Source organism: Enterobacter cloacae complex sp. ECC445 (assembly GCF_021892025.1).
GTDB classification, from domain to species: domain Bacteria; phylum Pseudomonadota; class Gammaproteobacteria; order Enterobacterales; family Enterobacteriaceae; genus Enterobacter; species Enterobacter chengduensis.
On the sequence record NZ_JAKLRZ010000021.1, the window covers coordinates 57,269 to 156,154 of the forward strand.

Genomic DNA, 98,886 nt, shown 5'->3' on the forward strand with positions numbered 1-98,886 from the left:
AAAATTCCTGGCTAAAATTCAGCATTCACCGTTAAAAATAATCACTTTCACGCGCAGTGAGGAAAGGAGTGTTCATGAAACAAACCGTTTATACCGCCAGTCCTGAAAGTCAGCAGATCCACGTCTGGCGTTTGAATGCAGAAGGTTCGCTCACGCTGGTTCAGGTTGTTGATGTTCCGGGGCAGGTACAGCCAATGGTCGTCAGCCCGGATAAACGTTTTCTCTATGTTGGCGTACGCCCTGAGTTCCGGGTGCTGGCCTACCGCATTTCGCCTGACGACGGCGCGCTGACCTACACTGCCGAAGCGCCGCTGCCGGGCAGCCCAACCCACATTTCTACCGATCGTAAAGGGCGCTTTATCTTTAGCGGCTCTTACAATGCGGGCTGCGTCAGCGTGACCCGTCTTGACGACGGCATTCCGCTAGAAACCGTCGACGTGGTGGAAGGGCTGGAAGGCTGCCACTCGGCTAACGTCTCTCCGGACAACCGCACGCTGTGGGTGCCCGCGCTGAAGCAGGATCGCATCTGTCTGTTCACCCTGAGCGACGATGGTCACCTGGTGGCGCAGACGCCTGCTGAAGTCACGACGGTAGAGGGCGCGGGTCCGCGCCATATGGTGTTCCATCCGAACCAGCAGTACGCCTACGTGGTTAACGAACTGAACAGCTCTGTGGACGTCTGGGAGCTGAAAGATCCTAACGGCCAGATTGAGTGCGTGCAGACGCTGGACATGATGCCGTCTGACTTCTCCGACACCCGCTGGGCGGCAGATATCCACATCACGCCTGACGGACGTCATCTGTACGCCTGCGACCGTACCTCCAGCCTGATTACCGTGTTCAGCGTGTCTGAAGACGGCAGCGTGCTGGCGATTGAAGGCTTCCAGCCAACGGAAACCCAGCCGCGCGGCTTTAACATCGATCGCAGCGGAAAATACCTGATTGCGGCGGGGCAGAAATCCCACCACATCGCGCTGTATGAAATTAAAGGCGAGCAGGGTCTGCTGGAAGAGAAAGGCCGCTACGCCGTAGGCCAGGGGCCAATGTGGGTCGTGGTTAACGCTCACTAAGCGGCTTAAAATAAAAAACCTCGCGAATGCGAGGTTTTTTTATGCCCGGTGGTAGCCGGGTGAGCACATCAAAACGTAACCAACATGTTCATCATAATGTCGATTCAAAGCGAAGTAAATTCATCGTCAATGAAGGGCAAAGAACGTGGAATGATCAGAAATTTCTATTTTTATAATAATCAGTCCCTTACATACGTATTCTTTATAGAATCCCAAACTGATTTTAACTGTTTTTATATACAGTAGTGATTTGATATCATTCTGTCCGTTGGCTTGATGTGCTGCAGTTCCGCAATTCAGGATCCGTATTCAGTCCTGGCTGTCGGGTGGTGCCGACGGTGCCTAAACTGCGGAGCACATCAAAACATAACCAACACACCTCTGGTGACAGGCAGCGGAAAGGTAAACCAGGGGAGAAGTGCTCTATACCAAAGGAGTGGCGTATGAGCGGTGTGGAATGGGCAATTCTGTTCCTGCAACTCATGGTTGCGATTATGCAACTATTGGATGCGTATCTTAAGTTTGGTGCCTGACGCATTCAGTCGCAGTAAAAAGGGGGATTAATTTCCCCCTTTTACTTTCATCTTATTACTGCTTCGGCTCAGCAACCACTTTGCTACCCAGACCGCGGTTGTTGTACTCCCACATGCGGTTGAAGTTCGCGTCGTTCAGGTTGCGCTGCACGTTTCCTTTATCATCCACCGCACCGGTATTGCCAGAGAACGGACGTTTGGAGACTGCGGCATCCGCCCACGGTTTCGCCATGTTAAAGCCTTCGTTAATCACGCTGTCGCGGATCACGACCTGGCCGTTGGTCGCAGCGTCCACGTCCAGGGAGCGTCCCAGCTGCGCCACGCCGTCACCGGCAGCGTTGAAGCGGCTGTTCACGGCCAGGAAGCCGTAGAAGAGGTTCGACTGGGTTGCCGGGGCAAACACGTAACCTTCCTGCTGAGTACGTGAGTTGACCACGCGGAAATCGGTATTATCAAATACCACCGCGCCGCGGCCGGACACCAGATCCACGTCACCTTCAACGTAGCTGTTGGTCACCAGGGTACGGGTCAGGCGGTTGTTCTGCAGGGTGTTCTGCACGCCGCTGTTGGTCACGAAGAAGGTGTTCTGACGACCCAGGATGTTAACGTTGTTAATCTGCACCTGGTCACCATCGCTACGCAGCGCAACGGCCTGGTGGTTACCGGCATCAACGCTGTCGCCCAGGGTATTCTGAATGGTCAGGTTCTGCAGCTGCAGGCCGTTATTCTGAGACCAGAATACCGCCGAGCACATCACGCCAACGGTGGCGGAACGCTTGCTCTGGCAGTTATCAAACATGTACCACGCCGGTTTGCCCGGCATGTATTTACCGGCCGGGTTAACCAGGTGACGCCAGGTGTTGCTGTCGATTTCGGAATCAATCGCCAGGCCAATTTTAACGTCGATCGCTTTTTCGCCCAGACCGTAAAGCGTGATGCTGCCCGGGGCTGCCGGAACATACACGGTGCCTTCATATTCACCCGGCAGGATCGCGATGTACTGGCGAGACGCGCTGTGTTTCGTGATGGCAGCATCGACCGCAGCCTGGATCGAGGTGTGCGTTACGCCCTGCGCGCCCGCCGGGCCAACCACGAAGTCAGGCTGTTTAGGCAGGTTGATTGAGGACGGTGTCCACGGCGCAGCGTTAGGATCCATCGCCGAGAAGTAGTGCGCGCGATTGAAGTTCTTCGCTTCATCTGCGGACAAAATCGGGCGCGAGGCGGTACCGGGCGCAACCTGCTCAGAAGGGCGCTGATCCGGCGGGGTTGAACTGCATGCGGATAAGGTCACGCCAAAGGCGAGTGCCAACGCCAGACGGGAAATCCTGGAAATGTTCAAGGTGAAGCTCCTGGGTATGCAAGTCTTTACGGGATAGACGAAATAGCCTGCTTTTTTATACTAAGTTGAGCGAAACGGGAAGATAAAAAGGGTAAAAGTTGCATTTTTCGCCCCGGCGCGGCAGGTAAACGATCACAAATAAATAACAATTTCCGCAAAGTCGGTTGACAGCAGACAGCAGATGAAAATAAATGTCTATACAACCCATGACAAGTGGAATGCCCATGCAGCAGATTCATCCCGACGATGTAATATGGCAAAATGCGCGACTGGCTACGATGGCGCCCGACGTCTCCGCACCCTATGGACTGAAAGAGCAACATGCCCTGGTCGTGCGCGGCCACACCCTTCTGGCCGTGATCCCTGAATCTGACATTCCTGCCGGACACCCTCGCTGTATCGATCTCCAGGGGCGTCTGGTCACGCCTGGCCTGATTGACTGCCATACCCACCTGGTGTTTGGCGGCGACCGCGCGGCGGAGTGGGAGCAGCGTCTGAACGGCGTCTCTTATCAAGCCATCAGCGCGCAGGGCGGCGGGATTAACGCTACCGTGACGGCAACGCGCAGCAGTTCGCCGGAAACCCTGCTTACGCTGGCGCAGCAGCGTCTTCAGCGTTTGATGAATGAGGGCGTCACCACGGTTGAAATTAAATCCGGATACGGCCTCAACGCCGAGGCCGAAGAGAAAATGCTCCAGGTCGCGCGCCAGCTGAGCCTTAATAATCCGATCGATATCAGCCCAACGCTGCTGGCGGCCCATGCGGTTCCGCCGGAATACCGACAGGATCCGGATGCCTACCTCACGCTGGTCTGCGAGCAGATATTGCCCGCGCTGTGGCAAAAAGAGTTATACGAATCAGTAGATGTGTTCTGCGAAAACGTCGGCTTTACGCCGTCGCAAACCGAGCGCCTCTTTCAGGCGGCAACCGCGCTCGGTATCCCGGTGAAAGGGCACGTCGAGCAGCTGTCGAATCAGGGCGGCGCGGCGCTGGTCAGCCGGTATAGAGGACTCTCCGCCGACCATATCGAATATCTTGACGACGCGGGCGTTCAGGCGATGGCGCAAAGCGGTACGGTGGCGGTACTGCTTCCCGGCGCGTTCTATTTCCTGCAGGAGCGCCAGCGTCCGCCGGTGGAACGGCTCAGAAAACAGGAGGTCCCGATGGCCGTCGCCACCGACTACAACCCCGGCACCAGCCCGTTTGCGAGCCTGCACCTGGCGATGAATATGGCCTGCGTCCAGTTTGGCCTGACGCCGGAAGAGGCCTGGGCTGGCGTGACGCGACACGCGGCGCAGGCGCTGGGGCGTGGCGCAACCCACGGACAGCTGCGGGCCGGATTTGTCGCTGATTTTATCGTCTGGGATGCTCACCATCCGGTAGAGATGGTCTACGAGCCGGGACGCAATCCGCTGTATCAACGTATTTTCCGTGGGGAGGCAGTATGAGGTTATGGCGGCCGGTAGCCGAAACGGTCTGGCAGGGGCGCGACGACAGCGCCGAGGCCAGCAACGCAACGCGCATTTTCCAGACGATAAGGCAGCAGGGGCAGTTCACGCCGCTATCATCCGGCATCGCGCTGATGGGCTTTGAATGTGATGCAGGCGTTAAGCGCAATCAGGGCAGGCCCGGCGCCGCGCAGGCCCCTGATATCCTGCGCAAAGCGCTGGCGAATATGGCCAGCCATCAGGGTCACGAACGGCTGGCGGATATGGGGTCGGTGTACGTTGAAGGCGACGAGCTTGAGGCGGCACAGCAGGCGTTAAGCGATGCGGTGACGTTATGCCAGCAGTCCGGAATGCGCACGCTGGTCTTTGGCGGCGGGCACGAGACCGCCTGGGCGCACGGGCGGGGCATTCTGGACGCCTTCCCGCACGAGCGGGTGGCCATTATCAACCTTGATGCGCATCTCGATCTGCGCAAGGCCGAGCGGGCCACGTCCGGCACGCCGTTTCGCCAGCTGGCGCACTACTGCGATGAGCGCGGGCGGGCATTTCACTACGCCTGCTTTGGCGTTAGCCGGGCGGCGAACACGCAGGCGCTTTGGGATGAGGCAGAACGCCTGAACGTCACGCTGGTGGAGGATTTGCATTTCAGTCGCGATGCGCAGCCTGCGCTGGAAAAGGTGCTGGCGCAGGCCGACCGCGTCTACCTGACAATCGATCTGGACGTTCTGCCCGCCAGCGAAATGCCTGCCGTTTCCGCACCGGCGGCGTTAGGCATACCGGCACGGGATCTCCTCCCCCTGATTGAACAAATCTGCCGAAGCGGTAAGCTACAGGCCGCCGATCTGGTAGAGTTTAACCCGCAGTACGACCGCGACGGACAAGGCGCTAAGCTCGCCGCCCGTCTGGCCTGGCAAATTGCTCACTGGTGGGCATAACACGATTTAAGGAGTCACCATGTTTGCACGCTCACCTCTGCCGCCGTCGAGCCCTCCCGCGCCTTTCTACGAAAAGGTGAAGCAGGCGATCAGCGAAAAAATCGCCACCGGCGTCTGGCGGCCGCACGACCGCATTCCGTCGGAGGCCGAGCTGGTGGCGCAGTTTGGCTTCAGCCGGATGACCATCAACCGGGCGCTGCGCGAGCTGACCGACGAAGGGCTGCTGGTGCGCCTGCAGGGGGTGGGGACGTTCGTGGCGGAGCCGAAAGGGCAGTCGGCGCTGTTTGAAATCCGCAGTATTGCCGATGAGATACACTCGCGAAATCATCAGCACCGCTGCGAGGTGCTGGTGCTTGAAGAGACTCAGGCCAGCGCCGAGCAGGCCGCAGAGCTGAATGTTAAAGAAGGCAGCCGCATCTTCCACTCGGTGATGGTGCACTTTGAGAACGACATTCCGGTACAGATTGAAGATCGCTGCGTCAATGCAGAACGGATCCCGGACTATCTCAGCCAGGATTACACCCAGACCACGCCGCATGCCTATCTCTCGCTCGTCGCACCGCTGACGGAAGGGGAGCACATCGTGGAGGCCGTGCGCGCCACGCCGCAGGAGTGCGAAAGGTTGCGCATTAAGGAGCACGATCCGTGCCTGCTGATCCGCCGTCGTACCTGGTCCTCGTCGCACATTGTGTCCCATGCCCGGCTGCTTTTCCCGGGGAATCGCTACCGGCTGCAGGGCCACTTCATGTCATAAGTTTTATAAGCGTGATCGCTAACGCAATATAACAAAATTGTATCTTTTTTGTTAAATCCGACCTTGTGTGTGCTTGTCTATACAAGTATATCTAAATGCATCACTGTCCCGTATGAGGAGCACACAATGTCGTCAGGTAAATACCGCCAGCAGGACGTCCGCGCCGCGCGCGGCACCACGCTTACCGCCAAAAGCTGGCTCACCGAAGCCCCGCTGCGCATGTTGATGAACAACCTCGATCCTGAGGTGGCGGAAAACCCCCACGAGCTGGTGGTCTACGGCGGCATCGGCCGCGCCGCGCGCAACTGGGAATGCTATGACGCAATTGTAAAATCCCTGACCGAACTCGAACACGACGAAACCCTGCTGGTGCAGTCCGGCAAGCCGGTTGGCGTGTTCAAAACGCACAAAAACGCGCCGCGCGTACTGATCGCCAACTCTAACCTCGTGCCGCACTGGGCCACGTGGGAACACTTCAACGAACTGGACGCGAAAGGGCTGGCAATGTATGGCCAGATGACCGCCGGGAGCTGGATCTACATCGGCAGCCAGGGGATTGTGCAGGGCACCTACGAGACCTTCGTGGAGGCCGGTCGCCAGCACTACAGCGGCTCGCTCAAAGGCCGCTGGGTATTGACCGCCGGTCTCGGCGGCATGGGCGGCGCGCAGCCGCTGGCCGCCACGCTCGCCGGTGCCTGCTCGCTGAACATTGAATGCCAGCAGAGCCGCATTGATTTCCGCCTGCGTACCCGCTACGTCGATGAGCAGGCTGATAGCCTCGACGATGCGCTGGCGCGCATCAAAAAATACACCTCGGAAGGCAAAGCCGTGTCGATCGCCCTGTGCGGCAACGCGGCGGATATTCTGCCTGAACTTGTCGCCCGCGGCGTGCGTCCGGACCTGGTCACCGACCAGACCAGCGCCCATGACCCGCTGCACGGCTATCTGCCAAAAGGCTGGACGTGGGACGCCTACCAGCAGAAAGCGGAAACCGATCCGGAAGGTACGGTGCTCGCCGCGAAACGTTCGATGGCTGAACACGTCTCCGCCATGCTGGCCTTTAGCCAGATGGGCATTCCGACCTTCGATTATGGGAACAACATCCGCCAGATGGCGAAAGAGATGGGCGTGAATAACGCCTTTGACTTCCCGGGCTTCGTGCCTGCCTACATTCGCCCGCTGTTCTGCCGGGGCATTGGGCCGTTCCGCTGGGTTGCCCTGTCCGGCGATCCGGAAGATATCTACAAAACCGACGCTAAAGTAAAGGAGATCGTCGCCGATGACGAACATCTCCACCGCTGGCTGGACATGGCCCGCGAGCGCATTAACTTCCAGGGGCTGCCGGCGCGTATCTGCTGGGTAGGCCTGGAGTGGCGGCAAAAGCTGGGGCTGGCCTTCAATGAAATGGTGCGCAGCGGCGAAGTCTCCGCGCCAATCGTCATTGGCCGCGACCACCTGGACTCCGGCTCCGTTGCCAGCCCGAACCGTGAAACCGAAGCCATGCGCGACGGCTCGGATGCGGTCTCCGACTGGCCATTGCTGAACGCCCTGCTGAATACCGCCAGCGGTGCGACCTGGGTGTCGCTGCACCACGGCGGCGGCGTGGGGATGGGCTTCTCCCAGCATTCCGGGATGGTCATCGTCTGTGACGGAACGGATGAAGCCGCCGCGCGTATCGCTCGCGTGCTGCACAACGACCCGGCCACCGGCGTGATGCGTCACGCGGACGCGGGCTACGAGATTGCCATTGACTGTGCCAAAGAGCAGGGGCTTAACCTGCCGATGATCCCTGCCACACAAGGAAAGCATGAATGAACGCGTTAACACTCACTCCCGGCTCGCTGACGCTGAAACAGCTGCGTAGCGTCTGGCGTCAGCCGGTCACCCTTTCGCTGGATGAAAGCGCCCACGCCGCCATTAACGACAGCGTCGCCTGCGTTGAAGCCATCGTGGCCGAAGGGCGTACCGCCTACGGGATTAACACCGGCTTTGGCCTGCTGGCGCAGACCCGCATCGCCACGCACGATCTGGAAAACCTGCAGCGTTCGCTGGTGCTGTCGCACGCGGCGGGCGTCGGCCAGCCGCTGGACGACGAGATTGTCCGTCTGATGATGGTGCTCAAAATCAACAGCCTGGCGCGCGGTTTTTCCGGCATTCGCCTGAACGTGATCCAGGCGCTGATGGCGCTGGTCAATGCGGAGGTCTATCCGTGGATCCCGGCGAAGGGTTCCGTCGGCGCTTCCGGCGATCTCGCGCCGCTGGCGCACATGTCGCTGCTGCTTCTGGGTGAAGGCAAAGCGCGCTGGCGGGGCGAATGGCTTCCTGCGAAAGAGGCGCTGAATAAGGCGGGCCTGAACCCGATCACGCTGGCGGCGAAAGAGGGGCTGGCGCTGCTGAACGGCACCCAGGCGTCGACCGCCTTCGCGCTGCGCGGCCTGTTTGAGGCGGAAGATCTGTTTGCCTCGGCGGTGGTGTGCGGTGCGCTGACTACCGAAGCGGTGCTGGGCTCGCGTCGTCCGTTCGATGCCCGCATCCACGAGGTGCGCGGCCAGCGCGGGCAGATTGATGCCGCCGCGATGTACCGTCACGTGCTTACCGATACGAGTGAAATCGCGGATTCGCACCACAACTGCGAGAAGGTGCAGGATCCGTATTCCCTGCGCTGCCAGCCGCAGGTGATGGGCGCGTGCCTGACGCAGCTGCGCCAGGCGGCTGAGGTGCTGCTGGTGGAGGCCAACGCGGTGTCCGATAACCCGCTGGTCTTCGCCGAGGAAAACGAGGTGGTCTCCGGGGGCAACTTCCACGCCGAACCGGTGGCGATGGCGGCGGATAATATCGCCCTGGCGATTGCCGAAGTCGGCGCGTTGTCCGAGCGCCGCATCGCGCTGATGATGGATAAACACATGTCGCAGCTGCCACCGTTCCTGGTGCGCAACGGCGGGGTCAACTCGGGCTTTATGATTGCGCAGGTGACGGCCGCAGCGCTGGCAAGCGAGAACAAGGCGCTGTCGCATCCGCACAGCGTGGACAGCCTGCCAACCTCGGCGAATCAGGAAGATCACGTTTCGATGGCACCGGCTGCCGGGCGCCGCCTGTGGGAGATGGCGTCAAACACCCGCGGCGTGCTGGCGGTAGAGTGGCTGGCGGCGAGTCAGGGCATCGATCTGCGTGAAGGGCTAAAATCCAGCCCGCTGCTGGAACAGGCGCGTCAGGTGCTCCGTGAGCACGTATCGCATTACGATGATGACCGCTTCTTTGCGCCGGACATTGATAAGGCGATGCAGCTTCTGGAAGAAGGGCGGCTGGTAGGGTTGTTACCTTCGGTGCTGTGATTTTTGCCCTCACCCTAACCCTCTCCCACAGGGAGAGGGAATTGTCAGGTTTTCTCCCTCTCCCTTTGGGAGAGGGCATCAGCCCGCACGATTACGAATACATCGCCGTAATCGACGCGCTACCCAGCGTATGGAAATGCACGTTAAACCCGACCATCGCGCCGCTTGCGCCTTCATCGACCTCAATCTGCTCCACGTCCAGCGCGTGCACCGTGAAGATATAGCGGTGGGTTTCCCCTTTTGGCGGCGCCGCGCCGCCGTAGCCCGCTTTACCAAAGTCAGTGCGCGTCTGAATAGCGCCTTCAGGAAGGGCAACCAGACCTGAACCGGAACCCTGCGGCAGCACGCGCGTGTCGGCGGGCAGGTTCGCCACGATCCAGTGCCACCAGCCGGAGCCGGTTGGCGCATCCGGGTCGTAGCAGGTCACGACAAAGCTTTTGGTGCCTGCCGGAACCTCGTCCCACGCCAGGTGTGGAGAGATATTGTCTCCCTGATACCCCATGCCGTTGAATACGTGGCGTTCCGGCAGCTTTTCACCGTCGCGCAGATCTTTACTGATGATTTTCATACGGTTTACCCTCGTTGATCGCTCGTTCAGCAAGTGTAATGCATCGGGTTAAATCACGAAATGCGCGGGAATGTTAACGGCTGTTACAACCGCGTCGGTTAATTTACGCAGCTGCTCCGGCGCAATGCTGTAAGGGGGCATCAGGTAGATAAGCTTGCCGAAAGGCCGCACCCAGACGCCGTGGTCCACGAAGAAGCGCTGCAGCGCCGCCATGTTTACCGGATGGGTGGTTTCAATCACCCCGATGGCCCCCAGCACGCGCACGTCCGCCACAAAATGGGTGCCCGAGGCGGCGCTCAGCTCGTCTTTCAGCTGCGCCTCAATCGCCGCCACCTGCGTCTGCCACTCGCCGCTTTCCAGAATGGCAAGGCTTTCGCTGGCGACGGCGCAGGCGAGAGGATTACCCATAAACGTCGGGCCGTGCATAAAGCAGCCCGCCTCGCCGTCGCTGATGGTGTCGGCAACGTGGCGGGTGGTGAGGGTGGCCGAGAGCGTCATGGTGCCGCCGGTCAGCGCTTTGCCCAGACACAGAATATCCGGCGCAATGCCCGCATGTTCGCAGGCAAACAGCTTCCCGGTGCGGCCAAATCCGGTGGCGATCTCGTCGGCAATCAGCAGAATGCCCTCGCGGTAGCACATCTTGCGGATGCGCCGCAGCCATTCCGGGTGGTACATCCGCATGCCGCCCGCGCCCTGCACGATCGGTTCAAGAATGACGGCAGCAATCTCGTGACGATGCGCCGCCATCAGCCGCGCGAAGCCTACCATGTCCATCTCGTTCCACTCGCCGTCGAAGCGGCTCAGCGGGGCCGGAGCAAACAGGTTTTCCGGCAGGTAGCCCTTCCACAGGCTGTGCATGGAGTTGTCCGGATCGCACACCGACATCGCCCCGAAGGTATCCCCGTGATAGCCGTTGCGGAAGGTGAGGAACCGCTGGCGCGCTTCGCCCTTCGCATGCCAGTACTGCAGCGCCATCTTCATCGCCACTTCCACCGCCACGGAGCCGGAGTCGGCCAGGAATACGCACTCCAGCGAGTCAGGCGTCATTGCCACCAGACGGCGGCATAGATCCACCGCGGGCTGATGGGTGATCCCGCCAAACATCACGTGCGACATCTGGTCAATCTGGGCCTTCATCACCGCGTTCAGGCGCGGGTGGTTGTACCCGTGAATGGCCGCCCACCAGGAGGACATCCCGTCAACCAGCCGCTCGCCGCTGGCGAGGTGCAGCTCGCAGCCGTGGGCGGAGGCCACCGGGTAGACGGGAAGAGGGCGGGTCGTGGAGGTGTAAGGGTGCCAGATATGCTGCTTGTCGAAGGCGAGATCGTCCTGGGTCATAATCGACTTGTAAACCATTTTGAAAAGTTTTAGGTTTACGAGTATAAACCGAACCGAAAATTAACAAAACCCTTTGGAGAAGCCCGATGGCTCACCACGCACGCTGGACGATGTCGCAAGTTACTGAATTATTCAACAAACCTTTCCTTGAGCTGATGTTCGAAGCCCAACAGGTGCATCGTCAGCACTTCGATCCCCGCCATGTTCAGGTCAGCACGCTGCTGTCAATCAAGACCGGCGCCTGCCCGGAAGACTGCAAATACTGCCCGCAGAGCGCGCGCTACAAAACCGGTCTCGAATCCGAGCGCCTGATGGAAGTCGAGCAGGTGCTCGACTCCGCGCGCAAGGCGAAAAACGCGGGCTCAACCCGCTTCTGCATGGGCGCGGCGTGGAAGAACCCGCACGATCGCGACATGCCGTATCTGGAGCAGATGGTCAAGGGCGTCAAGGAGATGGGCCTCGAAGCCTGTATGACGCTCGGCACGCTGAACGACGAGCAGGCGCAGCGCCTCTCCGCGGCGGGTCTGGACTACTACAACCACAACCTCGACACCTCGCCGGAGTTTTACGGCAACATCATCACCACGCGTACCTACCAGGAGCGTCTGGACACGCTGGATAAAGTGCGTGACGCGGGGATCAAGGTCTGCTCCGGCGGCATCGTGGGCTTAGGCGAAACGGTGAAAGACCGCGCGGGTCTGCTGCTGCAGCTGGCGAACCTGCCGACCCCGCCGGAAAGCGTGCCGATCAACATGCTGGTGAAGGTCAAAGGCACGCCGCTGGCGGATAACGACGACGTGGATGCGTTTGATTTTATCCGCACCATCGCGGTGGCGCGCATCATGATGCCGACCTCTTTCGTGCGCCTCTCTGCCGGTCGTGAGCAGATGAACGAGCAAACCCAGGCGATGTGCTTTATGGCCGGGGCCAACTCGATCTTCTACGGCTGCAAGCTGCTGACCACGCCGAACCCGGAAGAGGACAAAGACGTGCAGCTGTTCCGCAAGCTGGGGCTGAACCCGCATCAGACCGAGGTGCTGACGGGCGATAACGAGCAACAGCAGCAGCTGGAGCAGCAGATTTTTAACGCCGACACCGACCAGTTCTACAACGCGGCAGCCGTATGACCTGGCAGGCACGAATTAATACCGCGCTGGATGGACGCAGGGCGGCAGAGGCGTTTCGCGTCCGCAGGGTGGTGGAAAACGGCGCGGGCCGTTTTCTTACCCGCGAGGGGCGGCAGTTTTGCAATTTTTCCAGCAACGATTACCTCGGGCTGAGCCAGCATCCGGCCATCGTCCGCGCCTGGCAGCAGGGCGCGGAGCGGTTTGGCGTGGGCAGCGGCGGCTCGGGACACGTCAGCGGCTACACCACGGCGCATCAGGCGCTGGAAGAGGCGCTTGCCGACTGGCTCGGCTACCCGCGCGCGCTGCTCTTTATCTCCGGCTTTGCCGCCAACCAGGCGGTCATCACGGCCCTGATGGGGAAGGACGATCGCATTGTCGCCGACAGACTCAGCCACGCTTCGCTGCTGGAGGCGGCAAATTTGAGCCCCGCCCAGCTGCGCCGCTTTGCCCATAACGATGCGGGACAGCTGGCTGCGCTGCTGGATAAACCCTGCGACGGCCAACAGCTGGCGGTCACGGAAGGGGTGTTCAGCATGGACGGCGACAGCGCGCCGCTTGCCGCGCTGCACGAGGCCGCTAAGCGGCAAAACGCCTGGCTGCTGGTGGACGATGCCCACGGCATTGGCGTCATGGGCGACGAAGGCCGCGGCAGCGCGCATCAGCAAAACGTCAAGCCGGAGCTGCTGATCGTCACCTTCGGCAAGGGCTTTGGCGCCAGCGGCGCCGCCGTGCTGTGCAGCGAGTCCGTCGCCGACTACCTCCTGCAGTTTGCCCGACACCTGATCTACAGCACCAGCATGCCCCCGGCGCAGGCGGTGGCGCTCTCTGCGTCCCTGGCGGTGATCCGCAGCGCGGAAGGGGATGAACGTCGCCAGCGTCTGGCTGAGCATATCGCCCGCTTCCGCAAGGGATTAGCGGAATTACCCTTCCGCAGCCCCGATTCCCAAAGCGCCATCCAGCCGGTGATTGTCGGCGAAAACGGCCGCGCGCTGGCCCTGGCACAGGCGCTGCGCCAGCGCGGCATGTGGGTGACCGCCATCCGCCCGCCCACCGTCCCACCGGGCACGGCGCGGCTGCGCTTAACCCTGACGGCGGCGCATGAAGCGCGCGATATCCAGACTCTGTTGGAGGCGCTCCATGATGCCGGTGAATAAGCAGGCCGTCGCGGCGGCCTTTGGTCGGGCCGCCCGGAGCTATTCGCAGCACGACGACCTGCAGCGCCAGAGCGCGGAGGGGCTTCTGGCCGCGCTTGGCGAGAACCGCTTTGCGCAGGTGCTCGACGCCGGCTGTGGTCCAGGCAGCAATAGCCGCTACTGGCGCGGGACGGGAAGCCGGGTGACGGCTATCGATCTCTCGGACCGGATGCTTGACGTGGCGCGTCAGGGGCAGGCAGCAGATCGCTATTTGCAGGCCGATATCGAGGCGATCCCGCTGGGGGATGCGCAGTTCGATCTGGTCTGGAGTCATCTGGCGGTGCAGTGGTGCAGCAGCCTGCCGCAGGCCTTACGCGAGCTGTATCGCGTGGCGCGGCCGGGCGGGAAGGTGGCCTTTACCACCCTGCTGGAAAGTTCGCTGCCGGAGCTGAATCAGGCGTGGAAAGCGGTGGACGAACAGCCGCACGCTAACCGCTTTTTATCGCACGAGCAGGTGACGCAGGCGCTGGCAGGCTGGCGCTACCGCAGCACGGTGCAGACCATCACCCTCAATTTTGGCGATGCGCTTAGCGCCATGCGCTCGTTGAAGGGCATCGGCGCCACGCACCTGCACGCCGGGCGGGAGAAAAAGCCGCTGACCCGGGGACAGCTACAGCGGCTGGAGCTGGCCTGGCCGCAGCAGCGGGGGCATTTCCCGCTCTCTTATCAACTTTTTCATGGGATTATCGAACGTGACTGAACGTTATTTTGTCACCGGCACGGATACGGAAGTGGGCAAAACGGTTGCCAGCTCGGCGCTGCTGCAGGCGGCGCGACGGCTCGGGAAAAATACCGCCGGATACAAGCCTGTCGCTTCCGGCAGCGAGATGACGGCGGAGGGGCTACGCAATACCGACGCCCTGGCGCTCCAGCGCAACAGTACCCTTGAGCTTGCCTACTCCGCGGTGAACCCGTACACCTTTGCCGAGCCGACCTCGCCGCACATTATCAGCGCCGACGAAGAACGTCCGATTGATTTCGCCGTGCTGTCTGCCGGATTACGAACGCTGGAAAGCCGGGCCGACTGGGTGCTGGTGGAGGGGGCAGGCGGCTGGTTTACGCCCCTTTCGGACACGCAGACGTTTGCTGACTGGGTGCAGGCCGAGCGGCTTCCGGTCATTCTGGTGGTCGGCGTTAAGTTGGGCTGTATTAACCACGCCATGCTGACCGCGCAGGCCGTACGGCAGGCCGGGCTGCGTCTGGCGGGCTGGATAGCCAACGACGTGGTTGCGCCGGGTAAACGACACCAGGAATATCTGGCGACGCTCGGGCGCGTCCTGCCCGCACCGTGCCTCGGGGAGATCCCCTGGCTGGCTGACGGCGTGGAAAAGGCCGACACCGGGCGTTATCTCGATCTCAGCGCCTTGCTTCCCGCGACATCCAGTGAGCGATAAGCTCGTCATCCAGCTCGTTAACGTGGCCCTGCGCCACGTTACGCCCGCGATAGAGCAGGCAGAAACGGTCCGCCACCCGGCGGATAAACGACAGCTGCTGCTCCGCTAACAGCACCGTCATACCCAACTCCCGGTTTAAGCGCACCAGCAGCTGCCCCAGCTTCTGGGCGAAGCTGTATCCTGCGCCGTGCAGGGGCTCATCGAGGATCAGCAGGTGCGGACGGTTGACCAGCGCATTGGCCAGCGCCAGCTGATACTGGTCGTCCGGAGAGAGCGCGTTAGCGCGGGTCTGTCGCAGCGCGTAGAGCGTCGGAAACAGGTCGTAAACGTCACTTTTCGCTTCCGGGTTGGGTTTCCCCATCGCCCGCATGGCGATATGCAGATTCTCCTCAATCGTCAGCTGGGAGAAGATCCGCCTGTCCTGCGGGACATAGCCTATCCCCGGCCCTGAACGCGGTTCTGGCGGCAGGTTGAGCAAATCGCGCGGCGGGGCCCCCGCCTCGTGCCAGATGATGCTGCCGCTTTCGACGGGCACTCTCCCGGCGATGCAGTTCATGAGGGTGGTTTTCCCCATCCCCGGCAGGCCAACGACGCCCGTACACATCCCTTGCGGAAAGTCCACATTCACGTTCCATAGCGTATGTTGGCTTCCGTAAAACTGATTCACAGCACGCAGACTCAACATCTTTCTCTCCTTAAAAATGTGTGTAGGTGAGGCTCGGGTTTGAGTCTGCAAAACCCCTGCCAGAAACCGAAATGTGCTTAAAAAAACGGCTTTTTTAGGAATAGGTCACCGGAGAAGGGCTTAAAAAAGCCGGGAGTGCACATTGACGGTGCTGGCGATGTCGGGTTGTGGTGCAGCGGCAGAATTGATGGAAATGTGAGCAAGATCGCATCGGTTGGTTATGAATGAGGCAACTGTTAATCAGCAAAAAAGAGCTATAAAAATTTTTTCCTGCCGTCTCGTGGGAAAACCCGGGAATTTGCCGAGCGCCACTCCGCACGGGCTGGAAGCAGTTATCCACTATTCCTGTGGATAACCATGTGCATTAGAGTTAGAAAACACGCGATAAGCGAGAGAAGACGCGGCTTTCAACCAAATTGACGCGAAACGCGGCTTTTGAAAATATCGTTTAATATTTAATTACTTAGATAAAAGCAATTCCCGTCATGAAAGCGTCACCCGTTGCCACAAAACTATCATTACCTGGCTTGACAAATGTTAAAAAAGAAAAAGTTCTGGGGATAACCTGACCTGACTGGTGTTTTATGTTGTCACAGTCCAAATTTTGGCCGCTATCGCGCTAATCATTCAGGCGCTACGCTAAATATCCTGACATGCTACTGGTTTTTCATCCAGTGTTTTTTACTGGCATTCCTGGCAACAACGAGTAAAATTACTCACCTGCCGCTTATAACGTCATCAGGTTGTCGCCCATGAGTAAACCGTTCAAGTTGAATTCTGCTTTCCGTCCTTCTGGCGATCAGCCTGAGGCGATCCGTCGTCTCGAAGAGGGGCTGGAAGACGGGCTGGCGCACCAGACGCTGCTGGGGGTAACCGGCTCGGGTAAAACGTTCACCATCGCCAACGTAATTGCGGATCTCCAGCGCCCAACGATGGTGCTGGCGCCGAATAAAACCCTGGCCGCGCAGCTCTACGGTGAGATGAAAGAGTTCTTCCCGGAAAACGCCGTGGAGTACTTCGTCTCTTACTACGATTACTACCAGCCTGAAGCGTACGTACCGAGCTCTGACACCTTTATCGAGAAAGATGCCTCGGTGAACGAACACATCGAGCAGATGCGACTGTCGGCCACCAAGGCGCTTCTGGAGCGTCGTGATGTGGTTGTGGTCGCGTCGGTTTCGGCGATCTACGGTCTGGGCGATCCGGATCTCTATCTCAAGATGATGCTGCACCTGACGCAGGGGATGATCATCGACCAGCGTGCGATTTTGCGTCGACTGGCCGAGCTGCAGTACACCCGTAACGATCAGGCCTTCCAGCGCGGCACCTTCCGCGTGCGCGGTGAGGTGATCGACATCTTCCCGGCGGAATCGGACGATATGGCGCTGCGCGTCGAGCTGTTTGACGAAGAGGTCGAGCGCCTGTCGCTCTTCGACCCGCTAACCGGACACGTTGAGTCGGTGATCCAGCGCTTCACCATCTACCCGAAAACGCACTACGTGACGCCGCGCGAGCGTATCGTGCAGGCAATGGAAGAGATCAAAGTGGAGCTGGCCGAGCGCCGTAAGGTGCTGCTGGCGAACAATAAGCTGCTGGAAGAGCAGCGCCTCAGCCAGCGCACGCAGTTCGACCTTGAGATGATGAACGAGCTGGGCTACTGCTCCGGCATCGAAAACTACTCGCGCTTCCTCTCCGGGCGCGGGCCGGGCGAGCCGCCGCCGACGCTGTTTGATTACCTTCCGGCAGACGGTTTGCTGGTGATCGACGAATCCCACGTCACGATCCCGCAGATCGGCGGGATGTACCGCGGCGACCGGGCGCGTAAAGAGACGCTGGTGGAGTACGGATTCCGCCTGCCGTCAGCGCTGGATAACCGTCCGATGAAGTTTGAAGAGTTTGAGGCGTTAGCGCCGCAAACCATCTACGTCTCGGCCACCCCGGGCAACTACGAGCTGGAGAAATCGGGCGATGAGGTGGTTGACCAGGTGGTGCGTCCGACCGGGCTGCTGGACCCGATTATCGAGGTGCGTCCGGTCGCCACGCAGGTGGACGATCTGCTCTCTGAGATCCGCGCCCGTTCCGCCATCAACGAGCGCGTGCTGGTGACCACGCTCACTAAGCGTATGGCGGAAGACCTGACCGAATATCTCGAAGAGCACGGCGAGAAGGTGCGTTATCTGCACTCCGATATCGATACCGTGGAGCGCATGGAGATTATCCGCGACCTGCGTCTGGGCGAGTTTGACGTGCTGGTGGGGATCAACCTGCTGCGAGAAGGCCTGGATATGCCGGAAGTCTCGCTGGTGGCGATTCTGGATGCGGATAAAGAGGGCTTCCTGCGTTCTGAACGCTCCCTTATCCAGACCATTGGCCGCGCGGCGCGTAACGTCAACGGCAAAGCGATTCTGTACGGCGACAAAATCACCCCGTCGATGGCGAAAGCGATCGGCGAAACGGAGCGCCGCCGCGAGAAACAGCAGCGCTACAACGAAGAGCACGGCATTACCCCGCAGGGGCTGAACAAGAAGGTGGTGGATATTCTGGCGCTCGGTCAGAACATTGCCAAAACCAAAACGAAAGGCCGCGGCAAGGCGCGTTCAGTGGTGGAAGAAGATACCGTCGTACTGACGCCGAAGGCGCTGCAGCAGAAAATTCACGAGCTGGAAGGGCAGATGATGCAGCACGCGCAGAACCTGGAGTTCGAAGAGGCGGCGCAGATCCGCGACCAGCTTCATCAGCTGCGGGATTTGTTTATTGCGGCATCGTAGCTTCTTGCCCGGTGGCGCTGCGCTTACCGGGCTTACGGGCTGGGTGTTTTCCCTCTCCCTGTGGGGTGAGAAATCCCCAGTAATTTTATACCTGAAGCGATGCATGTGATTTCAGGAAAATGAATGGCTTACAGCGATGCCCTGGTCCGGCTGTAAATCGCTGAGGCGTTTCCTGTAGGCCGGGGCGAGGCGCATGGATGCGCCGAGAGGGCGGGCTTTACAGGGACGTTACCTCCGCCCGTCCCCGACAAGCCGGAAGGAATGAGCTGAGGGCACCGCGAAGCGGCGATTTACCGCCGTGAGCCCGGGTCGCCAGGGTGGTGGCGATTGAGCCACCCTGGCACGTTCACCGGTCATGTCCTTACAGAGTAGCAAGGAACATAAAGTGAACGGAATGACCACTTCAGCCGTATGTTCACCCTCACCCCAGCCCTCTCCCTCAAGGGAGAGGGGGTTGTCCGTGCAGGTATTATTTTGTGGGGATTCCTAGCCCAGCGCCTGAATCGCTTTCTCCAGCGCCTCGCGCAGCAGGTGACGGTCGTGGCGATACTTAATGTCTGAGGCCTCCAGCGGCTCCTGCACCACCAGACGATCGCCAATCCCTGACACATCTACTTTCGGGCCCACGACTACACCGTCAATGATTTTCTTGCCGACGTACTGCTCCATCAGACTCAGTTTGTCTGCCAGCGACAGGCTCGCCGCCGCCGGGCTCAGCTCACGGCCTAAATTGCCGATATAAACCATCGGGGCAGGGGTGCGGCGCAGCGCCTGCGCCAGCTCTTTCACCAGCAGAATGGGCATCAGGCTGGTATAGAAACTGCCCGGACCGATCAGGATAAGATCCGCTTCCCCAATGGCCTCCACCGCTTCCCGCGTGGCGGGCACGGCCGGATAGGTCATGAGCTCCGTTGGCGGCACGAGGAGCTGGTCAATATTCACTTCGCCGTACACTTCATGCCCTTCAGCGTCGATTGCCATCAGGTCAACCGGTTGTTCAGACATGGGGATCAGGAATGCGTCCACTTTGAGCAAATTACGGATAAGGTTGATCGCTTCCAGGGGCCTTACGCTCAGGTGATCCAGCGCCTTTAACATGAGATTTCCAAGGTTATGCCCGGAAAGTTCGCCATTACCGCCAAAACGGTACTCAAACATCGCCGATGCGACGCTTGGTTCGGTAATTAACTGGTTAAGACAGTTGCGCATATCTCCCCACGCAATACCGCCTTCGGCACGACGAATGCGCCCGGTTGAGCCGCCGTTATCGGTGGTGGTCACTATCCCCGTCAGCCTTGAGCCGAGTGAAGACAACGAGGACATCACCCGGCCTAAGCCGTGCCCTCCGCCAAGAGCGACCACTCGGTCAAGATCCGCAAAAGTGCGATTGCGCATACGTATTCCTTATCACGTTCGATCGCGTAACAGTAACCTAACTACCCCTAAAAGACGATGCCTCACCCGATGCAAAATGACGTATATCAATGTGAAAATACGATTTTTAGGTATTCTGTAGCGAAAATGCAGGATTGAATCGCTATATAGATGATTATATAGCGCAAAGTGATAATGGCGCAGTCAGAATTTCCGCGCTACTATCGCTCTAACCACGTTTTCAACATTGAAAACATACACTCTAGCCCTTGTGCCTGTGTCGAAAGATATGGCGCTCTGGCCGTGGCAAATGTGCCACCAGGGTACAGAAAGAAATGACTGTGCCTCCCGTATCTGGAAAGGTGTACATGGCTTCACAACTTACTGATGCTTTCGCGCGTAAGTTTTATTACTTGCGTCTGTCGATTACCGATGTGTGCAACTTCCGTTGCACCTACTGCCTGCCCGACGGCTACAAGCCGGGCAGCGTCACCAATAACGGCTTTCTCTCCGTCGATGAAGTGCGCCGCGTTACGCGCGCCTTCTCTGAGCTCGGCACCGAAAAAGTGCGTCTGACCGGCGGTGAACCCTCTCTGCGCCGCGATTTCCCCGACATCATTGCCGCCGTGCGTGAAAACGAGCGTATCCGCCAGATTGCCGTCACTACCAACGGTTACCGCATGGCGCGTGACGTGGCGAACTGGCGCGATGCGGGGCTGACGGCGATTAACGTCAGCGTTGATAGCCTCGACGCCCGTCAGTTCCACGCCATTACCGGCCAGGATAAATTTCAGCAGGTCATGGACGGCATCGACGCCGCGTTCACGGCGGGCTTCGAAAAAGTCAAAGTCAACACGGTGCTGATGCGTGATGTGAACCATCATCAGCTCGATACATTCCTGGCGTGGATCAAATCCCGTCCCATTCAGCTGCGCTTTATCGAGCTGATGGAAACCGGCGAGGGCAGCGAACTCTTCCGTCGGCATCACATCTCCGGCATGGTGCTGCGCGACGCGCTGCTCAGGCGCGGCTGGATCCACCAGATCCGCCAGCGCAGCGACGGCCCGGCACAGGTCTTCTGCCATCCTGATTACGAAGGCGAGATCGGGCTTATCATGCCCTATGAGAAAGACTTCTGCGCCAGCTGCAACCGCCTGCGCGTCTCCTCCGTGGGTAAACTCCACCTTTGCCTGTTCGGCGACGGCGGCGTAGACCTTCGCGATCTGCTTGAAAACGATGCGCAGCAGGCCGCGCTTGAAGCACGCATTTCTGAAGCGCTGACGCACAAAAAACAGACCCACTTCCTGCATCAGGGCAATACCGGCATTACTCAGAACCTGTCCTACATCGGCGGGTAATCAGTCTTAAGAAGGAATCAGAAGATGAGTCAGGTCAGCGCAGAATTTATCCCGACACGCATTGCTATCCTTACCGTTTCCGACCGCCGTGGCGAAGAGGATGATACGTCCGGCCACTGGCTGCGCGAGGCGGCCCATGACGCGGGGCATCACATCGTCGATAAAGCCATCGTAAAGGAGAACCGCTACGCCATTCGCGCGCAGGTCTCTCAGTGGATCGCCAGCGATGACGTGCAGGTGGTATTGATCACCGGCGGCACCGGTTTTACCGCAGGCGATCAGGCGCCTGAAGCGCTGATCCCGCTGTTTGACCGCGAGGTGGAAGGCTTCGGCGAAGTGTTCCGCATGCTCTCCTTTGAGGAGATCGGCACCTCCACGCTGCAGTCGCGCGCCGTTGCCGGCGTGGCTAACAAAACCCTGATTTTCGCCATGCCGGGCTCGACAAAAGCCTGCCGCACCGCGTGGGAAAACATCATCGCCCCGCAGCTCGATGCCCGTACCCGTCCGTGTAATTTTCATCCTCATTTAAAGAAATAAGCTATGTCACAACTGACCCACATTAACGCCGCTGGCGAAGCGCATATGGTGGACGTCTCTGCCAAAGCCGAGACGGTGCGCGAGGCGCGCGCGGAAGCGTTCGTTACCATGCTGCCGGAAACGCTGGCGATGATTATCGACGGCAGTCACCACAAGGGCGACGTCTTTGCCACCGCGCGCATCGCGGGCATTCAGGCCGCCAAGCGCACCTGGGATCTCATCCCGCTGTGCCATCCGCTGATGCTGAGCAAGGTGGAAGTAAACCTGCAGGCGCAGCCGGAGCACAACCGCGTGCGGATTGAGTCACTCTGCCGCTTAACCGGCAAAACCGGCGTTGAGATGGAGGCGCTGACGGCGGCCTCCGTTGCCGCGCTGACCATCTACGACATGTGCAAAGCGGTACAGAAAGATATGGTGATTGGCCCGGTGCGCCTGCTGGCAAAAAGCGGCGGCAAATCCGGTGATTTTAAGGTGGACAGCCATGATTAAGGTGCTCTTTTTTGCCCAGGTGCGCGAGCTGGTGAATACCGACAGCCTGACGCTGGAGGGCTCTTTTGAAAACGTTGCCGCCCTGCGCGCGCATCTGGCGGCGCAAAGCGACCGCTGGGCGCTGGCGCTGGACGAAGGCAAGCTGCTGGCCGCCGTTAACCAGACGCTGGTGGAATTCAGCCATCCGCTGGCCGCAGGGGATGAAGTGGCCTTCTTCCCGCCGGTCACGGGGGGCTGAGATGGCTGAAACCCGAATTCTGGTGAGTCCCGCGCGTTTTAACGTGGGGACAGAATACAGCTGGCTGGCGGAACGCGATGAAGACGGCGCGGTCGTTACCTTCACCGGCAAGGTGCGCAACCACAACCTCGGCGACAGCGTGAAGGCGCTGACGCTGGAGCATTATCCGGGAATGACCGAGAAATCGCTGGCGGAGATTGTGGAGGAAGCGCGAGGCCGCTGGCCGCTCGGGCGCGTTACGGTGATCCACCGCATCGGCGAAATGTGGCCAGGCGAAGAGATTGTCTTTGTCGGCGTGACCAGCGCGCACCGCGGCAGCGCGTTCGCGGCGGGGGAGTTCATTATGGATTACCTCAAAACCAAAGCCCCGTTCTGGAAGCGCGAAGCGACGCCGGAAGGCGATCGCTGGGTCGAATCCCGCGACAGCGATAAACAAGCCGCCAGCCGTTGGTAGTCGGTTGACGTGGATGTGTTAATCTTAAGGTGTGTGTCTACTTAATCTTAATCAGGAGTGAATCATGGACCGATTTCCGCGTTCCGATTCAATAGTACAGCAGACCCGTAGCGGCCTGCAGACGTATATGGCTCAGGTGTACGGCTGGATGACGGTCGGCCTGCTGCTTACCGCGTTTATCGCGTGGTATGCGGCGAACACGCCTGAACTGATGATGTTTATCTTCTCCAGCAAAATCACCTTCTTTGGGCTGATTATCGCCCAGTTGGGGCTGGTGTTCGTGCTCTCCGGTCTGGTGCATAAGCTCAGCGCGGGGATGGCGACCACGCTGTTTATGCTCTATTCGGCGCTAACGGGGCTGACGCTTTCCAGTATTTTTATCGTCTACACCTACTCCTCCATCGCCAGCACGTTTGTGGTGACCGGCGGAATGTTTGGCGCGATGAGCCTCTACGGCTACACCACCAAACGTGACCTGAGCGGCTTTGGCAGCATGCTGTTTATGGGGCTGATTGGGATTGTGCTGGCGTCGCTGGTGAACCTGTGGCTGAAGAGCGACGCGCTGATGTGGGCCATTACCTACATCGGGGTGGTGGTCTTCGTTGGGCTGACGGCGTATGACACGCAGAAGCTGAAAAACATCGGCGAGCAAATTGACGTGCGCGACAGTTCAAACCTGCGCAAATACTCGATTCTGGGCGCGCTGACGCTCTACCTGGACTTCATCAACCTGTTCCTGATGCTGCTGCGGATTTTCGGCAACCGTCGTTAAGGTTGTATTCCCCTCACCCTAACCCTCTCCCCATAGGGGAGAGGGGACTGCTCGGTGCAGTCTTTGCTCCCTCGCTCCTTAGGGGAGAGGGCTGGAGTGAGGGGGCTTTCATTTCGCTAACGCCTTCTCGTTCTTCGCTCTCAGCTTTTTCGCCCGACTCTCCAGCACCAGATAACAGACCGTTGCCAGCGCCAGCGGCAGGAAGTAATAGAGCATGCGGTAGGCGAGCAGGGCGGCGATAATCGTTCCCTGAGAAACATGCTCCCCGGCCAGCAGGGCAATAAATACCGCCTCCAGCACGCCGATCCCCGCAGGAATATGCACAATGACGCCCGCAATACTGCTCACCAGCAGCACGCCCAGCACGAAGAAGTAATTCACGTCCTCGCCAATCAGCAGCCAGATGATGGCCCCCATCGCCATCCAGTTAGCGCTGGATACCGCCATCTGCAGCATCGCGAACTTCCACGACGGCAGCACCAGCTTTTGCCCTTTGATGGTCATATGACGGCGCTTAGCGAAGGCGCAGGCCCACAGATACGCGGCGATGATCAGCAGCAGCACGATGCCCAGAATGCGCAGCGTGGCCTCATCGATGTACCAGTGCGCGGGCAGTTGGACTACGCCGATGGTGAAAATCACTCCGCCGAGCAGAATATAGCCCAGCCAGTTAGTGGTGATGCTCAGGGAAAAAATGCGTGTTATGGTCCCGCCCGGCAGCCCGAGACGCGAGTAGAGGCGATAGCGCATGCCAATCCCCCCGACCCAGGTACTCAGCGTCAGGTTGAAGGCGTAGCAAATAAACGACACCAGCATCACCTGGCGTTTAGCCAGCTTGTGGCCGCAGTATGCCCGGCCAAGCAGGTCGTAGCAGCCGTACATCAGATAACTCACGATAACCAGCCCTGCCGCGCCCAGCAGCACCATCCGGTTGTAGTTGCGGATGACCTTCCACACCTCTTCCCAGTCAACTTTTTGGGCGTAAACCACCAGCAGAACGGCGACCGCAATAAAGAACACCCAGGTAAGAACTTTTTTCGCAAGCCGCCAGCGCGGATGTGATTTCGACATCAGGGTTTGCCTCCGTCTTCCGCCTCAACGCGGTCCTGGGTTTCCATTTCGGGCTGTACCGGCGGGTCGACCTGCGCCAGCTTCGGCGTATGCGCCGGCAGCCAGCCGACCATCGCCGGGAAATGGCGCAGGAAGTGGAACACCACTACGCTGATGCCCAGGTTCCACCAGGTGCGTTTCGGCACCATAGACTCATCCACGCGCACGCAGTCGTTAACGATCAGCGCCTGCAGGTTGTCCCGCAGGGTCTGGTTAAACTGGCGATCGTGAATGATCAGGTTGGCTTCAAGATTGAGCGACAGGCTCAGCGGATCCAGGTTGCTGGATCCGACGGTGGCCCAGTGATCGTCCATCAGCGCCACTTTGCCGTGCAGCGGTCGGCGGCGATATTCGTAGATCTGAACGCCGCCTTTGACCAGGTAGTTATACAGCAGCCTCGCGCCGACTTTGACGATCGGCATATCCGGCTCGCCCTGCACAATCAGCTTCACCCGTACCCCGCGCCGGGCCGCGCTGCGCATGGCGTGCAGCAGGCGATAGCCCGGGAAAAAGTAGGCGTTAGCAATGATCACTTCGCGCTTCGCGTTGGCGAGCATCTTCAGGTAATGGCGTTCAATATCGTCCCGGTGCTCGCCGTTGTCGCGCCAGACGAAAAGGGCCTGCGCTTCGCCGGGCTTGCGGTTCTCCTCCGGGCGATGGCGGCGTTTCCACCAGCGGCGAACGGCCTCTTTTCCCGGCAGGTTCTCCAGTTCGAATAATACGATGTCCTGCACTACCGGGCCCTCAATGCGAATGGCGTAATCCTGCTTCGCTTCCGGGCCGTAGTCGGACATGTGCTCGGCGGAGTAGTTAATGCCGCCGACAAACGCCACCGTCTCATCCACCACCACAATTTTGCGGTGCATCCGGCGGAAAAGGTTGGTCCGCATGCCGAACAGGCGCGGACCGGGATCGTAGTAGCGGAACACCACGCCCGCAGCGGTCAGTTCATTGACGAAACCGTCGCTGAGGTCCGGCGAGCCGTAGCCATCCAGCAGCACTTCAATTTTGATGCCGCGTCGGGCGGCGCGCAGCAGCACGACGTGCAGCTGTTTGCCGACGTTATCTTCGAACCAGATAAAGGTTTCGAGGATCACTCTCTGCTTAGCGTTATCAATCGCCTTAAAGACGGCCGGGTAATACTCGTCGCCGTTGACCAGCAGCGAGATCCGGTTGCCTTCCTGCCAGGAACATTTCATAGGTGGATCTCCGCGCTGAGCGGGGCATGGTCGGAAAGATGTCGCCAGTTGAGGAGCGCCAGGGCGGTCGGGCTGCTGGCGTGGGCATTTTTCACGTAGATACGGTCAAGCCGGAGCAGCGGGAAACGGACCGGAAAGGTGCGCGCAGGCCTGCCGTTGGCGCGAGTAAAAATCTCCTCCAGCCCGGCCTGCACCTTCAGCGGATGGTTTGCCCGCTGCCGCCAGTCGTTGAAATCGCCCGCTACCACTACCGGTTCACCTTCGGGAAGCGCGTTGGCCCAGTCGGCCAGCATATTCAGCTGCGCCTGACGATGGGCCTCGCGCAGGCCAAGGTGAACACAGCCGACATGGATGGGCTGCTCAAGGTCGGGCGGGGTAATGCGGCAGTAAAGCAGGCCGCGCTTTTCGCTTTCTCCGACGGAAACGTCGCGGTTTTCATAATATTCAATAGGGTAGCGGGACAGCACCGCGTTGCCGTGGTGGCCTTCCGGATAGACCGCGTTGCGGCCGTAGGCGTAATCGCTCCACATGGTGTCGGCCAGAAATTCATAGTGCGGCGTGTCGGGCCAGTTCTCAAAGTGGAGCGGATGGACTTCGTGTGCGCCCATCACCTCCTGCAGGCAGACAATATCGGCGCTGACGGTGCGTACCGCGTCGCGCAGCTCCGGTAAAATGAAGCGGCGGTTAAATGCCGTGAAGCCTTTATGAATGTTTATCGTCAGCACCTTAAGCGAGAAATGCTGCATTTTTTGAGTCATAAGCCCCTTCCTGAGTGACTATCCCAATGAAAATAAAGTGTAGTCGGCGTCACAAAAAGATGCGGCGTTACGGAATTTTCCGTAAAGTGCGGTAGTCTGATTAAGCAGAGAAAAATCCTTCAGGAGAGAAGCCATGAAGTGGCAACAACGTGTTCGTGTCGCAACGGGGTTAAGTTGCTGGCAGATAATGTTGCATTTACTGGTCGTGGCCGTGCTGGTGATGGGCTGGATGAGCGGCACGCTGGTGCGTGTTGGCCTGGGGCTATGCGTCCTTTATGGCGTCACCGTGCTGTCGATGCTGTTCTTACAGCGCCACCATGAAGCGCGCTGGCGCGAGGTGGGTGACGTGCTCGAAGAGCTCACCACCACCTGGTATTTTGGTGCGGCGATGATCGTGCTGTGGCTGCTGTCACGCGTGCTGCAAAACAACCTGCTGCTGGCCCTGGCGGGTCTGGCTATCCTCGCAGGGCCTGCGGTCGTCTCGTTGCTGACCAAAGAGAAAAAGCTACGCGATGTTGCGTCTAAACATCGCGTACGCCACTGAGCCCGTCGTGGCCGCGATGACCAGTAGCGGCCACAAACTTCCCCAGACAATATCCAGACTCGCATCCTTCAGATAGATCTGCTTGGTGATGTCCGTAAAGTGGCGAATCGGGTTTATCCACGTCAGATCCTGGAGCCACACCGGCATGTTCTCGACGGGGGAAACGTACCCGGAGAGCAAAATCGCGGGCATCATAAAGACGAATACCCCGATAAACGCCTGCTGCTGCGTTGAGCAGAGCGCCGAAATTAACAGCCCAAACCCCACCAGCGACAGCCCGTAAATCACCATCGTGAAGTAAAACAGCGCCAGCGATCCGGCAAACGGGATCTGGTAGGCCCAAATTCCCACCCCCAGCACGATGGTGGCCTGGAAGGTCGCAACGATCAGCGCCGGCACCGCTTTGCCGACGAAAATTTGCCAGGTGGCGAGCGGGGAGACCAGCAGCTGATCCAGCGTGCCCTGTTCGCGCTCGCGGGCGACGGAGAGGGAGGTGACGATCATCACCCCGATGGTGGTGATCATGGCGATCAGCGACGGCACCACGAACCACTTGTAGTCCAGATTCGGGTTGTACCAGTTGCGCACCACCAGCTCGCTGTTGTTGGGCTTCGATTTACCGTCCATCAGCTCCTGCTGGTAATCCTTCACCACCTGCTGCAGATAGTTGGCCGCGATCTGGGCGCTGTTGGAGTTGCGCCCGTCGAGGATCAGCTGCATCGGCGCGGTCTGGAAGGTGTCCAGATTGCGGGAAAAATCCGCCGGGAAGCGCACCAGCAGCAGGGCTTTTTGCGTATCGATGGTCGGCTGGATTTCCTGCGGGCTTTTCAGCAGCAGGATGTGGGTAAAGGCTTTTGCCCGGGCAAAACGCTGCGTCAGCTCGACGGAATGCCTGCCGTTGTCCTCGTTGTAAATGGCAATGGTGGCGTTGGTCACCTCAAGCGTCGCGGCAAACGGGAACAGCAGTACCTGGATCAGCACCGGCAATACCAGAATGGCGCGGGTTTGCGGCTCGCGCAGCAGGGATTGCAGCTCTTTGCGTATTAACGTCCATAAACGGTAAAACATGCGCGCTCCTTAATCTAACCGCCGTTTGGTTTTCATCCACGTCAACCCGATAAACATCGCCGCTGACGCCATTAAAAACAGCGTGTTGATAATCAGCACCACCGGAATATTCCCCGCCAGGAACAGGCTTTGCAGCGTGCTCACGAAGTAGCGCGCCGGAATGATATAGGTCACGGCGCGGATGACGGCAGGCATACTGTCTATCTGGAAGATAAAGCCGGACAGCATGATCGACGGTAAAAAGGCGGCGTTGAGCGCGACCTGGGCGGCGTTAAACTGGTTGCGGGTGATGGTGGAGATGAGCAGCCCCATCCCCAGCGTGCTGAGTAAAAACAGGCTGGTAATAAAGAACAGCACCACCAGCGAGCCGCGGTACGGCACGCCGAGGATAAAGACGGCGACCAGCATGCAGAGCAGCATCGCCAGCATGCCGAGGAAGTAGTAGGGTATCAGCTTGCACAGCAGCAGCTCGACCCGCGTCACTTCGGTCGAAAGCAGCGCCTCCATGGTGCCGCGCTCCCACTCGCGGGCGATCACCAGCGAGGTCAGGATCGCGCCAATGACCGTCATGATAATCGTCACCGCGCCCGGAATAATAAAGTGCTGGCTGATGGCGGCGGGGTTAAACCAGTAGCGCGTCTGCACGTCAATCAGCGGCTTAAATTCTTCCCCCCGATCTTCCGCGCGCTGCATCTGCCAGAGCTGCCAGATCCCCTCCGCGTAGCCCTGCACGAAGTTCGCGGTGTTCGGCTCGCTGCCGTCGGTGATCACCTGGATCGGCGCATCGGTGTTCGCCCGCGCCATGTTGGCGGCAAAATCCACCGGAATAACGATCAGGCCGCGAATTTTCCCGGCCTGCATCTTCTGGATCAGTTCCTGGCGGCTGTCGCTGATGGTGGCATCAATGTAGGGCGAGCCGGTCATGGCGTGGGTGAAGCTCAGCGCCTCTTCGCTCTGCTGCTCCAGCAAAATCCCGACCCGCAGCCTGCTGGAGTCCAGGTTAATGCCGTAGCCGAAGATAAACAGCAGCAGCAGGGGGATCACCACCGCAATCAGCCAGCTGCTGGGGTCACGCACGATCTGCCGCGTCTCTTTAATGCATAGCGCCCGCACCCGGCGCCAGGAAATGGCGTTACTGCGCATGGGTATTCTCCTTATCCCAGTCGTGGATGAGGGTGATAAACGCCTGCTCCATGGTCGGGTCCGGGACCTCATCGTCGGCGGCCTGGTTTTTCAGGTCGTCCGGCGTGCCGTGGGCAATCAGCTTGCCGCGATAGACCAGCCCGATGCGGTCGCAGTACTCCGCCTCGTCCATGAAGTGGGTGGTCACCATCACGGTCACCCCTTTTTCCACCATGCTGTTGATGTGCAGCCAGAACTCGCGGCGGGTGAGGGGATCAACGCCGGAGGTCGGCTCATCGAGAAACAGAATATCCGGCTCGTGCATCAGCGAGCAGGCCAGCGCGAGGCGCTGCTTAAAGCCGAGGGGCAGTTCGTCGGTGGCGTGGGAGGCAATGTTGGTTAACCCAAAGGCGTCGCTCATGCGGCGGATTTTCTCGCTCTGGGCGCGCCCGCGCAGGCCGTATACCCCGGAGAAAAAGCGCAGATTCTGCTCGACGGTCAGGTTGCCATACAGCGAGAATTTCTGCGCCATATAGCCCAGATGCTGGCGCGCCTTGCCGGAGCTGATCTTGAGATCCATATCCAGCACCAGCGCCTTGCCGGACGTCGGCACCAGCAGGCCGCACATCATCTTAAAGGTGGTCGATTTCCCCGCGCCGTTCGGCCCGAGCAGGCCAAAAATCTCGCCGCGTTTTACCGCGAAGTTGACGTTATCGGTGGCGGCGAAATCGCCGAACTTTTTGGTGAGGGATTTCGCTTCAATCACCGTTTCCCCCGGCGTGCCCTCCACCGTGTGCAGAATGGCGCCGAGAGGAGACTCCGACGTGCCCGCGCCGCCCAGCAGGTCGATAAAGGCGTCCTCAAAGCGCGGCGTTGTCTCTTCCACTTCGATCTCAGGCATGCCGGGCGCGCGGCGAATATCGTCGACGGTGGCCTCTTTTTTGAGGATCGCCCGCACCGAGCGGCCCTGAATCATCCCGTCGCTGACCTGCGGCAGCCTGAGCACCCGCTGCAGCAGCCTGCGGTTGGACTCCTGCGGGCTGTGCAGCAGGAAGCTGCGCCCGGCCATGCTCTGGGTCAGCGTCGTCGGCTCGCCCTGATAAAGCAGTTCGCCCTCGTTCATCAGCAGCACGTCCCGGCACTGTTCGGCTTCGTCGAGGTAGGAGGTGCTCCAGAGGATCAGCATCCCGTCGCCCGCCAGCTCGTGCACCATCTGCCACAGCTCGCGGCGGGAAATCGGGTCCACGCCGACGCCGGGCTCGTCCAGCAGCAGCACCTTCGGCTCGCCCACCAGCGTGCAGGCCAGCCCCAGCTTCTGCTTCATCCCGCCGGAAAGCTTGCCCGCCAGCCGGTCGGTGAACGGGCCGAGGGAGGTAAACTCCAGCAGCCGGGCGAAGGTGTTTTGTCGCGTTTCGCCGGTGACGCTGCGCAGGTCGGCGTACAGGTTCAGGTTTTCCATCACCGTCAGGTCTTCATACAGGCCAAACTTCTGCGGCATGTACCCGAGCATGGCGTGGAGCGCGCCGTCATCTTTGATCGGGTCAAGGCCCAGCACGCTGGCCGAGCCTTCATCCGGCTTCAGCAGACCGGCCAGCATTCGCATCAGCGTGGTTTTGCCCGCCCCGTCCGGGCCGACCAGCCCGGTGACATAGCCTTTCTGGATGGTGCAGTTCAGCGGCGCGACCGCCGGTTTGTCCATCCCCTTAAAGCGTTTAACCAGATTGCTGAGCTGAATAACCGCGTCATTCATGTCGTTCCCCGTTGTTCACTTTTACGGTGACGGGCATGCCCTGACGCAGGGCGTCGTCCGCATCGGTGACGATGATGCGCAGGCGATACACGAGGTCGGTACGCAGGTCCGGCGTTTCAACGGTTTTCGGCGTGAATTCGGCGGTAGGGGAGACGAAGCCCACCTTGCCGTGATACGGCTTGTCCGGGCGACCGTCGGTATAGAGCAGCAGCTCGCGGCCCGGCTGCATCTGGCCGAGATTCGGCTCGTCAATGTAGGCGCGCACCCAGACCGGGCGGGTCAGGGAGAGCGTTAAGACGGTGCTGCCCGCGCTGAGCATGGTGCCCGGCTCCACGGCGCGGGTCATCAGCGTGCCGTCAGACGGCGCGATTAAGGTGGTGTCGTGCAGATCCAGCTCCGCCTGAGCCAGCTGCGCCTGAGCCTGTTCAAGGCTGGCTTTGGTCTGGGCAATGTCCTGCGGGCGGTTACCGGTGTGGTACTGGCTTAATTTGTCCTGCGCGGACTTCAGCGTCGCCTGCGCCTGGTCGCGGGACGAGCGCGCATTCTCCAGATCGTTAGCGGAGATGGTGCGGCTTTTCCACAGCCCCTGCTGGCGCGCGTAGAAGTTCTGCGCGTAGTCGTAGGCCGCCTGCGCCTGCTTAACGGCCGCCGCGGCCTGGGCGATCTCTTCGTCGCGATAGCCGGCCAGCATCAGATCGTACTGCGCCTGGGCGACGGAGACGCCCGCTTTGGCCTGCATGAGGGCGTTCTCGTAGGGCGCTTTATCGAGCACGCCCAGCGTCTGCCCGGTTTTAATGGCATCGCCTTCGTCAACGCTCAGCGAGGCGAGACGTCCGCCGACGCGGAAGCTCATGTTCACCGTGCGAATATCCACGTTACCGTACAGCGTCAGGCCTTTATCCTGATGGCTCTGATACCACAGCCATCCACCGACGCCCGCGGCAAGCAAAACAACAACCACCAGAATGATGGCGACAGGTTTTTTCATGACTTCAGGCTCCTTTGCGTTAAGCCTTGCAGGATCAGATCGAGATGACAGGCGATGACCTGGCCAATCTGCGCGGCTTTATCCTCATCAAATTGTGTCCAGCCGGTGCGTAACAGGATGGTTTCCCGGCCCAGACGGAAGGCAAGGATCTCACCCAGCAGGGCGTGGGTATGCAAAATGGTCTCGGTATCGTTGGCATTGCGCCCGGTATAGGCGGCGATCAGCCGGGTCAGGTGGGTATGCATCGGGGCAATCACCCGATCGTGTACCCGCTGATAGGCGGCAGTGGGGGAGAGCTGCTCCCGGGAGATAAACTTGCTCAGGTTGAGCGTATCGTCGTGCGTCAGCAGGCGAATCATATTGTGGCAGGCAGTGAGAATAAGCTTGCGAACGGCGGCGCGATCGGGCGACGGCTCGCCGAGCAGCGCGGTGGCTTCCTCAACGTGCGGCTGAAACTGCGTACCGATAAAATCGGCGATCCAGTCGGCGCAGGCGAGATATAAATCCTCTTTTGAGCCAAAATAGTAGGTAATCGCCGCAATGTTCTGCCCGGCCAGCGCGGCAATATCGCGCGTGGTCGCATGCAGCCCGTACTCGCCGAACTGCGCCAGCGCGGCGGCGATAAGCTGATTTTTGGCCTGTTCACCTTTGCTTGTTGTGGGTGTCGTATTCATAGCAGCAGTAAAAATTAATCAATCGATTGATTAAGATTATGCCTGATTCACGCTAACGTCGAGGAAACGCTGAGGGATATTTTATGCGCCACGTCACAAAAGCTGCTACACTCCGCCCCTTCGCGACATTGTGGTTTTTGTCCTCCCCTATTCGTTATATCTCCCTGAAAACTACACCTGTGATGGTCGGGGCGGTTCGGAGTTTTTATGTCTTTTGATTCCCTTGGCCTGAACCCGGAAATTCTGCGCGCGATCGCAGAGCAGGGCTACGTTGAGCCAACCCCAATCCAGCAGCAGGCTATTCCTGCCGTTCTTCAGGGCCGTGACCTGATGGCCAGCGCCCAGACCGGCACCGGTAAAACCGCGGGCTTTACGCTGCCGCTGTTAGAGCTGCTGGTAAAAAACCAGCCGCACGCCAAAGGCCGTCGTCCGGTTCGTGCGCTGATCCTGACCCCAACCCGCGAGCTGGCGGCGCAGATTGGCGAGAACGTGCGTGACTACAGCCGCTATCTCAACATTCGCTCGCTGGTCGTTTTCGGCGGCGTCAGCATCAACCCGCAGATGATGAAGCTGCGCGGCGGCGTGGACGTGCTGGTGGCAACGCCGGGTCGTCTGCTGGATCTCGAACACCAGAACGCGGTGAAGCTCGATAGCATCGAAATTCTGGTGCTGGACGAAGCCGACCGCATGCTGGACATGGGCTTCATCCACGACATTCGTCGCGTGCTGGCTAAGCTGCCCGCGCGTCGTCAGAACCTGCTCTTCTCCGCGACCTTCTCCGACGAGATCAAGGCGCTGGCGGAAAAGCTGCTGCATAACCCGCTGGAAGTGGAAGTGGCGCGTCGCAACACCGCCTCCGAGCAGGTGACGCAGCACGTTCACTTTGTGGATAAAAAGCGCAAGCGGGAACTGCTCTCCCAGATGATCGGCCAGGGTAACTGGCAGCAGGTGCTGGTCTTCACCCGCACCAAGCACGGCGCGAATCACCTGGCGGAACAGCTGAATAAAGACGGCATCCGCAGCGCCGCCATTCACGGTAACAAGAGCCAGGGCGCGCGTACCCGTGCGCTGGCGGACTTCAAGTCTGGCGACATTCGCGTGCTGGTGGCAACCGACATCGCCGCCCGTGGTCTGGACATTGAAGAGCTGCCGCACGTGGTGAACTACGAGCTGCCAAACGTGCCGGAAGACTACGTGCACCGTATTGGCCGTACCGGCCGCGCGGCGGCAACCGGTGAGGCGCTCTCTCTGGTCTGCGTGGATGAACACAAGCTGCTGCGCGACATCGAACGCCTGCTGAAGAAAGAGATCCCGCGCATCGAAACCCCGGGCTATGAAGTGGATCCGTCCATCAAGGCGGAGCCGATTCAGAACGGTCGTCAGGGTGGCGGTCGCGGCCAGGGCGGCGGCGGTCGCGGTCAGCAGCCGCGTCGTGCCGAAGGCGGCACGCCGAAGCCAGCGGGCAAACCGCCGCGTCGTAGCAACGACGGCAAATCGTCCGGTGAAAACCCGTGGCGCAGCGGCGAAGGCAAGCCGGCAGGAGAAGGGCAGCGCCGACGCCGCCCGCGCAAGCCTGCTAACCCGCAGTAATCTGGAAGCCCGGTCGTAAAGCCGGGCTTTTCTTTTTGCGGCAGCGAACAGAAAGTGCCACAATAGTGGCTGTTTATACAGTATTTCAGGTTTTCCGATGGCTTTAACCGCTGCGCTCAAGGCGCAAATTGGCGCATGGTATAAGGCGCTACAACAGCAGATCCCCGACTTTATCCCCCGAGCGCCCCAGCGGCAGATGATTGCCGACGTGGCAAAAACGCTCGCCGGGGACGACGGGCGACATCTGGCGATTGAAGCCCCAACCGGCGTCGGGAAAACCTTGTCGTATCTTATTCCCGGCATCGCCATTGCGCGGGAAGAGGACAAAACGCTGGTGGTCAGCACCGCCAACGTGGCACTGCAGGATCAGATCTTCAGCAAAGATTTACCGCTGCTGCGCAAAATCATCCCCGATCTGCGGTTTACGGCTGCCTTCGGGCGCGGGCGCTACGTCTGTCCGCGCAACCTGGCGGCGCTTGCCAGCAGCGAGCCGAATCAGCAGGATCTGCTCGCGTTTCTGGACGACGAGCTGACGCCGAACAATAAGGCCGAGCAGGAGCAGTGTGCAAAACTCAAAGCCGAGCTTGACGGCTATAAGTGGGACGGCCTGCGGGATCACACCAGTCTGGCGATTAACGACGATCTGTGGCGCAGGCTCAGCACCGACAAAGCCAGCTGCCTGAACCGCAACTGCCACTACTACCGCGAGTGCCCGTTCTTTGTCGCCCGGCGTGAGATTCAGGAGGCGGAAGTGGTGGTCGCTAACCACGCGCTGGTGATGGCCGCGCTCGAGAGCGAAGCGGTGCTGCCGGAGCCCAAAAACCTGCTGCTGGTGCTTGATGAAGGCCACCATCTGCCGGACGTGGCGCGCGACGCGCTGGAGATGAGCGCCGAGATTACCGCGCCCTGGTTCCGCCTGCAGCTCGATCTCTTCTGCAAGCTTGTCGCCACCTGCATGGAGCAGTTTCGCCCGAAAACCACGCCGCCGCTGGCGGTGCCCGAGCGACTGAGCGACCACTGTGAAGAGGTTTACGGCCTGATCGCCTCGCTCAACAACATCCTGAATCTTTATCTTCCGGCAACCCAGGAAGCGGAACACCGCTTTGCGATGGGCGAACTGCCGGAAGAGGTGATGGAGATCTGCCAGCAGCTGGCGAAGCACCTCGAAAAGCTGCGCGGGCTGGCGGAGATGTTTTTAAACGATCTCAGCGAGAAAACCGGCTCGCATGACGTGGTGCGCCTGCACCGCATTCTGCTGCAGATGAACCGCGCGCTCGGCATGTTTGAGGCGCAGAGCAAGCTCTGGCGGCTGGCCTCGATGGCGCAGGCGTCCGGCGCGCCGGTCACCAAGTGGGCCACCCGCGAGGTGCGCGACGGACAGGTGCATCTGTTTTTCCACTGCGTGGGCATCCGCGTGGCCGATCAGCTGGAAAAGCTGATCTGGCGCAGCGTGCCGCACGTGGTGGTGACCTCCGCCACGCTGCGCTCGCTGAACAGCTTCTCCCGCTTGCAGGAGATGAGCGGGCTCAAAGAGAAGGCGGGCGACCGCTTCGTGGCGCTGGACTCGCCGTTCAACCACTGCGAGCAGGGCAAGCTGGTGATCCCGCGCATGACGTTTGAGCCGCTGATCGACAACGAAGAGCAGCACATTGCCGAGATGGCGGCCTACTTCCGCGAACAGGTCGAGAGTAAAAAGTACCCCGGCATGCTGGTGCTGTTTGCCAGCGGGCGGGCGATGCAGCGCTTCCTGGAGCACGTCACCGATCTGCGTTTACTCCTGCTGGTGCAGGGGGATCAGCCGCGCTACCGGCTGGTGGAAACCCACCGTAAGCGCATCGATAGCGGCGAGCGCAGCGTGCTGGTGGGGCTGCAGTCATTTGCGGAAGGTCTGGATTTGAAGGGCGATTACCTGACGCAGGTGCATATCCATAAGATTGCCTTCCCCCCCATCGACAGCCCGGTGGTGATCACCGAAGGGGAGTGGCTGAAAAGCCTCAACCGCTATCCGTTTGAGGTGCAGAGTTTGCCTGCGGCGTCGTTTAACCTGATTCAGCAGGTGGGGCGTTTGATTCGAAGCCACGGCTGCTGGGGAGAGGTGGTGATTTACGACAAACGCCTGCTGACCAAAAATTACGGCCAGCGGCTCCTGAACGCGCTGCCGGTCTTCCCGATTGAACAGCCGGAGGTGCCGGAGGTAAAAAAACGCCCGGCAAAACTGGCCGCCGGGCGTCGAAAAAGCATCCGTGCTAAGGGGCGCGGTCCTACTGGTAAGTGAAGGTCACCTGAACGACGCTGCTGAAGGTGCCCGCGGTCACCGGCATAGAGGTGGCGTAATAGCGGGCGGCCAGCGGGAAGGTGGCCGAATGGTTGGTTTGGTCGATCACCGCGTTAAAGCTCGCCTGCGGCGCGATGAGGATATGGTCCTGACTGTCCGCCAGCTCCAGCGCCAGACCCTTCGCGCTGCCCGTGCTGGCAAACTTGGTCGGGTGCGCGCCGTCCGGCTGGCCGTAAAAGAAGGCGGTTGCCAGGGCGAGGGAGCGTGGACAGTGCGTCACGTTCAGGCTGAAGGTTTTCCAGGCGCCGGTATCCCCCACGTCGCGAAAATCGCTTGAGGCCGCCTGGCCCAAATCAACGGTTAAATTCTTGCTGGCGCTGTCCACGACGCAGGTATTGGCGAAAATGTTACCCGTCATTTGCAGCTGAATATCGTCAGCCTGGGCCTGAGTCATCAGGATGGCGGCCAGCGCGGCCAGCATCAGGATACGTTTTTTCATCATCATCACTTATAGGCCAGCGTAATGGTGGCGACGGCGTTTGCCGGGCCAGGAGTGACTTCATCAGCCACCTGCAGGTAGTTCAGCTTCACCGGGATATCCAGCGTCTGGTTGGCGTAGGCCATGCTTTCGGTTGGGGTGTAGGTATCGAACGTGGCCAGCTCGTTGTCGATCACCATGCGAACGCCGACCCCCGTTGCCACGCCGTCCTCCGGCGTGAGCTTAATCACCCCTTCGTAGCCGGGCACGTAGCCGTTACTGCTGGTCACCTTAAACTCAGGCTGAACGTTGGCGTTACAGTTCACCGTGATGTTGAATTTCTTATCGGGCATTGAAAGCGTACCGACCGCGATGAAATCACTCACCGGAAAATCGCCTATGTTGACGGTCAGGGTTCTTGGCAGCACGGAGCAGGTGACGTTTTCGAGGTTTACGTTGCCCGAATAAGAAATGGTATTGGGGTCGCTAATCCCTTCATGTTGATAAACGCCGACACCAAATTTTGACGCAGCCTGGGAAAGCGAGCCTGATTTAACCGTATCACTGGTTTTCACCAGCTCAAGAGTGGCGTCAAAACTAAACGACTCAGCGACATCATCGGAGACATATCCCAGCGGTGTGGCGGTTGAGTTACAGTAAACCCCTCCTGCGCCGGTAATTCGCTGACCTTTATCATTCATCAATGCAACACCGACGCCTTCAATGCCCGATTCATAAACCCCTGAAAGACCGGGTATTTCGGTACCTGAACCGTAATAACATGCAACGATAGGCAAGCCGTAGTCAGCAGGGTTATAACAATTACCCGAAATGTGAACGGTCTGCTCGGTGCCGGGAATGGTGGCCCCAACAGGCAACGTGCTGGAGACAGAGATGGATGACACGTTAATCATTTTTGGCAAATCGGGCGAAGTACACGTTGCCTTCGCATGCGGCATAAACAGCGATGCGGTCGCCAGGACGAGTAGGAAAAAGCATTGTTTTACAAGCTGCATATAAGCACCTGCCGGGTTGATTACTGACACTGCGCGGCAGCGTGAGTAATGTCTGTGTTGTCTTTTTCATCCGTGAGCGCGTATTCCGCAACGCAGCGGTCGCTGGCGTCCTGTCCCCATGAGACAGAGAGCTTGCCGCGATCGGGCATTCCGGAAAGATAGGTTTGGCCGTCGTTGCCGACGATATATTCACTGTCCTTATCCTCGGTGATGACCGTTGCGCCAAAGGGCAGCGGCTTACCGTTGTGCGTCAGGGTCATCAGCACGCGACGCCCCACGCGGGTATTGAAGCTTGCCCGCACCACCGCGCCGCGGGTTGGCGTGACGATCTGCGAGGCGTGCGTCACGTCAGCCTCGGCAGGCAGCGTTTCGGTATCCAGCGAAATCGTGTTGTGGCGATAGGCGGTGACGAACGGCACCACGGTGTAGCCACGGAAGTCGGTTTCTACCCCTGTCTGGTTGGCGATGTGCGTGCCGTGGGTGCCGGGCGCTTTCACCAGCGCGATGGTCTCACCCAGCGGCTGGCTCAGCGTGAGGCCGTTAGCGTGGGCGATCATGCCCCCCTGCAGGCCGACGTTGGTGGTCCGCTGGTATTTATCCTGGCTGAAGCCGCCACTCACCTCGCCGTAGGTGGCTTTGTAATCCGCGTTCAGACTGGTAGAGGTACCGTTCTCCGATGAGTCATAGCCTTCCTGCACGTTCCAGTTAAGGTTGTTCTCCGCCAGCGCCGTCCCGTTCAGGCCCAGCGTGTGGGTCGCGCCGTCTTTACTGTCATTCATGTTGTAGGTGGCCCAGGTATTGCTCATCCAGCGATCCAGCGGAACCGAGACGCTCAGCGCGAACTGGTTATCGTTGCTGACCGATTCGCCTTCGTCATCGCTGCTGTTGGTGTTTTTGTTCAGGCTATAGCTCATGCTGTAGGTGATCCCTTTCCAGCTGTTGTTATAGCTAACGCTCATCGAGGTCATGTCCTGGCCCTGGTTCCAGTAGGTCTCTTTGACCAGGCTCAGCGTAAACGAACCCCAGCCGTCGCCGAGCGTCTGATCCACGGTGGCCTCGGTGCGCGCCCGGCGCTGCTGCGGTGCCGACCAGTCATCGGCGCGGGTGTAGGATTCCATGGTGTCTTCAAGGGTATAAAACCCTTTACTGTTGTAGCGATAGCCCGCCAGGGAGAAGTTCGTGCCCGTTCCGGCAAAGTCTTTGCTGTAGCGCAAACGCCAGGACTGCCCCTTGCTGGCCTGCTGTTTTTTGAGCAACGCTTTGGCGCGCGTTACGTCGATGGAGAACGCGCCCAGATCGCCAAAGTTTTTACCGGTGCCCAGCGCCTGCGACTGATAGTGGCTGCTCTGCTGCACGCCACCGTAGGCGGTGAAGCCGTACGGCAGGCCATAAATAGCGCTCCCCTGGGCGAAGGGGGTCTGCTCCACGTCTTTGTCGTAGGAGCGGTAGCGCCCGGCAGTGACGCTGTACTTCAGGTGCTTTTCGCGCTGCAGTACCGGAACGGAGGCGTAGGGCACCACAAAGTGGCGTTCGCTGCCGTCCGTCTCTTTCACGGTGACCTGGAGATCGCCGCTGCTGCCGGTGGGGTACAAATCGTTGATTTCAAACGCACCCGGCGCAACGGTATTTTGATAAATGACGTAGCCATTCTGACGCACCACCACCAGCGCGTTGCTGTGGGCAGTACCGCGGATGATTGGGGCGTAGCCTTTTTCGCTGTCGGGCAGCATATCGCTGTCGGAATTGAGCTGCGCGCCGGTGTACGGGACGCTGTCAAACACGTCTGCCGGAGAGCTGCTTTGGCCCACGGTCAGATCGCTTTTTAACGCCACGATGTCGCGCTGGGCGTACGTATAGACGGAGTTAAAGGACTGCTCTTCGTCATGACCGCTGGTGCTGCGGTTCCAGGTCGAGTAGTTGCGCAGGCGCCACGCGCCGATGTTCAGGCCCGGGCGCAGGTTGACGTACTGGCTGCTGTTGTCCTGCATGCCCTGCTGACGCGCATGGCTCTGGCTGGCGCTGGCGCTGTAGTTCAGGATGCCGGCGGTGATCCCCTCGTCGAATTCCGTTGGGTCAATATAGCCACGGGGGACCTGGCCGAGGGCGGACTGCGGAATGCTCAGCAAAAGCTGCTGGTTGCTGACGCGAAACGTCGCCGACGCCGCCGGTATGGCCTGCAAATCCGCGCATTTGCCCTTCGCGGCAAGCTGAGGGTAGTCGTCGGTTTTAATGCCCAGGCTTTTTAAATCGGCCAGGGTGAAGCAGGGCTGCAGGGAATTATCCCCGTTAGCCCGCTTTTGCAATGTAAAGGTCACGTCGCGGGTATCGATTTTATTATTATTGATAAAGATCGTGACCTGATATTTACCCGGCGCCTGTCCCGGGCCTTTTTCATAAATAGAGAGATCGGTTTTTCCCTGCTGCGGATTATCGACATCCAACAGCGCCGGATTAAAATAGTCATCCGCCCGCGTTTGCTGCGAAAAACCCACGGCCGCTAACCCGCATAATAGGGTCAGCAGCGTAAGCATCCGATAAACGGAAGGCAATTGCCTTCTTGGGGTTGAAGAATACGTAATCATAAGATCCGCTGTTGGATAATGTATTAACGCAGGGAAGCAGAGAGCGTTTTGCTGATGCTGCCGAAGTCAGTAATAATTGACCACGACACGGTTGAGCCGCCGGTATTGGCAGGCAGCGCAATATGGGTTTCGGTTTTAGGCATGGCCCAGGTGGCTTTATCGATCTTATGCCCGTTAAGGGTGACCGTCTGGAAGTTCATATAAAACGGCGTGGGGTTGTTAACCACCAGGTCATTGCCTTCCCGATGCCACTCAAGCTTATCCGCCACGTCTTCGGGTCTACCCTTGATCGAGGCCGGACGGTACATCAGCTTAATGCGTGTGTTAATGGCGATTTGCAGGGTATTCTCACCCGCGACCGGTTTTGAAGACGGGATGGCCTTAATATTGAGCCAGAACAGCGACTCGCGATCTTCAGGCATATTTCCGCCGGTACGTACGACGCGCAGAACGTTTTCCTGCTTCGCGTCAAGACGAAACAGCGGTGGCGTAATCAGAAACGGTGCTTTAGCCAGGTTTTTACCGCCAGAATCCGCCCAGGATTGCACCAGATAATCCGTTGCATCTGGGTTTGAAATACCGATAGAGGATTCCTTTTTGCCTCCCTGGTAGATCAGCCGCGTGCCGTTAATAATCACGCCCGCGTGTGCCGTTGCAGCTACCAGTAACAGTGTGCTGAGTAAATAACCGTGACGCATAGTTTTTCTCAAATAAGGCAGGACTATTTCTTTTTTGCAAAATGAAATAGTCCCGGGTGAACAATATCAGTTATAAATAACCGTGAATGTTGAAACAGAGTTTGCCGGGCCAGCCGTGACGGCAGATCCGGTCTGAATATAACGCGCTGCGAACTGCAGATCGTTTACTGCCGTACCGGACGCCAGGGGATACTCTTTTGACGGGGTATATAAACTCACGGGCTGTTCAGAAGAATCGATCAGCTGAATAGCCACGCCGGTTGCGGCATCGGCGTCCGGCGTTAACGCCAGGGTGCTGTTGTTATTGGCATCCGGGGTGCCGCCAAAGTTAATCGCTGCCGTTGTAACGGTCTCCGGGCAGTTTTTTAACTCAATATCAAACTTCGTGGCGGTGCTGGTGGAGCCGGCACCGGTAAAGACCGTCTTCGAGACTTTACCTAACGTCACGTTCAACGGGTTACTTAAACCATTTACAACCTGACAGGCGGAATCAATGATTTCGCCCGTAAAGTTGATCTGTCCTTCACCGTCTGTGGCTGCAAACGCGGATGCCGAGCAGCCAACCACCGACGCGATAAAAAGACCTAACGCAATCTTGTTCATAATAGTTCCTGGTGTGTGGGTAAAAACGTGCCTAAGGTTTTTTGCCCGTTGTCCTCAATAATTTCCGCTCGTTATTTAATCAAAGAATGGATGGATAAGAATCTTCTATAGGCATCACAAATAATTGAATCAGTGCTTGCAAAATTTTTTTATTCGGAAAAACAGGCGGCTCTGGCGGTGGGGATAAAAAGCTATCGGGCAGGTCTTCATCGGGGATATAGTGTTAACAAGATGACGTTTTCAGGAGAGATACCGTGGATTATCGTAAAATTATCAAAGAGGTAGGGCGTGGAAAAAACCATGCCCGCGACCTGGATCATGAGACGGCGCGTGCGCTCTACACCCGCATGCTCAACGGTGAGGTTCCCGATCTCGAACTCGGCGGCATACTTATCGCCCTGCGCATTAAGGGAGAAGGCGAAGCGGAGATGCGCGGCTTTTACGAGGCGATGCAGGCGCAAACGCTGCGCCTGACGCCGCCGGTCGCTAAGCCGATGCCGATCGTCATTCCCAGCTATAACGGCGCGCGCAAGCAGGCCAACCTGACGCCGCTGCTGGCTATTCTGTTACACAAGCTGGGTTTCCCGGTGGTGGTGCACGGAGTCAGCGAAGATCCGACCCGCGTGCTGACGGAAACGATTCTTGAACTGCTGGGGATCGAACCGACGCTCCACGCCGGGCAGGCTCAGGCGAAGCTCGACAGCCATCAGCCGGTCTATATTCCCGTGAAGGCGCTCTGCCCGCCGCTGGAAAAGCAGCTTGCTCTGCGCTGGCGAATGGGCGTGCGCAACAGCGCGCACACGCTGGCGAAGCTGGCTACGCCGTTTGCCGAAAACGCCGCGCTGCGCCTGTCCAGCGTTTCGCATCCGGAATACGTGGGGCGTGTGGGGAAATTCTTTGAAGAGATTGGCGGCAACGCGCTGCTGATGCACGGCACGGAAGGGGAGGTCTACGCCAATCCGCAGCGCTGCCCGCAAATAATGCTGATCGACGCGGCGGGCACGCGTACCGCGCTTGAACGAGGGGAAGAGAACAGCGGCGTTATTCTGCCGGAGGCGAAAGATCCCTACACCACCGCGAAGTGGATTGAACAGTGCCTTGCCGGAAACGTGCCGGTGCCGCTGGCCATCAAGCTGCAGATGGCCTGCTGCCTGCTGGCGACCGGGGAAGTAGACACGGTTGAGGCTGGCATGGAACGGGTTGAGGCGGCATTTTAGGCAAAAAAAAAAGCCCGTCCAGTGGCGGACGGGCAAGCAAGGGTAACAAACAACAGGGTCAATGAGGGTTGGAGCAGCTCACCAGAGGGTTTGGCGAGGGTATAGCATTCGTTCAGGCGATTATTTGTAGATAACCGCGGTACCGCTCAGCTTGTTGTTGGTGTTAGCGGAGGTGATGGTGTATCCGCTTGCACCGGCAGCCGCCGCTTTCTCAGCCAGTTTGGCTTCCAGACCGTCCAGCGTGGTTGCGCCTTCTGCACTCACCACACCGATTTTATTCATGCCCTGCGCCTGGGTAGATGAAACAGGCTCTACAGCGAATGCGCCAAAAGACAGAGCGGACAGGGCAACAGCAGCAACAGCAGCAACAGCATATTTGATGGTTTTCATAATTAATCTCTCGCAGGTTATTCTGTTAAGGGGACGATGTTCCGTCGATGTGATAAGTATCACGTTTTTTTTGGAGAGATAAAATCGAAGAGAATTGACGTGGTCAATCAAAAAAATTGAATGACAAATAACTTATTGATTATTAATAAATTCAAATTACGGCTTTACACTTCTTGTTGATGCGCTTTACAGAAGAAAGATGAATGGCACATTTTGCTACGCGGTTCGCTAAAAAGCGTGAGCGTAAAGGTAAGCATTCAGGCGGTTAACTTAGGTAAAGGAAAGTCAGCGTAACTGGCTGTCTTTCGATCCTCTACGATTATATCCTGAATGTGAGGCACTTTTCGAATCTTTATCCTGCTGACAGGCTATGCATAACCTTACGCCGGGGATGGCTTTTTGCCGCGCCTCCGGAATCGGCTCACCACACTCTTCGCATTCCGTTAAACTTTCGCCGCGCGGAATTTCGCCGCGAGCGCGCGCAACCGCATCTTCAATCGTACTGTTGATCTGTTCGTTAACCGCGTCGTCATTTGCCCAGCCGGAAGCCATCGCGTCCTCCTGATATCGGTTTAGGCCATAGCGTTAATATGGGTTTAAAAAATGCACAATCAAGGTGAAAGGGGAGACAAACTGCATCTGGCAGGCAGATGCAGTAGGGTGAAAGGAAACAGGTTATTTATAGATAGTCGCTGTGCCGTACATATGGTTATCTCCACCTGCGGAGTTCACCACGAAGCCTTTAGCACCTTCCTGACGGGCTTTTTCGGCCAGCTTATCCTGGAGATCGTCAAGGTTGCTTGCGCGGCTTACCGAAACGGTGCCCGCCGGGCGCAGCTGGCTGGTATCCGTGCTTTGAGTCAAGGACTGAACGGCCATCGCGGAGAAAGAGGCGCTCGCCAGGGCACCGGCGAGAAGAGCAAGGGTCAGATACTTTTTCATAATCACATCCTCATGAGGAAACAACGGGTGATTCCCTTTAAGTTTAGAAGCCTGACGAATGTGACTTAGCGCAAATATTTGATGATGATCTGCTTATTTTTTGAACGATACAAATTGACAATTCGCTGACGGATCATAGACATAAAGGTAGTTGATTTATGGTGAATTTTTGAGCGACGCAGAGAAAGATTTACCGTGGGTCCAGCAAAGGGTATCTTACGCCGCTGTTTAAAGGAGAATGCCATGACTGCCCAAAAGCCGGGATTGCACCCGCGAAATCGCCACCGCAGCCGCTACGACATGAATGCGTTATGCCAGAGCTGCCCGCCGCTGCAGGAGTACATTGTTGAGACCCCGGCGGGTGAACCCTCGGTCAACTTTGCTGACCCGCAGGCGGTTAAAATGCTGAATAAAGCCCTGCTGGCACATTTTTACGGTGTGGCGCAGTGGGATATTCCGGAAGGCTTTCTTTGTCCACCCGTGCCGGGCCGCGCTGACTACGTTCATCACCTTGCCGACCTTCTTGCCGAAGGGAATGAGGGCGTCGTTCCGCAGCAGGCCACCATTCTGGATATTGGCACCGGGGCGAACCTGATCTACCCGCTCATCGGCGCGCATGAGTATCAGTGGCGCTTTACCGGAAGCGAAATCGTTGACGAGGCCTTTGCCAGCGCGCAGGGGATTATCAGCGCGAACCCGGGACTCAGCCGCGCCATTCGCCTGCGTCGTCAGAAGGACGCGGAGTCGATCTTCAACGGCATTATTCACAAAAACGAAAGCTATGACGCCACAATGTGCAACCCGCCGTTCCACGATTCGGCGGCAGCGGCCCGCGCGGGCAGCGAGCGCAAGCGCCGTAACCTGGGTCAGGCTGAAGACGCTGCCCTGAACTTCGGCGGCCAGCAGCAGGAGCTCTGGTGTGACGGGGGCGAAGTGGCGTTTATCCTGCGCATGATTGCGGAAAGCAAACAGTTTGGCCGTCAGGTGAAGTGGTTCACCACGCTGGTTTCCCGCGGGGATAACCTGCCGCCGCTCTACCGTGCGCTCACCGAAGCGGGTGCCGTTAAGGTGGTGAAAAAGGAGATGGCGCAGGGGCAGAAGCAGAGCCGCTTTATCGCCTGGACGTTTATGGACAATAACAAACGTCGCAAATAGCACTCCGCCGTAGGCCGGGAAAGGCGAAGCCGCCACCCGGCAACCAGGCTACAGCGTCGGCTCCTGCGGCGGCAGCGGCGAAGCGGGCGGCTGCAACACCTGATACGTCTGTACCGGCATCCGCACGTTCGCCAGGTCAAAGTGTTTTTTCACCATGCTGTCGAGCGCAAAGCGCACCGTCCACTGCTTCAGCGGCTGGGTGGTGAACGACACGCGCAGGGTAAACGCCGTGTTCGTCAGCCCAACGATGCCGGCGAAAGACGGCTCGCCAATCACCAGCCCGCGAATATCCTCCATCTGCATCAGCTCTTCTACCGCATCGCGCAGCGCCTCCTTCGCTTTATCGGCATCCTCATGACGATCCACATCGTAGTTCGCCACCACGGAACCGATGCCGCGGACAAAGTTGGCGAAGGTGGTGATCGAAGACCAGGGAATGATGTGGTACGCCCCGGTGTCCTGGCGCACGCCCACCGAACGAATCGACATCCGCTCAACGGTGCCGGTTAACGGCCCGATAGTCACCAGATCGCCCGTGTTCATCCCGTTCTCAAACTGGATAAAGATGCCGGTAATAATATCCTTCACCAGCGTTTGCGACCCGAAGGAGATCGCCAGCCCCAGGGCACCGGCCCCCGCCAGCAGCGGGGCGATATTCACGCCGATTTCTGAGAGCACAATCATGATGGTGATGGTGCTGATAATCACCGCCAGCGCGTTGCGGAACAGGGTTAACAGCGTTCTTGCCCGCGCGCTGGGCAGAGGCCTGCCGTGAATATCCGACACCAGACGGTTCTCAATCAAGCTCGCCAGCAGCGTCCAGCCGACGGCAGAGAAGAACAGGATCAGGGCGATACGAATTAAAATATCGACGGTCTTTTCGCCCGCGCCGTTGTGCAGCCAGTTCCAGAAATCAAACAGGCTCCACGCATTCAGGAGCAGCATAATCGCCACGCAGACGGTGAGAATGCGCGCCACCTTGAGCGACACCGACATCCAGCCGTTAACCCGCTTTTGCAGCTCCGGGTAATTCCGCTGTACCTGCGGCGACAGGGTGATGGTTTTCGAGATCCAGCGCGACAGCAGGCCGGACACAAACGCCGCGATGCCGATAATCGCCAGGCTTTTGAACGTCGCCCCCATCATAAATTTCAGGCTATTTCCCGGGTCGAACAGCGAGAAGAAGCACAGCACGATGAAGTAAGCGCTTGCCAGCCAGTGCCACACCAGGGCGAAGGCGCGAATAAACAGGCTGAAGAACGACAGGGAGCGATCGGCCAGATGCAGCAGGCTCTCCGTGATGGTCTTTTTATTGTGAAAGATAAGGTACAGCGACCAGACGGTGATGCAGAGCATGATAATGACGTTTGCCAGCGCGCCAAACTGGACGTTCACCTGGTTGGAAATGATCGGCACCGCAACCAGCAGGCCGTAGCCAATCAGCCCGCTGAGCACGCTCAGGCGCAGCGCCCAGTACTTCGCGGTTTCATCCCGGATGGAGAAAGGACGCAGCGCCGGGACGTGCGGACAAAATAGCAGCCGCAGCAGCGCCTTGAAGAACTCAATCAAGGCAAAGGCATTCAGGAAAAGCGACTGCTGAAAGGCGATGGTTTTGTTGCCCGCGTTCAGCCTGTCGGCCAGCAGCTGGCCTAAGAACAGCGTCAGCGCCAGCAGCAGTAAATCGATGATAAACGCTGAGGCTATCATTAACGGCAGGTGCAGCCAGCTGCTCTTCTGCTGATTCTTTCTGCGTCCCCATTGCCCCATTTTGCAGTACAGCGGCCACGCGCACAGGCGCACCAGCCAGTAAAACAGGAATACTGCACCGGCTAGCATCAGGAACTGCGTGGCGGCGGCGGTGAACGTTTGTGGGTTGAACGGCTTATGCGGGGAGCCAATCAGGTTGCGGTAGAGCTGAGCAAAGCGCGAGGAGAGCGCTTCCCCATAGTGGCGACTCACGTCGGTGACGTTTTCCAGCACCGTTTTTTGTTCTTCCACCTGCGGCGGGGTGAGAGTGGGCACTGACTCCTGCGGCGGCGTGGCGGCCACTTTCCGCAGCTGGCCAATCAGCTCCTGCCGGGAGGTGTCGTTCTCAAGAACGTCGGCGAGGGCGCTGTAGGCGGCTTTCTTCTGCTCAACGTCCGGTTCCGGTGGTGGCGTACTTTGCTGGCTGGCGGTTGTTCCGGTGGTCACGCCGGGGATCGCTACGGCGAACGATGGCGCACTAAACAGGCTAATCAACAGCAACAGGATCCACGGCACGGCGTCCTCCGGTGAAAATGTCGAACAAAATGATAAGTATAGAGGTCGGGGCGAGGTGGGGGATTTTTGGGAACAATCTGGCGTAAAAAAGCCGGGCATGCCCGGCTTACGCGTGAAGTATCGATCAGGAGACGTGCTGCAGGAACTCCTGCAAACGCTGGCTCGGCGGGTTGGCAATCAGCTCCTGCGGGTTACCGTCTTCCGCGATGCGGCCTTTATCAATAAAGATCAGGCGGGAGGCCACTTTTTCGGCAAAGCCGATTTCGTGCGTCACGATAACCATCGTCATCCCTTCTTCCGCCAGATCCTGCATGACCTTCAGCACCTCGTGGCGCAGCTCCGGGTCGAGTGCGGACGTTGGCTCATCAAACAGCATCATTTTCGGCTTAACCGCCAGGGCGCGGGCAATCGCCACGCGCTGCTGTTGGCCGCCGGACAGCTCGGAAGGGTAGTGGTGCGCGCGTTCAGCCAGGCCGACTTTCGCCAGCAGATCTTTGGCCAGCGCTTCCGCTGCCGCTTTGCTGGCACCGCGCACGCGCAGCGGGCCAAACATCACGTTTTCCAGCGCCGTGAGGTGCGGGAAGAGGTAGAACTGCTGGAACACCATGCCCGCTTCCTGGCGAATCAGGCGGTCGTCCACTTTCGGGTCGTTCACCTTCAGGCCGTCGACGATCAGGTCGCCGCTGGTGATCTCTTCCAGCTTGTTGATGCAGCGCAGCAGGGTGGATTTACCGGAGCCGGATGGCCCGATGATGACCACCACTTCACCCTGCTGGATGTTCAGATCGATATTGTGCAGCACCTGGGTTGGGCCAAAGTGCTTGGAAACGTTTTTAAATTCAATCACAGGATTTTCATCCTTCTTTCAAGACGACGCAGAACGAAGCTCAGAACCAGAGTAATGATCAGGTAGACAACGGCCACCGCACTCCAGATTTCCAGCGCGCGGAAGTTGCCGGCAATGATCTCCTGCCCCTGACGGGTCAGCTCGGCCACGCCGATAACAATGAACAGCGACGTATCTTTAATGCTGATGATCCACTGGTTGCCGAGCGGCGGCAGCATGCGACGCAGCGCCAGCGGCAGAATAACGTGGCGGATGGTTTCGCGACGTGAAAGGCCCAGCGCCAGACCCGCTTCACTGAAACCTTTATGAATCGACAGCACCGCACCGCGGGTGATTTCCGCAATGTAGGCGCCCGAGTTGATCATAATGGTCACGACGGCGGCGCTGAACGGGTCAATGCGCAGATCGGTGAACGCCATAGGCAGGGCGAAATAGATGAACATGACCTGCACGACGATGGGGGTGCCGCGGATCACTTCGATGAAAACCAGTGCGATGTGGTTTGCGATCCAGCCGCCGTAGGTGCGGGCGAAACCGGCGACAAGACCGATAATCAACCCGCCAACCAGACCCAGGACCGAAATCCACAGGGTCATTTTAGCGCCTTCAAGCAAGAGTGGAATGGCAGGCCAGATGGCGCTCCAGTCAAACTGCATGATGTATTCCTGTATACCGTGGTGAAAAACGAAAAACGTAGGCCCGGTAAGCGGTCGCGCCACCGGGCGTTACAAACCTGAATTCAGGTGAAATTATTTAGGCTCGGTACCGAACCATTTTTTGTAGATTTCGTTGTAGGTGCCGTTCTCTTTCAGCGTTTTCAGCGCGCCGTTTACTTTCGTGCGCAGGTCGTCGCTGCCTTTCGGGAACGCGATGCCGTACTGCTGGGCTTCCAGAGACTCGCCAACCGCTTTGAACTTGCCGTTGCCAGCGGTTTTGATGAAGTACAGGATGTTAGGCGTGTCGTGCAGAACCGCGTCGGCACGGTTGGTACCCAGTTCCATATACGCGTTGTCGATATTCGGGAACTGACGCAGGTCTTTGGTTTTGATATTGGCTTTCGCGTAATCAACAGAACCGGTGCCGCTCTTCACTGCCACCACTTTGCCGTCGAGATCTTTCACGCTTTTTACGTCGTTATTATCGGCTTTGACCATCACCAGCAGGCCGCTTTTGTAGTAACCGTCGGAGAAGTCGATCGCTTTTTTACGCTCGTCGGTAATGGTGATGCCCGCCAGCGCCACATCAACGTTCTTGGTTTGCAGCGCCGGGATGATGCCGCTGAAGTCCATTGGCTTCAGGGTGTAATCCAGCTTGAGCTCTTTTGCGACTGCGGCCCACAGATCCACATCAAAACCAACGTATTTATCACCCTGTTTGAATTCAAACGGAACGAACGCCGTGTCGGTCGCAACAACCAGTTTGTCGGCAGCCTGAGAGGACACTGCAAAAGCCAGGGTAAGTGCAGCCAGTGAAACTTTTAATACAGACTTCATAGCATTTCCTTTTATATCCACGGGGCGATCCCCTGCGAGAACAGGTGGCACAATGAAAAAATCGTGCCAACTTTACAAGCTGTTGTTTTGCAAAGGGGATGATGTCACGCATTGCACAATAAACGGGGCAATGGGGTTTTATTGCACCAAAGTGGAGCACTGTTTTGGTGCGCTTCGTTTGGCTCAACTGACGGGGAGATATTTAGCGTAAATTCTGACGAAAAAACAATCTTCCATTAACGGTTGTGTGAGGTGATTATTACAATTTCTTCACTTTTGCACGGTCTCAGGCAAAAAGTGTGCACCATAGATGTGCAAAACCCTCACCGGAGGGCGAGGGTCTGATAGAAAATTCGTATGGATTACTCGATGTTAGATTCGATAAACCACAGGAACTGATCCAGGTCGCGGGACGCGGCGGTGAAAATATCGGCTGTATCTTCGTCTTTCGCTTCGCCAATCGCTTTGCGCACATCGTTTGCCACAATCGCGTAGCGGTCCGCCAGCTCTTTCAGGTGGTCCTGAACGGTATGGATATCAAGCGGGTAACTCTTCAGTGGCGTTTTGCTGTTAATCACCTGCGTGGTCCCCAGCGCCACGCCGCCCAGCTGAACGGCACGTTCAGCCATCGTATCGAGGTGGGTAACCAGCGCCGTGCGGAAACCATCCAGCATTTCATGAACGGCAATAAAGTTTGCACCGCGCATATTCCAGTGGGCCTGTTTGGTGATCAGCGAAAGATCGATGAACTGGATCACCTGGCGATTCAGCAACTCAATGGTCGCTTTTTTGTCGCTATCCGATACATCGTTACGGGTATAAAGCAGATTAGACGCTTTCGTTTTCACCAGTTTAGCGGTACTCATAATCTCATATCCTCTTGATGTTTATGTCCCAGGTAATTACGGGACTAAGTATAGCACCGGATTTTTTATCTGCGGTTTGGCTGTGCCTATCGGTTTAATAGCGAGAAGGATGTTGAGAATTTAATACATTGATATTTATCGATAATTTTAAAATTGATACAGATCAATCTTAATTTCAGGCTGGGGGAAGTCAATTCAGAGGGATATTTTGAAACGGGGGAAAGTATGTAAGAAATTATAACGACCGTCTTTCTGGCCTTTATTCTGCATGGCGTGGAGGCCATGCAGAATATATGGCCTTAGCGGATATCCACCTTCTCAACTTTAGGTTCCGGGCGCATGGTGAGCGTCGAGCCCATGGATGCCGCGATAATCGAGCAGAGCGCCAGCGTCTGGGTTAATGTCAGGGTTTCGCCAAGAAATACCATCCCGGAGATGGCGGCTAGCGCAGGCTCCATGCTCATCAGGGTGCCAAAGATGCGTGTCGGCAAACGCGTAAGGGCAATCATCTCCAGAGAATAGGGGAGTGCGGTAGAGAGGATCGCGACCGCCAGTCCGATGGGCATGACGGACCATTGCCAGATAGATTCGGTCGCCTGCGCCATGCCGATGGGCACAAACACGATAGCCGCAATCAGGGAACCCAACGCCACCGTTGCCGGACCGTGCTCTTCGCCTGCACGCTGGCCCGTGAGGATATAAACGGCCCAGCAGGCGCCTGCTCCCAGCGCCAGGGCTGCACCCGTCAGATCAATCTCAGCGACGCTCTGGCCCAGGGGAAGCAGGAACCATAACCCCAGAACGGCTAACACGACCCAGATAAAATCGACCGGACGTCGGGAGGCGAAAAGCGCCACCGCCAGCGGGCCGGTGAACTCCAGCGCAACGGCAATACCCAGCGGTATCGTCTGGATGGAGAGGTAAAACAGGTAGTTCATCGCCCCCAGGGAGAGTCCATAAAACAGCAGGGGTAAACGCTGCTCCTTTTTGAAGCGCAGACGCCAGGGTTTGAAAATAATCACCAGTATTGCCGTGCCCAGCGCGATACGCAGGGCGGTCACCCCGGGCGCGCCAACCAGCGGGAAAAGCGATTTTGCAAGCGAAGCGCCGCTTTGGATGGACAACATGGCAATCAGTATGACTGCAACCGGCAACCAGACCGACGACGTGCGGGATAACCCAGGCATCCTTTCTCCTGTCAGCTTATGTCAAACGAGGTAAAGGTTGCAGTGTAAAGGAAATATGCGGTAACGGTTGAGGCGCTGTTGAAAAAAATCCGCGTGAAATCCGTAAAATGGTTAAGCGCTGGTGGATTTATCGCCTGTCAGATTAGGAATAATCTGGATGAATGTCGCTGCGCAGACGCGCACTATGCGCATTTAGTAGTGAAAATTGTATGTGATTTGAAAGAGATAGCTGATGCTGGAAACGTTCTGTTACAGGAAAAGTTTTATTAGACATCACGAATCACAAAGAGTTTCGCAAATTTTTTTGATATATTTAAAACTTACGGACTTACTTGGATCACATTTGAGGTGGTTATGAAAAAAATTGCATGTCTTTCAGCACTGGCCGCTGTACTGGCTGTTTCCGCAGGTACCGCTGTAGCGGCGACTTCTACTGTTACTGGTGGTTACGCTCAGAGCGACTATCAGGGCGTGATGAACAAAGCTAACGGCTTCAACCTGAAGTATCGCTACGAGCAGGATAACAACCCACTGGGCGTGATCGGTTCTTTCACCTACACCGAGAAAGATCGTACTGACAACGGCGCGTACAACAAAGGTCAGTACTACGGTATCACTGCTGGTCCAGCTTACCGTCTGAACGACTGGGCAAGCATCTACGGTGTTGTGGGTGTTGGCTACGGTAAATTCCAGCAGACCGAAAACCAGGGTCTGAACCGCACTGCAAGCAACAGCGACTACGGCTTCTCCTATGGCGCAGGCCTGCAGTTCAACCCAATCCAGGACGTTGCTCTGGACTTCTCCTATGAGCAGAGCCGTATCCGCAACGTTGACGTTGGCACCTGGATCGCGGGCGTAGGTTACCGCTTCTAATCACTTCGGTGATTAAATAAAAAATCCGCCCATGTGGCGGATTTTTTTTTGTTTATTCCCCTCCCGCAGTGGGGAGAGGGAGCCGACTGTGCTGGCATCGGTCCGCACGAGACGGCAATTACTTACTCTTAATATCAAAAATATCCGTACCCAGATGGTTGTAGTCAACTTTCTGTAACTTAAAGTTGGTAACGTAAACTGGGGGAGCTTTCTTGTTAGAGACAAACGGGTAAGCATTTTTTATCTGCTCGGCCGTAATCCCCGTCCACTGCGAAAAGAACTGCAGGAAATCATTTGCCGAACGACGCGCTTTAATAACGCGATGCGTTTTATCGTCACTCGACAGCACCATAAACGGCACCTGGAAATTCTGCTGGAACTTGTCATCGTGCGCCAGATACTGCACCTCTTTGCCGCGCTCCTTAAACGCCAGCCCGTGATCGGAGAAATAGACCATTGAGAAGCTGTCGCCCGTGTTGCGTAGCTGATCGTACAGCTTGCTGAGCAGGTCGTCGGTTTGCGTCATGGTGTAGAGATAACAGGACGTCTCTTTGGACTGCACGAACTCCGCGTACTTGCCGCCGGTCCGATCGCAGGCCTGCGGGTGAGACCCCATCAGGTGCAGGACGATCAGCTGAGGCTGGGTGCGCGGGGTGGCGAAGACCTGGGCCGTCATCTTCAGCAGCGCCTCATCTTTGGTGTTTTTGTCGGCTTCAAAGTCACCGTTTTTCAGGAACTGCACCTCGTCAGCCCGTTTGGCGATGCTGGCGATGGCGGTATCGTATTCACCAATTTGCCCCTGATTGGAGAACCACCAGGTCTGGTAACCGGCGCGGTTTGCCAGGGTGACAAAATTATCCTGATACTGCGGTTTACCGTCGACGACCCGGTTAAGCGTCAGGCCGAGCGATTTCTGCGTTGAGCCGCTGGCCGCGACATAATCGGTAAACAGCGTGCCTTTAACCGAACTCGCAAACGGGGTGTTATCCCAGTGCCCGCCAAACGCCCCCATGGCATCGCGACGCGCGCTTTCGCCAATCACCACCACGTAGGTGTGATATTTCGGCTTAACGGCCAGCACGTTCCAGGTGTCTTTCATATTGGAAAGCTCAGCCATGCGCGCCTGTTCGTCGAGAACCTCTTTATTATTCACCACGACGTCTTTCACGAAGCGGAATACCGGATAGCCGATGTTAATAAGCCTTAGCTTACCGTCCCAGGGAATATTCTGGATGGGGGCGACGAACGCCACGGCAACGCTGAATACCAGACAGAGTAGTTCGATCTTACCCCAGGATTTTTTCTCGCCCGGCTGGCGGCGGATGGCGATAACGCCCAACGCGAAGATAAAGAGCCCCACCACGTAGCTGTACCACGGGAAGATCGTCAGGATCTCCGTCGACTCTTCCATATTGGTCGAGTGCAGCGCCAGCAGGGTATTAAAGTTTGGCGAGCCGTAAGCCTGACCAAACGGGAAATAGAGCGCAGCAACCAGCGAACAGATCCCGATTAACGCTTTTTGCACGCGCGGCGCAGAGCGCCAAAGCACGTGCAGAATGCAGGTGAAGGCCACCGCGTAGAGCAGACTAAAGGGATAACCCAGCGCAAAGTTAATCAGTAATGACTGCAAAAAGTAAAACCCCGTCCACGGGCTTAAGGCCCGGCTGCGGGTCACAACGGTATCTATCAGGGTTACATTCATAGGTCACTATCATGGATGAAAACGCCATGTGCTCACCCTGGCGTCAAGGGTCATAACCTGCCTGACAGTGCGTGGAGAGGGAATGTGGGTCCGCTTCAGCGAGCCGCAAATTGTGCAGGGCTGCAAGAAGATAGTGCGAGCGCTAAAGAATATCAACAGTTGCTAAGCAGATGTTTTGCGAAGGGGATTGCAAATCCGTAAAAAAAATCGGGAATAGGGCGGCTGGAAGCCAGTTTACTGCGGGTTTGTGACGAAAAAATGAAGCGGCGTACCGCAACGCCGCTTAGTGGGATGGTTTGTCGTCCTGATGCGGTTTGCCGTTAAACATATCGCACAGCATGTTCAACAGCATTAAGCGCACTTTAAAGGGTGAGTGGGTAAACACGGTCATGCACCTCTTGAATTCGTTCATAAGCCCTCCTGAGTTTTGATCCCTTCGATCCGTGAAGGGTGACTGCATTACATACAGATATAGCACAGGCTATATTGTATAGCTATGGCTATTTCGTTAATTTTTTGTGCTTGCTTAGGGATGGTTTACAATGTGCGCTCTCGATACCGGGCGCTGGAAGCGTCACCCCACTGAGGAAGTACAATGAACCGTCGCGCAGGTAAGCCAACCATTAAAAAAACGACGCAGCTGGTGAATGTTGAAGAACATGTCGAAGGTTTTCGTCAGGTCCGTGAAGCGCACCGGCGTGAACTGATTGATGATTATGTTGAACTCATTTCCGATCTGATTCGTGAGGTTGGGGAAGCGCGCCAGGTCGATATGGCCGCCCGACTGGGGGTTTCGCAGCCGACTGTGGCTAAAATGTTAAAACGCCTGGCCTCCGTGGGCTTAATTGAAATGATCCCCTGGCGCGGCGTGTTTCTGACGCCGGAAGGTGAGAAACTCGCGCAGGAGAGCCGCGAGCGCCATCAGCTTGTCGAGAATTTTTTACTGGTGCTGGGCGTCAGCCCGGAGATCGCCCGCCGGGATGCGGAAGGCATGGAACACCACGTCAGCGAAGAGACGCTGGTGAAGTTTCGCGAATTTACCCTTAAATATGGTCCCTCCGCTGAATGAAAATCCCTGGACTGCAGGCCCTGGCACGCGATCGTTTCTTCCATCTCTTACTCATCATTGGCGCAGGGTTAAGCCTCTTTGTGCCGTTTGCCCCACACGCCTGGCCCGCCGCGATTGACTGGCGGACCATCATTACCCTGAGCGGCCTGATGATGCTCACCAAAGGGGTCGAGCTGAGCGGCTATTTTGACGTGCTGGGCCGTAAAATGGTGCGTCGCTTTGCCACCGAACGCAGGCTGTCCCTGTTTATGGTGTTCTCCGCCGCGCTGCTGTCGACGTTTCTAACCAACGACGTGGCGCTGTTTATCATCGTGCCCCTCACGCTTACGCTGCGTAAGCTGTGCGAAATCCCGGTCAGCCGGCTGATCATCTTTGAAGCGCTGGCCGTCAATGCCGGCTCGCTTCTGACGCCAATCGGCAATCCGCAAAATATCCTGCTCTGGGGACGGTCCGGCCTGTCGTTCGCCGCCTTCACCTGGCAGATGGCCCCGCTGGCGCTGGTGATGATGCTGTCGCTGCTGGCGGTATGCTGGTTTGCGTTTCCGGATAAAAAACTGCAGTACCACAGCGGCACGGCGGGCCCGCAGTGGCAGCCGCGCCTGGTGTGGAGCTGCCTCGGGCTATACATCGTCTTTCTGTTCGCCCTGGAGCTGAAGGTTGAGCTGGCGGGCGTTCTGCTCGTCGCCGCAGGGTTTGTCGTGCTGGCGCGCCGCGTGCTGGTCAGCGTGGACTGGACGCTGCTGCTGGTCTTTATGGCGATGTTTATTGATGTGCATCTCCTCATCCAGCTTCCGGTGCTGCAGAACGTGCTGCACGGGGTCAGCGCGCTGTCTCAGCCGGGACTGTGGCTGACGGCGATTGGCCTGTCGCAGTTTATCAGCAACGTGCCTTCCACCATTCTGCTGCTCAACTACGTGCCGCCCGATACCCTGCTGGCCTGGGCCGTGAACATCGGCGGGTTTGGGCTGCTGCCCGGCTCGCTGGCAAACCTCATCGCCCTGCGTATGGCCAGCGACCGTCGTATCTGGTGGCGCTTCCATCTCTGGTCAATTCCTATGCTGGTCTGGGCCGCGGCGATCGGTTTCGGACTATTCCTTCTCATATAGTGCGCAATTTGTCAGTTTTTCCTGGCAAACGTATAGCAACGTCCTAGCTTTAGTGAACGGCATAGTGTGATGCCGCTCACTGACAGGACCGTTGCTGAACTATGGCTGAAGATCAAAACCCGCCTGCTGACGAGCAGGACAAAAACAATAATGAGCGTAAGCGCCCGGGCAAAAAACCATTAATTATCCTCGGCATTGTCGTGGTGGTGATGGTCGTTGTGGCGCTGGTGTGGTGGCTTTTAACCCGTAACCAGGAGACGACTGACGACGCCTTTACCGACGGCGACGTGGTGACGATTGCCCCCAAAGCGGCGGGCTACGTCACCGAGCTGCGGGTGCGCGATAACCAGCGCGTGAAAAAGGGCGATTTGCTGGTGGTCATCGATCCGCGTGACACCACCGCGCAGCGCGATCAGGCCCAGGCCCAGCTTGGCCTGGCTATCGCGCAGCTGCATCAGGCCCAGGCGCAGCTGGCGCTCTCAAAGGTGCAGTATCCCGCCCAGCGTGACGAAGCCAAAGCGCAGGTGCTGAAAGCGCAGGCTGATTTGGCGAACGCGCAGGCGGAGTACCGTCGCCAGCGCGGCGTCGACCCGCGCGCGACCACCCAGCAAAGTATTGATTCCGCGAACGCCCAGCTGCGTAGCGCCCAGGCGGGCCTTGCCAGCGCGCAGGCGCAGCTGGAAGTGGCGGAGCAGGTACAGCTGCAAATCCGCCAGCAGGAAACCAACGTTGAAGCGCGGGAGCGTCAGGTTGAGCAGGCAAAGGCACAGCTGGAAACGGCTAACCTGAACCTCTCTTACACCGAAGTCCGCGCCCCGTTCGACGGGTTTGTCACCAAACGCAACGTGCAGCCCGGCACGCTGGTGCAGGCGGGCACCGCGCTATTCTCGCTGGTTTCCACGAACGTGTGGGTAGTGGCGAACTTCAAAGAGTCCCAGCTCGAGCGCATGAAGCCCGGCGACAAGGTCACGGTGTCCGTCGACGCGTGGCCTGACATGGCGCTTGAGGGCCACGTTGACAGTATCCAGCAGGGCAGCGGCTCGCGCTTCTCTGCCTTCCCGGCAGAAAATGCCACCGGTAACTTTGTCAAAATCGTGCAGCGCGTGCCGGTGAAAATCGTCATTGATAAGGGACTCGATGCCAACAAACCGCTGCCGCTGGGCCTGTCGGTGGCGCCGAAGGTGACGGTCGAATGACGGATCACAGCCACGACAGCTGGAAACCCGCCAGCAATCCGTGGGCGGTGGCGATTGTCGTCACCCTGGCGGTGTTTATGGAAATTCTGGACACCACTATCGTCAACGTGGCGCTGCCCCACGTGGCGGGCTCGCTCTCGTCCAGCTATGACGAATCTACCTGGGTGTTAACCAGCTATCTGGTGGCGAACGGCATCGTGCTGCCCATTTCGGCGTTTCTGAGCCGGGTGTTTGGCCGCAAGCAGTTCTTCCTGATCTGCATCGTGATGTTCACCGTCTGCTCGTTCCTCTGCGGCATCGCCACCGAGCTGTGGCAGATCATCCTGTTCCGCGTGATGCAGGGCTTCTTTGGCGGCGGGCTGCAGCCCACGCAGCAGTCGGTGCTGCTCGACTACTTCAAGCCGGAGGACAGGGGCAAAGCGTTCGGGCTTTCTTCCATCGCCATTATCGTTGCGCCGGTGCTTGGCCCGACGCTGGGCGGCTGGATCACCGACAACTACTCCTGGCGCTGGGTGTTCTTTATCAACATTCCGGTGGGGATTGTCACGGTGCTGGCGATCTATCAGCTGCTGGAGGATCCGCCCTGGGAGAGCAAGTCAAAAGAGAAGCTGAGCATCGACTGGACGGGGATCGGCCTGATCGCCCTGGGGCTGGGCTGCCTGCAGGTGATGCTTGACCGGGGGGAAGATGAGGACTGGTTTAACTCGAACTTTACCCGCACGTTCGCGGTATTAACGCTGATCGGCATTATCGGCGCGATTTACTGGCTGATGTATGCCAAAAAGCCGGTGGTGGACCTGCACTGCATGAAGGACCGCAACTTCGCTATCTCCAGCCTGCTGATGGCAGGAATGGCGATGATCCTGTACGGCAGCTCGGTGGTGATCCCGCAGCTGGCGCAGCAGGATCTGGGCTACACGGCGACGTGGTCAGGGCTGGTGCTGTCGCCCGGCGCGGTGCTGATCGTGCTGACCATCCCGCTGGTATTGAAGCTGATGCCGGTGGTGCAGACGCGCTGGATCATTGCCTTTGGCTTTACCTGCCTCGCGGTGTCGTTCTTCTGGTCGCGCACGCTGACGCCGGATATCGATTTCGAAACGCTGGTGCTGTTCCGCAGCGCCCAGTCGATCGGGCTGGGGTTCCTGTTTGTGCCCCTCACCACCATTGCCTTTATTTCGATCCCGAGACGGCTTAATGCCGATGCGGCGGCGCTGTTCACCATGTTCCGCAACGTCGCGGGTTCGATTGGGATTTCGCTGTCGACGGCGGCCATCACCGAACGATCTCAGGCGCACAGCGCGCATCTGGCGTACCACGCCTCGCCGTTTAACGAGCAGTTCCAGCTGGCGATACGCGAAAGCGCGCAGGCGATCCAGAACTTCACCACCCAGGTGGGTGACCCCACCGGGATCGCCACCGGACGCCTGTACCAGACCATGATCGAACAGTCCCGTTTTCTGGCCTACATCGACGTCTTCACCCTCCTGAGCGTCGTGGCCCTGTTGCTGATTCCGTTTTGTTTGTTGCTCTCGCCGGTTAAGAGCGAGGGGAGTGCAGGAGCACATTGATGATACACAGACGTTTACACCCCCTGATGATAATGCTGCTGGCGGGCTGCGCCGTTGGGCCGGACTACCAGCAGCCCGCACCACCTTCCGTCACGCACTGGAACGATAAGGGCGACAGCGCGGTGAAATCGCAAACGTCCTCCGCCGCGACCAACCCGCGCTGGTGGAAGACCTTCGGCTCGCCGCAGCTCGATAGCCTCGTTGAACGGGCTATTGCCGGAAACCTGACCCTGCAGCAGACGGTGCTGCGCATCGCCGGGGCGCGCGAGCAGATTAACCAGGCGGGCGGGGCGTTTTACCCAGCGGTAAACGGCAATCTGCAGGCGACGCGCCAGCAGCTCGGCCTGGAAGGGGAGCTAAAATCCCACGGCGTATACGATCAGGTGGATAGCATCGATCCCAACCTGAAGGGCGCGCTGGGGCCGCTGACGCAGCCGATTAACCTCTACCAGGGCAGCTTCGACGCCCAGTGGGAAATCGACCTGTGGGGCAAGGTGCGCCGTCAGGTGGAAGCCGCCGAAGCGCAGCAGAAAGCCGCTATCGAGCAGCGCAACGACGCGCTGGTGTCGCTGGAGGCGGAAGTGGCGCGCGCGTGGCTCCAGCTGCGCGGGGCGCAGAGCGTTATCGCCACGCTGAACACCCAGATTAAAAGCGCCCAGCAGACGCTGGATCTGACCGAAAGCCGCCAGCGGGGCGGGCTGTCGCCGCAGATGGACGTGGAAAACGCCCGGGCGCAGTTAGGCAACCTTGAAGCACAGCTGCCGCAGTACCAGGCGCAGGAGCGGCAGGCGATGAATGGCCTGGCGATCCTGCTCGGCAAGCCGCCGGGGGCGCTGGATGCGGAACTACAGCGCGTGCAGCCGATGCCCGCGCTGCCGGATATCGTGCAGACCGGCATTCCGTCGACGCTGGCGCGACGCCGTCCGGACGTGCGCGAAGCCGAGGCGAACCTGCATGCCGCCACGGCGCAAATCGGCGTTTCGGTGGCCGAGCTGTTCCCGAGCTTTACCCTCTCCGGGCAGTTTGGCCTGCGCAACAGCGAAACCAATTGGCTAACCGACTGGAGCAGCCACTTCTACAGCTTCGGCCCGCAGGTCTCCATCCCCATTTTCCAGGGCGGTCGGCTGGTCTCCAGCGTCAAGGTGGCGCGCGCGCAGCAGGGGGCGGCGGTGCTGGACTATCGTCAGACGGTGCTCACCGCGCTTGGCGATGTGGAAAATGCGCTGGTGAGCTATCGCACCGACCAGCAGCGTGAAGCGGGGCTGGCGAAAACCATCGACGCGCTGCAAAACGCCTTCGATCTGGCGAGCGACAGCTACCGGCAGGGGATCGCCAGCTTTATCGACGTGCTGGACGCCCAGCGTCAGCTGGCCCAGGCCCAGCAGCAGCGCGCGCAGGCGCAGGTGCAAAGCGCGCTCGATTTGGTGGCGCTCTACAAGGCGCTCGGCGGCGGCTGGGAGCCGTATCAGCAGGTGCAGTTACCGGACTACAGCGTCTTTGGCGACGCCCCGCGCGGATAACTATTCAGAGGATTGGGCAAGAAACGGACAGGAACGCCACATTCGCGATGGCCGCGGGGCGGGTATAACTATCGGGTACCCCTTAAACGACATGCGAGGATTATCTTATGCGTTATCAAAAACTGGGCAATACCGGTCTGTTCGTTTCTGAACTGTGCCTCGGCACCATGACCTTCGGCGGTGAAGGCGGCATGTGGGGCAAGATTGGCCAGCTCCAGCAGAGCGAAGCAGAACAGCTGGTGGGCCGCGCGCTGGATGCCGGGATCAACTTTATCGATACCGCGGACGTGTACTCGGAAGGGCGTTCGGAGGAGATCACCGGTCAGGCGCTGAAGAACCTGAAGATCCCCCGCGAGAACGTGGTGGTCGCCACCAAAGTGTTCGGCGAAACGGGGACGGCAGGGGTGAACTCGCGCGGCAGCTCGCGCTATCACATTATCAGCAGCGTGAAGGAGAGCCTGCGCCGCCTGCAGCTCGATCATATCGATCTCTACCAGCTGCACGGCTTCGACCCGGCCACGCCGATTGAAGAGACGCTGTACGCGCTGGATAACCTGGTGCAGCACGGTCACGTGCGCTATATCGGCGTGTCGAACTGGGCGGCGTGGCAGATTGCCAAAGCGCTGGGCATTTCCGAGCGGCTCGGGCTGGCGCGCTTCGCGTCGCTGCAGGCGTATTACACCATCGCCGGGCGCGATCTGGAACGCGAGCTGGTGCCGATGATGCAGAGCGAAGGCGTCGGGCTGATGGTCTGGAGCCCGCTGGCGGGCGGCCTGCTGAGCGGGAAATATGGCCGCGACGGCCAAAGTGAAGCCGGTGGTCGCCGTCTGGAGTTTGACTTCCCGCCGGTGAACAAAGATCGCGCCTTCGACTGCGTGGACGTGATGCGCACGATTGCCGAAAGCAAGGGCGTCTCCGTCGCGCAAATCGCGCTGGCGTGGCTGCTGCATCAAAAAGCGGTGACCAGCGTGATTGTTGGCGCGAAGCGCGTTGAGCAGCTGGATGACAATATCGCCGCAACCGGGATCCACTTAGGCGAAGACGAGCTTAAACAGTTTGATGCCGTCAGCGCGCTGCCGCGGGAATATCCGGGCTGGATGCTTGAGCGCCAGGGGGAATATCGTCGTAACCAGCTTGCACAGCAATAACCGTCCTCTCCCCGGTGGCGCTTCGCATACCGGGGCTACTTTCCGTTGTATAGCCATAATAGAGTTATGTCACTATTCAATTTTGAGCAATTAAAGTTATGTCACTATTCACATTAAGTGTATGAAATATACCAATCCATTTCCTATGAAATGCTTTTACAAATTTTTCTTAAAGGATGTTTGATGTAGACGACTTGAGATGAAGCAGTTAGTAACTTTGGTATTGCGCTTTTTACCCCTAAAATGCCTATGTGTAATGGTATAATGCAGTTAACTTAGTAAATTGATGGAAAAAGTAAGAAAATGCCAAAATGGCCTCTAAACCACTGTTTAGTTGGCCTGCATGTCTTGGTAGATAAGGTTTAATAGCTTGTAAACTGTTATGTCCTTTAACAGCTTAGAGGCTGTTAAAAAAACGTTTTCGATTTTGATTCGTCAGTACGGAAGGTTATCATGAGTACTCAATACTATTTGAAAACGTTGAATCAGTTACGCCCCGTTCTGGAAGGTTTCCGCAAATCCAAAGGACTTACTTAAAGATAGCTTTCTGAACGATTGGGTGTAACACAGCAAACTTACGCACGTTTGGAAGCAAACCCAGCAACTGCAAGTTTTAAGCGCTTGTATAAGGTGTTTAGTATGCTGGGAGTAAAGCTCGTACTTTCATCAAGGGAACCATTAGCAGATTCAAAGTCTCAGTCCATTACAAAGCAGCAGGACGCAGCGCTACCTGCTAGGCGGGAGACATGGTGACTTTATAAACGACACTGATAATTCAACCGTACATTAAGCATTTGAGTATACCCAGAAAATCCTACCATTTTTAACCCAGAAATGGGATTTACAACCGTCTTTTAACCCTACCGAGGGGGGTAATGATAGTAACCGGTTGAATCGCAACGGATAATCTAGAGACTTCTGAGCCGTTGATAATATAGGTTTTCATATTCAACCGATGGTATGTGCTCGCTTGAACCATGCCGACGCTTACTGTTATAAAACATTTCGATGTAATCAAAAATATCGCTTCTGGCTTCGTCTCTCGTTCCGTAGATCCTTTTCTTAATCTGTTCGCGTTTCAGTAGCTGGAAAAAGCTTTTCGCAACCGCGTTGTCATGGCAGTTACCGCGACGACTCATGCTGCCTTCCAGACAGTGTGATTTCAGGAACGTCTGCCACTCATAGCTCGTGTACTGACTGTCCTGATCCGAATGAACCAGTACATGCTTCTGAAGATTACGCCTCCACCCCGCCATAAGTAATGCGTTCAGGACAATCTCTTTTGTCATGCGGGGTTGCATTGACTAGCCGATAACTTTTCGGGAGAACAGGTCAACCACTACGGCCAGATACAGCCAGCCTTCGTGGGTTCGGATGTAGGTTATGTCCGTCACCCAACGCTCATCCGGTGAGTCCGGATTGAACTTCCGCTGGAGCCTGTTGGGTGTCAAGATGCTGGCTTCTCCTTTACGTGCCCGTGGGCTGCTGTACCCAACCTGAGCTTTGATTCCGGCGCGCTTCATCAGCCGCCAGACATGGTTCACTCCGCACTGCTGTCCGGTATCACGCAGATCTAGATGGATCTTGCGGTAACCATAGACGCAGCCAGACTCAAGCCAGGACTGTTTGATCTGCCCGGTCAGCATCTGGTCTGTCTGGTGACGCTGTGAATGTGGCTGCTGAAGCCAGAAGTAAAATCCCCTCGGATGGACATCCAGAACCCGACAGAGCAAACGAACAGGCCAGCAACGGCTGTTGTCGCGGATAAAGGCGTACCTCAGTCGGACAGCTTTGCGAAGTACGCCGCAGCATTTGTAATATGTCCCGTTCGTCCGTAACCCGCTTCAACTCTTTCTGAAGACGGCGGATTTCGGCCTGCGCATCTGAACGTTTATTATTAGTGGAAGAATCCGGACCGAACTTTTTTATCCAGGCGTAAAGAATGTGAGTGGTAACATCGAGACGTGTTGCAACACTGGAAATGGAATGACCACGATCAACAACCTGTTTGACTGCTTCAATTTTAAACTCTTCAGGATAACGCTTACCGCTCATGGTCACCTCTCTTTAAGTCATCTTAAATGACTCTGAGGTGTCTGTTAAACCCGTGGCGATTCACTAATATAAACTAAACATTAGCTTATTAGATGTATTGTTTCTTGAGTCGGATATAAGCCTTGATTAAGCAAATATCCGACGTTGTTAATTGGGTGAGATATGTATTGCTTAAATATTTTCTGGGAGGTTATGAACCTCTTTAAGAATACCTTTAGAGATAACAATATATCCCCTTTCTTTTAAATCCGAAAGAATGCGCATAATGCCGCTTCGTGAACGACGGGTTTTACTACGGATATAGTTTTCTGCTAAAATTGATTCGCGAACATCTTCCGGGAGGTTGATCAGTTCATAGAGTTGATGACGAACAACATTATAAGTTGAGGGGGTAGTAAGCTTAAATATTCTCTCAATAACCATGCTGGCCATGGCTAGCTGGTGACGCGAAAAATCTTCCCATAAGTTGTGCTCAGTCAACAACTCAAACAATTTTTCTCGCTCAATTATAGCAATCTCCGAAGGGAGAATGGTTTTGAGGACATAAACAGGGGTAGTATCTGGGGGGAGTGAAATCGCTCCTCGCAGAGTTGGTGCATCGAACAAATCGATCAGGATATCATCCGGTTGCCGGTACATTGAAACTGCCCCAGAGCGAATAAAATAGCATATCTGTGTTTTTTCAGCAGTAAGGGTGTAACGTGTATTTACTCCAACGAGCTGGTACTGAAGAAAAGGGGAAAGTTTATCCATTAATACTATCAGCCTGCTGGGATCTGTTCGAGTTGACTTAATATTAATATTGGGCATAAGTTTGCATAAGATTCGTAACAAGGAGAAATCATTTAATTCTAGATGCAACATAACGAATAGTCAAATCGTTCTTTTATAAAAAAGGAACTTAAAATCTATGCATGTTATAGCATAGGGTTTCACTGCGAAATCCTATGCTATAAGATTATGACAATTTCATGATAACCATATTGTCCATATTCAAATAAAAAAAACCATGTTCTATATCTATCAACAGCGGAGTGCATGGATACCTTTCAGGCTGTTCCTCTTCTATCAGATAGTCTATATCGACTTTAGAAAACATACTTAAATTATGTGCCGCCAAGTACCATTCTTTATATTCATCAAATGAATGCAATATAAGCGGTTTATTATAAACCATTACCAGTTGTACGTTCTTACATGACGCTTGACTCATAAAGTTACTTCCTCTTTAGGTTCAAAGTTAGTTAATAACGTATAAATCACGTTATTTCAATAAACGATGTATTTTTTTAATCCAAAAATAGACATGGTAAGTTGAATTTTTATTTCTAAATGGTGGGTTATTCTTCCGGTCCATTTTGGGACCATAGGAATGTTGTAAGGAACTTTATCAAGTCGCAAAATAATACGCATCTCAGTTGAACAACGTTTTAACTGAAATGTAGATGTTATTGTAAAATAATTGTTAGCCTTTGAGATGAATGAAATGAATACAAAAAAACTTGCTTTAATTGCTGCCATGATTACAACTGCTTTAATGGCCAATGCAAATGCTGCCGATCAGGGGCACGGTAAAGTGACATTCACTGGGTCAATCATCGATGCTCCATGCTCTATCAGTCCAGATAGCATCGACCAAACAGTGAGTCTGGGAGAAATTTCGCAAGCGGCGCTTGAAAATAATGGCACAAATGATGGCACTTCGGTTCCACAAAACTTTGAAATTAAACTGGAAAACTGCACTGATGTGACTTCAAAAACCGTTACAACCACTTTCACCGGTGCTGAGGGGGCGACAGCTGGTTCCTTAGGTATCACCGGTACGGCCAAAGGTGCCAGTATTATCCTGACTAACGGTGACGGTAATCAAGTCAAATTGGGTGAAGCAACTGCCCCACACATGTTACAGGATGGTAATAATACCATGCTCTTTTCCGCTTACTTACAGGGCGATGGTGCGACTGCCACTGTAACTCCTGGCGATTTCTCCGCAATTGCTGATTTCACTCTTGCATATCAATAATCGCAGGACCTGAGTTGTATACGTACACGCCGCCCCCACTGGCGTGTACGCATTTAAAATATCAGAATCGGAAACTATGAGTAAATTAATGTACGCCGTACTGACGTTTTTATTTACCGCAACGGCTTTTGCGTCACAGATATCACAGCAAGAATTTGAACCTTCATCAGTGTTTGACCCAGCATTATCCGGACGTGTTAACATGAATGGTTCTATTATCTTTAGCGCCTGTGATATTGATACCGGTGACGGGTATCAGGAAATTAATATGCCAGGGGAAACACTCGGTCATATTAAAAGAGCTGGAATGGGTGAACCCCATAATTTTCACATTCAGTTGACAAACTGCACGCTGGATTCTTCGGATAAATCAGGCATTTGGCAGTATCTGAACATCATTTTTGACGGTGATGACGATGAAGGCTTTTTTAGAGTAAGTGGCAATGCTGGCGGTGTGGCACTGCAACTGCAAGATAGAAACGGCGAGGTAATTCATCCTGGAAAACCTGTTCAAGTGCAGCAGGCTTCAGATGTAGAGAACCGACTAGATTATCAATTCAGGATTAGAAATATGATGCGAGATTTAACGGTTGGTGATTACAACGCCATTATTAGATATCGAATAGAATATTTCTGAGCTCAGACTTGAGCACTGCTTGTTTTCTTATGATGTGATCGTCAGTTTACTGGTGTGGCGGATATGACTTACGCAAAACTCAAAAATGAATTTGGAACAAGGGTCGCTAAGTATTCGGTGTTGGCCGCCTTTATATTTCTCTATTGTCACGGTAATGTTAATGCCGCAGATGATATCCAGTTTAATACTGATGTACTAGATATTAAGGACAGAGAAAATATTGATTTAAGCCACTTTTCGAAGCGTGGCTATCTTATGCCGGGTGTGTATACCTTTAATATAAAAATTAATCAGAACGAACTGGAAGAACAACCTATATCCGTCTATCCAGATGAGAATGACGGTAAGGATTCGAAAGTCTGCTTTACGCCAAATGTAGTGAAAAAGCTGGGTTTTAAAGAAGATAGCGCAAAAGCGTTCACCCTTTGGCACAACAATGAATGCGTGGACATCACTACTCTTAAAGGGGTGGAGGTGAGTCCAGACCTTAGTGCGGCGGTGTTGACCATCAGCGTTCCGCAGGCATACGTGGAATACACTGATGACAACTGGGTACCGAGCAGCATGTGGGACGAGGGCATACCAGGTCTACTGGCTGATTACAATTTCAATGCCCAGGCCCGCCAGAACCAGCACGGTGGCGATGAGAACAGTGTCTCCGGTAACGGTACCTTCGGTGCGAATCTAGGAGCATGGCGTGCTCGCGCGGACTGGCAGACGAACTATGATGATCAGTCCGGTGAAGATGACGGTTCTGCTCAGAAACAGTGGACATGGAGCCGAGTGTATCTCTACCGAGCACTAACAACCCTGAAAGCAAAGTTGACGCTGGGTGAGGACTACCTTAATTCTGATCTGTTCGACAGCTTTCGGTTCACCGGCGCCAGTGTTGTTTCCGATGACAATATGCTGCCACCGAACCTACGCGGTTATGCACCTGAGGTGACTGGAGTTGCAAAAACTAACGCAAAAGTGACAATTTCCCAGCAGGGCCGTGTGATTTATGAAACCCAAGTTGCAGCGGGACCATTTTCCATACAGGACCTGAATAATGCTGTATCCGGCATGCTGGACGTAAAGGTGCAGGAACAGGACGGTTCTGTGCAGGAGTTTAAGGTCAGCACTGCCAGCATTCCCTATCTGACCCGTCCGGGCAGCGTTCGCTACAAAGTGTTTGCAGGAAAACCGACCAGTTATGATCACCGTACCGAAGGCGAAACCTTTGGTTCGGGAGAATTTTCCTGGGGTATCAGCAACGGTTGGTCACTTTACGGTGGGTTGGTAAGTAGCAGTGATTATCTTTCCATGGCAGCCGGTATCGGCCGTGATTTGATGGTGCTGGGCGCCGTGGCGTTCGACGTCACTCGCTCAGACGCTAGACTGGACGACCAGGATCTTCAAGGGCAGTCATACCGGGTTAGCTATTCGAAACGTTTTGATGACACAGGTAGTCAAGTGACATTCGCGGGTTATCGTTTCTCAGAAAAAGATTATATGAGCTTTAACGACTACCTGAACTATACGACGAGCCAGGATGACTTTATGCAGAGCCGGGAAATGTACACGGCGACCTTCAGCCAAACATTTAAATCGCTGGGGCTTTCCGCATATCTGAACTATTCTCATCAGACTTACTGGAATAACCCTGCAGAAGACCGCTATAACCTGTCGCTCTCCCGTTACTTCGATATCGGTAAATGGAAGAATATAAACGGTTCGCTGACCGGCTATCGCAACAAGTTTAACGGTGAGAACGATGATGGCATGTACCTTTCGCTTTCCGTGCCATGGGGAGATTCCGGCTCACTCAGCTATAACGGCTCAGTGAACGGAGACAGTAATACCCATAATTTGTCTTATTTCGACCACCTTAAAAATGGCGATAACTACCGAATAGCGGCGGGTGGCAGTGAGGATGGCGGTACTCTCAGTGGGTATTACGACCATTCTGCGGATATAGCTGACATTACCGCCAACGTCGATTACCAGCAGAACCAGTACACTTCCGCTGGTCTGTCCCTGCGGGGCGGGATGACGGCGACAACCCATGGCGCGGCACTGCACCGGGCAAACAACCTGGGCGGCACCCGTGTGATGGTAGACACTGGTGATGCGACAGAGATTCCCGTACAAGGGTACAGCGACAGTACCAGAACTAATCTGTTCGGCAAGGCGGTGATCACCGAAGTTAGCGACTACAACAAAAATACCCTGAGTATCGATATTAATGACTTGCCGGATAATGCTGAAGCATCCACCTCGGTGGTACAGGCCACGCTGACTGAAGGAGCGATTGGTTACCGGAAGTTCAACGTCATTTCAGGAGAGAAAGCCATGGCAGTTATTCGTCTGGCTGATGGCAGTTTCCCGCCATTCGGCGCAAGCGTGCAGAACGCGGAGAAACAGGAAACCGGCATCGTCAATGATGAAGGACAGACGTATCTCTCCGGCCTTAAACCAGGGGTAAAACTGGATGTCAGCTGGGACGGAGATGTGCAGTGCATAGTCACCATACCAGAAAAACTAACAGGAATTAATCAGAACGGAAGTCTGTTGCTGCCGTGCCAGTAAGCGACGGTGAATATATCATTAATTGAGTATAAAAAATGAAAATGTTAAATCGTAATAACACCCTCTCCGTTCTGGTCATTGCCTTGAGTGGTCTGCTAGTCACGCAGCAAGCCAGTGCAGCCATCGCGCTGGACCGCACCCGAGTGATTGTGAACGGCGGCGATAAATCGGTCAGCCTCAACCTCACTAATGAGAACAAGAATCTGCCCTACCTGGCTCAGGGCTGGATTGAAGATGCACAAGGCAATAAGGTCACCTCACCACTGACTGTACTGCCGCCAGTGCAACGTGTGGAACCGGGTGCGAAAAGTCAGGTGAAGGTGCAGACCAGCCCTGCACTCAGTACGTTGCCTCAGGACAGAGAATCCTTGTTCTATTTCAACCTACGTGAAATTCCACCGCGCAGCAATAAGCCTAACACCCTGCAGATTGCCCTGCAGACACGCATTAAACTGTTCTACCGTCCGGCAGCTATAGCACTGGACAAGACCCAGGCGGCAAAGGGTGACTGGGTAGAAAAAGTCACGCTAAATCGTAAAGGCGATAAGTTTGTGGTGAACAACCCCACCCCGTATTACCTGACCATCGTTGAAGGGCGCCCGTCAGCAAAGGGTAGCCCGGTTAGCTTCCGGCCTTTAATGGTGGAGCCAAAAGGAGAAAGCACTATTGAAGCCGCTGCCAGTGTGCTTGGTAATTCGCCAGTACTGACCTATGTCAATGACTATGGCGGACGCCCCCAGATTCAGTTTACATGCAGTAGCGCAAGCTGTACGGCCAGCTTGCTGAAAGACAAATAATCTCCGCCTGAGGGAAGATCACAATGAACGGAATGATGAAAACGATACTGCTTACTGGTTTGCTTCTTGCTGTAGCTAGTACAGCCAATGCTGAAGATGAAAAATCTCTTGTGGATACAGGGACATTGTTTGTCCACGGTGACCTGCAGGAAAACACCTGCCGGATGACAATGGACTCAGCTTGGCAGGATGTGAACCTCGGTACTACCAGTCGAGCGGAAGTGGATCATGCTGGTAAAGCTGCAGAGCCAGTTAAAGTTAATATTTACTTGCATGACTGCCCAGAACTGGCTAGTTGGAGCAAAAATATAACACCAATGACTACTACTTTCAGCACATTGCAGCCTCCATATTCTGCACGATTTATGGGTGTGCAGGATGATTACAATCCGGAGTTGATAAAGGTTGTTGGTGCATCTGGCATCGGCTTGCGTCTGCGTGACAGCAAAGGGGCAACAGTGATGTTATCGCACAATAGTGACAGTATCCTGCTGAATCCAGGACAGAATCAGCTTACCTTCACTTTGCAGCCGGAACGCACCACCGCCCCATTCGTTGCCGGCCCGTATCACGCGCTGGTTAATTTCAGCATGATTTATCAGTAGGAGAGGCCTGTGAGCAGACTGAAATGGCAGAGCCTCTGGCTGGCAGTTGTGGTGATGTGCCAGGGGGCTATGGCCGCTCAGAACACCGCGCAAATTACTGTTAATGTAACGATTCATGCTTCACCCTGCGAAATAAACAATAATCAAAATATTGATGTAGATTTCGGCGACAACATAATTACCACCGATGTGGCAAAAGGTATTGTGGAAAAAGAAGTGAGCTACACTCTAGATTGTACTAATGCTGATCAGAGCAAAACGCTGGAAATGCGTATTAGCGGAGCGGAAACATCTTTTGACGAAACGTTACTTTCAACCAGTATTCCTGAATTAGGTATAAAGATGAAAGCGGATGGCAATGACTATCCAATAAATACAGATCTGGCTCTCGCTAATTCTGTCAGTAAACCAGTGCTTATAGCACAGTTGGTGCAACAGCCTGGCGCGCATTTGCCGACAGGTGGCTTCACCGCAGGTGCAACTATGACGGTGGATTACCAGTGAATCAGTTAATTAAAATCTTGGCTTTAGGTATGTTGCTACCTTTTACAGTGCAGTCCGCCGACAATATGGCTTTCCACGGTACCCTTGTAGCACCTCCTTGTACTATAAACAATGGTGAGACCATTGAGGTGTTTTTTGGCACAGACCTTGGGGTAAATAAAATTAATGGAACTAACTACAAACAACAGATCAACTACAGCGTGGACTGCGATGTGGGATATAGTGCAAACAATTTAGCAGTTGTTGTAGACACCACAACTCCGGCGAGCTTTGACTCTGCGGCCGTACTGACGAATAAAAATGGTCTGGCTGTCCGTATTCTGATGGATGGTTTGCCTGTTACATTTGCGCAGCGTGTGGCCATCAATAACCCGACCTCACCACCAAAAATTGAGGCTGTGCCCGTACAGGACCCTACAGTGACGCTCGATGAAGGATCCTTTGAAGCAACTATGACGCTGCGTGCAGATTATCTTTGAGTAAGGAGCCGGAATTGAAACTTTGTATACTGATTATCACTCTATTCGTACCTGTACTGGCATTAATTCCTGCTTACGCCATCGATAACGTCCACTTCTCAGGTGCTTTAGTAGCTGAACCCTGTACGTTACCTGATACTGACACCGATATTCATGTCGATTTCGGCACGGTAATTGAGAAGTATCTTTATCAGAATGAGCGAACAAAAGATATTCCGTTTACTATACATTTGGAAGATTGTGACACTAATGTGATGAATACGGTCAGCGTAACATTTGATGGTGTAGCAGATGATGAGTTAACGGACATGCTTGCGCTGGATGCATCCAGCACAGGGAAAGGGATGGCTATTGGTATGGAATTACCAGATGGTTCACCGCTTGTAATTAATAAAGCTACATCATACAAGCAATTAACCCAGGGAAGTAACGAGCTGACTTTTAATGCGTTTGTTCAAATAAAACCTACTGTGTTAAGTTCAAAACTGTTAGTTGCAGGTGATTTTTCTGCGATTAGCACTTTTGTTTTGTCTTATCAATAATTATCGAGTGATTTATGAAGCGATTGTTATATTTATTGTGTTTTATAATGCCATCTGTCATTGCTGGACAATATCCTGTAATTACATCTGTTGATGTACATTACGATAGCAAAGGGGCTGACTATAACTTTACCCAAAAGGTTATTGATATCGGACCTGCCAGTGAGACCAAAGTTCCCTCAAATTGGATGGTGGCATTAGGACATAAACATTATCTTACTGGTTATTATGATGTTGGTGTTCCTGCTGATAATCATGATTTTTTTTATAATTATGATAACTCTAAAACTATTGGGGAGCTTGTGATGGACGGATATAATAATCGAGGTTGGGGGAGCGTTAATTATATCAGACATAGTGGGCCAAATTTGGAAGGAGAATGCATTGCTTACTTTGCTGGCCCAGAGGTTTCAGGGTATCTGTCAACAGATTGGTCTAGAACTCTAACTCCTGGCGGTTGTTTGGCTATCCCTCCTGCAAATGAATGGTGCAATATCACTACTCCAGAAATATTACTTGAGCATGGTTCTATTACTCTTAGGCAGGCAGATGGCGATGTTGCATCAGCCTCGATTGGGGTGCAGTGTACAACAGCAATGGCTGTTACTTTTAATCTGATTACGCAGGATAAGTATGTCTATCTAGATGACGGGAGATCAGAGGTTACTGTTAATAATCAGCCACTTAACAGTAAAATAGATCTGCCTCAAGGTGACTCGCAAATGCCAATAAAAGATCTCCTCACAGGGGTAACAAAAGAAGGTTTTCATACCGGTTCTAGTGTTTTAGTTATGATGCCATATTAAATGATCAGGGAGGGATCGTCCTTCCCTGTAATTTTCCTGAACAATTAAAGCAATATTGAAATAAAATGCTCAAGATACATATTAACATTGATGATTTATTTTACTCACTTGGGTTGCAGGAACTTTTAAAACTATTTTTTAACAAATTGAATGTTGCTATTTCATTTAGTTTTGGTGATGAGAGAGAATTGCAATATACACCGAATGTTATAATTCATCATTTTATTAACGGTGAGTTATATGCCTGCCCGCAACACATTAAATTTAATGCCCCCATCTTAATTGGGGTGACTAATCAGAAAATCAATGAAAAAGATTTGCCAAATTGTTTTAAGGGCATAATTACTATTGGGTGTAAAACTAGCGTTGAAGAATTCTTAAAGTTACTAAATATCTTTACTTTAAACCATTTAAGAGACAATACGACCACTTCCTATTACAAATGGGTTGGTTGTTATAATTGTAAATCAATTAAATTAAACCCTGTGCAGGTTAATCTTCTAAAAATGATGGCTAAGGGTCTATCTTCGAAAGAAGCAGCAAATAGTATAAATATAAGCATAAAAACATTCTATTATTATAAGCGTTGCATCTATAAAAACTTTGGTTTGAACTGTGATAGTGATATGTTAAATTTAGTGTATAAACTTGGGTTTGTATAGTGGTTGTTGTTTATTATTTACATGCGAGGAGTTATTTGGTTTTATACGATAAATTATAAAAATTAAATTTTGAATTAACATATTTTTAATATTCCAACTTCAATCCCTTATGTGTCCTGAGTTTGGCTAAGTATAAAGATGGTTTTAAAAGTCTAGTAAGATGGCTTAACAAAAGCATTTACCATTTCTTTGTCAGGAAGAAAATATTTTCTCCATATCCTGCAATCTGCGCTACAATTTCATGCATGGTCAGTATTTCAATAACAAATGTTATCCGTCTGATATAATTGTAAATATCCCGCATGATTATCCGGTTGGACGAGCACGAACTGTTTGAAACTGTAGCCCCAGATAGCAACCAGACCTTCTGTCGCTCTTAATGTAAATCCAATCTCTTTCATTCGTCGCTCCGGCTCTGCGTGTTATCATGAACGAATCCCTGTGCATGGTTTTACATTTCCGTTATTTATCCTTTCAGCCAGTAGATCGCGCAGGGGACAGCCAACATCTCCCTAAGTAACTGAAGCATATCTCTTATAACTTCACTCTGAGTACGGTAATCCCAGTCCTGGAAGGTCTCTCCGCGACAGCGCCATGCACAGCTAGTCGACGCATTCTACTCACACCCCTTTCGAGGCCATCCTGACGTAAGCCCGAGTCATTACGGACATTCGCATCATTCTGAGCCTCGGCGGCACGATAATTGGCCCCAATAATATGGCGATTTCCGGTCACGCCATAAGGCAAGGGCGATCCTGGTAACGAAAATTGGGGGAGAGTTTGCGTGGATGCCTGGACCAAAACTGAAATAAAGGGTGAAATAAATACAAGTTCCTTAGGTCAAGAAATCTACTTCGTGGAAAGAGCGGATCTTACTATAGCAATTTTGTGTAGAAAAAAGTACGTAGATTATCTTTTTTGTTGCAATCACGAAGGAAATGCAGAGGAGCTATATTTCGTGTCCATCTAGGAAGGAAAAGATATTTGGTAAAGCTCTTTTTTATGTCAGGCATCGCTGTGCTGTTTTCTCAGAAAGTTAGTAAAAAATAAAAACACCAATGCATTAACATATGGTTTCATATTGTAATGGTTATTTATTTATAATATGCGGAAATAATTCAATTAAATTGAATGGTTCAATATTTAAAAGTCAAGAGCTATGCATTTGCTGTCTAATGGTTATATCTGATATTTGGTCTACATTTGGATTTTTTTTATGATTTGTTAGTGGTATAGCAAACAATATAATAAATGATGCCTAGATGTATTCATGTGGGTTATATATGCTCGATTCTGCAAAAAACTGCCCTTAAGTGACTTCTTGACGCCATTTATATTACCTGTTAAAAATCATCTTACGAAAGGTATGTTGTAGCTTTCATAAGACTTTTTTTCCCTGCAAAGGGGAAAATATTTTACTTTGCCACCAAAAGTATAGCGAGCAATGAGAAAAAAAGTATCGCCTCTTATCCTGTCATTATTTGTATTGTCGGGAGCGGCAAATGCCGCGTTAACATTAAACGCTGATCGTCTCGTTTATAATGAAAAAGATGGAGATGCATCAGTAACGATCCATAGTGATGAGCAGCGGTCTTATCTTATTCAGTCCTGGATTGACGCGGGAGAGACCTCGGCCACGAAAAAATTGCCATTTGTGGTAACACCGCCGTTGTTTCGTCTGACTCCAAAGAGCGATAACGTGATTCGAGTGGTTTATCTTGGCAATGGATTGCCAGCCGATCGCGAAAGCTTGTTTTGGCTGGATGTAAAAGGGATTCCTGGGCTTACCGACTCAGAAGCAAAAGTCGAAAACCGAATGGTGTTAGCCGTTAATAACCGTATTAAGTTCTTTTTCCGTCCGGCTGGCCTGAAGGGAGATCCTGGTGAGGCCGTGGAGAAGTTGCAGTGGTCACGTTCGGGTAGTAGTGTTACTGTTAATAATAACTCACCGTTTAATCTGGTATTAAGCGAGGTTCTTATTGATAAAGAGTCTGTCCCGGTTTCGGTCGTGAGTAATAACACGGTTATTCCGGCATTTGGCTATAAGTCTTATCAAATCAAACATACATTATCGGCTAATGCTAGTGTGGAATGGGATGCAATTAATGATTTTGGTGTTATTTCTAAAAAATACAACCAACATCTTGATTGAAAATTTAAATTATTATGCAAAACACAAGGATTTCGTGGCTTGCTTTATTCGTCGCGTCAGGGATACTTCGTCCTTTGTATGCAGGGGAATATTTCGATCCAGGGTTGCTGCAGACTGTTAATGGTGGAGCAACAATCAATGATACAACCCTATTAAGTCAGGGTTACCAACCTGCTGGGACTTATCAGGTGCATATTGACGTTAATGGTAAAGAGAGATTGGTGAGTGCTATTAGGTTTGAACTGAATAAAGATAAACAGCTCATTCCTTGTTTATCTTTTAATACCTATCAGAAGCTTGGGGTGGATATGAACAAAGTTGACTCAAAAAATGATGATAACGAGCTGACGAATGCCTGTAAGCCAATGGAGGAACAACTGCCGGGTACAAAAGTCGTTTATGACTTTGCAACACTCCAGCTTGATATCTCGATACCGCAAACCCTTTTACAGGATGAAAATGAACAGGGTATTCCCGTGGAAGAATGGGATGATGGCATTCCTGCGCTTATTACTCAGTACCAGTTGTCAGGACAGCAGTATATCCAACAGAGTACGAACACTAAAGATTCTGTTTTCGCAAACCTGACAAATGGAGTAAATATTGGCCGCTGGCGATACCGGAATAATTCCACCCTTAGCAACGATACGGGCTGGAAAAGTATTTCCAGCTATGCGGAAACCGCCGTACGTTCGCTCAAGGGTGAACTCACAGTGGGAGATGCAAGTACACCAGCGGATGTTTTCGATAGTCTACTGGTCCGCGGCGTCCAACTTAGCTCTGATGATGACATGCTTCCTGAGCAACTGAATGGGTTTGCACCGCTCATTCGCGGGATTGCAAAAAGTAACGCTAAGGTGACAGTCAGAGATAATGGTTATGTTATTTACCAGCGCAATGTGCCGCCAGGTCCTTTTGTCATTAGCGATCTCTCTGCCGTTTCTAATGGTGGCAAGCTGGACGTTACGGTGACGGAAGCTGATGGTTCTGAGTCTCAAAGCACAGTCGCTTACTCAAATGTGCCGCAATTGCTGCGCCTTGGACAATTCAAATACAGCCTCGTTGGCGGGCATTTTCTGTCAAACGAGGGGGCTGTCATGGATAACCCTGAAATCGCTCAGTTCACGTTATCCTATGGTTTGCCTATGAATACCACGCTGTATGGCGGAAGTCAGTTGCAGGATCAATTTAAGGCATTCAGCACGGGCATAGGGATTGACTTGCAGCGCTTTGGTGGAATCGCCGTAGATAATACCCATAGCCGTGCGCAACGTGAAAACACACCTGAATACACTGGAGATATGTTGCGTCTGACTTACCGCAATAGCATCCTGGAATCGAATACGCAAATTCAGTTGGACAATCGTCATTATCGACACGACTACCTGCCTTTCAACGATTGGGCCAATACACAAGATCTGTTTCAGGACAGTCGCAAGCGTCGGGAATACAACTTAACGCTTAACCAGGGACTCACGGCCGAACATAGCCTGTACGCCACGCTGAGCCGGACGGAAAGTGCCGATAACAGCATCTCCCGTTCATGGCAGATCGGCTGGAATGGTTCATGGAAGCTGACGAGCTTTTCGCTTGCCTGGAGTATGACGCGAAACGAAAGCGATGCTGAATGGGATAAACAACTGGCGTTCACGCTTTCCGTTCCGTTAGGTGAATGGTTCCCTGCCTCTCAGCCCATGATTAACTATACCACTACATCGGGGATGAAAGGCGATGTAAGCCAGCAGATGGGGATCGCTGGCAAAGTGGGAGAACGTCAGGATCTCAACTGGAATATGCAGATTTCCAGTGACACAGGGCGCGAAGGTGGTGATACGCAGAGCGGTTCTATGGGCCTCGATTATCAGGGAAAATATGGTGATATGAATGTCACTTACAACGCCGAACACAACCAATATTTCTCCTGGAATGCTTCCGGAAGTATTGTTGCCCATCGTCATGGCGTGACGGCAGGCCGTTACTCGAATAACAGTCTTGCGCTTGTCGCTATTCCGGAAGTCGCTGATATACCTCTAGATGGGGGGCTGAATATTTCCACTGACTGGCGTGGTTATGCGATCGTTCCTGATCTGCAAACTTATCGTCGTAATTCTCTCAGCATTGATAGCCATGCCAACAGAGATGTGGATTTTGTCAGCACTTCTGCTCAGGTTGTGCCGACTAAGGACGCAATTGTACTGGCGAAATTTGAAGCCATAAGCGGGCGTAAGGTGGTCATGACGGTGACCCACCAGGGGAAAATAGTGCCATTTGGCGCACGGGCAAATATTGAGGGCAGTGACGACACTTATTATGTCGGCGATATGGGACAAGTTTATCTGAACGCAGCACCTGACAGCGGAAGCGTAACATTTCGCTGGGGAGATAATCAAACCTGTTCAGCACCTTATAAGCTGCCAGAAAAAGGGGGTGAAAAGCTCCCTGTCGCAATACTATCCGTTGTGTGTCATTAAGGATAATGATGATGAAATTACGCCTGCTTACACTGTTGTTATGTAGCCTAGCTCTCTGGACGGAAGTGGCCCTAGCTCAGGAAGATCCATGTTCGCTCAATCCACAGGTTAAACGCCAGAGCCTTACAGTACCTGTCTCAGTGCAGCTACCGACTACTATGGCATCGGTTTCCATAGGTACCGTACTGTACAAGAAAGAGCAGTCACTGGCGCAACTAACGGGGACTCATCGTCAAATTCTCCCCGCTTGTATGAAAAAAATTCATCAGACGCTGAATGGTCGTATCAGCAGCGCTCAAAGTGGGAAAAATATCTGGGCTACGGCTTTACCGGGACTTGGGGTTCGTATCACGGTGATCTATGACAAACCCGGTATGGCATATAAGGAGTGGCAGTTGCCTTTCAACGCTACTCTCGACGAAGTCATGCAAAAGGGGCTGACTACGGATGATATTAAATTAAGGTTTGAAGCAATAAAAACTGGCCAAATAGAGGGGGATATGCTCAGTGAAATGCTACCGTCACTACTGACCCTAAGTGATAATTCACTGGTAGTAAACCTGGCACTTAATGTTATTGCTGCAAAAGCGCATTGCTCAATTTTAATACCTCAACCACAAATTGATCTCACTCCCATCGATGCAAAAGAGCTACTGGATCATCGTCATGGTGCTGACTGGCCTGTTAGTGTCAATTTACAGTGCCTGAATACCCACCATGCAAGCATTAAAATTGAAGGTGTTTATGCAGCGAATAATACAACTGTTTTCGAAAATGTTGCCACGGACACCCCGGCAAAAGGCGTCGGTATTGAAATGACATTTAACGGCATCGTTATGCAGCCTGGCCATCCTGTAGATATTGCAATGCCTCAACAACAAATGGGATTTCCGCTACCGTTTTCCGTACGTTATGCCAGAACGGAACAATCTATTTCAGGAGGAAACGTTAAAGCGCAAATTACGCTACATATTAATTATCTGTAGTCTACTTAAGCATAAATAAAAAATACGGAAGACTACTTACGCTCTTAAGAACGCAAGTGCTCTTCGCTTATTTTAATTTCAAGGAAAATACAAGGATATCAGTATGAAGAAGTCATTTTTAGGTTTAGCTATTTCAGCAATGTTTGTGATGGGGGCAGCGCAGGCCCAGGATGTATCCGCCACGCTGAATGTAACGGGTTCAGTAACCAACAGCGATATGGGCTGCGCGGTTAACTTGACGGAGAGTTCAGTCAAAGTTGACGGAGATCTCGCAAAAATGGTTGCTCAGGGGGTCGAAACTCTGCCAGCCAAGCTCATTCAACTCAATGTAACCGGATTTGGTGAAAGCGCATCCGCTATTTGCAACTCACTTGCGGATGAGGGCAAACTTGCTTATCGATTCGTTGGCACAGTCGATAATGGAGATGGCAACGTACTGGCTAACGTCGCTACTGGAGAAGGCGTCGCTACCGGTGTAGGGATTGCTCTGTATGACGCTGCCGGTAAAATCGTACCCGTTAACAGTGGTACGTTGCCAGTAGAGAAAGGAACGGGAACCACTCTGGGGCTCGGCCTGGTAAAACTCAATGGCCAGACCCCGGTACAGGGATCAGTGCAAGGTTCCCTGACTATTCAGCTTGATCGCCTGTGATTTACCTCTCCTCACCTTTGGTGAGGAGATTTTCTATGCACAGAACCCCCCAGCTAGGCTGGGGGGTTCATATTTCTATAGGAGAGAAAGTCAAAAGTGTTGCAACAAGAATGAATAAAAGCGATAAAATTAAATATCAATGACTCCACCTTTAATTCTGCCAGTAGTGACCAGATGGAATGCAGAATCCCCAGAAGATGATAACTTCGCCTCCTGAAGCCTTTCCTGCAATGATATGATCTGAGCGCCTATAAACTCGGGCAAAACTAAGTCTTCATATCCAAACCGGCCCGCTCTGACTACGTGAAATTTAATTTGAAAATAATCAGCAGATATGCGCTCTTAGCCGCAACTTGCTCGGGAAGGGGAATAGCGGATGATAACATCGTCAAAAGCCTTAGGCCCATCAGCTTCATATGATACTTTAATTACGTGGGGAGTGTCAGGGTCCCGTAACGCAGCAGCCTTTATCCAGAATAAACGCGACTGATAGTCATCACCATGCCATCTTGATGTTACCGCAGTTACCATAGGATATATCCTGAAGGTGAGGGGGTGGGGAACGTTAACAATAAAAAACAGCGAAATCAAGATGCTGAGAGATGTGCTCTCACACGGCTCATTCTTTCATGAGAAAATCTGGTTGCTGCTGGCTGTAGGCAGTATACATCTGTGCCAACCTGTTTACGGCTTCAGTAAATTATTTGAAGGTATTTTTTGAGAAGAGTGATCTGTCCGGGTATTTTGTGGATGAATACGCATCGTCACCATTTCTCTTTTCTGGCCGGAGAACTATCATATTTTTCTGTCACTCCAGCTGGGGGAACTGGAGATGAGTGATGTATCGAAGATAAGGAAAGCTCAATCCCTAAAACTGTAAACACTCTGAACAGTCGTTCAAAGCTGGCGCTGGCTGGGTTGGATTCAAGGCGGGCATAAGCCTGTTGTGTGACCCCCAGTCGTTGTGAAACCTCTTTCTGTGTAAGTCCATATTCTTTGCGAAAACCAATCAATACTGGACGTAACTGATTCAGGTGTTTTATTGTGTATGCTGTATTCATATGAGTTAATCGCTGTGATGTGACAATAAAGTTGTATATTTAAAATCAAAAATGACATTAAAGTTGTAACTTTAAATGAACAAAGCAAACGTACATAAATCTATTTAATTGTTGTTTATTCATCACTTACAAGAAGCATGAGACCGGTTTAAGGCTCAGGTATCTGCTGCTTTTATCCACTAAAGATACCCCTACTGCTTGTGGAGCAGGATTAAGAGATATGTCACTGACAAAAATTGCTTCCAGGGGGAATCATGCTTTTAAGTTTCCCTTTGAAGTCTTATCTCTTTATCCCTTTCAAGCGGTAAAAAGTAACTTTGTTTTTACAAGCGAGTAGTAGGACATGCGATGACCCTACGCGCAAAGAACCTAATCAACCACCTGTTTGACGGATAAAATTTTATACTTAAAGAATAACTCCTACCGCTCATAAACTTCTCTATCAATATCAAATAACTATGGTATGTCTGTTGAACCCGTAGCGATTCTACCCTCGTTTTGATGTCAAACTTATCACAATCATCATTGTGGTTATAATTAGCTGAAAAATAATATCAAATTTATATTACCGGATGTTGGTCTCGTGGTGATCCGATTTTCTGCCTCTTCGTGACTTTCCGGAAGTGTACCACGCAAATGAAATAATCATATCGCTGTTATCTGCAGCTGAGCGGGCGGTCACGGAGCAGAGGCGAAACACAATATATACCAGAAAGCGCAGCTGACGGAGTGGCGTATGTTGTGTTTCTGCGCTGCTGGACGCCTGTGGAATTGAAGAAGATCCGGAACTCAGGGTTTTCGGATCTTCAAGACGAAGGAAAGATACTGCTGCATATGAAGCAATAATGTAATGAGATTATTGATATTAAGGTATTAATAACCAAAGCGCACAAAAACATTATTTTTGTTGCCAGCTCTGCATTAATACACCAAAACAAATTCCGCGGGCTATCCCGTCCTGTCATGTCAGGTTTAGCGCGCAGGAGTGGTTAAGATAAATCTGATCGGGATGACATAACCCGAATGCAAAGTGGGTTACGATGGAAAGACTGGGCAAACTCAGGGACAACAAGGAGAAAAAAATGGCTCAACTCAGGATCCGGGGCGTCAGAAGCTACGCGCCTGACAGGGATATCTGCTTTGATCTCAGCAGTAAGGTGACACTCATCTATGGCCAGAACGGCTCAGGAAAATCCACGGTATCAGGCTATTTCTATGACCGGCAGGCGGATAAATACCGGCTCTGCACCTTTGAGAGCCCGCACGTCAGCCACTTTCAGGTCTTTAATCAGGAATACATTGACAGTAAGTTCACCCGTTCTGACTATCAGCCCGGGATCTTCACCCTCAGCGAGGCCAATCAGGAAAGCCAGGACAAAATAAACAGTAATAATAAAGAAAGCGCAAAACTGAGTGCCCGGACAGATAAGCTGAATGAGGAGATCGCCGAGAAGGAAGGTATGAAGGAAACGGTCACTGACAGCTGTGCCAAAGATATTTTCAACCGGACAGTCAATGACAGGAAAATCCTCAGCGATTTCCTGGATGGCGCTAAAATTAAACGATCGTTTTACGAACGTATGGTGGCAACACCGCTGTCGGAGGTTAGCACCACGGCTGAGGCGCTGGCGGATAAATGGCGGATGTTAAGTCAGAGCGAAGGAACGTTTGTTGCCGAAATTCATATTCCCCCGATAACTGTTTTAACGGAAGACACCCTGACACTGATGCAGGAACCCGTGATGCCTGCAAGCAGTACGCAATTCTCTGCTCTCATTCAGAAGATCGGTAATGCTGACTGGGTGCGCCAGGGACAGCAGTATATACACGACGATATCTGCCCATTCTGCCAGCAGTCCCTGGATGTCACGGCCTTTTCGCACGAACTCATTCAGATGTTTGATGAGTCATACCAGACGTCTCTCGGGGCGCTGAGCCAGGCCGCAGAACGACTTGCTCAGGACTGTGATGCCTTGGCCGAATTTGAACGCCGTGTTACGACCCATGCTTTCGTTGATGAGGACAGTCAGATTTTAAGCCTGGTGAAAACGGTCAATAAAGGCTTCCGGATCCTGTTACAGCAGCTCCTTACTAAAATTAAAGAGCCTTCCCGGCAGGTACAACCCGAGAACGTTCAGGATCCCCTGGTGCAGCTCCGGAAGGAAGTGGACGTTTTCAATATCCGGGTACGGGAAAACAACCGTCTTGCTGAAAACTTCAGTCAGGAAAAACAGAACCTGTATACGGAAGTTATGGCGCACCTCAGGGGAATTTGTGAGGAGTTCTTTGCCGGGCGTGACCGGCAGCTTGGCGAACTGCAGAACGAAATCGACACCAGATTGCGTGAAGTCGGCGCCCTGGCTGCCAGTAAGAAAACACTGGATGATGAGACGAACAGGCTGACCGGACAGCTCTCCGACATCCAGCCAACCATTAACAGTATCAATGCGAATCTCAGGCTGCTGGGGATCACCGGCTTTGAAATCATCTGCCATGATGCAGAGATGAAACTGTACCGTCTTCGCCGGGGAAGCGAGCCAGAAAAGGCGGAAGTCTTCAAATCCCTCAGTGAGGGTGAGAAAACAATGGTTGCTTTTCTCTATTTCATCGAATCGTGTTCGGGCAGTCTTACCCCGGAAACCATCCATCCGGAAAATAAACTCATTGTGATTGATGACCCGATTTCCAGCCTGTCACATAACTATATCTATGAAGTTGCAGCGCTCATTAAGCGGAAGATAATTAAGGCCGCTGCAGCGAGACATGTGGTGATACTGACGCATAATATGTTTTTCTTCCAGGAAATGCTGCTAAACAGCGGCCGCCTGCAGGATGGCAGGAAAGCGCCAGCAAACTGGTCGCTGTTTCGCATCATCAAGTCGGATTACAGTTCCTGCGAAACGCTTTCCATGCACGAAATGCTCAATGAATATCAGGCGTTATGGCAGACACTGAAAGACGTTAGGGATGCGAAAACCCAGCCCGTGGTGCTGTTCAATACGATGAGGAATATTCTGGAGTATTATTTCAGCTTTGCCTGCAAGAATGAAAAGCTTAAAGAAGCCCTGGAGTCTCTGGCAACGGAACACAGCGATGCCGGAGAATATGATTCATTTTACCGGGCCATCAACCGCCACTCGCATTCGGACGGTAGAAATCTTTTCTCCACCGGCGTCATCGATAAGGAACGCTATCTGAACATGTTCAGGAAAGTGTTTATTCACACTGATGACCATGAACACTATCTTGCCATGATGGGTGAATCCGAAGAACGGCCGGAAACAGAGGCGTAAACAAAGAGTATCGCCACCTGCGGGTACCGTTCACTTAACGCGTCGGGAGCGAGCGCATGTGATTACGCACATGCTCTACGCGCCCGAAACGAAAACGTGTATACCGTACAACGGGTACAATTTTCGGTTTCATGGCGGGTTTCCTTTTACAGTCCGGCTACTGCCGGAAGTCCCTGTAACCATTTACAGGCGGTAAAAAGCGCAGAGGGGAACACCCGAGGTGACGACAGCTGATTATAAGCCCCGTTCCGGTTTGACGTAAATCATTTCCACATTTGAAAAAGGGAAAATCAGGGCTCCCATTCTGTCCGGGAGCTAACTGCGATGTGCATCCAGCTTTGAATAACCAAACCTAATGAAAGTCACTGCTCATGCTGTTAACGGCCGTCCCGCAATCAAGTTCCCTCCAGGCAGCCGAGCGTGATATTTCCGACTTTGAAGGAAATCGGATCTGCATGGTGAAACCCCTCAAAGGTTCTACGAGCGTATCGAAGCCGTCTGGGAGCACCTATCAGGAACAAGAGCTGAGCAGTATGACTACGGGAAAAGACCGTCGTCCTTCGCTGCTAAAAGGTGAGTGCTGATTGCACTGGCTGTCCTCGATGCGATACAACCCCCTTTAACTCTGTCTGTTTTCACGTAACGCAAAATTAATTTATTATCGCAAGTGTGGATCTAACTAATAACGCTGCAATATTTATTCATCTTATTTAAGCATTACAACAGCATCAGCATCAGCATCAGCATCAGTTACTGCCATTGAAAATTGTGCCCTGTGCCTGGCAGCAAAATCGAGCGCAAAAACATTCGTATAAACCTCTGTCGAACAGATCGACTTATAACCCATTAAGCTCTGCAGTATCTTAATCGGTATACGGCGTAAAGCATGTGCATCGCGTTAGAGTGACTGAAAGTATGGAGTTTTATCCATGACCGGGTACGTAACTCGTCGGCTGCCGCGGCGTCCAAGGTCTCACCCAACCTGGGGCGGATGGTACGGTCCGTGATCTCCCGGTGCGATTATTGCGCCGCTCCAGCGGGATTTTCATTGTGGCCACCATCATCACCAACTGGCTGACGTATTGATTATCTGAAAGGGGGATGAGTCGGTGAGGTTGACTGCCCGCGGGCGCACTACCAGCCGTTCTGGCCGTTTTTTCCGTACGCTGCTCGAGCGTACGTAGCCAGCTGTACGAACGGGTAGGGCGGCGCCAACGAATCACTCCGGGTCACGGCCTGGACTTCTATAATGCGTGCCCTGTGTTTTAGAGTGTTGCCAGCAGCATCTTGCGGTGCAGAATGAGTACGTAGTAGAGCAGTGCGCGGACTTCCGATGCCAGCAAGTATTTCGGGAGTTTCTACCGGACAATCGTCATCTAACACAACGTAAGAGCAGCCGGATAGTCTGTGATGCGGAGCATTTGAGAGAGTGAAGTACTGTATGGAACGAGATCAGACATCAATTTCTCAACCAGTTTATTGATTTTTTCAGCCAGGGATCTGAGTAAAGCCCATGCCTTGTTGTCGGTATCTCTCAGTGCTTTCTCCGCAGCTCAGTTGCGGTGCTGTAATTCCCGTAAAGAACAGAACGAACCATTGCTGTCTAGTAATGTGACAGAATCAGCCAATCCTGCATTCCTGCAAAGTTTGACGGCCATAAGAAAAAGCCCTTAATCCTGTGTTGAAGCACTCCAAAGTCAATGTATGGTTATCGCTAGGATCTGTATCCTGCTAAGGAGATTTATATTTTTTGAAAGAGTCTTATTCCCAAAGAGCTGTGATTATACCAGCCGATCTTGTATTCATTTAGCTCTCTTGGTCGTTAAGTATAGGATAAAAAGAAACTAAACGGGTTACTGTCCAATAGAAATTCTTAATGCTAATCTAGATGGTAATCATTGAATTATCAGAGGCTTATGAATCATAAGAAAAGAGGGGGCTTCTTTATAAATAATGACTGGTCTGATCTCATTATTTCAATGAGAGTTAATTGTTGGTCACTTCGATTTGTCGAAAAAAGATTCCTCTTTACATGATACATTTTTAGGGAATATAAGAGTTTCCGGCAATTCTTGAATCTTAACAAGAATGCCTCTTTGCAAGGATATATAACCCTCGCTTCTCAACAAAGACAGAATGCGCATTACCCCACTACGAGACAGATATGTTCTGTTCATTATGTAATTTGCAGCAGTTGTGGTCCTTCTTATCCTCTCGGGCTCGTCCATCAGTTGCTGCAACTGAAATCGGATGAGGTCATAGGAGGACATCTGAGAAATCAGTGTGCTGTGCGCAAATACCCTAGAGGCATTATAAATTAGTACAAAGCATAAACTCTGCCATAAGTTATAGCTTTCTGTGAGAAGATTGAAGCGTTCAACGCTTAAGCGACTGAGTTGTGAGTTTTCAACAACTTTGACATAGACATTATCGTTAGAACTGTATTGGTTGCTTACACCAAGAATAAAAGGAGCCTTTTCAGTATTTAATACCATTCCATCACCGCGCCGATTGAGCGTCACAGTGCCGCTATGTAGCAAAAAGCACTGATGGGTGTTCATCCTTTTGTAACGTAAAATCTCCCCCCTTGCTGCTACGAACGGTTCAGCAAAAGGTGAAACTTTTTGAAATATGTCTTCAATTTGCTCAATCGGCTTGAACTGAATCAAAGAGTTAAGATCTAACTTTGTATTCATCGCTACAACCATATTAATTAAGAATTGTTATCACATTCATGTCATGATTATCTCTCTGCAGATTTTATAAATAAATCATGTTTCAGTCCTTGTTTGGACTTTTCACTTAACTTTTAAGTAACATATATGCCATCACATTAGAATTAGCGGAAATGTAATTCTAAAAATCAGGCGGTGTAAATCGTGTATTTGTTAAAACCAGACTTGTTAATGTTATGTTAACGAAAAGGTCTATATGCAGACTAAAAAACATTTGAGTTTATATATATTCATATTGAAAATAGCCCCGTTGAAACGAGTGATACTAAAAACCAATGAGATTTTCCTAGAAAGTCAGAGCATGCTCTGCATATATTCAGCTCATGCCGAATCGACGGTCTGGTATAAAATCGGAAGGCAATAAATAGTTAGCCAGCATGAAGTTTGTTAGTGGGAAAACTCGGTAAATAAACTGATAAATTAAGGAAATTGTAATGAAAAAAAATATCATTGTTACTGTTCTGACTGTAGCTTCTGCTCTGGCGATGTCAAATGCATTCGCAGCTGCAGGTACTGTTAACTTTACTGGTGAAATTCTGGATGCCGCCTGTACTGTTGATGTTAACTCTCAGAACCAGACTGTTGTTCTGGGTTCTTATAATAAGTCTGAATTTGCAGCTGTTGGTGACAAAACTGCAGCTAAGAAATTTGACATCGTTCTGAAAGACTGCCCGACCACAGTAACCTCCGCAAAAGTGCGCTTTGACGGTACACCAGAAGGTAATGATCCTACTCTGCTGGCAATCGACAGCTCTGTAGCAGGTGCTGCTACCGGTGTTGCTATCAACCTGATGACCGCTGATAAGGCAGACCTGCCACTGCATGGCGAGAACAGCTATAGCTATGCTCTGAGCAGCACTCAGGACAATACTCTGGACTTCTACGCACAGTATAAGTCAACTGCTGCTTCCGTTACTGCTGGACCAGCAAACTCTGTAGCTAACTTCTCTGTTATCTATAACTAATTTTCCAGACCGGAAAATAATACGGGGCTGGAATTCAGCCCCTTTTTTATAGAGGTATAAAATGTATTTTCTCAGTAAAACCTTTTTTGCCTGTGCAGTTTTTTCAGCAGGTATGACTGTTGCCAGTGCAGGTGTAATAATTGGCGGAACAAGAGTCATTTATGATGGCGCTAAAAAGGAAGCTTCCATTAGCGTAAACAATCCGGACTCTACTCCTTACCTTATTCAGTCCTGGGTTGAGACACAGTCTGGTGGGGCTGAGAAAGCACCTTTTATCGTAACACCACCGTTGTATCGTTTAGATAAAGGTCAGCAAAATATCGAGCGTATTCTCCTTGCTGGTTCCCTTTCTCAGGAAAAAGAAAGTCTTTACTGGTTAAATATTAAAGCAATCCCTTCAGCTATAAGAATCGAGAATTCCTTGCAGGTTGCCGTCAAAACACGAATCAAATTAATTTACAGGCCAGAAAATTTGAAAGGGACGTTACCTGAACAACTAGCGGACAAACTCACTTGGCAACTTTCCGGCAATCAACTTCAGGTCACTAACCCTACGAATTACGTTATGAATTTTAATGAGATTTCTGTTGGTGGAAAGAAACTGGAAAATGTCAGTTATGTATTGCCGGGTGCTACGGCTCGATTTGATTTACCAAAAGGGAGCAGCGGCGGAAATGTGGTTTACAAAATCATCAACGACTACGGCGGCATCGGTGTAGAACATAAATCTGGAATTTAATCTGATTCCAAGAACAATTTTTTAATTAAGTCGGAGCTGTTTATTATGATGGCAGGGACATATAATAATTTTAAAGTGGCTCGATTGGCTGTACTGATTGCCGTAGCTATTGCGGGTTCAGTACAGCTCGCTTCTGCACGTGATTTTTTTAACCCAGAGTTGCTTGAACTGGACAATCCAGGTGCACCTAAGGCTGACCTGTCTGCCTTTGAAGCCGGTTCACAGGCTCCGGGAGTATATCGTGTTGATGTTGTTCTTGATGAACAAATTGTGGACACACAGGATATACGCTTCAGCACAGTAGGTAGTGGGGATGAAATGAAGTTGGTTCCATGCCTTACCACTACACAGCTTAAATCCTGGGGCGTAAAAACCGAATTGTTTACTGCCTTGCTGAAAGATGGGAGTGACTGCGCAGATATTTCTGCTATTCCGCAGGCATCTACTGATTTTCAGTTCAGCTCACAGCGCCTGCTTATAAGCATTCCCCAGGCGGCCATATCCATGCAGGCCCGTGGCTATGTGCAACCAGAATTGTGGGATGAAGGAATAACTGCTGCGATGCTCAACTACAGCATCAGTGGTGCAAATAACTGGGGGCGCGGTTATAACGGCAACAGTGATAGCCAGTATGCAAACCTTCGACCTGGTATCAATATTGGTCCATGGCGGCTTCGTAACTACACAACATGGAATCGCGACAGCAACGGTAAAGATTCATGGGATACAGTTTATACCTATGCCCAGCGAGCCATCATCCCCTTAAAAGCACAGCTAACAGCAGGTGACAGTTCTGCTCCGGCTGATGTGTTTGACAGTATGCCATTCCGCGGAGCTCAAATGGCATCCGACGATGATATGTTGCCAGACTCACTAAAGGGATATGCTCCGGCAGTAAGGGGGATTGCACGTAGCAATGCGCAGGTTGTCATCCGCCAGAACGGCTACGTGATTTATCAGAGCTATGTAGCGCCTGGTGCATTTGAAATTACCGACATGTACCCGACCGGTGGGGCAGGCGATCTGGATGTAACAATTAAAGAGGCTGATGGCAGTGAACAGCACTTCACAGTACCTTTTGCTTCTTTACCTGTGTTACAGCGTGAGGGTCGACTTAAATATGCGATCACTGGTGGCCAGTATCGATCCTATGACGGTAGCGTGGGTAAAACCCCCTTCGGGCAGATGACGGGGATTTATGGTCTATCACATGGATTTACAATGTATGGTGGTTTTCAGGAATCCAGCAAATACCAATCTATTGCGCTTGGGGTTGGTAAAAATATGGGTGCTCTGGGCGCATTTTCAACTGACGTAACCCAGGCATGGTCAACACCAGATAATCTGGAAAAAAGCAGCGGCCAGTCATGGCGTGTTCGTTACAGTAAGAATATTGTCCAAACAGGTACAAACTTCGCTATAGCAGGTTACCGTTACTCCACTAGTGGATACTACGGTATGCAGGAAGTCCTGGACTCGTATGGAAACAGCAGCGCTCTGGATAATCGTCGCCGTAACCGCATGGAACTTTCTATGAGTCAGACGCTCGGGGACAACTTGGGTTCCTTGGCTCTTGGTGCAGTGCGCGAAGACTACTGGAATTCCGGTAAGACAATGGAGTCATATAACGTAGCTTATAATAATTACTGGAATGCCATAAGTTATGGAGTGACCTATACCTTCAGTAAAAATGGTAATGACGGTAGTTCGGGTAACTCACCAAGTTATGATAAAGATCAGATGCTGGCGTTTAATATCAGTGTTCCGCTGAATAAATTCCTGCCGCAAACTTGGGCAAATTACAGCATTAACACAAGCAAAAACAATGGCACAACTCATAATGTTGGTATTAACGGGGTTGCTCTGGAAAATAATGCCCTGAACTGGAACGTACAACAGGGCTATGGTACCGATAATATTGGTTACAGCGGTAACATGAACGCTGACTATAAGGGGACCTACGCTGAAGTTGCCACGGGCTACGCTTATGACAAAAACAGCGATCGCGTGAACTATGGAGTGCAGGGCGGCATCATCGCTCATGCCGACGGGGTAACTTTTTCTCAACCACTTGGTGAAACTAACGTATTAATCAAGGCTCCAGGTGCAAAAGGCGTAGGTATCCAGAACCAGACCGGCGCAAAAACCGACTGGCGCGGCTATACCGCTGTGAGTAACGTGACTCCATATCACAAAAATGATATGTCGCTGCAAACGGACAGCCTGCCAGATGATGTAGAGCTGGAATTAACCACTAAAACGGTCGTTCCGACCCGAGGTGCAGTGGTTCGGGCAGACTATGTGGCTAATGTCGGGATGCGTGTGTTAATGACGTTGACGCAGAGAAATGGACAACCTGTACCGTTTGGGGCAATAGTCACCAGAGCGGGTAAGAAGGATAATAAGGATGATGCATTTATTGTCAGCGAGGGAGGACAGGTGTATTTAACCGGTATCACCAGTGCAGATATTCTATTGGTCAATTGGGGAAGTGAAAAATGTACAACTAACTTCACACTTCCTAATAAACCGGCAAGAGGAATAACAACATTGAAAGCGCTGTGCAGTCAATAGTTTGAGAAAATACCAGTTATATTTAATAATGGATGCCGCCGTTTATCCGTACGACGTTTAAGGTGAATTCAATGAAACTAATAAAGTTAATTATTTTAGTAGTTATATGGGTTTCTTGTCATAATGTTTATGCAGCGAGTTGTACGTCGCGTGCCGGGAGTTACACATTTAATGGTTCTGTTACGATTCAACGTGATGCACCAGTCGGTTATATAACGCCAAAATTTAGCAGTAACGGTACCGTTTGGGGACTGAACTGTACTGGCGATAGTACCGCAGACAGTGAAGTATATTGGACTATCAAAGTTCCGTCCTCTCCTGTTGCAGGATATACGAATGTTTATGCGACAAATTTAAACGGCATAGGCGTGATGTATAATTTCGCATTAAACAGTGGGTCTCAGTCATTCTGTAATGTTCAGTTTGATGACCATATCGACAACTCGACCAGAACATATACATGTCATCTGCCGAAAGGGACAAACCAGGATTTCTCACTTGGGTCATCATTGCAGTTTGTAAAACTGAGCAATAATCTTACATCAGGTATAGTCACATCTATTCCCACAGTAATGTCGTCCTATGCATTAAATAACCAGAGTGGAACATGGAACTTAAATAACATCTGGGCAGGTAATGGGTCATTGGTGGTAACAGCAGCCGCTTGTTCAATCAATGCATCCAATCTTACATTTCCTATCGGAGATGTACCTGCTTCAAGTTTTGGCACAACTGTGGGAACAACACCCTCCATTGCACAAAACACACAATTTCTCGGGCTTAACTGCACTGCCGGCGCCAATATAAATGTGCGGCTATCGGGAATTCAAAATCCTGATATTAGCAATTCGAGTGTGCTTGCATTAACTGGTCAGGGCAGTAGTGATGTGGCCGGAGGAGTTGGAGTGCAGCTTATATATAATGGCTCGCCTCTGGTGATAAATAATCGTATTGTTTTGAAACAGTCAACAGGTGGTTCGGAGACTTTCCCTATCACGGCTCGTTATTATCAGACTAAAACTATCGTTACGGGCGGAAAGGCCAATGCGACTGCAACGCTGGATTTAACTTACCAATAATTACGGATAATAATATGTTACGAACAAGCAAGCATTCACTGAAAAATATAGCCGCTGGTGTATTTCTTTTGAGTGGGTATTCTCTGGCTGGTGATACAGTAAATCTTAATGTCACAGGCAATGTCGTAGCATCTCCTTGCCAGGTAAGCTACGACAGTCTCAACAAAACTGTCGACTTAGGGCAAAATATTCAGACTTCAGACCTTCGAACGGCAGGAGCAACAACAACCTGGGTAAATTTTAACATTAATATCGACTCCTGTCCCACTGGTACTACCAAGGCCACAATGACGATGCACGGAGCAGCAGACAATTCAGACCTGGCAAGTCTTTACACTAATACGGGCACTGCCGCGAATGTCGCCGTACAGGTACAAATGCTTTCAGGTGAAGCAATGGGTGATGGAAAGTCTTATACTGGCAACATTGTAAGTAATGCTTTTACATATAAAATGCAGGCGCGAGCTTACACTGCAGCAGGTAATGTCACCCCAGGAACAATTAGTTCTGTGATTACCGCGACCTTTACATATCAATAAGGATATCCTGCGCACTGTCTTATACGCGGGTTAAAATATAGATAAATATGATAAATGTTTTAATAAACGAACCAGATCTTTATTTTAGAGATGGGCTGGTCATAATGTTTCGTGAGATTTTTGCATCCGAATATAATGAGGGTATAGAGATAACATTCGATGTGACACCAGAATCAATATGGAAGTCTCAAGTAATAATCGTCTCACTGTTTCGTGGTGAGGAATTTATTTGTAAAAATGAATACAAATACAGAAATAAAGGTGTGATAATTGGCCTTACTGATTCAGTTCCGGTTTCATCCCAAAAAATCCCTCTGTGTTACAGGGATATATTATTAATCCAACGGCGCACATCGTTCGAAATGATCTATTCTCAGTTCGTCCAAGCTTGGAATAAAAGGCATAGCGCTTCCCATTATCCACATCAGTTTTCATGTAGAAACTGTTGTCACAAAAATCTTTCTAGTTGGGAATCGAATATTGCAAAAGAAATGCTAGCCGGAAGATCTCCAAAGGATATAGCAAAAAAATACGACATACCGCAACAGAAAATAAATTCTTGTACGTATTCATTAAAGAAGAAATTCAACGTTGAAAGTAACAAGGAAATGTTATCACTGATGAAATATTTTAGCGCAAAAAAGTAGTGTAAAAAGTTGGAGTGGTAAGTAAGATGAATGTTTATTTTCATTCAAAAAATATCTATCTATTAGAAGGGTTAATACATGAAGTTACTAATTATTTACTTAAAACCCAGTGTGTAGAAGTTAACTTAGTTCAAGAGCTAAACGAAGATAATTTAAGAATTATAGATTTAATGGTTGTGGCCCTTGAAGAACAGGATGTATTTCAGTGCAATAAAATATTTAATGAAAACTTTATGGGGTGGGTTATACTCCTTTTGCCTCAGCAAACATCCTCAGTTCAGATGAAGCAGCTATGTTTAAAATCTTTAACAATATTATATCATGACAGTCCTGTATCGGTTTTGAGGAGCGGGCTGGATTATTGTCTTAACATAAAAAAAGGAAAATATTGTATTTCTTGCGAAACTTGTTTCTATGGCAGGGACCATTTAAGTAAACAACAAAAAATATTAGCCTCATGTTTAGTCAATGGATTAAACATGCTTGATATATCTAAATTATTACGTGTTTCATATAAAACAGCTTATAATCATAAATATCGACTGATGGAAGTTTATGGTGTGACGAGAGAGAATCATTTGATGCATTGTATTAAATCCAGCTTGCAACAAATCGAGAATAAATATTAACCTACAAATTAACGGTTATATGAATACTACCACTCCCTGGAATCAAGAACGTTAATATTGCTCTGGTATTCTATTTATTTTTAGTAACACACCCCTTTCCATTTCTATATATCCACCTCTTCTCAGATCGGAAAGAATACGCATTACTCCGCTTCGTGATAAGAGTGTTTTATCTCGAATGTATTGCTCTGCTGAGATATTTAGGCGATATGTTTCGGTTTCAGCCATAAGTTCAAAGAGTTGGATTCTTATTTTTTCATACGAAGAAAGTCTGGTGTTCATATCAAAACTCAAATATAGTTTCTCTGAAAGGTCCATATAGAAAAATGATAACAATCGCCATAGATTCTTATCTTCAATAATTTTTAGTGCATCGCTGCGTTTTATTCTGGCTAAAGAACATTTAGATATCGTAACAATATTGATTATTTGTTCTGCGTTTTTACTTAAGCCAATAATCGAAGGTGTTGTAAGATTTACTAGCAGAAGTTGATCTTCCTTTCTGTAAATTGACACATCACCTCCAGTGACTAAATAGCATACAGGCTCATCTTGATATATCAGATATAACCTTACGTTTTTCTTGTAATTTTTAATATCGCAATGAGGTAGTAAGTATTCCGCCAGTTCTTTGGCGTTACCGGATGGTTTTTTAATGAGAGTTAAAGTCTGATAAGACATTCTCTTTTCCTAAAATCACAATACATACAACTATTTTAGTACTGATTACCAAATATTACAAATGTTCAATGTTTACTTACCTTCCTGAATCATTATAATGCCTGCCTAAAAGTCCTCTTAAAGAATGATTAAAGTAACCTACTTCCTTTTGGTTTGAGGCCATACCATCATTTATTTTCTGTGCAAGCTAATTTTAGTGGAACTTCTAATTGAACTTTGAATCGCCACGGATAATCTAGACACTTCCAAGCCGTTGATAATATTTGTTTTCGTATTCAGTTGGTGGCATCTGATCGCTCGAGCCATGCCGACGCCTACTGTTATAAAACATTTCGATGTAATCAAAAATATCACTTCGGGCTTCTTCCCGTGTTCCGTAGATCTTTTTCTTAATCCGTTCGCGTTTCAGCAGCTGGAAAAAGCTTTCCGCAACCGCGTTGTCGTGGCAGTTACCGCGACGACTTATGCTGCCTTCCAGACCGTGTGATTTCAGGAACGATTGCCACTCATGGCTCGTGTATTGAATGCCCTGTACAGAGTGAACCAGTACCTGTTTTTGAGGATTACGCCTCCACCCCGCCATAAGTAATGCGTTCAGGACAATCTCTTTTGTCATGCGGGGTTGCATTGACTAGCCGATAACTTTTCGGGAGAACAGGTCAACCACTACGGCCAGATACAGCCAGCCTTCGTGGGTTCGGATGTAGGTTATGTCCATCACCCAACGCTCATCCGATGAGTTCGGATTGAACTGCCGCTGGAGCTTGTTGGGTGTCACGATGCTGGCTTCGCCTTTACATGCCCGTGGGCTATGGTACCCAACCTGAGCTTTTATTCCGGCGCGCTTCATCAGCCGCCAGACCCGGTTCACTCCGCACTGTTGTCCGGTATCACGCAGATCGAGATAGATCTTGCGATAACCATAGACGCAGCCAGACTCAAGCCAGGACTGTTTGATCTGCCCGGTCAGCATCTGGTCTGTCTGGTGACGCTGTGAATGTGGCTGCTGAAGCCAGAAATAAAATCCACTCGGATGGACATCCAGAACCCGACAGAGCAAACGAACAGGCCAGCAACGGCTGTTGTCGCGGATAAAGGCGTACCTCAGTCGGACAGCTTTGCGAAGTACGCTGCGGCTTTTTTTAATATGTCTCTCTCGTCGGTAACCCCCTTCAGCTCTTTCTGGAGTCGGCGGATCTCGGTCTGAGCATCTGACTGTTCTTTATTAGTGGATGAGTCCGGGCCGTACTTCTTTATCCAGGCGTAAAGGCTGCGGGTGGCGATATCGAGACGTGTTGCAACGCTGGAAACAGAATGGCCGCGATCAACAACCTGTTTGACTGCTTCGAATTTAAACTCTTCGGGATAACGCTTACCGCTCATGGGCACCTCTCTTTAAGCCATCTTAAATGACTCCGAGGTGTCTGTTAAAGCCGTGGCGATTCATTTTTCACCGTGTTGATTTACAACTTTGGCGCTTAATATACAACTTTATTGTCTCTTCACAATCGCTGTGCCTGCGTCCTATTCATGCATCTGGAAACTCATTTAACAACTTATATGGTGTTAATTCAAGAATACAGTCTATAAGTTGTAAAATGAACCAAGGTCAGCTCACTAGCTTTTGTTCGGAAGGAGTGGTGCAGGGTGTGACAAGTGAACTGACCGAGATTCGTGTAAGCCTCTTTACAAATATCCATGAAACCGACAGTAGGTCCCAATTTCGACAGAAACACAGAGTTGAGAAGTGCGAAGACTATTTGTCTTTTCCAGTCGGCTGTCATGACACCTCAGAACTATAGCCTAGAGATGCTACGTTACGGGGGGCGTAATCTGACGCCCGAAAAAGATGTGTGCATTCGCAACTGATGAGGTGTAAAAGCCGAACGGCATATATGGCAAGGCGGCATAATGTCATTTGACAGGCTTTAAAGATAGTTCATTCGGGATAATTATAAGGCAACGTAGCGTAGCGTAAAGTCATGAAGACCGGATTTCTCTGAATGTGGTTGCCAACCTTTTCACAAACAAGATTATTAGTCAGTTAATTATTTTTACGCTAAATTTTCTCTTTTACAGACCGATCATTCAGATGCCAGTGCATAGTCTTACTATAACTGCCTGTTGATTTTTTACGTACGAAAAGTATAAAAGTCTTATAACGTAATGGCTGCATTTTAACACCTAAACTGCAAGAGAAAAAAATCACATTCTTTGGCTAATTCGTTAGCCTTTTGTATCTGAGTGACAGTAAAATGACGTCACAGCCAGATTATTTAATGAGGTGCATGATTCTTCAGTTGACAATTCATTTGAGGGGGTAAATAATTCTTCAATTAACGATTCAAATAATTTCTGTTTTAAGTGTCAGGGAGGGCGAATGATTTTTCAGGATGAAAGTTTTTTCAGCTTTTTGTTCAGAACTCAGTTAATTTATGGTTACCTGGATTTCTCAAATATTTTCAGAATGAATGGTATGGTACGAACAACGATCATTGCTAAAGAAGAACTTTTGCCTATCTATGGGCGGATTAATAAAAAAGCTTTATACTTGATGATTAACAGAACTCAGCGTGAGAAAATTTCACTTGAGCAACCATACTCTCATTTAAATGAACTTAACAGATTTCTTCAACAAGGCGTTGCTGTTCTTAATGACAGAGGCTTTTTTTTTGTTCGATTCTGTAAGGAATGTCTCGACGAATGCTTTAAACTTTATGGGATCGGTTATTTTAAAAAGGAATGGGAAAGAAACCTGTATTGTAACAGGCACAAAAGAACACTTTCTGAAATGACAGGAAGAGAGGCAAAGCATTCAGTTGACATCATGACACGATTGATTTTAGGGGGCCCCCTTCATGACGGTGAGTTTATCGAACATCTTCCACTTAAGGCAGAACTTAAAAAAATAAGGCGGCGGGTGACAAGACCATTTTCACTATTATATATTAAGCCATGTGCAATGTTATCAATTAGTAAGTGGGTTGTTGAAAAAAAACATGCATTATCACTCATACTTCCGGGGATTGAGGGAAATATCGATAGAGCCTTGTTATTAAAAAAAATTAGCGATAATCCTGAAGAATTTATAATTAAACTATACAATGAACGTAACAATCCTAATCTAATGGAATTTGGTGTTTTTCTTTCTCAAACCACAAAAAACGTCACGGAAAAATATGGCGTGTTCAGTGATGACGAGTTCAGGTTTAATGTGATGAAATCAAAAAACATAAACTGTCTGAACTGTTTCTCTGATAAGTTATGTGGAAATTGTAGAATGAGACTAATATATAATAT

The 98,886-nt window shown here is 53.0% G+C and carries 88 protein-coding genes, 4 pseudogenes and 1 riboswitch; of the genes and pseudogenes, 54 read left to right on the forward strand and 38 right to left on the reverse strand.

Annotated features, from left to right (window positions below; genetic code table 11):
* Window positions 1–74: 74 nt before the first annotated feature.
* On the forward strand, window positions 75–1,070 hold the full coding sequence (gene pgl, locus L6R44_RS16340) for a 6-phosphogluconolactonase (protein ID WP_237424784.1): 996 nt from the start codon (window positions 75–77) through the stop codon (window positions 1,068–1,070).
* A gap of 443 nt (window positions 1,071–1,513) precedes the next feature.
* Complete coding sequence (tisB, locus tag L6R44_RS16345; protein ID WP_023332440.1) at window positions 1,514–1,603, forward strand: type I toxin-antitoxin system toxin TisB; 90 nt, start codon at window positions 1,514–1,516, stop codon at window positions 1,601–1,603.
* A 55-nt stretch (window positions 1,604–1,658) separates the two neighbouring features.
* Here tisB and L6R44_RS16350 read toward each other — a convergent pair whose 3' ends face one another.
* Window positions 1,659–2,942, reverse strand: coding sequence for a putative acyl-CoA thioester hydrolase (locus L6R44_RS16350; protein WP_032638965.1), 1,284 nt, complete (start codon window positions 2,940–2,942; stop codon window positions 1,659–1,661).
* A gap of 224 nt (window positions 2,943–3,166) precedes the next feature.
* Here L6R44_RS16350 and hutI point away from each other — a divergent pair, with 224 nt between their 5' ends.
* From hutI to hutH, 5 genes are all read left to right on the forward strand, one after another.
* Window positions 3,167–4,390, forward strand: a complete 1,224-nt coding sequence (gene hutI / locus L6R44_RS16355) for an imidazolonepropionase (protein WP_237424785.1) — start codon at window positions 3,167–3,169, stop codon at window positions 4,388–4,390.
* The gene (hutG, locus tag L6R44_RS16360; protein ID WP_237424786.1) at window positions 4,387–5,325 is read left to right on the forward strand and encodes a formimidoylglutamase; all 939 of its coding nucleotides are present in this window, start codon (window positions 4,387–4,389) and stop codon (window positions 5,323–5,325) included. Before hutI ends, hutG begins: the two co-directional genes overlap by 4 nt.
* A gap of 19 nt (window positions 5,326–5,344) precedes the next feature.
* Window positions 5,345–6,079 (forward strand): histidine utilization repressor, encoded by a 735-nt coding sequence (locus L6R44_RS16365; RefSeq protein WP_237424787.1) that lies wholly within the window; start codon window positions 5,345–5,347, stop codon window positions 6,077–6,079.
* Window positions 6,080–6,205: 126 nt separating this feature from the next.
* A complete protein-coding gene (gene hutU, locus L6R44_RS16370; RefSeq protein WP_237424788.1) occupies window positions 6,206–7,894 on the forward strand; it encodes a urocanate hydratase in 1,689 nt (562 codons plus the stop codon).
* On the forward strand, window positions 7,891–9,411 hold the full coding sequence (hutH, locus tag L6R44_RS16375) for a histidine ammonia-lyase (protein WP_237424789.1): 1,521 nt from the start codon (window positions 7,891–7,893) through the stop codon (window positions 9,409–9,411). Before hutU ends, hutH begins: the two co-directional genes overlap by 4 nt.
* Window positions 9,412–9,502: 91 nt before the next feature.
* Here hutH and L6R44_RS16380 read toward each other — a convergent pair whose 3' ends face one another.
* Both L6R44_RS16380 and bioA read right to left on the reverse strand, forming a co-directional pair.
* A complete protein-coding gene (locus L6R44_RS16380; RefSeq protein ID WP_032638977.1) occupies window positions 9,503–9,979 on the reverse strand; it encodes a kinase inhibitor in 477 nt (158 codons plus the stop codon).
* 48 nt (window positions 9,980–10,027) lie between these two features.
* Window positions 10,028–11,317 (reverse strand): adenosylmethionine--8-amino-7-oxononanoate transaminase, encoded by a 1,290-nt coding sequence (bioA, locus tag L6R44_RS16385; protein WP_442876508.1) that lies wholly within the window; start codon window positions 11,315–11,317, stop codon window positions 10,028–10,030.
* An 86-nt stretch (window positions 11,318–11,403) separates the two neighbouring features.
* Here bioA and bioB point away from each other — a divergent pair, with 86 nt between their 5' ends.
* Genes bioB through bioD form a run of 4 tightly spaced genes read left to right on the forward strand, consistent with a single transcriptional unit; the run spans window position 11,404 to window position 15,031 of the window.
* Window positions 11,404–12,444, forward strand: a complete 1,041-nt coding sequence (gene bioB / locus L6R44_RS16390; protein ID WP_032641628.1) for a biotin synthase BioB — start codon at window positions 11,404–11,406, stop codon at window positions 12,442–12,444.
* Window positions 12,441–13,598: an 8-amino-7-oxononanoate synthase gene (bioF, locus tag L6R44_RS16395; RefSeq protein WP_237424791.1), complete on the forward strand. Its 1,158-nt coding sequence runs from the start codon at window positions 12,441–12,443 to the stop codon at window positions 13,596–13,598. Before bioB ends, bioF begins: the two co-directional genes overlap by 4 nt.
* Window positions 13,582–14,337: a malonyl-ACP O-methyltransferase BioC gene (gene bioC, locus L6R44_RS16400; protein WP_237424792.1), complete on the forward strand. Its 756-nt coding sequence runs from the start codon at window positions 13,582–13,584 to the stop codon at window positions 14,335–14,337. Before bioF ends, bioC begins: the two co-directional genes overlap by 17 nt.
* Window positions 14,330–15,031, forward strand: coding sequence for a dethiobiotin synthase (gene bioD / locus L6R44_RS16405; RefSeq protein ID WP_237424793.1), 702 nt, complete (start codon window positions 14,330–14,332; stop codon window positions 15,029–15,031). Before bioC ends, bioD begins: the two co-directional genes overlap by 8 nt.
* On the opposite strand, the gene L6R44_RS16410 is transcribed toward bioD, so the two are convergent.
* Window positions 14,994–15,716, reverse strand: coding sequence for an ABC transporter ATP-binding protein (locus L6R44_RS16410; RefSeq protein WP_032638989.1), 723 nt, complete (start codon window positions 15,714–15,716; stop codon window positions 14,994–14,996). The genes bioD and L6R44_RS16410 overlap by 38 nt on opposite strands.
* A 752-nt stretch (window positions 15,717–16,468) precedes the next feature.
* On the opposite strand from L6R44_RS16410, the gene uvrB reads away from it, so the two are divergent.
* Window positions 16,469–18,484: an excinuclease ABC subunit UvrB gene (gene uvrB / locus L6R44_RS16415; protein ID WP_237424794.1), complete on the forward strand. Its 2,016-nt coding sequence runs from the start codon at window positions 16,469–16,471 to the stop codon at window positions 18,482–18,484.
* Window positions 18,485–18,970: 486 nt separating this feature from the next.
* On the opposite strand, the gene yvcK is transcribed toward uvrB, so the two are convergent.
* A complete protein-coding gene (yvcK, locus tag L6R44_RS16420) occupies window positions 18,971–19,879 on the reverse strand; it encodes a uridine diphosphate-N-acetylglucosamine-binding protein YvcK (protein WP_032638993.1) in 909 nt (302 codons plus the stop codon).
* Between the two features lie 225 nt (window positions 19,880–20,104).
* A riboswitch (molybdenum cofactor riboswitch) is annotated at window positions 20,105–20,239 on the forward strand.
* Between yvcK and moaA the strand changes: the two genes are divergently transcribed.
* The 6 genes from moaA (at window position 20,227) to L6R44_RS16450 (ending at window position 23,706) form a co-directional block, all read left to right on the forward strand.
* Complete coding sequence (gene moaA, locus L6R44_RS16425) at window positions 20,227–21,216, forward strand: GTP 3',8-cyclase MoaA (RefSeq protein WP_237424795.1); 990 nt, start codon at window positions 20,227–20,229, stop codon at window positions 21,214–21,216. It overlaps the preceding riboswitch by 13 nt.
* Window positions 21,217–21,240: 24 nt before the next feature.
* Complete coding sequence (gene moaB / locus L6R44_RS16430) at window positions 21,241–21,753, forward strand: molybdenum cofactor biosynthesis protein B (protein ID WP_032638997.1); 513 nt, start codon at window positions 21,241–21,243, stop codon at window positions 21,751–21,753.
* A 3-nt stretch (window positions 21,754–21,756) separates the two neighbouring features.
* Window positions 21,757–22,242 (forward strand): cyclic pyranopterin monophosphate synthase MoaC, encoded by a 486-nt coding sequence (gene moaC, locus L6R44_RS16435; RefSeq protein WP_008501142.1) that lies wholly within the window; start codon window positions 21,757–21,759, stop codon window positions 22,240–22,242.
* On the forward strand, window positions 22,235–22,480 hold the full coding sequence (gene moaD / locus L6R44_RS16440) for a molybdopterin synthase sulfur carrier subunit (protein ID WP_237424796.1): 246 nt from the start codon (window positions 22,235–22,237) through the stop codon (window positions 22,478–22,480). Before moaC ends, moaD begins: the two co-directional genes overlap by 8 nt.
* Before the next feature lies 1 nt (window position 22,481).
* A complete protein-coding gene (moaE, locus tag L6R44_RS16445; RefSeq protein ID WP_237424797.1) occupies window positions 22,482–22,934 on the forward strand; it encodes a molybdopterin synthase catalytic subunit MoaE in 453 nt (150 codons plus the stop codon).
* Window positions 22,935–22,998: 64 nt separating this feature from the next.
* Window positions 22,999–23,706, forward strand: coding sequence for a Bax inhibitor-1/YccA family protein (locus tag L6R44_RS16450; protein WP_032639005.1), 708 nt, complete (start codon window positions 22,999–23,001; stop codon window positions 23,704–23,706).
* Between the two features lie 108 nt (window positions 23,707–23,814).
* Here L6R44_RS16450 and L6R44_RS16455 read toward each other — a convergent pair whose 3' ends face one another.
* Genes L6R44_RS16455 through L6R44_RS16465 form a run of 3 tightly spaced genes read right to left on the reverse strand, consistent with a single transcriptional unit; the run spans window position 23,815 to window position 26,773 of the window.
* Window positions 23,815–24,777, reverse strand: coding sequence for a lysylphosphatidylglycerol synthase transmembrane domain-containing protein (locus tag L6R44_RS16455; protein WP_237424798.1), 963 nt, complete (start codon window positions 24,775–24,777; stop codon window positions 23,815–23,817).
* Window positions 24,777–26,015 (reverse strand): cardiolipin synthase ClsB, encoded by a 1,239-nt coding sequence (gene clsB, locus L6R44_RS16460; RefSeq protein WP_237424799.1) that lies wholly within the window; start codon window positions 26,013–26,015, stop codon window positions 24,777–24,779. Before clsB ends, L6R44_RS16455 begins: the two co-directional genes overlap by 1 nt.
* Window positions 26,012–26,773 carry an endonuclease/exonuclease/phosphatase family protein gene (locus L6R44_RS16465; protein ID WP_237424800.1) on the reverse strand — a complete coding sequence of 254 codons (762 nt, stop codon included), beginning with the start codon at window positions 26,771–26,773 and terminating at the stop codon, window positions 26,012–26,014. Before L6R44_RS16465 ends, clsB begins: the two co-directional genes overlap by 4 nt.
* 133 nt (window positions 26,774–26,906) lie before the next feature.
* Here L6R44_RS16465 and L6R44_RS16470 point away from each other — a divergent pair, with 133 nt between their 5' ends.
* Window positions 26,907–27,317 carry a YbhQ family protein gene (locus L6R44_RS16470; RefSeq protein WP_023334980.1) on the forward strand — a complete coding sequence of 137 codons (411 nt, stop codon included), beginning with the start codon at window positions 26,907–26,909 and terminating at the stop codon, window positions 27,315–27,317.
* On the opposite strand, the gene L6R44_RS16475 is transcribed toward L6R44_RS16470, so the two are convergent.
* Genes L6R44_RS16475 through cecR form a run of 5 tightly spaced genes read right to left on the reverse strand, consistent with a single transcriptional unit; the run spans window position 27,279 to window position 32,919 of the window.
* Entirely contained in the window at window positions 27,279–28,385 is a 1,107-nt protein-coding gene (locus tag L6R44_RS16475; RefSeq protein WP_237424801.1) for an ABC transporter permease, read from the reverse strand. The two genes, L6R44_RS16470 and L6R44_RS16475, sit on opposite strands and share 39 nt — an antisense overlap.
* A gap of 9 nt (window positions 28,386–28,394) precedes the next feature.
* Window positions 28,395–29,528 (reverse strand): ABC transporter permease, encoded by a 1,134-nt coding sequence (locus tag L6R44_RS16480; protein WP_237424802.1) that lies wholly within the window; start codon window positions 29,526–29,528, stop codon window positions 28,395–28,397.
* Window positions 29,518–31,257 (reverse strand): ATP-binding cassette domain-containing protein, encoded by a 1,740-nt coding sequence (locus tag L6R44_RS16485; protein ID WP_237424803.1) that lies wholly within the window; start codon window positions 31,255–31,257, stop codon window positions 29,518–29,520. Before L6R44_RS16485 ends, L6R44_RS16480 begins: the two co-directional genes overlap by 11 nt.
* A complete protein-coding gene (gene hlyD, locus L6R44_RS16490; RefSeq protein WP_237424804.1) occupies window positions 31,250–32,245 on the reverse strand; it encodes a secretion protein HlyD in 996 nt (331 codons plus the stop codon). Before hlyD ends, L6R44_RS16485 begins: the two co-directional genes overlap by 8 nt.
* Window positions 32,242–32,919, reverse strand: coding sequence for a transcriptional regulator CecR (gene cecR / locus L6R44_RS16495; RefSeq protein WP_237424805.1), 678 nt, complete (start codon window positions 32,917–32,919; stop codon window positions 32,242–32,244). Before cecR ends, hlyD begins: the two co-directional genes overlap by 4 nt.
* 207 nt (window positions 32,920–33,126) lie before the next feature.
* Between cecR and rhlE the strand changes: the two genes are divergently transcribed.
* Together rhlE and dinG are read left to right on the forward strand one after the other, a co-directional pair.
* Window positions 33,127–34,509: an ATP-dependent RNA helicase RhlE gene (rhlE, locus tag L6R44_RS16500; protein ID WP_237424806.1), complete on the forward strand. Its 1,383-nt coding sequence runs from the start codon at window positions 33,127–33,129 to the stop codon at window positions 34,507–34,509.
* 97 nt (window positions 34,510–34,606) lie between these two features.
* The gene (gene dinG, locus L6R44_RS16505; protein WP_237424807.1) at window positions 34,607–36,784 is read left to right on the forward strand and encodes an ATP-dependent DNA helicase DinG; all 2,178 of its coding nucleotides are present in this window, start codon (window positions 34,607–34,609) and stop codon (window positions 36,782–36,784) included.
* On the opposite strand, the gene L6R44_RS16510 is transcribed toward dinG, so the two are convergent.
* The 5 genes from L6R44_RS16510 to L6R44_RS16530 form a co-directional block, all read right to left on the reverse strand.
* Window positions 36,771–37,283 (reverse strand): fimbrial protein, encoded by a 513-nt coding sequence (locus tag L6R44_RS16510; protein WP_237424845.1) that lies wholly within the window; start codon window positions 37,281–37,283, stop codon window positions 36,771–36,773. The genes dinG and L6R44_RS16510 overlap by 14 nt on opposite strands.
* A gap of 5 nt (window positions 37,284–37,288) precedes the next feature.
* A complete protein-coding gene (locus L6R44_RS16515) occupies window positions 37,289–38,278 on the reverse strand; it encodes a fimbrial protein (RefSeq protein ID WP_237424808.1) in 990 nt (329 codons plus the stop codon).
* Between the two features lie 20 nt (window positions 38,279–38,298).
* A complete protein-coding gene (locus L6R44_RS16520) occupies window positions 38,299–40,809 on the reverse strand; it encodes a fimbria/pilus outer membrane usher protein (RefSeq protein ID WP_237424846.1) in 2,511 nt (836 codons plus the stop codon).
* Window positions 40,810–40,883: 74 nt separating this feature from the next.
* Entirely contained in the window at window positions 40,884–41,558 is a 675-nt protein-coding gene (locus L6R44_RS16525) for a fimbrial biogenesis chaperone (protein ID WP_237424809.1), read from the reverse strand.
* A 66-nt stretch (window positions 41,559–41,624) separates the two neighbouring features.
* Window positions 41,625–42,161, reverse strand: a complete 537-nt coding sequence (locus L6R44_RS16530; RefSeq protein ID WP_032639038.1) for a fimbrial protein — start codon at window positions 42,159–42,161, stop codon at window positions 41,625–41,627.
* Between the two features lie 254 nt (window positions 42,162–42,415).
* Between L6R44_RS16530 and ybiB the strand changes: the two genes are divergently transcribed.
* Window positions 42,416–43,378: a DNA-binding protein YbiB gene (gene ybiB, locus L6R44_RS16535; protein ID WP_237424810.1), complete on the forward strand. Its 963-nt coding sequence runs from the start codon at window positions 42,416–42,418 to the stop codon at window positions 43,376–43,378.
* 120 nt (window positions 43,379–43,498) lie between these two features.
* On the opposite strand, the gene ybiJ is transcribed toward ybiB, so the two are convergent.
* The 3 genes from ybiJ to mcbA form a co-directional block, all read right to left on the reverse strand.
* Window positions 43,499–43,768 (reverse strand): DUF1471 family protein YbiJ, encoded by a 270-nt coding sequence (gene ybiJ, locus L6R44_RS16540; RefSeq protein WP_237424811.1) that lies wholly within the window; start codon window positions 43,766–43,768, stop codon window positions 43,499–43,501.
* A 285-nt stretch (window positions 43,769–44,053) separates the two neighbouring features.
* Entirely contained in the window at window positions 44,054–44,320 is a 267-nt protein-coding gene (locus tag L6R44_RS16545) for a DksA/TraR family C4-type zinc finger protein (protein ID WP_237424812.1), read from the reverse strand.
* Between the two features lie 123 nt (window positions 44,321–44,443).
* Entirely contained in the window at window positions 44,444–44,710 is a 267-nt protein-coding gene (gene mcbA / locus L6R44_RS16550; protein ID WP_032639046.1) for a DUF1471 family periplasmic protein McbA, read from the reverse strand.
* Window positions 44,711–44,953: 243 nt separating this feature from the next.
* Here mcbA and rlmF point away from each other — a divergent pair, with 243 nt between their 5' ends.
* Window positions 44,954–45,865, forward strand: coding sequence for a 23S rRNA (adenine(1618)-N(6))-methyltransferase RlmF (gene rlmF, locus L6R44_RS16555; protein WP_237424813.1), 912 nt, complete (start codon window positions 44,954–44,956; stop codon window positions 45,863–45,865).
* A gap of 48 nt (window positions 45,866–45,913) precedes the next feature.
* On the opposite strand, the gene ybiO is transcribed toward rlmF, so the two are convergent.
* The 6 genes from ybiO to rhtA form a co-directional block, all read right to left on the reverse strand.
* Complete coding sequence (gene ybiO / locus L6R44_RS16560) at window positions 45,914–48,127, reverse strand: mechanosensitive channel protein (protein WP_237424814.1); 2,214 nt, start codon at window positions 48,125–48,127, stop codon at window positions 45,914–45,916.
* Window positions 48,128–48,251: 124 nt separating this feature from the next.
* Window positions 48,252–48,974: a glutamine ABC transporter ATP-binding protein GlnQ gene (glnQ, locus tag L6R44_RS16565; protein WP_032639054.1), complete on the reverse strand. Its 723-nt coding sequence runs from the start codon at window positions 48,972–48,974 to the stop codon at window positions 48,252–48,254.
* The gene (gene glnP / locus L6R44_RS16570; RefSeq protein ID WP_003858462.1) at window positions 48,971–49,630 is read right to left on the reverse strand and encodes a glutamine ABC transporter permease GlnP; all 660 of its coding nucleotides are present in this window, start codon (window positions 49,628–49,630) and stop codon (window positions 48,971–48,973) included. Before glnP ends, glnQ begins: the two co-directional genes overlap by 4 nt.
* Window positions 49,631–49,723: 93 nt before the next feature.
* The gene (gene glnH / locus L6R44_RS16575) at window positions 49,724–50,467 is read right to left on the reverse strand and encodes a glutamine ABC transporter substrate-binding protein GlnH (protein ID WP_032639056.1); all 744 of its coding nucleotides are present in this window, start codon (window positions 50,465–50,467) and stop codon (window positions 49,724–49,726) included.
* 362 nt (window positions 50,468–50,829) lie between these two features.
* Window positions 50,830–51,333, reverse strand: a complete 504-nt coding sequence (gene dps / locus L6R44_RS16580; RefSeq protein ID WP_010428924.1) for a DNA starvation/stationary phase protection protein Dps — start codon at window positions 51,331–51,333, stop codon at window positions 50,830–50,832.
* 299 nt (window positions 51,334–51,632) lie between these two features.
* A complete protein-coding gene (gene rhtA / locus L6R44_RS16585) occupies window positions 51,633–52,520 on the reverse strand; it encodes a threonine/homoserine exporter RhtA (protein WP_032639058.1) in 888 nt (295 codons plus the stop codon).
* 354 nt (window positions 52,521–52,874) lie between these two features.
* On the opposite strand from rhtA, the gene ompX reads away from it, so the two are divergent.
* On the forward strand, window positions 52,875–53,393 hold the full coding sequence (ompX, locus tag L6R44_RS16590) for an outer membrane protein OmpX (RefSeq protein ID WP_032639060.1): 519 nt from the start codon (window positions 52,875–52,877) through the stop codon (window positions 53,391–53,393).
* Between the two features lie 118 nt (window positions 53,394–53,511).
* Here ompX and L6R44_RS16595 read toward each other — a convergent pair whose 3' ends face one another.
* Together L6R44_RS16595 and mntS are read right to left on the reverse strand one after the other, a co-directional pair.
* Window positions 53,512–55,095: a phosphoethanolamine transferase gene (locus L6R44_RS16595; RefSeq protein WP_032639062.1), complete on the reverse strand. Its 1,584-nt coding sequence runs from the start codon at window positions 55,093–55,095 to the stop codon at window positions 53,512–53,514.
* Between the two features lie 283 nt (window positions 55,096–55,378).
* Window positions 55,379–55,507, reverse strand: a complete 129-nt coding sequence (gene mntS, locus L6R44_RS16600) for a manganase accumulation protein MntS (RefSeq protein WP_008501175.1) — start codon at window positions 55,505–55,507, stop codon at window positions 55,379–55,381.
* A gap of 183 nt (window positions 55,508–55,690) precedes the next feature.
* Between mntS and mntR the strand changes: the two genes are divergently transcribed.
* The 7 genes and pseudogenes from mntR to L6R44_RS16635 all read left to right on the forward strand — a co-directional run bounded on the left by mntR (window position 55,691) and on the right by L6R44_RS16635 (window position 63,455).
* Window positions 55,691–56,164, forward strand: a complete 474-nt coding sequence (mntR, locus tag L6R44_RS16605) for a manganese-binding transcriptional regulator MntR (protein ID WP_008501176.1) — start codon at window positions 55,691–55,693, stop codon at window positions 56,162–56,164.
* Window positions 56,161–57,270 carry an anion transporter gene (locus L6R44_RS16610; protein ID WP_237424815.1) on the forward strand — a complete coding sequence of 370 codons (1,110 nt, stop codon included), beginning with the start codon at window positions 56,161–56,163 and terminating at the stop codon, window positions 57,268–57,270. Before mntR ends, L6R44_RS16610 begins: the two co-directional genes overlap by 4 nt.
* A gap of 101 nt (window positions 57,271–57,371) precedes the next feature.
* Window positions 57,372–58,466 (forward strand): HlyD family secretion protein, encoded by a 1,095-nt coding sequence (locus L6R44_RS16615; protein ID WP_032639066.1) that lies wholly within the window; start codon window positions 57,372–57,374, stop codon window positions 58,464–58,466.
* Window positions 58,463–60,034 carry a DHA2 family efflux MFS transporter permease subunit gene (locus tag L6R44_RS16620; protein ID WP_237424816.1) on the forward strand — a complete coding sequence of 524 codons (1,572 nt, stop codon included), beginning with the start codon at window positions 58,463–58,465 and terminating at the stop codon, window positions 60,032–60,034. Before L6R44_RS16615 ends, L6R44_RS16620 begins: the two co-directional genes overlap by 4 nt.
* Window positions 60,034–61,554, forward strand: a complete 1,521-nt coding sequence (locus L6R44_RS16625; protein WP_237424817.1) for an efflux transporter outer membrane subunit — start codon at window positions 60,034–60,036, stop codon at window positions 61,552–61,554. Before L6R44_RS16620 ends, L6R44_RS16625 begins: the two co-directional genes overlap by 1 nt.
* Window positions 61,555–61,661: 107 nt before the next feature.
* Complete coding sequence (locus L6R44_RS16630) at window positions 61,662–62,702, forward strand: aldo/keto reductase (RefSeq protein ID WP_237424818.1); 1,041 nt, start codon at window positions 61,662–61,664, stop codon at window positions 62,700–62,702.
* A gap of 453 nt (window positions 62,703–63,155) precedes the next feature.
* Window positions 63,156–63,455: pseudogene (locus tag L6R44_RS16635) on the forward strand (helix-turn-helix transcriptional regulator).
* Between the two features lie 33 nt (window positions 63,456–63,488).
* On the opposite strand, the gene L6R44_RS16640 reads toward L6R44_RS16635, so the two are convergent.
* From L6R44_RS16640 to L6R44_RS16655, 4 genes and pseudogenes are all read right to left on the reverse strand, one after another.
* The gene (locus L6R44_RS16640) at window positions 63,489–63,602 is read right to left on the reverse strand and encodes a DUF6527 family protein (protein ID WP_237424819.1); all 114 of its coding nucleotides are present in this window, start codon (window positions 63,600–63,602) and stop codon (window positions 63,489–63,491) included.
* 8 nt (window positions 63,603–63,610) lie between these two features.
* Window positions 63,611–64,757: pseudogene (locus L6R44_RS16645) on the reverse strand (IS3 family transposase).
* A 171-nt stretch (window positions 64,758–64,928) separates the two neighbouring features.
* Complete coding sequence (locus tag L6R44_RS16650) at window positions 64,929–65,510, reverse strand: helix-turn-helix domain-containing protein (protein WP_237424820.1); 582 nt, start codon at window positions 65,508–65,510, stop codon at window positions 64,929–64,931.
* Window positions 65,511–65,715: 205 nt separating this feature from the next.
* Entirely contained in the window at window positions 65,716–65,970 is a 255-nt protein-coding gene (locus L6R44_RS16655; protein WP_237424821.1) for a hypothetical protein, read from the reverse strand.
* Between the two features lie 273 nt (window positions 65,971–66,243).
* Between L6R44_RS16655 and L6R44_RS16660 the strand changes: the two genes are divergently transcribed.
* The 14 genes from L6R44_RS16660 to L6R44_RS16725 all read left to right on the forward strand — a co-directional run bounded on the left by L6R44_RS16660 (window position 66,244) and on the right by L6R44_RS16725 (window position 80,644).
* Window positions 66,244–66,780: a fimbrial protein gene (locus L6R44_RS16660; protein WP_237424822.1), complete on the forward strand. Its 537-nt coding sequence runs from the start codon at window positions 66,244–66,246 to the stop codon at window positions 66,778–66,780.
* A 76-nt stretch (window positions 66,781–66,856) separates the two neighbouring features.
* Window positions 66,857–67,417 (forward strand): fimbrial protein, encoded by a 561-nt coding sequence (locus tag L6R44_RS16665; protein WP_237424823.1) that lies wholly within the window; start codon window positions 66,857–66,859, stop codon window positions 67,415–67,417.
* 63 nt (window positions 67,418–67,480) lie between these two features.
* Entirely contained in the window at window positions 67,481–69,988 is a 2,508-nt protein-coding gene (locus tag L6R44_RS16670; protein WP_237424824.1) for an outer membrane usher protein, read from the forward strand.
* Between the two features lie 41 nt (window positions 69,989–70,029).
* Window positions 70,030–70,785 (forward strand): fimbria/pilus periplasmic chaperone, encoded by a 756-nt coding sequence (locus L6R44_RS16675; protein ID WP_237424847.1) that lies wholly within the window; start codon window positions 70,030–70,032, stop codon window positions 70,783–70,785.
* A gap of 32 nt (window positions 70,786–70,817) precedes the next feature.
* Entirely contained in the window at window positions 70,818–71,390 is a 573-nt protein-coding gene (locus L6R44_RS16680; RefSeq protein WP_442876509.1) for a fimbrial protein, read from the forward strand.
* 9 nt (window positions 71,391–71,399) lie between these two features.
* Window positions 71,400–71,894, forward strand: coding sequence for a fimbrial protein (locus L6R44_RS16685; RefSeq protein WP_237424826.1), 495 nt, complete (start codon window positions 71,400–71,402; stop codon window positions 71,892–71,894).
* Entirely contained in the window at window positions 71,891–72,373 is a 483-nt protein-coding gene (locus tag L6R44_RS16690) for a fimbrial protein (RefSeq protein WP_237424827.1), read from the forward strand. The genes L6R44_RS16685 and L6R44_RS16690 overlap by 4 nt, the downstream gene beginning before the upstream one ends.
* A gap of 14 nt (window positions 72,374–72,387) precedes the next feature.
* Window positions 72,388–72,915, forward strand: a complete 528-nt coding sequence (locus L6R44_RS16695) for a fimbrial protein (protein WP_237424828.1) — start codon at window positions 72,388–72,390, stop codon at window positions 72,913–72,915.
* A 14-nt stretch (window positions 72,916–72,929) separates the two neighbouring features.
* Window positions 72,930–73,721, forward strand: coding sequence for a hypothetical protein (locus L6R44_RS16700; RefSeq protein ID WP_237424829.1), 792 nt, complete (start codon window positions 72,930–72,932; stop codon window positions 73,719–73,721).
* Window positions 73,722–73,786: 65 nt separating this feature from the next.
* The gene (locus L6R44_RS16705) at window positions 73,787–74,383 is read left to right on the forward strand and encodes a helix-turn-helix transcriptional regulator (RefSeq protein ID WP_237424830.1); all 597 of its coding nucleotides are present in this window, start codon (window positions 73,787–73,789) and stop codon (window positions 74,381–74,383) included.
* A 1,444-nt stretch (window positions 74,384–75,827) separates the two neighbouring features.
* Complete coding sequence (locus L6R44_RS16710) at window positions 75,828–76,535, forward strand: fimbrial biogenesis chaperone (RefSeq protein ID WP_237424831.1); 708 nt, start codon at window positions 75,828–75,830, stop codon at window positions 76,533–76,535.
* A gap of 14 nt (window positions 76,536–76,549) precedes the next feature.
* A complete protein-coding gene (locus L6R44_RS16715; RefSeq protein ID WP_237424832.1) occupies window positions 76,550–79,006 on the forward strand; it encodes a fimbria/pilus outer membrane usher protein in 2,457 nt (818 codons plus the stop codon).
* An 11-nt stretch (window positions 79,007–79,017) separates the two neighbouring features.
* On the forward strand, window positions 79,018–79,992 hold the full coding sequence (locus tag L6R44_RS16720) for a fimbrial protein (protein ID WP_237424833.1): 975 nt from the start codon (window positions 79,018–79,020) through the stop codon (window positions 79,990–79,992).
* A gap of 103 nt (window positions 79,993–80,095) precedes the next feature.
* On the forward strand, window positions 80,096–80,644 hold the full coding sequence (locus tag L6R44_RS16725) for a fimbrial protein (RefSeq protein WP_237424834.1): 549 nt from the start codon (window positions 80,096–80,098) through the stop codon (window positions 80,642–80,644).
* 764 nt (window positions 80,645–81,408) lie between these two features.
* Here L6R44_RS16725 and L6R44_RS16730 read toward each other — a convergent pair.
* On the reverse strand, window positions 81,409–81,705 hold the full coding sequence (locus L6R44_RS16730; RefSeq protein WP_237424835.1) for a helix-turn-helix domain-containing protein: 297 nt from the start codon (window positions 81,703–81,705) through the stop codon (window positions 81,409–81,411).
* Between the two features lie 1,082 nt (window positions 81,706–82,787).
* Between L6R44_RS16730 and L6R44_RS16735 the strand changes: the two genes are divergently transcribed.
* Window positions 82,788–84,998, forward strand: a complete 2,211-nt coding sequence (locus tag L6R44_RS16735) for an AAA family ATPase (RefSeq protein ID WP_237424836.1) — start codon at window positions 82,788–82,790, stop codon at window positions 84,996–84,998.
* A gap of 706 nt (window positions 84,999–85,704) precedes the next feature.
* On the opposite strand, the pseudogene L6R44_RS16740 reads toward L6R44_RS16735, so the two are convergent.
* Both L6R44_RS16740 and L6R44_RS16745 read right to left on the reverse strand, forming a co-directional pair.
* Window positions 85,705–86,374, reverse strand: a pseudogene (locus L6R44_RS16740) (phage integrase family protein).
* A gap of 621 nt (window positions 86,375–86,995) precedes the next feature.
* On the reverse strand, window positions 86,996–87,694 hold the full coding sequence (locus tag L6R44_RS16745) for a helix-turn-helix domain-containing protein (protein WP_237424837.1): 699 nt from the start codon (window positions 87,692–87,694) through the stop codon (window positions 86,996–86,998).
* Between the two features lie 473 nt (window positions 87,695–88,167).
* On the opposite strand from L6R44_RS16745, the gene L6R44_RS16750 reads away from it, so the two are divergent.
* The 7 genes from L6R44_RS16750 to L6R44_RS16775 all read left to right on the forward strand — a co-directional run bounded on the left by L6R44_RS16750 (window position 88,168) and on the right by L6R44_RS16775 (window position 94,905).
* Entirely contained in the window at window positions 88,168–88,698 is a 531-nt protein-coding gene (locus L6R44_RS16750) for a fimbrial protein (protein WP_237424838.1), read from the forward strand.
* 61 nt (window positions 88,699–88,759) lie between these two features.
* The gene (locus tag L6R44_RS16755) at window positions 88,760–89,437 is read left to right on the forward strand and encodes a fimbrial biogenesis chaperone (RefSeq protein WP_272930120.1); all 678 of its coding nucleotides are present in this window, start codon (window positions 88,760–88,762) and stop codon (window positions 89,435–89,437) included.
* A 48-nt stretch (window positions 89,438–89,485) separates the two neighbouring features.
* Entirely contained in the window at window positions 89,486–92,011 is a 2,526-nt protein-coding gene (locus tag L6R44_RS16760; RefSeq protein WP_237424849.1) for a fimbria/pilus outer membrane usher protein, read from the forward strand.
* 71 nt (window positions 92,012–92,082) lie between these two features.
* A complete protein-coding gene (locus L6R44_RS16765) occupies window positions 92,083–93,090 on the forward strand; it encodes a fimbrial protein (RefSeq protein ID WP_237424839.1) in 1,008 nt (335 codons plus the stop codon).
* Window positions 93,091–93,104: 14 nt separating this feature from the next.
* On the forward strand, window positions 93,105–93,629 hold the full coding sequence (locus L6R44_RS16770) for a fimbrial protein (protein ID WP_237424840.1): 525 nt from the start codon (window positions 93,105–93,107) through the stop codon (window positions 93,627–93,629).
* Between the two features lie 362 nt (window positions 93,630–93,991).
* Window positions 93,992–94,276, forward strand: a complete 285-nt coding sequence (locus tag L6R44_RS25040) for a helix-turn-helix transcriptional regulator (protein ID WP_442876510.1) — start codon at window positions 93,992–93,994, stop codon at window positions 94,274–94,276.
* Between the two features lie 26 nt (window positions 94,277–94,302).
* Window positions 94,303–94,905 carry a hypothetical protein gene (locus tag L6R44_RS16775; RefSeq protein ID WP_237424841.1) on the forward strand — a complete coding sequence of 201 codons (603 nt, stop codon included), beginning with the start codon at window positions 94,303–94,305 and terminating at the stop codon, window positions 94,903–94,905.
* Between the two features lie 51 nt (window positions 94,906–94,956).
* Here L6R44_RS16775 and L6R44_RS16780 read toward each other — a convergent pair whose 3' ends face one another.
* Window positions 94,957–95,586 (reverse strand): helix-turn-helix domain-containing protein, encoded by a 630-nt coding sequence (locus tag L6R44_RS16780; RefSeq protein WP_237424842.1) that lies wholly within the window; start codon window positions 95,584–95,586, stop codon window positions 94,957–94,959.
* A 235-nt stretch (window positions 95,587–95,821) separates the two neighbouring features.
* Window positions 95,822–96,969, reverse strand: a pseudogene (locus L6R44_RS16785) (IS3 family transposase).
* Window positions 96,970–97,966: 997 nt separating this feature from the next.
* On the opposite strand from L6R44_RS16785, the gene L6R44_RS16790 reads away from it, so the two are divergent.
* Window positions 97,967–98,886 (forward strand): hypothetical protein (locus tag L6R44_RS16790; RefSeq protein WP_237424843.1); only part of this gene is annotated, 920 nt, incomplete at its 3' end.

What these genes read in the sequence shown, in the direction of transcription:
- hlyD (WP_237424804.1), bottom strand. Translation starts at nt 32,245, where the DNA reads ATGAAAAAACCTGTCGCCATCATTCTGGTGGTTGTTGTTTTGCTTGCC.
- moaB (WP_032638997.1), top strand. Translation starts at nt 21,241, where the DNA reads ATGAGTCAGGTCAGCGCAGAATTTATCCCGACACGCATTGCTATCCTT.
- L6R44_RS16715 (WP_237424832.1), top strand. Translation starts at nt 76,550, where the DNA reads ATGCAAAACACAAGGATTTCGTGGCTTGCTTTATTCGTCGCGTCAGGG.
- cecR (WP_237424805.1), bottom strand. Translation starts at nt 32,919, where the DNA reads ATGAATACGACACCCACAACAAGCAAAGGTGAACAGGCCAAAAATCAG.
- L6R44_RS16615 (WP_032639066.1), top strand. Translation starts at nt 57,372, where the DNA reads ATGGCTGAAGATCAAAACCCGCCTGCTGACGAGCAGGACAAAAACAAT.
- L6R44_RS25040 (WP_442876510.1), top strand. Translation starts at nt 93,992, where the DNA reads ATGATCTATTCTCAGTTCGTCCAAGCTTGGAATAAAAGGCATAGCGCT.
- L6R44_RS16530 (WP_032639038.1), bottom strand. Translation starts at nt 42,161, where the DNA reads ATGAACAAGATTGCGTTAGGTCTTTTTATCGCGTCGGTGGTTGGCTGC.
- L6R44_RS16775 (WP_237424841.1), top strand. Translation starts at nt 94,303, where the DNA reads ATGAATGTTTATTTTCATTCAAAAAATATCTATCTATTAGAAGGGTTA.
- yvcK (WP_032638993.1), bottom strand. Translation starts at nt 19,879, where the DNA reads ATGCGCAATCGCACTTTTGCGGATCTTGACCGAGTGGTCGCTCTTGGC.
- L6R44_RS16470 (WP_023334980.1), top strand. Translation starts at nt 26,907, where the DNA reads ATGAAGTGGCAACAACGTGTTCGTGTCGCAACGGGGTTAAGTTGCTGG.
- L6R44_RS16465 (WP_237424800.1), bottom strand. Translation starts at nt 26,773, where the DNA reads ATGACTCAAAAAATGCAGCATTTCTCGCTTAAGGTGCTGACGATAAAC.
- L6R44_RS16480 (WP_237424802.1), bottom strand. Translation starts at nt 29,528, where the DNA reads ATGCGCAGTAACGCCATTTCCTGGCGCCGGGTGCGGGCGCTATGCATT.
- L6R44_RS16485 (WP_237424803.1), bottom strand. Translation starts at nt 31,257, where the DNA reads ATGAATGACGCGGTTATTCAGCTCAGCAATCTGGTTAAACGCTTTAAG.
- bioA (WP_442876508.1), bottom strand. Translation starts at nt 11,317, where the DNA reads ATGACCCAGGACGATCTCGCCTTCGACAAGCAGCATATCTGGCACCCT.
- L6R44_RS16545 (WP_237424812.1), bottom strand. Translation starts at nt 44,320, where the DNA reads ATGGCTTCCGGCTGGGCAAATGACGACGCGGTTAACGAACAGATCAAC.
- L6R44_RS16595 (WP_032639062.1), bottom strand. Translation starts at nt 55,095, where the DNA reads ATGAATGTAACCCTGATAGATACCGTTGTGACCCGCAGCCGGGCCTTA.
- L6R44_RS16675 (WP_237424847.1), top strand. Translation starts at nt 70,030, where the DNA reads ATGTTAAATCGTAATAACACCCTCTCCGTTCTGGTCATTGCCTTGAGT.
- L6R44_RS16735 (WP_237424836.1), top strand. Translation starts at nt 82,788, where the DNA reads ATGGCTCAACTCAGGATCCGGGGCGTCAGAAGCTACGCGCCTGACAGG.
- L6R44_RS16475 (WP_237424801.1), bottom strand. Translation starts at nt 28,385, where the DNA reads ATGTTTTACCGTTTATGGACGTTAATACGCAAAGAGCTGCAATCCCTG.
- L6R44_RS16720 (WP_237424833.1), top strand. Translation starts at nt 79,018, where the DNA reads ATGAAATTACGCCTGCTTACACTGTTGTTATGTAGCCTAGCTCTCTGG.
- L6R44_RS16365 (WP_237424787.1), top strand. Translation starts at nt 5,345, where the DNA reads ATGTTTGCACGCTCACCTCTGCCGCCGTCGAGCCCTCCCGCGCCTTTC.
- L6R44_RS16755 (WP_272930120.1), top strand. Translation starts at nt 88,760, where the DNA reads ATGTATTTTCTCAGTAAAACCTTTTTTGCCTGTGCAGTTTTTTCAGCA.
- L6R44_RS16705 (WP_237424830.1), top strand. Translation starts at nt 73,787, where the DNA reads ATGCTCAAGATACATATTAACATTGATGATTTATTTTACTCACTTGGG.
- L6R44_RS16380 (WP_032638977.1), bottom strand. Translation starts at nt 9,979, where the DNA reads ATGAAAATCATCAGTAAAGATCTGCGCGACGGTGAAAAGCTGCCGGAA.
- dinG (WP_237424807.1), top strand. Translation starts at nt 34,607, where the DNA reads ATGGCTTTAACCGCTGCGCTCAAGGCGCAAATTGGCGCATGGTATAAG.
- bioF (WP_237424791.1), top strand. Translation starts at nt 12,441, where the DNA reads ATGACCTGGCAGGCACGAATTAATACCGCGCTGGATGGACGCAGGGCG.
- L6R44_RS16700 (WP_237424829.1), top strand. Translation starts at nt 72,930, where the DNA reads ATGAAGCGATTGTTATATTTATTGTGTTTTATAATGCCATCTGTCATT.
- mntR (WP_008501176.1), top strand. Translation starts at nt 55,691, where the DNA reads ATGAACCGTCGCGCAGGTAAGCCAACCATTAAAAAAACGACGCAGCTG.
- moaD (WP_237424796.1), top strand. Translation starts at nt 22,235, where the DNA reads ATGATTAAGGTGCTCTTTTTTGCCCAGGTGCGCGAGCTGGTGAATACC.
- L6R44_RS16610 (WP_237424815.1), top strand. Translation starts at nt 56,161, where the DNA reads ATGAAAATCCCTGGACTGCAGGCCCTGGCACGCGATCGTTTCTTCCAT.
- ompX (WP_032639060.1), top strand. Translation starts at nt 52,875, where the DNA reads ATGAAAAAAATTGCATGTCTTTCAGCACTGGCCGCTGTACTGGCTGTT.
- L6R44_RS16515 (WP_237424808.1), bottom strand. Translation starts at nt 38,278, where the DNA reads ATGCAGCTTGTAAAACAATGCTTTTTCCTACTCGTCCTGGCGACCGCA.
- L6R44_RS16655 (WP_237424821.1), bottom strand. Translation starts at nt 65,970, where the DNA reads ATGAGTCAAGCGTCATGTAAGAACGTACAACTGGTAATGGTTTATAAT.
- L6R44_RS16680 (WP_442876509.1), top strand. Translation starts at nt 70,818, where the DNA reads ATGATGAAAACGATACTGCTTACTGGTTTGCTTCTTGCTGTAGCTAGT.
- hutU (WP_237424788.1), top strand. Translation starts at nt 6,206, where the DNA reads ATGTCGTCAGGTAAATACCGCCAGCAGGACGTCCGCGCCGCGCGCGGC.
- L6R44_RS16710 (WP_237424831.1), top strand. Translation starts at nt 75,828, where the DNA reads ATGAGAAAAAAAGTATCGCCTCTTATCCTGTCATTATTTGTATTGTCG.
- tisB (WP_023332440.1), top strand. Translation starts at nt 1,514, where the DNA reads ATGAGCGGTGTGGAATGGGCAATTCTGTTCCTGCAACTCATGGTTGCG.
- hutH (WP_237424789.1), top strand. Translation starts at nt 7,891, where the DNA reads ATGAACGCGTTAACACTCACTCCCGGCTCGCTGACGCTGAAACAGCTG.
- L6R44_RS16730 (WP_237424835.1), bottom strand. Translation starts at nt 81,705, where the DNA reads ATGAATACAGCATACACAATAAAACACCTGAATCAGTTACGTCCAGTA.
- moaE (WP_237424797.1), top strand. Translation starts at nt 22,482, where the DNA reads ATGGCTGAAACCCGAATTCTGGTGAGTCCCGCGCGTTTTAACGTGGGG.
- L6R44_RS16650 (WP_237424820.1), bottom strand. Translation starts at nt 65,510, where the DNA reads ATGGATAAACTTTCCCCTTTTCTTCAGTACCAGCTCGTTGGAGTAAAT.
- L6R44_RS16525 (WP_237424809.1), bottom strand. Translation starts at nt 41,558, where the DNA reads ATGCGTCACGGTTATTTACTCAGCACACTGTTACTGGTAGCTGCAACG.
- rlmF (WP_237424813.1), top strand. Translation starts at nt 44,954, where the DNA reads ATGACTGCCCAAAAGCCGGGATTGCACCCGCGAAATCGCCACCGCAGC.
- L6R44_RS16670 (WP_237424824.1), top strand. Translation starts at nt 67,481, where the DNA reads ATGACTTACGCAAAACTCAAAAATGAATTTGGAACAAGGGTCGCTAAG.
- hutI (WP_237424785.1), top strand. Translation starts at nt 3,167, where the DNA reads ATGCAGCAGATTCATCCCGACGATGTAATATGGCAAAATGCGCGACTG.
- L6R44_RS16620 (WP_237424816.1), top strand. Translation starts at nt 58,463, where the DNA reads ATGACGGATCACAGCCACGACAGCTGGAAACCCGCCAGCAATCCGTGG.
- bioC (WP_237424792.1), top strand. Translation starts at nt 13,582, where the DNA reads ATGATGCCGGTGAATAAGCAGGCCGTCGCGGCGGCCTTTGGTCGGGCC.
- L6R44_RS16750 (WP_237424838.1), top strand. Translation starts at nt 88,168, where the DNA reads ATGAAAAAAAATATCATTGTTACTGTTCTGACTGTAGCTTCTGCTCTG.
- L6R44_RS16660 (WP_237424822.1), top strand. Translation starts at nt 66,244, where the DNA reads ATGAATACAAAAAAACTTGCTTTAATTGCTGCCATGATTACAACTGCT.
- hutG (WP_237424786.1), top strand. Translation starts at nt 4,387, where the DNA reads ATGAGGTTATGGCGGCCGGTAGCCGAAACGGTCTGGCAGGGGCGCGAC.
- L6R44_RS16780 (WP_237424842.1), bottom strand. Translation starts at nt 95,586, where the DNA reads ATGTCTTATCAGACTTTAACTCTCATTAAAAAACCATCCGGTAACGCC.
- L6R44_RS16520 (WP_237424846.1), bottom strand. Translation starts at nt 40,809, where the DNA reads ATGCTTACGCTGCTGACCCTATTATGCGGGTTAGCGGCCGTGGGTTTT.
- L6R44_RS16745 (WP_237424837.1), bottom strand. Translation starts at nt 87,694, where the DNA reads ATGAATACAAAGTTAGATCTTAACTCTTTGATTCAGTTCAAGCCGATT.
- L6R44_RS16630 (WP_237424818.1), top strand. Translation starts at nt 61,662, where the DNA reads ATGCGTTATCAAAAACTGGGCAATACCGGTCTGTTCGTTTCTGAACTG.
- ybiJ (WP_237424811.1), bottom strand. Translation starts at nt 43,768, where the DNA reads ATGAAAACCATCAAATATGCTGTTGCTGCTGTTGCTGCTGTTGCCCTG.
- L6R44_RS16450 (WP_032639005.1), top strand. Translation starts at nt 22,999, where the DNA reads ATGGACCGATTTCCGCGTTCCGATTCAATAGTACAGCAGACCCGTAGC.
- L6R44_RS16765 (WP_237424839.1), top strand. Translation starts at nt 92,083, where the DNA reads ATGAAACTAATAAAGTTAATTATTTTAGTAGTTATATGGGTTTCTTGT.
- L6R44_RS16770 (WP_237424840.1), top strand. Translation starts at nt 93,105, where the DNA reads ATGTTACGAACAAGCAAGCATTCACTGAAAAATATAGCCGCTGGTGTA.
- dps (WP_010428924.1), bottom strand. Translation starts at nt 51,333, where the DNA reads ATGAGTACCGCTAAACTGGTGAAAACGAAAGCGTCTAATCTGCTTTAT.
- mcbA (WP_032639046.1), bottom strand. Translation starts at nt 44,710, where the DNA reads ATGAAAAAGTATCTGACCCTTGCTCTTCTCGCCGGTGCCCTGGCGAGC.
- pgl (WP_237424784.1), top strand. Translation starts at nt 75, where the DNA reads ATGAAACAAACCGTTTATACCGCCAGTCCTGAAAGTCAGCAGATCCAC.
- L6R44_RS16510 (WP_237424845.1), bottom strand. Translation starts at nt 37,283, where the DNA reads ATGAAAAAACGTATCCTGATGCTGGCCGCGCTGGCCGCCATCCTGATG.
- bioB (WP_032641628.1), top strand. Translation starts at nt 11,404, where the DNA reads ATGGCTCACCACGCACGCTGGACGATGTCGCAAGTTACTGAATTATTC.
- L6R44_RS16625 (WP_237424817.1), top strand. Translation starts at nt 60,034, where the DNA reads ATGATACACAGACGTTTACACCCCCTGATGATAATGCTGCTGGCGGGC.
- rhlE (WP_237424806.1), top strand. Translation starts at nt 33,127, where the DNA reads ATGTCTTTTGATTCCCTTGGCCTGAACCCGGAAATTCTGCGCGCGATC.
- uvrB (WP_237424794.1), top strand. Translation starts at nt 16,469, where the DNA reads ATGAGTAAACCGTTCAAGTTGAATTCTGCTTTCCGTCCTTCTGGCGAT.
- clsB (WP_237424799.1), bottom strand. Translation starts at nt 26,015, where the DNA reads ATGAAATGTTCCTGGCAGGAAGGCAACCGGATCTCGCTGCTGGTCAAC.
- L6R44_RS16410 (WP_032638989.1), bottom strand. Translation starts at nt 15,716, where the DNA reads ATGTTGAGTCTGCGTGCTGTGAATCAGTTTTACGGAAGCCAACATACG.
- glnH (WP_032639056.1), bottom strand. Translation starts at nt 50,467, where the DNA reads ATGAAGTCTGTATTAAAAGTTTCACTGGCTGCACTTACCCTGGCTTTT.
- moaA (WP_237424795.1), top strand. Translation starts at nt 20,227, where the DNA reads ATGGCTTCACAACTTACTGATGCTTTCGCGCGTAAGTTTTATTACTTG.
- rhtA (WP_032639058.1), bottom strand. Translation starts at nt 52,520, where the DNA reads ATGCCTGGGTTATCCCGCACGTCGTCGGTCTGGTTGCCGGTTGCAGTC.
- moaC (WP_008501142.1), top strand. Translation starts at nt 21,757, where the DNA reads ATGTCACAACTGACCCACATTAACGCCGCTGGCGAAGCGCATATGGTG.
- L6R44_RS16455 (WP_237424798.1), bottom strand. Translation starts at nt 24,777, where the DNA reads ATGTCGAAATCACATCCGCGCTGGCGGCTTGCGAAAAAAGTTCTTACC.
- L6R44_RS16725 (WP_237424834.1), top strand. Translation starts at nt 80,096, where the DNA reads ATGAAGAAGTCATTTTTAGGTTTAGCTATTTCAGCAATGTTTGTGATG.
- L6R44_RS16760 (WP_237424849.1), top strand. Translation starts at nt 89,486, where the DNA reads ATGGCAGGGACATATAATAATTTTAAAGTGGCTCGATTGGCTGTACTG.
- L6R44_RS16665 (WP_237424823.1), top strand. Translation starts at nt 66,857, where the DNA reads ATGAGTAAATTAATGTACGCCGTACTGACGTTTTTATTTACCGCAACG.
- glnP (WP_003858462.1), bottom strand. Translation starts at nt 49,630, where the DNA reads ATGCAGTTTGACTGGAGCGCCATCTGGCCTGCCATTCCACTCTTGCTT.
- mntS (WP_008501175.1), bottom strand. Translation starts at nt 55,507, where the DNA reads ATGAACGAATTCAAGAGGTGCATGACCGTGTTTACCCACTCACCCTTT.